We start from the raw sequence: 115,343 nt of genomic DNA on the forward strand, positions 1-115,343 counted from the left end.
CACCGCATCGGCGTAGATCAGGTACACATCGGCGAGGCGCAGCATGTAGGAATTGATATTCGCCGCCATGAAACCGCCCAGGCCGCCATTGTCTGCGGGGGAGCCGATAATGTACTTCTTAATGGCCGACAATGCCGCCGGACGGTTGTATTTGAGCCCGCCGGTGCCTTTCTGGATATTCGGATAAACATCGGTATCGAACATCGCGATAGCTTTCCGGCGGAGCGAATCAGCCGGATTTTCGGTGAAATACTTCACAAGATCAGCCGATAGCCCCTGCGCCGCGCCCCAGCCGTCGCCGGTGCCGGTAATGTTGGCATCGTAGGCGAAATACGCCTGAAACGAGTTGTTAACGCCCCACGGGCTGCTTACAGGCATCCATTGCAGGGAGAAGAGGCTCTCCGGATTGTTCTTCGAAGCATTGTTGTTCGCGCTCTCGAACAGCTCCGCATATGTAGGCGCGAGGGCGAGACCACTTTTGGTGATCACGCTTTCGGCATAGTATTTCGCGCTGTCGAGGTCCGACTGGCTGCGCGTCCCGTTCTGGTTCAGGCCCGAGCGCATGAGGTACATGCGGGCGAGCATTCCTTCGGCCGAATATTTGGTAAGGCGGCCTTGTACTGCCGTTGCAGGCAGGCTTTCGGCGGCGAAGCGGTAATCCTGAATGACGAGCTTCCAAACGTCCTCAATGCGGTTACGAACGGGCGGCGTGTTGAGCTGCGCCACATTGTCGTACACGATGGGCACGGCGCCCCAGTTGGTCACCAGGTAATAATAGGCTGTGGCGCGCATGAAACGACATTCGCCCAGGCCCTGTGCTTTTACGGCGGCCGAAGCGGTGCTGCCCTGTGCTTCCTTGATCGCCTTGTAGGCATTGTTGCTCTGCGCGATGATCTTGTAAAACGACTTGTAACCCGGCAGCAGCGTATTCACGTCGGTCGACGGAATGGCGTGCTTGATGTAGGCCGTGCGGTCGTTGGAGTTGAGGTTACCGGCGCGGGCTTCCTGGAATGCCATATTGGCCTTGTCGTTGAAATCGAACCATACGATGTTGTACAGCGGCGCGGTACCGGCCATGATCTCGTCGTCGGTTTTGTAAAAATTACCCGAGGTGATCGCGTCCAGCGGCGGGCGGTCGAGGAAATCTTCGCCGCATCCCTGCAAGAGCATCATCGCCCCGATCGCGGCTATGAATCTGATTTTGAATTGCATATAAATATCTTTAAAAAATTGACTTTGAACCGGCCGGCTTAGAAATCAGCCAGCAAACCGAATGAATACATGCGAACCGACGGGTAACGGCCCGTATCGATGCCGGCCATGACGGTACCGCCATAGTTCACCATCCCGATCTCGGGGTCGTAGCCTTTGTACTTCGTGATTGTGAACAGGTTCTGTGCCCCAACCGAAGCCCGCAAGCCGCGGATAAAGAAGTCTTTCAGCATCGATTTCGGGAAGTTGTAGCTGATGGTGATGTTTTTCAAACGCACGTAGCTGCCGTCCTCGATGAAATTGGTATTCATCCGGTTGTTGCCGTTCGGGTCGCCCGGCGCGATACGCGGGATGGTATAACCCGGGTTGGTGAGCGTCACGGTTTCCGCGTCTGCTGCATTGTAGCTGCTCGGGCGGGCGTAGTTCGCCACCGATTTCCACTGGTTGCCGAACACCCCGCCGTTGCCGGGCACTTCGGCACGGTAGCGCGGGTAGTTGAGAATGTCGTTTTTGAAGCTGCCGGTGAGGAATGCATTCAGTTCGAAATTCTTGTAAGTCACATTGTTGTTGAAACCGAGGGTAAATTTCGGCCAGGGGTTACCGATCACGGTACGGTCTTCGGCATCGATCACGCCGTCGCCGTTCAGGTCGCGGAACTTGGTATCCCCTACCCAGCTACCCGTTGCCGGGTTGATCGTCATCTGACCGTTGGACGTCTGGATCGCGTGGTTTTTGATGTCGTTGGCATCCTGGAAAAGACCGTCGGCAATGTAGCCGGTTATCATACTCGCAGGCTGGCCCACTTCGGTTTTGAAACCTACTGAAGTCGCATTCCAGATCGGCGTGATCGGGTTCAGCAGTGAGGTCACCTTGTTGCGGTCGAATGAGAGGTTAACCCCCATTTTCCAGTAGAAACCGCCTTTGTCGATGTTCACGGTATTTAATGTAAAACCAATACCCCGGTTTTTCATCGAACCTGCATTCACTGCCGGCCAGCTCAGGTAGCCCGGCGAGTAGGCAATGTCGCCGCCGTAGGTGAACGGATAGGAGTTCACGGTAATGAGGCTGGTGATATTTTTAATATAAGCATCTACAATCAGCTCCACGCGGTTGCCGAACATATGCAGGTCGAGTCCCCCATTGATCACATCGTCCTTTTCCCAGGTCAGGAACTCGTTGGCGAAGTTGGACGCCAGGAAGCCGGTTCCCCAGCCGGTAGGCACGGTTTGCAATGTCGAGAAAATCGCATTGCCGCCGCTGCCCTGGTTACCCGATCGCCCGATCTCGAAGCGCAGTTTCAGGTCGTTGATTTCCTTCACGTTTTTCAGGAAAGGTTCTTCCGAAATGCGCCACGCGGCCGATACCGCCGGGAAATTGCCCCAGCGACGGCCTTCGCGGAATGCCGAGGAGCCGTCCATCCGGTAAGTTCCCTGCAAGAAATACTTCTCGTTGAAACTGTAATTCACACGGGCAAAATACGATTCGCGCGAGCTGGCGCCCTTGCCACTGTTGTTGCTCACGTTGGAAATCACGGAAGCGTCACCGCCCGAAAGCTCTTCGATCGTATTGGTAATGAACTTCTTGCGTGTACCCGTAAGCGACTCGTAGGTCGATTCCTGCGCCTCGTGGCCGGCCATGACATTAATGCCATGGCGCCCGAGTTTCAGATCATAGGTTAACCGGCTATGCAAGCTCCACCAGCTGTTGGTATTCACCGAGCGGGTCGAGGTAGCCGCGTCCTGCGACACCACGTAACCGCCAATGGTATACGACGGGTGGAATGAGTAGTATTTCAAAAATTCGGCGCTGCCGTTGGCTTCCGTGTGCCAGGTGAGGTTTTTCGCCAGTTTCACATCCGCGAACAGGCTTCCCAGGATCGAAGTACGGCGGTTGTAGTCGTTGTAGATCTTCGAGATCATCACCGGGTTCGTAAACTGGAACTGCGTCGAAGTCGGGCCACCCCAGCTACCGTCCGGATTGGTCACCGGTACGCTCGGGTTTTGGTCCAGAGCAAGCTGGATAATGCCGCCGTTGTTGGTATTCACTTTTTCCTCGGTGATACCCACGCTCATATTCGCGCCGATTTTCAGCCAGCTGCGGGTCTGGTTTTCGAGGTTCAAGCGGGCATTATAGCGTTTGAAACCCGATCCTTCCACGATCCCTTTCTGGTTGAAATACTCTCCCGACAGGTAATAGGTCGATTTCTCGGTACCGCCGCTGAGTCCCAGCGAGTACTTTTGAAGGGTGGTAGGCCGGAAAAGCGCGCTCTGCCAGTCGGTACCATTGCCCAGTACCGACGGATCGGCAAACTGCGGCTCCGTAGCCGTGCTGCCCACCGCGGCTGCTTCATTTCTAAACTGCGCATACTCGCGCAGGTTCATCACATCGATATGCCTCGGCTCCGACTGGCTGGTTACCAGCGAGTTGAATGTAATTTTCGCCTCGCCTGCCTTACCGCGCTTGGTGGTGATCATCACCACGCCATTCGCGCCCACGGCACCGTAAATGGCCGTTGCGGAAGGTCCCTGCAAGACGTTGATCGTTTCGATATCGTCGGGGTTGATGCTCGACAGGATGTTGGAAAAGCCGGTCGGGCGGTTGTTCGGGTCGTCCTTCATATTGTCCGGCTTGATCTGAACGCCGTCGATCACATACAATGGCTGCGTGGTACCCGTGAGCGAGCTCAGACCGCGGATCAATACCGACGGCGCGGCACCCGGCTGGCCGGAGTTTTGCTGCACGAGCACGTTCGCCGCGCGTCCCTGCAAGCCCTGTTCGAGGGAGGTGTTGATGGTTTTGCTCAAATCCTTGCCCGAAACCGTCACCTGCGAGCTGGAAACGTCGGTCTTTTTCATTTCCCCATATCCTACTACCACCACCTCGTCCAGCGCGGAAATGCTTTCTTTCAGTTTAATGTCGATTTTGGTTTTGCTCCCTACCGCCACTTCCTGCGTCTCATACCCGATGAAGGAAAAAACGAGCGTGCTGCCCGCTGCCGCCTCGATCGAAAACGCCCCGGTGGTGTTGGTCGTCGTACCGTTGGACGTTCCCTTCACCACCACGCTCACGCCGGGGATACCATCGCCCTGTTCCAGGCCCACGACCGCTCCCGTAATGACTCTTTTAGCTTCCGACTGCGCAAATGCGCCGACGGCCGTACCCATGATCCCCAGTGACAGAAGGAGAGGTCGTAGCAACCCGGCCAGCAAGCGCAAAGGCCGCAATGCCCGCCTTGTTTCGTACAAATTTTGTTGCATGTTGTTTTGTTTTAAAAGTGACTATTGGTCCATCCCGATTTAGACATTTCCGATATCCCGGGGTAGCACATCGGACAATGGGACAAATCGAATGAATAGTTGGACAAATGTGTCTCTTTAAAGCATGCTGCAAGGGGTTCAAATGTTTACAAATGGGGGTTCATTTGTAAACCAGGGCAAAAAATCGCGCTATTTTTTCGCCATTTATTCCAGTTTGAGAATGTGCAAGAGGTAGGAACAGGTGAGCAAGTAATGTGCAGGCGTTTGCAAACGGATATGAGAGTATCCGACTGGCGCGTTGTATTATTCCAATATACAGCTATACCTGGGTAGCCTGCTTCCGGCGGTATTCGGTAGGCAGCATCTGGTACGCTTCCTTGAATAGCTTCGCGAAATATTTGGGATTGTTGAAACCCACCTGGTAGGCGATCTCAGAAACCGTGAGCTGGCTTTTTTCGAGCAGATCGGCCGCCCGGCGCATGCGGATAATGCGGATGAATTCAACCGGCGTTTTGCCCGTAAGCGAAAGGATTTTTTTATACAAATAAACCCGGCTCATGGCCATCGCCTCGCTGAGCTGCTCCACGGTGTACTCCGCATTGGCCAGGTTTTCCTCGACTACTTTCACGGCGCTGTTCACAAACTGCTCGTCCATCGACCGTACCGCTATTTCGCTCGGACGGATTTCGACGTGCTGCTGGAACTGCCGCTGCAACTGCTCCCGCTGCAAGATGAGGTTCGAGATCCGCACCCGCAGAATGTCCAGCCTGAACGGCTTGGTCACGTATGCGTCCGCGCCGGTCTGGTAACCCTGCAACTGCTGCTCGTCCTCGGCGCGCGCGGTGAGCAGCACCACCGGAATGTGCGAAATGCGACGATCCGTCTTGATGGTCCGGCAAAGTGCAATGCCGTCCATTTCGGGCATCATCACATCGCTTACGATGAGGTCCGGGATGTGTTCGAGGGTCATGTCGAGGCCAATTCGGCCATTAGCGGCTTCGAGAATGCGGTATTCCTGCTGAAATACTTCTTTGAGATACTCCCTGAACTCGTCATTGTCCTCCACGAGCAGGATCAGGGGCTTTTCCTTGCCGGCCTTTTCTTCCGAAAGCGTTACATCAATGGTAGGCGCTTCCGCAGGCTCCACGCTCGCTATATGCGCGGGTTCCACGCGGGCAAGGCTTTCGCGTAAAGGCAATGTAACGGTAAATGTGCTGCCCCTGCCCTCCTCGCTGTGCAGATCGAGGGTACCGTCGTGCATTCTGACGAACTCCGAGGCAATGGAAAGCCCGATACCGCTGCCCTGGTTCATCATATGCCCCGGCACGGGGTGTTGGTAAAACCGGTTGAAAACCTTCTGCTGCGCTTCGGGAGGGATGCCGATCCCGGAATCTTCGACGCCGACCTCCAATGCCTCCATCCCGTCCTGCGCAACCGTACGGAGCCGCACCGTTACCTGGCCATTCTCCGGCGTGAATTTGAATGCATTCGACAGCAGGTTATACATTACTTTGGACAATTTATCCTGGTCAAAATCCGCATAGCGCGATTCCAATGCACTTTCGAACCGGTACCGGATGTGCTTGTGCTCCGAAAGGTCGGAGAACGTCTGGGCGATTTGCCTGATAAACTGCACAATGTCGCCGCGCTCGGGCAGGAACCGGGTTTCTTCCACTTCCAGCTTCTTGAAATCGAGCATTTGCGTCACCAGGTTAAGCAGGCGCTGGGCATTGCGGTGCACGAGCGAGAGCTGCCGGTGCACGGTATGATCGGAACGAATGCCGCGCAGCAAATTTTCCAGCGGCGTGAGCATGAGTGTGAGCGGCGTGCGGAACTCGTGGCTTACATTGGTAAAAAACCGGATCTTCATCAGGTCCAGCTCATGCATTTGCTGGGCGTAATGCCGCTCCTGTTCCAGCTTGAAATTCATCCGCTCGCGTTCGATCAGCACCCAGCGGGCAATCATCAATGCCCCGGCCACGAGTAAAAAGTAGAGCAGGTAAGCCCAGGGCGTCTGCCAGAACGGCGGTAGTATCCTGATTTCCAGCCGCCGCTCGGTCACAGCGCCGCCTTCTTTGGTTTTAACCTTAAATGTATAAGTACCCGGATCGAGGTTGGTATAAGTGACGCGGCGCGTGTTATCGGCCTCGAACCATTGGTCATTAAAGCCCTGCAAAGTGTAGAGGTAATGGTTTTTTTCGGGATGAAGGAAATTCAGCGCCGCGAATTCGATCGTGAAGACATTCTGGCTGTGTTCCAGCACGATACGGTCGGTGATCGAAATGGATTTATCGAGCTCCGGGGCGTCGGCCGCCACTGGCGTGCCCGGACGGATACTTTTGTTAAAAACCTGAAAATCCGTCAGCACCACTTTCGCGTCCGTACGCTCGTCGCTCACGCGTGCGGGATCGAAGATCGAGAAGCCATTGGCACCGCCGAAAACGAGCTCGCCCGAGCGTAGCCGAAGCGCCGCATTCTCGTTGAAGCCGCGGCCCTGCAAGCCGTCGACCTCGTTATAGGTACGCACCTGGAAAGGCTGGGCGGCTGCTCCCGAAACGCCTTTCCCGCCTTTGGTAACCTGCCAATTTACCATACCTTTCGGGGTACCGAGCCATAATGTTTGCCGGGCGTCGACGAGCACGGTCAGAATGGAATTGTCGGGCAGGCCGTGGCGGGTATCGTAGGTCACAAATGCATTCCGCGCGGGGTCGAAGCGGTTGAGGCCTTCGGAGGTGCCGATCCATATGGTACCGGCATTGTCCTGCGCGAGCGAGGTCACGGCGTCGCTGCTGAGCCCGTTACGATCGCCGGCTCGGTAACCATAATGCACAAACCGGCCGGTCTGCCGCATCAGCACGTCGATGCCGTTCGCGGTGCCGATCCAGAGATTGCCCTGCCTGTCTTCGAGCATGGCCGAAATGTAATCGGAACGGACCGAATTCGGCGCCATATTTCGGTAATGCCGGAATGTCTTCGATTGCCGGTCGAACAGGTCCAGGCCGTCGGCCATCGTGCCGACCCACAGCCGTCCGCGCGAATCTTCGAATATTTCCCACACCCGGTCGTCGATCAGGCTAGTGGAATCGGCCGGGTCGTGCAGGTAACGGGTAAACCGCTCACCATCGAAACTGTTCAAACCGCCAAAATAGGTTCCGATCCAGAGCACATCCTGCCTGTCGAGGAACAGGCTCACAATCACATCGTTACTCAGGCTTCCGGCATCGCCCGGCTTGTTGCGGTACTGGCGGAAACTGTTGTTTTTTCGGTCGAAATAAATCAGCCCGCCGCCATTGGTACCGACCCACAAATTACCTTTCCGGTCTTCGGCAAACACATTCACATCGTCGAACGGCAAGCTGGCAGCGTCGCCGGGAAGGTGGCGGACGAGCGAAAACCGGAAAATATTCTGGTGGTAATTACAAAACCCCTGCTTGAAAGTACCGGCCCAGATCATGCCCGTGGCATCCTTGTACAATGCCTGAATGCTGTTTTGACTGATCGTGCGCGGGTCGCCCGGGTTGGAGCGCAGCGTGGACACGCGGCCGGTTTGCTTATCGAGGATGTTGATGCCGCCGTGGTCGGTACCGATCCAGATCCGGCCGTCGGGCCCCGCTATCATGGCGCTTACCGCATTGTTGCTCAGCCTGAAATCCGGCCCGGCGGTGCCCGCAATGCGTAATGTGTTCTTTTTAAAATCAAAATTGAATGCACCCACGGCCGCTTTCACAATATACACCCACGGCTCGCCCTGCCCATCTACAAACACCTTGTGGTTGGACAGTTTGCCGAGGTTACGGCGCTGTAATACTGCACTTTGAATGTCCATCGCTTGCGTACCTGCATTCACTCGTGCGAGAAAACCGTCGTCGCACACCACCCAGAGATTTCCCTGCGCATCCTCGTCGAAATCGGAGATCGCCCGGGTACCAGGCCCGTCCTGCGCAGGCGGGAACTGGATTTTAACCAGCTGCTTCGATGCAGTGCGGTATTTCAGCAGCCCCAGCTGGTTATGGCTAATCCAGTAATCGCCCAAGCGGGTTTTGATAATGCGGCTGAAATCGGCATCGCGGAGCCCGAAACGCTGCGCGGCGCGGTTGGCATTGTGGTCGATCGTTTCGGTAACGGGGTCATAGATGTCGAATCCGAGGCGGGTACTGATCCAGATAAAACCCTGCGGATCTTCAAACAATGCATTGACCTGATGGTCGGAAATGCTCGTCGAATCGGCCGGGTCGTGCTTGAAAACCCGGAAAGAATAGCCGTCGAAGCGGTTCAGCCCGTTGGCGGTACCGATCCACACAAACCCGCGGCTGTCTTTCAGAAAACAATTGACCTGGTTATGGGAAAGTCCCTTTTCGGTATTATAGCGAACAAACTGGTAGTCGGGGGAGCCGCCCGCATCCGGCTGGGCAATACCACCTCCCACCCATCCGACAAGCCCCACCAGGACCAGACATATGTTGACTACCCATCGCTTCATTTCCGTGAAGGTAGCATCGTTTTTCTTCAAAAAGAATTCGAAATTGTTACATTAAATTGCCTGAATGAAGATCCTGATCATCGAAGACGAGCCTGACCTTTCCGAAAGCATCGGCGCCTACCTGGGCGCGCAGGACTACCTGTGCGAATATGCGTGTACGTGGGCGCAAGCGCGGGAAAAAGTGGAATTGTACCGCTACGACTGCATTTTGCTCGACCTCATGCTGCCCGGCGGCGACGGTATGGACATTCTCGGAACCCTCAAAAAGCAGGGCCAGCAGGACGGTGTCATCATCATTTCGGCCAAGGGCGATTATGAGCAGAAAATCAGGGGCCTGCACGCCGGTGCGGACGATTACCTGGCCAAGCCGTTTCATTTGCCAGAACTGGCCGCCCGCATTTATTCGGTGATCCGCCGGAGAAGTTTTGGAAACCAGAACAATGTGGTTCAGAATGAATTAAAGGTCGATTTGCTCAGCAAAATAGTGACCGTGCACGACGCCCAGGTGGTACTGACTAAAAAGGAGCTCGATCTTTTGCTGTTTTTCATAGGGAATAAAAACCGGGTGATCGCCAAAAGTGCGTTAGCGGAGCATTTGTCGGGCGACATTGCGGATATGTTCGATAACCACGACTTCGTGTACGCGCATGTCAAAAACCTGAAAAGGAAACTCAGCGACGCCGGTTACGGCAATTATCTCAAAACAATTTACGGAACCGGCTACAAATGGGAAGGATGAGAAAACTGCTCGACCAAAGCCTGCGCCCGCTCGTGATCTATGCGATCACGGTGCTGGTAATCAGTATTCCGGTGTATTTCCTGATTATCGACTGGATATGGGAGAACGAGCTCGACAAGCACCATTATGCGATCCGTGAAAAACTCGAAAAACGCCTCTCCCACCTGAGCCTGCCCGGTGGCGCGGTGGACAATATGATCGCCGTGCTGGATAAGGTGCAACCCGGCTTTTCATTCAACGAAGCGGCCGCGCCCCGACCCGACAGCCTCTACACAGTTATCCGGTTCGACAGTTTCATGAACGACCGGGAGCAGTTCCGCTGTCTCACGACCGATATCCATGTGAACAACAAGCTCTACCGGCTGCTTATCGAAACGAACATGGAGGAAATCGACGAGACGATCCTGGCTATCGGTGCGGCGACGGTTTTCTTCATTGCGTTGCTGCTGTCCGGTTTTATTTATCTCAACCGAAAAACCGCATTGCGTATCTGGCAGCCATTTTACGACACGCTGGCCAGCGTCCATACCTTCCGGCTGGAATCCGGCAAATCCGTTCCCTTACCGGCTTCGGACGTCACCGAGTTTGCGGACCTGAACGCCAGTCTCGATACCCTCATGCAAGGCAGCCTGGCGTCCTACCGCCAGCAGAAGGAGTTCACTGAAAATGCTTCCCATGAATTGCAGACGCCGCTCGCCATTGTCAAATCGCGGCTGGATATGCTTTTGCAGAGCCAATCGCTGGACGCCGGGCAAATGCGGATCATCGAGCAGGTTTACGAGGCCATCAACCGCATTTCACGCATTAACAAAAACCTGCTGCTGCTGGCCAGGATCGAGCATGCGCAGTTTGAAGAAAAAGAACGGGTAGCAGTCCATGAAATGCTTAGCGGCATTGCAGCCCAGTTCGGCGACCGTTTTGAGGACAATGCTTTGCATTATACTGAAAACATTGGCCCCTTTACGACGGATGCCAATCCGGTGCTAACCGAAATCCTGCTCACCAACCTGCTCGTGAATGCGGTACGCTACACGCCCGCAGGCGGAGACGTGACGGTACATTTAGATGACCGCGTACTTACAATTTCCAACACAGGCACAGCCGCATTGCAGGCAGAGAACCTGTTCAGAAGGTTCGCGCAGGCCGCGAGCGAACATGCGGGGAGCGGGCTCGGGCTGGCCATCGCACGTGAGATCTGTGCGCGTTACGGCTGGCAGATCGCCTATGATTTCAGCAGTGGTATGCACCGGTTTTCCGTCCTTTTCTGAATTCGAAATTTCTTCCAAATCGCTTTTAATTTTTGCCGTCAGATAACTCAAAACTTATTCTGAATGGCTTTCAAAAGAATCCTCACACTGCTCTTTAGCTTTTTTACCATCGCCCAGCTCCGGGCGCAGGTGAGCAAGATTACACTCTCCGGGCAGGTAAGTTCCGTGACAACCGGGCAGGCGCTTCCGTTCGTCAATGTCGTGCTCACAACTGAAAAGGACAGCGCATTCGTAACCGGCACCATTACCAATGAGCTGGGGCGGTTCAGCCTGCCCGATGTGAAGAGCGGCAACTACCGCGTCGAATGCGTTTCGCTCGGTTATAAGGCATTGCAAAAAACTATCACTGTGGGCACATTGAGCCCCTTCCTCGACCTGGGCGAGTTCCGGATGGCCGATGACGCCCAAAATTTACAGGAAGTGACCGTCACCGGTCAGCAGGCCGACCGCGTAGATGAAAAACTCGACCGGAAAACCTTTCAAATCGGCCGTAATGTAAGCCAAAGCGGCGGTTCGGTATTGCAGGCGCTCAAAAACCTGCCCGGCGTGACCGCGGGTGAAGACGGCAAAGTCCTGCTGCGGGGAAGCGATAAAGTGGCAATCCTCGTGGACGGCCGGCAAACGGCGCTTACCGGTTTTGGCAGCCAGACGAGCCTCGACAATATACCGGCATCCGCCATCGAGCGGATCGAGATCATCAACAACCCCTCGGCACGCTACGACGCGAATGGCAATGCGGGGATCATTAATATCATTTACAAAAAAGAAAAGCAGGAAGGCTTCAACGGCAAGATCGGGATGGCGGCCGGGCTGGGCGCATTGTGGATACGCAAGGAAAACCTGCCTGATATTCGCCCGCAGTACCGCAATACGCTCAAACTGAACCCATCGCTGGCATTGAACTACAAAAAGAAGAAGGTGAATGTATTCTTCCAGGGTGATTACCTCCACACGCCGACGCTCAACAAGAACGAATTTGTGGACCGGTACTACGACACCGGCGATACCATACGGCAGCAAACCAAGCGCAACCGCAGCACCAACATCGTTACCGCCAAAACCGGCGCCGACTGGACCTTCGACGAGCGTAATGCATTCTCGGTATCGGCATTGTTCAGCAGCGAAAAGATCCTGGACCGGGGCGACGAGCCATTTTTTAATGCAAACCTGACACAACGGCGCCGGTTATGGCAATTTCTGGAAGACGAGCTGAAAACCACGGTTACCGCCAGCGCTGCTTACCAGCATAAGTATGCGCAGCCGGGGCACCTGCTCAATATCGGTTTGAACTACACTTTCCATCGCGAAAACGAGCAGTATTTTTTCACCAATATCATGCCCGATTTCACCGGTAACGACGCATTCAAGCTGCTTTCGGATGAGAATGTGTTCGATTTCAATGCCGACTACATTCGCCCGCTGCGCTATGGACGGCTGGAAGGCGGGCTGAAACTGCGCAGCCGCCTCATCCCCACTAATATGCAGTTTATTCCCGGAACGAACTCTCCGATCGACAGCCTGGCAGGCGGCTGGGCCGATTACAAGGAAACGATTCCGGCGGCTTTTGGAAACTATGTTTTTGAAAACAAAAATTTTGAACTGGAAGCCGGTCTCCGCGTCGAGTATATCAACCTCCGTTACGAAGTGAACCCGACCCACCCTACCTATCACAGTGACGGGTACAGCTATGCAAAGCCATTTCCGAACGTCCGGCTAGCTTATAAAATCGACGGCCACAACAAGGTTTCGCTTTTTTACAACCGCCGTGTCGACCGGCCTAATGAAGTGGATATCCGCATTTTCCCGAAATATGATGATGCCGAAATCATCAAAATAGGTAATCCCGCCCTCAAACCACAGTTTACCAGTAACTGGGAAGCCGGCTACAAAACCAGCTGGACGCGTGGATCGCTCTACGCAGCATTATACCGCAAGCAGATTAACGGTACCATCACACGGATCGGTACCACCGTGCCCGGCAGCACTTTGATCTACAACATCTTCCAGAACGCCGGAAAGAGCTACAATGCGGGCGGTGAGCTGGTTTTACAGCAAGATCCGGCTCCCTGGCTCTCCGTAAGTGTGAATGGGAATATTTATAAAAATACCATCAATGCATTCTCCATCGAGAACCTGTACCCTGTAAAATCCATTTACAGTGCCGCCAGGCAAACGATCACGTCCGGCAGTGCCAAAGTAAGCGCCATGCTGAGAGGCAAGAAGACCGAATTGCAGGTGGTAGCCATTTACCAGGCACCCGACATCGTTCCCCAGGGCCGTACAGGCTATCGTTTCTCCGTCGACGCCGGTGCGAAACGGCAGTTGCCCAAAGGTGAAATTTTTGTCAACGCCACCGACCTTTTCGGCACACTCGTGATCCGGAAAACCGTGTACGGCGACGGCTTCCATTACAACAGCCGCGATTACTACGAGACCCAGCTCGTGCGGGCCGGGTATAGTTTCAAATTTTAAAATAGCCCCTCATGCGACTCCTCGTCATTTTCTTCCTCTCGTACACGTGCACATTCGCGCGCCCGCTTATGCTTACGGACAGCCTGCCTGCACGCAAGCCGCTCACATTACAGCAGTTTTACGCGCCGGCGTCGCTGATCATCGGCGGCCTCATTGCCAATGGCCATTCGGAAGAATCCCTCAAAAACGAGCTGGCCGAAAGCCGCAACCGGCACATTCCCCGTTTCCATACGCACATCGACGATTACATGCAGTTTTCGCCGCTGGTGGTTGCTTACGGGCTGGATGCATTTGGTATTAAATCCAAAACCGATGCGCTCAACCGCACCGCGATCCTCCTGAAAGGCGAAGCGATGGCGCTCACCACGGCTACCATTCTGAAATCGGCGACGCATACCCTGCGGCCGGACGGCAGTACTTACAACTCGTTCCCCTCCGGCCACACCACCCAGGCATTCGCCGCAGCCACATTCCTGAATGAGGAATACAAAGAGCGGTATCCGTGGATGCCCTACGCTTCCTACTCCGTGGCATCTTCGGTAGGGCTGTTGCGGGTGGCCAACAACCGGCATTACATCAGCGACGTGCTCGTGGGCGCGGGCATCGGGTATCTGTCGATGAAAGTAGCTTACTGGACGCACCGGTACAAATGGGGGAAAGCCCACAACAGATCACAACCGGTATATTAAGGAGGCTAGTCGAGCACGTGCCGGAACCATTCCGGCCGCTTCGTTTCTTCCGTCCAGAAAAGTGCAGCCTGGCCCCATACCTTTCCATCCGGGTCGCTGAGTTGCCATACAACCCCGTCGTAAATCGTAAAAGTATTACCGTGTTTATCGACCCGCGGACCTGAGTAGTTGTAAACAATGCCATCACGTAAAACCACTTCCAGCATGCTCTGCCGCTCCGGCCTGTCCTGCTCCGAAGCGCTCAGGCGGGATGGTACTACGAGTATTTCTTCCGGTGAATATTTAAATGAAGCCAGGGCATGTGCATTCGCGTAGATGAAGCGCGGGTCGGCGTCGGTATTATGCGCCAGTATGCCGTATGGGGCTTCTTCGGTAAGCCATTGGTCTGTATCCGCTACTCCGGGAGGTGCGTAAAGTGGTTTACCGCTTAGCTTGTGAAAGCATTCGTTTATCTGCCGGATCAATGTGTCGTTTGTTGTGGTGGCCATTCTTTATAAGTTTTTCAGTCGTGGATTTTTGCCCAGTACCTGGTCGGGATCTACCGGCACTTCGATAAGCAAAGAACGGGAAAGTCCATGATTTACTTTGCCCAAAATGTCGTCGAGATTACCGAGGTCCGGGGCCAGGCGTACGGCATCCCAGTTGTTTGCCCGGGCAATGCCGCAGTAGTCAATGGGTTCCAGCCGGGAATGATAGTAGGGTGTATCCATATCCGGCAAGACTTTCCGCAGGCCCTGCTCCACGATCCCGAACGTCTCATTATTGAGCAGAAATACCACCAGACCGAGATTACTAACTTCCCCCATAGAGCCGGAGAACAGCCGGAAGCAGCCATCGCCCGTGAACAGGAACACCTGCCGGCGCTGGTCGGCCAACTTGGCGCCGATGGCGACACCAAACGCGCCGCCCATGGCCGAACCCCGGTAAAGCGAGTAAAAACGAATGTTGTTGTTGGGCCGCTGGGTCACATACTGCCGGTCCTTATACGCAAGGCAAGTATCATCGATGCCGATCGAATCCACCGGCCACCATTGATCGAGGCGCTGGTAAAGCGCAGCCATATCGGCATAGCCGTCGCCGGCATGGGCAAAAGGCAGGTCATTCAGTACGCGGGGGGCCTTTTCCATCGGCAGGTTGGAAAACGGGTGTGTGGATGCGGCACCGATCAGTGTTTCAAGCAAAGAATCCAGCGGGGCATTTACCTGGTAATATTTGCCTTCTACTACATGCCGCAAGCTGTTTTCCACCATTCCGTAGGCCTCGGGAATATTACTGAAATGAAACGTGGCGGCCGCCGAAATCTTCTTGAAATTGACCGTATACTCGTCCGGGCAAGCGCCCAGCACGAGCAACACATCACTGTTTCCCAGTGAGTTATACAAAGAAATGGCTTTGTCATTGCCCCCAAACGAAATGTACCCATAACCATAAGGGTTGTCCCGGCTGACGGCATTTGCACCATTGATACTCCAAATCACAGCCGCTTGAAGCGCCTCGCTGAGGCGGGTGGTAAGTTCCGGGGCGTTGGGATAGCGCGCCATTTCCTCGCCAACGAATAGCACTACACGTTTGCCCGCGGTCTCCCTCCGGAATGCGGCCGGTAATGCATCGGCATAGTGACTTTTCCTGACCGTAATGCCCGGTATGGGCATAGGAAAATCCGCGTCCGGCTGGAAATTACCGAGTCCTTCGTTATCCAGCACCACCACCACGGGCTTCGAGCGGTCGAGTTGCTCCTTTGCCAGCGCGAGCTGCTCCTGCAATGTAACAGGGCAATTCAGGACGAAAACGGATTCGGGTAATTCGGCGCGCAGCTGCATTACGATATTACTGCCGTATTCAGTAGTGTCCTGTAACGGCGAGAAGCCCGTGGTACCAGGGTTTGAGACGGGCACGATGTACACAGCTGGTATATCATGCAGTTTTGCATCACTTAACCCGCAGCAAATGAGCCTGGTAGCAGCGCCCGTGGTCGCGACGGACGCCGCTAACGTGCCGCTGGCCAGGTAATGGCCCAGCGGGATAAACCCGGCCGTGTATTCACCTATGGTCAGGAAAGAAGGCGTTTCCGTCGTATCTTCACAGAGCGGGGCCAGGTGTTTGAGCAGGTGGATTACCCCTCCGCCGTTTACACCCGCATATAACCGGATCCCCCAGCTAGCTAATGTGGTAATGATGGCCTGGTAGCTGTCCAGACCCAGGCATTCTTCCAAATCCGTGACAAAGGACGCGGGTTCGATTACTTCGAAACTCATAATGCAGTGGGTTTGTTGAGAAAATGTTCAGGCAAAAGTAGAAATAGTTTTAATATTGATTTGTCAAATTAATTGCTATTTTTAAGTAGAATTAAATCTAGAATTCTAGACTATTGCATTGTATCAAATACTCAAACTCTCCCGTGCCGACCCGCTAAATAGGATATTCTTGCCCAGCCGACCGGCTTTTGATAATATTGCATTTCCCCTCCTCCAAAAAATCTTCCTGGCACCCAACTAACGTGACTATTTATGGAACAGCCCCATCTGTTGTTCATCGACGACGAAGTTCAATACAGTGAACTGACGAAAGAATACCTGGAAATGAAAGGATGCAAAGTAGTCCTCAAACACGACGGCCAGGCCGGGCTGGACGCGTTTAAGGCCCAACCGTTCGATTTGTGCGTCCTGGATGTTAAAATGCCCAAAAAGGACGGCTTCACCCTCGCGGAGGAAATTAAACAGATTGATGAAAACATTCCGGTCATTTTCCTGACGGGACAGTCGCTGAAAGAGGACAAGATCAGGGGATTGATGCTCGGCGCGGACGATTACCTTACCAAACCATTCAGCATGGAGGAGCTTTACCTGCGGATCAGGGCTATTCTGAAACGCGTGAAAGTGCACGAAAAAACGCGCGTCACCGACTTGTACGAATGGGGCCAGTCCCGTTTCGATCCGGAACTGCGGCAACTGGTTGTTTCGGGAGAAACCATTAAACTGACTTCCATCGAAGCAAAACTCCTGAAACTGTTCTGCGAACACCAGAACAAGGTCCTCACGCGCGACGCCGCGATGATCGGCATCTGGGGCGACGAGGAGCATTACCGCGGTTACAGCCTCAATGTGTATGTAAGCAAGCTGAGGAAATTTTTAAAAGCGGACCCTGCGGTGGAAATCCTGAATCTGCATGGCGAGGGCTATAAGCTCATTTTCAAACCGGTTACCGCATGACCATGGACCTTTCGCTGCTCCATAACCTCATGGGCGGCGACCAAAAACTGGTCGACCGCTTCGTAAACATCTTCAAAACACAGGTACCCGCCCAGGTAGCGGCCCTTCCGCAACTCTGCGAAGCGCAGGATTGGAAAGGACTTTCCACCGCGCTCCATAGCCTCAAAACGCAGTTCAATTACGTGGGAATGATCGCATTTGCAGAACAAATGCGGAGCCTGGAAGAGCAGGTCGACGACGGCAAAACCAGCGATATAGCTTTGAAAATCAGCACATTTACCCAGGAGTTTCAGCAGTCCTGGCAGCCCTGACCGCGCCTATTGAAGCGTCCCGGCCTGGCTGGCCGGCAACAATTTCCGGATTTTGTATTTCAATTTTTTCGCCTCGATCGGCTTGGTAATGTAGTCGTCCATCCCGGCGTCCATGCATTTCTGCGCTTCGGACGGGTTGGCGTTGGACGTGAATGCGAGGATGGGCACGCGGCGGCCTTTCTCGCGTGCACGTATGGCGCGGGTAGCGGTGTAGCCGTCCATTACGGGCATTTTTACGTCCATCAGCACAATGTCGAAATAGTCGTCTGCCAGTTTTTGTAATGCGATCTCGCCGTTGTCGGCGATGGTTACGCGGACGTCTCGGATCATTTTCTTCAAAGTTTCCTCGGCCACCACCTGGTTGAAGAGATTATCCTCCACGAGCAGTACCGCGAGTCCGGAAAGCGGTGTGTCGTCGTCGGTCCCGGCGTGATCTTCGGAAGGATTGCATATTTCAAATGCAAGGTCGAAGCTGAATGTAGTCCCCTGGCCGGGCCGGCTTTGAACCTGCATACTTCCCCCCTGCTCTTCTACCAGCTTTTTGGCAATGAAAAGGCCCAGTCCGGTACCGGTTTGCCTGCTGTTCGAATCGTCGTCGATGCGTGCGAAAGTTTCGAATATGTATTCCAGTTTATCCTTGGCGATCCCTATGCCCGTATCTGTGACGCTGAAATGCAGCTGTTCGTACCCGCCCTCCCGCGATGCCATGCCCGCGTGAATGGTTACCGAGCCGTTTTCTGTGAATTTCACCGCATTCCCGGCCAGGTTCAGCAAGATCTGGTGCAGCCGGATCGGGTCGCCGATCAGCTGCGGGCTGACGTCGGGATCTACATTGATTTCCAGTTTTAACCCTTTTTCTTCCGCTATAACCTTTAAAATATAGCCCAACCGCTCCATCCGGTCGCGGACCTGGAAGGGTTTATTCACAAAAGAAAACTTGCCTGCCTCGATTTTGGAGTAGTCGAGAATGTCGTTGATGATCGCCAGCAGGTTTTCTGAAGAATAGCGGATGCCCTTCGCATATTCGAGCTGCCGGTCGCTGAGTGGGGTGTCAAAAATGAGTTCGGACATGCCGAGAATGGCCGTCATAGGCGTCCTGATCTCGTGGCTCATATTGGCAAAAAACTGCTCCTTAAACTGCGATTTTTCCTCTACAAGCTGCTTCTGGCGCTCGATTTCTTCTTTCTGGATTTGAATTTCGGCCGTTCGCACAGCCACTTTTTGTTCGAGTTTTTCGTATAAAATCGCATTCTCGATCGCTACCGCTATTTGTCCCGATAAAAGTTTGATCAGCTGCGTGCGCTCCTGGGTGAATACGGCTGTCGCAAGGTTGTTTTCGAGGTACAGCGCGCCTACTACCTTGCCCTGGTTCAATGCGGGAATGCACAATGCCGAACGGACGCCCCTGACAGCCACTACCGGATCGTTTTTGAATTCACTCAGCTGCGCATCCGGCAACACGATATCGGTTTTATACTGGAAAACATGCTCGATAATACCCGGCGGCACGGACACCGAATCGGAGAGCGGGACCCTGCGGATATCGGTCCGCGCATTCACCACCGAACGCGCCGCTTCGATCATCAGCTCGCCGCCCCAATCGAGAATAAAGTATCCCGACTGCGCCCCCGCGTTTTCGATCGCAAACTGCATCAGCTTTTCCATCAACTGGTCAAAAACCACCTCGCTGGAAATAGCGGCGGAAGTTTTCATCAATGTGGCGAGATCCAGCGAGGACGCAATGCTTTCACCAGCATTCAGCGGGGCCGTTTTGGCGGGTTCGATGGCTGTATCCGCGAGCCGCGGAAAGGCCGCCAGCAACCGCCGTTCTTTCAATACACAACCCCACTCCCGGTAGCCCTCCAATGCTGCTTGCAGGTAAAAATGACCTGCTTTTTCCTGACCTTTTGCTATCCAGTACGTGCCGCAAAGCTCATTGGCCAGTGCTGCATCGTGCGCGTGGCCGTTTTGATGCGCGGTGGCAATGGCCTGGTCAAAACGTGCGGTAGCCTGGTCGCTTTTGTCCTGCACAGCCATTATTTCCGCATCGAGCAGGTAGTAGCGGTGGACGAAATTGACGGGAACCATCGCGCCCAGCCTTTTAAGCTTTTTCAGCTGCATTTTGGCCGAACGAAGATGTGCCGGCTTCCCATCGCCCGCGCGATGCAATGCCACGTGCACCAAACCCGAAAAGAAAATATACAGCGGTTCGAAAAGCGAGGCTTTGACGGCATCCAGGTAAACCAGGGCGTGTTCGCCGTATTGCGCCGACCGCGAAGGTTCTTCATTGAAATAGGCAATAATCATTTTGTAAACGAAAACTGCGAACATCCGCGACCGGTCTTGCTGGGCGAGAATGCCGGTAAAGTCGGGCTTTTCGTCAAAATAATGCCCTGAGAGTCTTGCGGGATCGTCGCGCTGCCCCAACAGCCCGTCTATCATTTCGATAAACGGCTCATTGTAATGGGTAACCTGCTCGCGGGAAAGCGCGCGGGGTGGCTCGTTGTACCGCAATATCTCGTGCCTGACCCATTGCAGGTTCTTACCCGACAGCATCAAATGGAATGCGTAGCTGTTCGAGGCGTAGGTACAATATTCCAGGTCACCCATTTCGACGCCGGTCTGGTAGGATTTCCGCAGCGGTTCCAGGGAGTCGTTGATATGCTCGCCCCACGGCCGGTTCACGATATTGTACACCAGTAAAGTGCGTTCACGCGCCACGCCGCCGGTTTGTGCGGCGAGTTTCAGGGCCACATTACCGAACCGGTAGCAAGCCGCAGCATTGTTTTCGACTGCATTGACAATCGCCCCATAGGTAGCAAATGTGATCGCCGACTCCGCCGCCACCCCGTGCCTGAGCGAGAGTTCCACCATTTTGATGACCATCAGCGGGTATAATGCCGGAATTTTGACATATACAATGGCCGTAATGTTTTGCAAAACCCGCATGGCCGCAAGTGCGCGAATGTCCGTCATGGCAGGCAGCAGCGCCAGCGATTCGATCGTCCGGCCGCGCAGCCACCATTTCGTTTTAAGGTAGCCGGTGATGATGTGTGCATTGCCGGGCTGGCCGGGAAAGCGTATTCCCAGCTCGCGCAGCACCGACAGGGAAATTTCAACGGCTTTGTCTTCCTGCCGGTCTAAAATCAGGCACCTTATCTGAACGTCGTAGATTTCCACCTTGTCTTCCAGCCGCTTCGCCCGGTGAAGTATTTCGCCGGCGATCGTCAGGCATACCCCGGCATTTCCCGCCAGGTAGGCGGTTTCCGCACATTGAATGGACAGCGAAAAAGCCAGGTCGTAGTCGTCCTGCCAATCTTCTTCCCGCAGCATTTCCCTGCCCTTCCCGAAATAAGCGAATGCCACCGAATACGCCGCCGATGCTTTGGCTTTTTCACCGGCATCGCAATTGAAGCGGGCTACTTTGCGGCGCTCCGCTGCGGTTTCGTATACCGTACTGTGGTTGAGGTGGTTGACGATCTCGAAAAGCTGCCGGTCGCGCTCCTCGGCAGAAAGCCTTTCGAGCAGAAACCAGGCGATACTGAGGTGTGCCTCCGTTTGCGCTTCGCCGGAAAGCAGGTCGTACGCAGCCGCCTGCACCTGGTCGTGCACGAATATGTACCTGTTTTGGACGAGGTAATGGTCGTTTGGCTGCCTGCTACTGGTAATGCGCAGCAGGTTTTCGGCTACTGCTTCCTGAATATCCTCGCCGGTTTCCTGCGGGGTTTTGTCCAGCAGCGCCGACAGTACCACGAGGTCGAATTCGGTACCGATGCAGGAAGCGGTTGTCAATGCATGGCGGGCCTGCGCAGACAGGTTGTTGATTTTGGTGGCCAGCAATTGCTGCGACGACACCGATTTGGTCTCCTTATCGAGCTGCGCTACCTCCCATTGCCATTTCCTGCCTGCGACGTCGTAGTTGATCAGGCCTTGGTGGTGAAACCGGTCAAGGGTTTCGGAAATGAAATAGGGATTACCCAATGTGGCGGCCAGCACCACTTCCGCCAAAGGCAATGCGGCATTGACAGGGCAGGAAAAAGTATCGGCGACGAGCTCCGAAATCGCTTCCTTTTGCAAAGGCGAAAGTGCGACCTGCGTCAGCCGCGACTGGCTCGTATCGAGCTCCCGGATCGCCGTCCGGAGCGGATGTGCGGCCGGGACCTCGTTATCCCGGTAAGTACCGATGATCAGCAGGTTGCTGCCCGCTACCGAATGGGTAACACGGCTCAAAAAGCGCAGGCTCGACAGGTCCGCCCAATGCAGATCATCCAGGAATATGACCAGCGGGTGCCGGGGCTTTGTGAATACATTGATAAAATGGGTAAACACATTCACGAACCGGTTTTGCGCTTCCAGCGGCGAGAGGCGTTCCACTGCCGGCTGGCGGCCGATGAGTTTCTGCAATTCGGGAATTACATCGATGACGATCTGCCCGAAAGGCCCTACCGCTTCCAGAATGGCGTTTTTCCAGTAGGCTGTATCTCCCTGTGATATTTTACAAACCAGCTCTTTGAAAGATTTGATCACCCCTTCGAACGGGATGTCCTGAACGTACTGGTCAAATTTGCCGGTGATGAAGAGTGCTCCCTCAGCTTCCAGTTGCCGCTGTACGGCGGTGATCAGCGAGGACTTTCCTATTCCCGATTGACCCGCTACCAGTACCAGCTCATTGGCCTCACGTATGCGTGTGTACGCAGCTAGTACCTGCGCCTCCTCCTGCATGCGCCCGTACAGGCGATCCGACAGTTTAAAAATGCCGGGTTCGTCGTACCTGCCCGGCTTGAAATCTTCCCGGGGCATTGCATTGCTTTGGCATAGCGCCAGGTCGGCCAGGATGCCGCGGGTGGCCTGGTAACGGTCTTCCGGCTTCTTCGCCAGGAGTTTCATGACAATGCCTGATAGTGCTAAGGATACTTCTGAAAACCGCTCAGGCATCCGCGCGATGTGCGCATGTACGAGCTCGGCCGGGTCTGCGCTCTCGAAAGGCAGTTTACCGGTAAACAGGCGGTAGAAAATCACGCCGAGATGGTAGTACTCCGCACGGTAATCGACCGGTACATCGATAAGCCCGCTTTGCTCGGGCGCAATGTAATGCAGGTCTATGGCCGCCTGGCTTGCTGGTTGGTGGGTACCGTTCATCATCGGGCGTGCCTGGGCAATATCCGCAAGGCGGACTTCACAAGTTGCAGGATCGATAAACACGTGCGCCGGGCGGAGGTCGCAATGCGCGATGCCGTGGTAATGCAGCTCCTCCACGATCCGGACAAGCCCTTCGGCGATGACAATGCCCGTGCGTGTATCGGTAGCATGGGTATCCAGGTATTGTTCCAAAAGGATCCCTTCAAAATGATCGAGCTCGGTGATGTGGTAGCTTTCGGTGCGCCGGGAACGCCGGGCATTCAGGATGCGGTGGAATTGGAAGGACTGCTCGTAAGGCTGTTCGTTGCCGGCGGAGACCGGTACTACCCTTAAAATGACCTCTTCGGAAATGCTTTCGCGCACCGCCCGGAAGAACGACCGGTTCGAATCTTTATAAACTTCCTGCGTGACCCGGTAATCGGGTATTTGTATAGTGTTGAGGCCCATCACGTCTTTAATATATTCAGTTTCAAAGCAATGCAAAGGTAACTTTCAGGCAATACCGGCCAATTGCCGCAGACGGATTTTTATATTTTTTTATACTTTTTAAGGAGTCCTTACCATTTGGCGCCTGCTGCCCGCTGTACCTTTGTAAGCATCAAAGGAAAATCAAACACATCGGACAATGAGAAAGATAGCAATTATGGGCGCGGGCCAATCGGGATTGCACCTGGGTGTGAGACTGGTAAGAAGCGGTTATGACGTGACCATCATTTCGGAGCGTTCGGCAGAGGAGATATTTAATGGCCCGCCTACCGGTGCCACTTACCTTTTCAACGATACCCTGCAACTGGAAAAGGAGCTGGGCCTTGATCTCTGGGCCGATACCGCTTTCCATTCGACCGGTTTCAATATCAACTTCGGCACACCGGCCGGCGACTTTGCTTTCGGCATCAAATCCCGCACCAGCAAGCCGGGCGCTTCCATTGACCAGCGTTTGAAATTCTATCAGTGGATTAAATTGTTCGAAAAACTCGGCGGCAAGTTCATCGTCAGCGATACCACGCCCTCCGATCTGCTGGCCTGCACCGCACAGTTCGACCTCGTGGTGGTTTCATCGGGTAAAGGGCCATTGGCCAGGCTGTTTACGAGGGACGACGAACGCTCTACGCACACAGTACCTGCCCGCAAACTGGTACAGATCCACATCAACGATTTTGAACACACACACCGGACACGTTTCAACTCCATCACATTGGATGCCGTAATGGGCGCCGGGGAGATCATTACCGCGCCGTTTTACCAGAAAGACGACATTCAATGCGCCTTCCTGCTCATCGAAAGCATTCCGGGTGGCCCGATGGACGTGTTCGACGACGCCGATTCCGCCGCCGGCATTCTGTCCAGGGCGAAAGAAATGATACGCACGCTCCTGCCCTGGCGGTACCCGGCTTTTGAGAATGCGGCGCTCGTGGGCAACAATGCATTTTTGAAAGGCTCTTTTGCGCCCGTCGTCAGAAAACCGGTGGTCCGGCTGAATTCCACGGCGGCCGTGCTGGGTGTGGGCGATACGGTGATCCTCAACGACCCGATCGTAGGCCAGGGCGGGAATAACGCTTCCAAAATGGCGAACAGCTATGCCCAGGCGATCATTAACCGCGGCGACGCACCGTTCGACGTCGAATGGATGAACCGTACTTTCGAAGAATTCTGGCAGTATTCGCGGTATGTGAACCGTTTTTGCGACATTTTCCTCGGCCCACCCGCGCCGCACGTCGTCGATGTCCTGCAATCCGCGACGCGCTATCCCGAAGTCGCTTCCGATTTTGTGAATGGCTTCAACCATCCGCCCTCGTTGTTCCCGTGGCTCGACAATGCAGATGCAGCCCGCGAATACCTCACCCGCAAGACGATGATACCCGCTTCGGCCGCCTTGTAACATGGCCGCTTACTGAAAGCCCAGGTTATCAGCACATATACCACAACCCGTTAGCATACTCCGTCGGCCCTCCCGGTTGATCAGGCCTCGTTTTGCCTGCATTTAACAAGCATTTTCAATCCCATTCTATATCCATACCAAATAAAACAATCCATGAAAACAACGTTCAAAACAGCTCTGGGCAATGTCGCACTCTTTGCCTGCATCGCATTCGTATCTGCCTGTGATTCCAAAAACGACGATCCGGCTCCCTCGACGGAGATTAATTTCACTGAAATCAAAGGCAGCGGCGACATTAATACGCAAATCTCGGCATTCAGGACATTGCTGGGCGATCCGCTGAACACGACCGTCAATTCCACAGGCCGCAGGGAAATCAACTGGGATGCCGTGCCCGATAACCAGACGAACACCGACAATTTCCCCGGCGACTTTTTCAACAGCACCGACCCTGCATTGCCTGCCGGCAGGAAACGCGGCATTATCTTCTCTACGCCAGGAAAAGGCCTGCGGGTGAGCGATAAGGATTTCAGCGACGCGGTTTCCGGCAACAGCGAACAGTTCAAATCGTTCAGCCCTGCGCGTACGTTTGCGGCCATCGGTAGCAATAAAATGGACCTGACCTTCAAAATTCCGGGTACCAACAATGCCGCGTTCGTCCGGGGATTCGGGGCTGTGTTTTCCGATGTCGACCGCGCCAATATCAGCAGCATCGAGTTTTTCGAAGGTGATAAAAGCCTGGGTAAATTCAATGTACCCGCACGAACCGATAACAACGGCTTCTCATTCCTCGGGGTGGTTTTCCCGGATAATAAAGTAACCAGGGTTACAATCACCTCCGGCTCGGCGGGTATTTCGGGCGGATACAAATACAACGCCAACGACGACCTGGTGATCATGGACGACTTCTTTTACAGCGAACCGGCCGCCAACCAATAGCCATTGCCTGAGATTCGGGACTACGCTGCTTCAACAAACTGAATACTTTTGAAACGCCCCACCGGTCGATATCCCCGACCGGCGGGGCGTTTCAGCATTGCTCCGGGACATGGCATGGTTTTAATAATGTCTATTTTACCATGGTCACTTTACCGCGGTTTAATAGAAACAATCACCACAGACTATCAGAATTGACAATGAGTTTGGAACCCTCAGAATCAACAAAAATGCCCACCACACTTCCCAAATCGAGTACCGGCATCCGCGGCCTCGACGAAATTACCGCGGGTGGATTACCCTCCGGCAGGCCGACGCTTATCTGCGGCGCCGCCGGGTCCGGGAAAACGCTGTTCTCGATGGAATTTCTCGTGCACGGCGCGGTACACTTTAACGAGCCAGGTGTGTTCGTGGCATTTGAAGAAAAAGCCGAAGAACTGGCCGTCAATGTCGCCTCACTCGGGTTTGATCTGCACCAGTTGCAGCGCGACGGCAAGATCCGGATCGACCACGTGCATGTCGAACGGAGCGAGATCGAAGAAACCGGTGAGTATAACCTGGACGGTCTTTTCATTCGCCTCGCATATGCGATCGATAGCATTGGCGCCAAGCGGGTTGTGCTCGACACGATCGAAAGTCTTTTCTCAGGACTGACGAACCAGGCAGTGCTGCGGGCCGAACTCCGCAGGTTGTTTGAATGGCTCAAAGAAAAGGGCGTGACAACCATTATCACCGGTGAAAAAGGCGAAGCATCGCTTACCCGCCAGGGGCTCGAAGAGTACGTGTCGGACTGTGTGATCCTGCTCGACCACCGGGTCGAAAACAAAATATCTACCCGCATTCTGCGGATCGTGAAATACCGCGGCTCAGTGCATGGTACCAACGAGTATCCGTTCCTGATCGACGAAGAGGGTATTTCGGTATTACCTGTCACCTCGCTTCAACTGAACCACCCGGTATCCTCCGAAAGGTTGTCATCGGGCATCCCCGCACTCGACAAAATGCTCGGCGGTGAAGGTTTTTTCAAAGCCAGCAGTATACTGGTTTCGGGCACCGCAGGAACGGGGAAAACTTCCATAGCGGGGAGTTTTATCGACAAAGCGTGTATAGATGGCCAGCGCGCTATCTATTTTGCATTCGAAGAGTCGCCACACCAGATTATCCGCAATATGCGATCGATCAATATCGATCTGCAAGCGCACATAGACGATGGCCTTCTGATGTTCAGCGCGTCGAGGCCCACGCTCAATGGGCTCGAAATGCATTTGCTGAACATCGTAAAGCTGGTTGAAAAGTTCAGGCCGAGCGTAGTGGTGCTCGACCCGATCAGCAACCTCATTACCGTCGGTTCGAACAGCGAGGTCAAGAGCCTGCTTACACGGCTGATCGACTTCCTGCAAAGCCAGCAGATTACCGTTGTGTTCACCGCACTGGCACTCAATGACAACAAAACCGAACAAACCGACGAGGGCGTATCCTCGCTCGTGGACGTTTGGATACTCGTACGCGACATCGAGTCGAACGGCGAGCGCAACCGCGGGTTATATGTCATGAAATCACGCGGGATGAGGCATTCGAACCAGGTGCGGGAGTTCGTCATCACCGACGAGGGCCTCAAACTGGTGGAAGTATTCCTCGGACCGGAGGGCGTGCTGACCGGCTCGGCACGCGAAACGCAGCAGTTGGTTGAAAAAACTACCGAAGCTATCCGGGATCACGCCGTATCGAGAAAGGACCGCGAAATCGAACGGAAACGATTGGTCCTCGAATCGAAAATCTCGTCGTTGAAGGAGGAATTCGAGTCGTTGCAGGAGGAGCTTAACAAAAGCTACATCGAAGACGAGCTCAAAAAGAATATTATGGAAAACAATCGCCAGGAACTCACCCGCAAGCGTGACGACCTGCTTTAATACCCTGTTATGGAAGAAGTAAATGAAGAAGTATGGGAGCTCAGGCTGTACGTAGCCGGGAAAACCGCCCGGTCTGTGGCGGCACTCGCCAACCTCAAAAAGTACTGCGAAGAGTATTTGAAAGACAAATATGTGATAGAAGTGATCGACCTGCTGGTGCAGCCGCAACTGGCCGAAGGCGACCAGATACTGGCCATTCCGACTTTGGTCAAAAAAGTGCCCGAGCCTATTCGCAAGATTATCGGAGACCTTTCCAATGAGGAAAAGGTACTGGTAGGCCTCAATATTCGCCCGGCAAAATAAATCAGATGAATCAGGGAACTCTACCGACACAGGACTGGGATGACGACGACGAAATGGACAACCACTTCGAGCTGAGCCTCTATATTGCCGGTGCGTCCTCTAACTCCATCCGGGCGGTGGCGAACCTCCGGGAGATTTGTGAAAAATATCTCGGTGATAGATACACGCTCCGGGTGATTGACGTCCACCAGGAAAAGTCGCTTGCTGAAAAGGAACAGCTTGTGGCACTGCCGCTTTTGATCAAATCGAGACCCTATCCCGAGCGAAGGCTGATCGGCGATATGTCGGATACGCAAAAAGTTCTGAAAGGTCTTGGTATATCCGGCGAATGATATGAGCAATCCGAAAACTTACGAGCAACTCCTTCGGGAAAACGCCGAGCTGACCCTGCGGTTGGAAGAAGCGTCGGACACGATCGATGCCATTCGCACGGGCCAGGTCGATGCCCTGGTGGTGAATGACGCCCAGGCAGGACACCAGCTCTATACCCTCAAAACAGCCGACCATTCGTACCGCCTCTTTATCGAGAAGATGAATGAAGGCGCGCTAACATTGAACGAGGACGGCGTTATTTTGTATGCCAATTCCAAATTTGCGTCCATGCTTAGCGCTACGCTGTCGGATATCGTCGGAAAGGATTTCGAATCGTTCGTGTCCGACGACTGTAAACCGATGTTCAGAGAGGTCTTTGATATGGCCTGGTTTGGTGATGTGCAGATCGAGGTAAAGATTTGCAGAAACGATGAATCGGTTCCGTCCCAGCTTTCGCTCACCGTGCTGCAACTCGACGAGGGGCCTGCGCTGAGCGTGATCGTGACCGACCTCACTTTTCAAAAGAATATCCAGCGCCTGCTGAAAGAAAACAACCAGCGGCTAACCATCGCCAATGCCGAATTGGAAGCGAGCAACCACGATTTGCAGCAGTTTGCATCCATTGCCTCGCACGACCTTCAGGAGCCATTGCGGAAGATATTGATTTTCGCGAATATGATCCGGGACAGGCACGCGAAGGACCTGCCGCCGGAAAGCCGCAAATACCTCGACAAAATCATCTCATCATCGCAGCGAATGCGCTCGATGGCATCAGACATCCTTAATTACTCGGGACTGTCAACCGACACGCAAACTTTCGATGCGGTAGACATGGAAGCCGTTGTGGCCGAGATTCTCGATGACTATGAATTGCTTTTGCAGGAGCGGAATGCAGAAGTGACCGTGGATGCCCTGCCCATGATCGAAGGAAACCGGGGGCAGATCAAGCAGGTATTCCAGAACCTGATCAGCAATTCCATCAAGTTTTCCCGCCAGGACAGGCCGGCGGTTATACGCATCTTTTGCGAGCCCTCCCATTCTGCCCCTGACGATGCCGGCGGCATCGTGTTCTGCCACATCGTTGTGGCCGACAACGGCATCGGTTTTGAAAAAGAATACCAGGAAAGGATCTTCTCGCTCTTTGAAAGGCTCAACAATAAAGACAAATATGAAGGCTCCGGTATCGGACTTTCGATTACCCGGAAAATCATTGAAAGACATCACGGGAAAATCACCGCCGACAGTACGCTCGGCGAAGGCGCTCGCTTCACGATCAGCCTGCCTGTGAAACAGCCGCTGGGGTAGTTATCCGTTAGCTTTCAATGGGCCAGAATCTTGGCGGTAAGTTTGGAATTGCTGAGAATCTTTTCTATCGTTGATGGAAAAATGGTTCCATTTGAAGGACTGACTATCAACCCGGTGATGAAACATTTTATACTTGAAATGCATACCGAAGATCAGGAAAACGAAGGCGTGGAGTCTGGCCTGATCCTGAACGGGCTGGTCGACGATACGGAACAGGAGCAAGCATTCGTGTCCGCACTGATCGCCGTGACGATCCTTGCAGGTGTGCTGCTGGTCGGTGTCGGTTTGTATTTAAGTATTTTCTGGGGAGTATGAAGGCCAAAGCATGTACCTTTCATTCATTTTAACACTATATCTGCCTGTTTATGATCAATTCGCTTCTATTGAAACCTTTTGGACTGCAAGTATCCCGGATCAAAAAAGAAGAAAAATTCACCGACGATGAAACTTTCCTGGCCTTGTACGAACAATGCAGGCCTTACACCATGACTTCCATTGAACGTATGTATGCCTTGTTCAATGCAGTGAAGTATGTGGTGAAATACAATATCCCGGGAGACTTTGTAGAATGCGGGGTTTGGCGCGGCGGAAGCTCGATGATGATCGCCCTCACGCTCCTTCACCTGCGCAATACCGACAAGCGGCTGTTCCTGTACGATACGTTTGAAGGAATGTCGGAACCGACCGAGCATGACAAGACTTTCCGCGGCGAAAATGCCGAAGTACTGATGGAAAAGGGCGCCGATAATAAAGAAACTTCCGTGTGGTGCCTTGCAGACATTAACGACGTGAAGCAGAACATGAGCATTACCAAATATCCGGCAGCGAATATTCAATATGTAAAAGGAAAAGTAGAAGATACCATTCCGGCGACATTGCCAGCCAACGGCATCGCATTGCTGCGCCTCGATACCGACTGGTACGAGTCCACCAGGCACGAACTATTGCATTTGTATCCGCTCCTGGCCGTTTCCGGCGTGCTGATCATCGACGATTACGGGCATTGGGATGGCTGTAAAAAGGCCGTGGACGAGTATTTTGCAGATAAACCACTCTTGCTTAACAGGATAGATTACACGGGGCGGATCGCGGTGAAATCGCAGTCAGTCTGATTTTAAATGAAAGAAAATCCAGTCAGTGCCGACATTACAAGTTCGCAAACACTGACTGGATTTTTGTTTCCATTCCATTCGAGGTGAACCCGGCGATCACCGTCTTCCTTGCAGCCACACCCAGCCGGCGCCTCAGTTCCTTGTCCCGGATCAATTTGTCGAGCGCGGCGGCCAGTCCCTCGTTATCTCTTTCCTTCACGAGCAAACCATTCTCCCCGTCCTGTATCGCCTGCGGGATTCCGGCGTGATAGGTAGAGACAACTGCCTTCTCCATGCTCATCGCTTCCAGAATCGAGTTGGGTAAGCCTTCCATATCTCCCTTGTCGTCGGTGCGGCTATTAAGCACGTAAATGTCGGCGCCTTTCATCTGCTCATTCACCACCTGGTGTGGTTTGGACCCGAGCAGCGCTATTTTGTCGCCCAGATTCAGCTGATCGACGAGTTCCCTGCACATAGGCATTTCCGGGCCGTCGCCGATAATCCGCAATTCAAGGTTGTCGTACCGGCTGCAAAGGGTAGCGAATGCTTTTATCAAATCGGGAACACCCTTCTTGGGCACCAGACGGCCCACATGCTGTATCACTACCTTGTCACGATCAGGTATTTCCGCGGGAAGAAACTTTTGTTCGTCGGTGCCGTATGGAATCAAATGCACTTTGCTACTGAATCGTTTGAGATCGAGGGTATCGATAAAATGCGGGCTGACGATGATAACCGCTTTCGCATATTCGATTACTTCGCTGATTTTGTCGGCATATGCCTTGTTATCGAGCATAGCCGGTGCCGCGTCGATCCCGTGGAAGCTGACTACCAGCGGAATGCCCAGTTTTTGGGCAACCGGCAGCATTTCAATCCCCGACGGCCCGAAGTGGGCATGGATAACGTCGATTTTGTCCCGTTTCAAAAGTGTCGACAGCAGCGCGCGGTTTTGAAAACTTAACTTGTAACCTTGCCCCACAAACGCACGCATTGCCTTCGTGATCACCTTGTCGGCCAGGCCCCGGTATGGGGTAATGAGCTCCTTTTTAACATCGATCGGAAATTTATCTGCGTTCTCATACCGGTAGGCCAGCATCGTGACCTCGTGGTATCTCGACAAGCCCACTACCTGACGATGGACAAATGTTTCGCTAAGCGGGAAAAATGATGGATTGAATACCAGAATGTTCATATTCTAAAAAACTTCGGCCTGTTGCCGATCTGAGTAGTGTGTTAATCAATATGCCGGAGAGGCTTTTATACAAGTTACTAGTAATGAGCAACTAAGAAAGGAAGAACCAAACAGTTTCTCCCCATCCGTTCGATCACCCGGACGTGCCGGATATTGTAAAACGGTCAAATATACGATGACCGATCTTCAATTCGCCCAAAAAGAGTTATAAATTGCAGCCTCGGTAGCGAGAGGTCGGGTGATTCAGGTTTGTAGCCACCCGTCCATTTACTTACAAACACTATATTTATTTTACAGCATGACTGAAAGAGAACCAGGAATCGAACGCTTGTATCCGTCGATATTCGGAAGAATGGCAACCCGTTATTATTATCTTCGCCAACTTCGCCAGGCTATTGAGGATGTTATTCAAACTTTTGTGGCGCGCGATTCAAGAAGCTTGACTTTGGCCGACTACGGTTGTGGAAACAAACCGTACGAATCATTGGTAGCACCATTCGTTCACAAGTACATCGGCATTGACCTGCCCGGAAACAAGGTCGCCGATATTTTCATTTCTCCCGAGGGGCGGATCGAACTGCCCGACGAAAGCCTCGACGTAGTATTGTCGACCCAGGCGCTGGAACACGTCGTAAACCCGACAGCTTACCTCCAAGAGGCCCTGAGAGTACTCAAAACCGACGGCCAGCTCATCCTGAGCACGCACGGCTACTGGATGTTCCACCCCGATCCGACCGATTTCTGGCGCTGGACTTCTACCGGCCTGAAAAAAGTGGTAACCGACGCCGGCTTTGAAGTAATCCATTTCAGAGGAATCATCGGACGGGCGGCAATGGGCCTGCAACTTTTCCAGGATGGCTTCACCTTTGCACTCCCGAAATTTATGCGCCCAGTGCTCGCAATTATCTTTCAGCCCCTCATTTACTTTTTTGACAAGATTTTTTCGCAAGACGGCAAGAATTCCGACGCCTGCACCTATATTCTCGTAGCGAGAAAGAACGCTCCGAAAGCGTAACGGTTTGTTCCCCTGCCCGGGGCGGGCATGTGCTAAAAATTATAGAAAATGCGGGTTGACCAAGAAATCAAGAGGGGGACTTTTTTTGTTTTTATTTCAAAATACAGCAACATACTGATCGGGCTGGTAATCAATTCGATACTGGCCAGATTTTTATCCCCCAATGAATACGGAATCGTCGGCGTCGTGACCGTATTCATTACCTTTTTCAGCATCCTGGGCGACATTGGCGTAGGTACGGCCATCGTCCAGAACCGCAATCTGACCGGAAAGGACATTTCCGATATTTTCAAGATCAATATTTTACTCAGCACCTGCCTCGGGCTTGCATTCTTCCTGTTGTCGTACGGCATTGCCTGGTTTTATGAAAGCGACATCTACATACGGATCGGCCAGCTGCTGGCTATCAGCGTATTTTTCAGTTCCATGTCGGGCGTACCGCGGAGCCTGCTCATGCGGGATAAGTCCTTCAAGCTGCTGGGCGCGATAGAAATTACGTCTAACATCACCACCGGATTGCTGGTGGTGTTCCTCGCCATGAAAGGCAACAGCTACTATTCGATCGTCTGGCGATCGATCCTTTCGAGCATGATGACTTTCACGCTATGCCTGTATTTTTCCAGACTCAGACTGGTGCAAGGTTTCGGCTTCGGCGGGTTCCGGAAAATCGCCCGGTACTCGGGTTTCCAGTTTGCATTCAATTTTATCAATTACTTTTCGCGTAACCTGGACAACATCCTGATCGGCAAGTTCATGGGCAACCAGAACCTGGGGATTTACAGCCAGTCGTACCAGCTTATGATGTACCCGGTGGCTAACCTCACGCACGTGATCACGCCCGTGCTGCACCCCGTGCTCGCGAGATTTGTGGACCAGCCGAAAATTATTTTCGAAGAGTATCTGAAGGTGGTGAATATCCTGGCGATGCTCGGTATCCCCATTTCGGTATTCGTGTTCTTCTCGTCGTCGGAAATTGTGTACCTGGTGCTGGGTTCCAAATGGATGGCGGTAGCCCCGGTGTTGCAGATATTCGGGGCGTCCATTTGGCTGCAAATGGTCAATTCAAGCGGAGGCGCCATATTCCAGTCCATGGGCCGCACGGATAAGCTATTCAAAATGGGGATTCTAAGCACATTCACGACCGTTTCCGCGACGCTCCTCGGTATCCTCTACTTCCAATCCCTCACCTACACCGCCCTTTGCATTTCACTGGCAATCGTTTTGAATTTCACGATTGTATATTACGTACTGATCAGCAGGATCCTGAACAGCAGCTTTACCCGGTTTCTGAAAGTGATCGCGAAGCACATGAAAATGGCGGCGGCGCTTATAGTACTGCTATACCTGGTGCAGGTTTTCGTTAATTTCAAGCAGGATAATGCAAACCTCATTTACGTGTTCGTGATCAAAGCGGCGGTCCTGGGCATTACCTTCCTGGCATTTCATTATGAAATGGTGATGGGTATGGTCCAAAAAGTCTTCACGAACGTATCGGCGAGGATCAGGTCGTAGGTCTGAACTCTTTCTGCGCACGTACCGACTGGCGCACGCCCTTATCCCTCAGCATTTGACTGATCTCGCTCGCCATGTAAACGGACGCTTCGATTTCCGCCTTACGGATGGCTACACTTTCGATATTGAAGCCGAAAGGAATGGAGCGCTGCATGCAGAATTCAGTGAGCTCGGAAGCGATGTCGAGACAGATATTGACCGACCGTTCCAGAATATCCTCCGATTTCCGCAGATCTTCCTTCACATCGTCGGGCACGTTAATGCCAAGCCAGTCCATGAACTGCAATGTCTTTTCGGAACCACAGGCCGTGATGGTGAAAATGATGGTAGGCGGCGTTATTTTCTGGCGGTCACAGCTAGCAGCGAGATCTTCGATCACCTGCTTGGCATATCCGATATTGAAAACGCATTGTGAAATAAAGTACGACACCCCGCATTCCATCTTGTCCAGAATGCGCACGTCTTCGTCTTGCAGCAGCTTGTGACGTTCGGGGATAGTCACGGCGCCGATCACGGAAGTTTCTTCGTTCTCCCGCCAGATCCTATAAGCTTCGGGCAGGCTCGTCCTGACCGGAAAATCCGGCGCAGGCACGCCTACAAAAACCGGATAGAAACTTTGTTTGTGCAATGCATCCAGCCATTCGGACAACTCCTCGCCCGAAAACTTGCCGGCGGGACGGTAAATGATCTTCGGAACATCGAGCGAGCCCAGGTATTCCGAGGCGAAAACGAACGGATCGAGCGAGTTCATGAATGGGAACGGCCTTTCTTCTTTCGTGCGGGCCGATTCGTCCTGCACGTCATATACAACCAGCGCGTCGATATCCAGGGCCGACAACCGGGCAATGGTCTTTTCGGCGATCTCGGCTACGCGTTCAACAGTGGTGTCGGCTTTGGGCGGCGTGATACCGTAAAGCACCACTCCGGATTCCCGGGATTTGATCTTGTTCAGAAACATGACATTACTTGTAATACGGCGTCCTGCCGCTTCATCTAACGATTACCTGCTCGATGGACATCCCGCATACCGCCTGCATCTCTCGCGTCCATTCTCCAAACTAAACATCATTTTCTGGATTTATTACTACCCGATTAGCCTCCTCCGCATTTTTTTATTGTTCAGCGCCGTGGCAAAGCCCGGCTCCTCCCCCGCCCATTGCGTGTTCCTCGCGCCGATCGATCATCGGATACGCACCGGAAATTGCAACTTCAACACCGTTTACTTACGCAAATCAAACTTTTTCCATTGCTCGTGCAGGAATATCAAAAAAATAGCACTGCAACAAGAAACAAAGACTTTCAATAATTGTACTTTTTAAATATTAAACTTTTAGCAAAATTTCGCCTAAAAAGTGATTCTGCCCGGCGTGTTAAAAAATTTTCAGAAACAGGAAAGTGCGAGAGAAATGTTTCAATTATTCATACAAAAAACTTACTATCAGAACAATACACATTTTGGAAAGTATACGTTTCAATGTATTTCGACAAGAAGCCGGAGTATTTAATAGTGTTATAAATATAGTTTTACACCGACTTTTACGATAATTAATTTTCAATAAACTAGGTCATATTCACAATATTAATTTAATTATTTCAAGATATAGAATGTATATTAATATATGACTAACACATTACTAAACGTCCTGTATTATGAAAACACTTCACGCATTACTGCTGATTGTCGGGGCTGCTTTCTGCCCCGCAGTCGTGCTGGCCGACCCGTGTACATTAAGTGACGACCTGATTGAATTAAACAGTGTTTCAGCTTCGGGTGGAAATTGCATCGTCAACATCAAGTATTCGTTTACACTTAAAAAAAATAATGGCAGCAAATTCGCATACGTCCACTTCTGGCTGACACCTGACTATTCCGGACACGATTACGGCAAAGGCCCTGACGAGGACGACCTCGGAGATGTGTTGGCGACAATCGCCATAAGCACTGCCTCGCCGATCACATTACTGCCCGACTACGCCCCGGACGATAACATCACCCCGATTTTCGCAGGTCTCACAGTGAGTGAAACCGACCTTGGCGGCGGCAATTTCAGGATCAGCATCGACAATATCCAGCTGCTGGTGCCCAACGCCTGCACTGAGCTGCCGGAGATTGTGGCCGACGTATGGGCTACGCAATCCAATGATAAAGAGACTCCTCCCGTACATTGCGTTCTCAAAGGCGGGAACGTCAAGCTGCCCGTAACGTTGGCCCGATTCAACGGCACGCTGCTCGACAATGCCATCAGCCTTTCATGGACTACCACCGAACAAACCGGCAGCCGCCATTTCGACGTCGAAAGGAGCGCCGATGCCCGGGAATTTGCCCAGGTAGGCCGCGTGGAAGTGCGTGGAGACTCGCGGGTAGCTCAGCGTTACCAGTTTACCGACGCGACACCCCTGCCGGGAATGAATTACTACCGGTTACGGGTCGCCGACCTGGATGGAACGTCTGAAATTTCGCGGCTAGTGGCAGTAGACAATGCGGCCGGAAGCGTCGCATTCGAATTGCTGGGGAATCCGGCATCCAGCCGCGAGATCAGGTTTTTGCTGAAAAACGAAGATGCCTCGGCTATCCGGCTTTATGATTTGTCGGGAAGGGCCGTGCGCTTTTCATTGAATCGATCCGGGAACGAGTTCGTGTTGAAACCCGGCAACCAGTTGCCCGCGGGTTTGTACGTCCTCTCGCTCCGGGGTATGAATGCGGGCGCCCGTGCCAAAAGGGTCCTCGTTCCATAACACGACGATAACCCCTGAAACCGATAGAGGATCGAAATCACGGGGGATTTTGAGCAGTAGTGGCTGAAAGGCTGCTACTGTTTTTTTATGCCCGATGCAATCGTTTGTAACCTCCCGGCACTCCGTGAAAGGTGGATTTTAATCTTAATTTAAGGTCATTTTAACCCCGTTTAAATCTGCACTAGCCTCTTTTGGATTATATTTTTTAAAAATATTAATATCCCTCTCACCCTAACATCAATGCGAATGACGCCCGCCCGACAGCGCACAGGCGAAGAATTCGCTGTGGTTGGACATTACTAAAACCTGAAATTATTAATTAACCTGTTTGAACCCTATGATGCAAATCCGCTCTCCTGTGCACCCCGCACGGACCACCCTCCACGTAATTTTTAAAACAAAACGCTTGATAAAAACTAACTAATTTCTACATGAAAAGTTATGTACAACCGCCCGTTCTCCGGTCGGGAGGGATTATGAAAATAGTCCTGCTAAACCTTTTGCTCCTGCTCTCACTCTGCCCCAACGCCAGCCAGGCTGCCGGATGGGCCGCCGATAAGAAGATTACCGGTAAAGTACTGGATTCCAAAGACGCGTCTCCCCTGCCTGGTGTGAACGTACTCATTAAAGGAACCGGCACGGGTACCACTACCGATGCCGACGGAAATTACCAGCTCAATGTACCCAACGAATCCAGCATACTGGTATTCAGCTTTGTAGGATTTACAAGCCAGGAAGTCGCTGTGGGCAGCCAGTCGGTCATCGACGTGAACCTCGCTTCCGACTCGAAGGCGCTCAACGAGGTAGTCGTGATCGGGTACGGTACCGTGCGCAAGTCGGACCTTACCGGCGCGGTGGCTACCATTAAGGGTGAACAACTGATGGACAAGCCGGTACCCAACGTTTCCCAGGCGCTGCAAGGTAAAATTGCGGGTGTCGAGGTAAGCGTGAACAGCAATGCACCGGGTGCGGCCGCCAAAGTACGCGTCCGCGGTATCGGCTCCATCAACTCCAACATCGACCCGCTTTACGTGGTGGACGGTGTGATCGGTGTGGATGGAAACTCGATCAACCCGAACGACATTGCTTCGCTCGAAGTACTGAAAGACGCCTCATCGACAGCCATTTATGGTGCGCGGGGTGCTAACGGGGTAATCATGATCACCACCAAACGCGGCCGCGCAGGTACCATGAAAGTTTCCTACGACGGCAATGTGAACGTGAGCGACCTCTACCGCCACGTGAAAACGCTAAATTCGGACGAATTTGTAAAAGTATATAATGAAGCCTACGCCAACGGCACGAAATTCGATCCGGCGGGCGGGACCTGGGCTCCTCCTGCGGCGCTGAACCACACCAACTTTCCGCTGCTTTTCGACGCCAATGACAAGCCATTGTATAATACCAACTGGGAAAAAGAAACCTACAAGCCGGCTATTTCGACCACCCATTCATTGAATTTCCAGGGTGGTAACGACAAGACGCTGTTCAGCCTCTCGCTGGGTTATCTGAACCAGAACGGTCTGATGGTAACCTCAGGATTCAAGCGTTACAACCTCCGGTTCACGGTGGATACCGACATCAACAAATGGTTGAAAGTGGGCGGAAGCCTCTCGCTGATCAACAGCCGCCAGCGCATGGTATCCGATGGTAACGGCTCGTTGAACGTGCCCCGCATGGTGTCGGAAGAAGTGCCTATCGTGCCGGTTAAATATCCTGACGGCACATGGGCAGGTAACAACGACATCGCCGGACTCGAAGGCGGCCCTAACCCGGTGAATATCGCCAACAACCGTTACACGATCAATAACACGTTCCAGTCGCTCGGAAACACCTATTTGTTGTTCCACATTGCCAAAGACCTGGATTTCAAAACCGACCTCGGCTTTAACCTGCAATCACAGAAAAACAATTATTTCTCTTCCCAAAACCTGGCGCACATGTCGGCCGACCAGGGCGGGGTTGCGAACATCCGCGGCTTCCTGAACACCTACTGGCAATCGGAAAACTATCTGACCTGGAACAAGACGATCAACCAGCGCCACCGGTTCACGGCATTGCTCGGGGCATCGTGGCAGCAATACAACCAGGAAACCGATTTCGTTGAGACCCAGAACTTTATCGACGACATTTTCCAATGGCATACATTGGGTTCAGGTTCTGTAAGAAGCTCCTCGACCTCTGGCGATTACAAATGGGCTATGAACTCGTATTTCGCCCGCGCGACTTACAACCTCGACGAGAAGTACCTTTTCACTGCGACCGGCCGCTATGACGGTTCTTCGAAATTCGGTGCGAACAACAAGTATGCATTCTTCCCTTCGGTAGGTGCTGCATGGCGCGTGTCGGAAGAAGGCTTTTTGAAGGGCAACAAGTCGATTACCAATCTGAAAGTACGCGCGAGCTACGGGCTCTCAGGAAACCAGGAAATTGGTCAGTACCAATCTATTGCACAAATACAGCCGGGTACTACCAATCCAACGAGCACGGTTTTGAACGGCGCATTGCAATCGACTTTGCTGCCAAGCTACTTGGGTAACCCTAATTTGAAATGGGAGAGATCGCTGCAATTCGATGCAGGTGTTGAATTGGGTCTGGGACAAAAAATCGACCTGACCGTTGACTACTACAACCGCGTTACGAAAGACCTGCTGCTCCAAGCGCCAATTCCATGGTCGGCCGGCCAGGTGAATGCGAATGTGTACCAAAACGTAGGTTCGGTCAGAAACTCGGGTTTCGAGGTGAGTTTGAATACGACGAACATCGAGACGCGTAACTTCTCCTGGACGACCAACTTCATTCTTACGACCAATGCGAACAAGATCCTGAAACTGAACAAGGGCAATGCCGACATTTTCCCCGGCCCCAACTTCCTTGGCCAGACCAACATCCTCCGCGTAGGCGAGCCGATCGGTTCGTTGTACGGTATGACGAGGCTCGGGACTTACAGCACCGACGAAGCAGCCCTGGCAGCCGAGCATAACCTGAAACCGGGCGACAGAAAGTATATCTACAATGCCGACGGAAGCAACTATTACAGCATTATCGGCCGCACGACGCCGAAATGGACGGGTAGTTTCAACAGTACCATGAAATACAAGGGCTTTGATTTCTCGTTCAACATCCGCTTTGTGGAAGGCCTGAATACCGCCGCGACATTCAAGCATTCGGTGGAAGACCGGCAGACCATCGCGAACAGCCTTGCTACCGTGCTGAACGCCTGGACGCCTACCAACCAGAATACGATGGTTTCGCAGGTGCGTAACTACAAATTCGCGCAGGATTCGCATTTCGATACCTGGTGGGTTGAGAACGGCTCGTTTATCCGCGGCCAGAACTTCATGCTCGGCTACTCGTTCAACGATCCTGTTCTTGAAAAGCTGAGAATCGACCGTCTGCGCCTGTATGCAAGTGTTCAAAACCTGTTTGTGATTACAAAATACACCGGCTACGATCCCGAGGTGGATACGTTCGTTTCCGGCTACGGTGCCAACACCGCGTTTTCACAAAACCTGGATTTCTTCGCCAATCCCCGTCCACGGGTTTGGAACCTGGGCTTGACACTTACTTTTTAAACCGCAATTACAACAGATATGAAAGTGCTGAAAAATATAATGCTGGCAGCGTCATTGCTGACCATGGGCTCCTGTTCGGATTTTCTCGAAGAGAACCCGACAGGCTTCCTGACGCCCGAATCGGAGGCATCCAGCAGCAAAGTGGCGCGTGCGTATGCCAATTCCGCCTACGTCAATTTGCAGGGGCTTCTGGCCGGACAACCGGCTTCCTATGGCGGAAATACCTACAATTTGCTTGAATTCATGACCGGCAAGGCCAACAGCGACCTCGGCCAGACGGGATTTGTGAATTACCAGAACCTGGGTTACACCAATACCTCGTTCTATTTCGATACCTGGTGGCAGCAAATGTACCTCGGGGTGGGCGCTTGTAACCTTGCGCTGGAAAGCATTCCGGATATCAATGCAGCGGGACTGACCGACGAAGCGAAAAACAATATGCTCGCGGAAGTGCATATGTTACGTGCATTGTACTACTTCTACCTCGTGCGGATGTACGGCGCGGTACCGGCGGTGACCACGCCTCCGAGAGACCTCGACCTGAATGTTGCCCGTACCCCGGCGAAGGACATTTACGACAAGATCATCATCCCCGACCTGCTCGCTGCCGAGGCTTCTACTCTGCCTTGGTCGAACACGACGGGTAATGTATCGATGTCGGCGGTGGAATCGCTTCTGGCTGATGTGTACCTTACTTACGCGGGCGCGGCGATCAACGGCGGCCAGCAGTATTATGCGGAGTCGGCCAAGCGCTCTTTGAATGTGATCCAGAAAGGCGGCTATTCGCTTTTCAAGAATTACACCGATATGATCAACCCGGTCAACAAGAACCTGGGCGAGTTTATTTTCCAGGTACAATTTGCAGCCAGCGTTCCGCTTACGAACCCGCTCACGCCGCTGACCATCCCGAACTATTCCGGTATTTCGAAGTATGCGGATGAATACGGTTCGGTGTACCCGACGCCCGAGTTTATCAAGTCGTTCCCCAAGGGCGACAAGCGCGTGGAAGAGAAGCAATTCTTCTACACCACGGCACCGAGCATCAAGACCGGCCAGCCTGTGAAGTTCAAAAACACGTACATCTACAAGTGGTTCGATGCGAATGCGATCACGAATACGATCAAATCCGACCTGAACTACACATTGTACCGCCTCGCGGACGTGTACCTCATGTACGCGGAGGCGTCCAACCGCGCGGAAGGCGCGCCTAACGCCAAGGCGGTCGAGTACGTGAATGCGATCCGCACGCGTGCGAACCTGGCCCCCGTTTCGGGATTGAGCCAGGCGGCATTTGAGCAGGAAGTGTGGTCGCAGCGTTATTTCGAATTGTGTTTTGAAAACAAAATGTGGTTTGACATGATCCGTACCCGCAAAGTGCGCAACGACGTCACCGGTAACTGGGACAATTTTGTAGGTCACAAAACAGTTTTCGGCGCTACTTTCAGCGAAAAGCAACTGCTGTTCCCGGTACCGCGGCAGGAATCGGATGTGAACCCGAATTTGCTGCCTAACAATCCTGGTTTTTAATGTAAAACAAGATAATACGGGCCGTATCGGAAAGCCCTATTCAGTAGTAAAAGCGGAAACCGCCGGCTCAATGAGCCGGCGGTTTTTTTGATTATATTTAACATAGAATTTGTTGCCAAGTGAACCCTAAGCTTGCACTACCATGAAAAACATTACCAGGCTTTTACCCGCCGGGGTTTGCTGCTTTGTAGTCGTTGCAGCACTATGGCTTCCCGTCGCCGTTTTACACGCGCAACCGCTTGCCGGCCCCATCTGCTCTACTACGCCTCAACATCAGAAACTAGCCTTCTCCAAATCCCAAAGGCAAATTTTCGACGAGGCACAAAAACGATTGAAGGCCCACCTGGCCTCCGGCAAAGCCCAACGCACAGGCGCCGTCGACCAGGTTTACACCATCCCGGTGGTAGTACACATCCTCGAACCCATCGGATATTCCATCCTGACCGACTTGCAGGTCGAGGAAGGGATCGCGGAATTGAACAAGGCATTCAGGAACCAGCTCGTCGAATCCGACGGCGTGGATACGCAAATTCAGTTTAAACTGGCTGTCAGGTCGCCGCAATGCACGCCTACCACGGGAATCGACAGGATCCCCACCCACAGCCCGGAATACACGACAAATGGCGTTACCGGGCCCGGCGGTGCCGGGCTCCCCTATGACCAGGTATATCCGATGGGCTATTGGAGCAACCTGGAATACTACAATGTATGGGTTGTGAATTACATGGACCAGGCTGCGGGATTCGCCGCATATCCAACCGGCGCCGCATCGACTATGGACGGCGTAATGATCATGGCGCCCTATTTTACCACCAAACTTCTAGCCCACGAGTTCGGGCACGGGATGTTTCTCGCGCATACGTTCTCCCGGGGGATCGGCGAGGGCGAGCTTGACTACGTAGAATGCCCCCTGAATGACAACTGCGCGGCGCAGGGCGATAATATCTGCGATACGGAGCCTGTCAACCAAAGCGCCAACTACCTCTGCCCCGGCGATGCCAATCCGCTCAACCTGTGCAACAACAACACGCCTTACGGTAATGTGCTCAAAAACTACATGGGTTACAACACTTTCGCCTGCCAAACGCAGTTCACCAACGACCAGCGCACGCGGATGCGTGGTGCCATCGAAACGCTGCGGTCGGGGTTGATCAACAGCAAAGGACTGGACCCGGTCGTGATCGCGCAAAGCATTCCAAAAGGGACTTCGACAACCCTCAATGCGACCAACTGCAACGGCCTGATCCAATGGTACGACGCGCCGTCGGCAGGCAACCACCTTGCCGGAGGAAGCAGCTATACCACGCCGGTACTTCAAGAATCCAGGACCTATTACGTTTCGTGCCTCCGCGCCGACTGCCCGAGCGACGTACGCGTACCGGCCGTCGTGACTGTCGGGGCGCTACCGGTGACACTCGTCAGGTTCGGGGCGGAGCTTTTGGAACAGAACCAGGTGCTGCTTAGCTGGTCAACTTCGTTCGAGACAATGCATGATCATTTCGATGTAGAATCGGCCTACGACGCGAAGACATTCCGAACGGTGGGACAGGCGTGGGAACCGCTGCGGAAAACAGGCGGCATTTCTGAATATCAATTGACAGATACCCCCTCGCAAGCTGGTGAGCTAATTTACTACCGCCTGAAACAGGTCGATCGAGGCTCGAATGGTGCGGAAGGCAGCTTTGCCTATTCCAAAATCGTGCACGTCAGAATGCCCGGTACGCAACAAGTGACCATCAGCCCTAACCCTGCCGAGCAAAGCATTACCATCAGCGGCGTATCGCAAAACTGGGATGTGGAAGTGACGAATGCGGCCGGTGTGGTAGTGCAGCAGGTGAGAAACCAAAGCCTTATCGATTCAAAACAACTCCCTGCCGGGCTTTATGTGGTGAGGGTAACGACGGAAAGCGGGTATGTTCTTTCCAAAAAGATCATTAAAAAATAAGCCGAATGTCGGCGGATCATTTGGCTAAAAACGCTCCGCCGACATCGCAGCTTAGTTTATTGATGGCTAACGGATGCTATAAAAGAAGCTCCGCAACTCGCTTGCGAATGCGTCCGGCACTTCCAGCGCTGCAAAGTGGCCGCCTTCCTCCATTTTCCGGAAGCTGACGACATTTACGAAACGTTCCGCCCATTCTTTCGGGAACTGTGCCTCCCGCGGGAACAAGGCCACACCCGCAGGCACATTGGATTTCTGCAACGGCTGGGCCCCGCTCCATTGCGCAATGGCATCGGCTTTGTACATCCGCATCGAGGTAGCGATGGTTTGGGTAGTCCAGTAAATCATGATGTTTGTCAGCAACGCATCCCGGCCGCCAAATGCCACTTCCAGGATTTCGGGAGCAGCGCCTGCATTACCGAAGCTCAGTATCCAGGCCGCCAACCCGGTCGGCGAATCGTTCAGTCCGTAGGCGAGCGACTGCGGCTTGGTAGCGTGTACCATCGCATATGCGCCCTCGCTGTACCACCATTGCTGCACAAACTGCGCAAACTGCTGCTCCGCTTCGCTCATGGTAGCAGGGTCTTCCTGGCCCATCGGGTAGCCTACATCGGTGAAATGCACGCCCGCTACCACGTCCGGATATTTGGACGCCAATGCTTTGGTAACATTCATACCCACATCGCCACCGGCTGCGTAAAATTTGGCGTAGCCCAGGTTATTGGTCATCAACTCCTTCCACAAATCGGCCACCGCCTCGCTGGTAACGGCCGTTTTACCCGAAAACCCGAAGCCCGGAATGGACGGGATCACGAGGTCGAAGCTCTGCTCGCCTTCGGTGAGGAGCGGGATGAGCTTGTGGAAGCGGTAGTAGCTGTCCGGCCAGCCGTGCGTCAGGATGAGCGGCTTCGAGTTATTACCTTTTCCTTTAATGTATTGAAAATGAATCTTCACCCCATTCACATCGGCGATGTACTGGGGGTATTTGTTGAGTTCGGCTTCGTGCTTGCGCCAGTCGTAGCTGGTGAGCCAGTACTGTACCAGTTCTTTCAGATAAACCTCGCTGGTACCGAAGTGCCAGCCCGAGCCTTCCGCCTCTCCCGGCCAGCGGGTGTTCTGCAAACGGCTCTTTAAATCATCCAGTACTTGCTGCGAAACCGATACTTTAAATACCTCCATGTTTTTCATACTTGAGATTTTTTTGGTTTGTGAAAAAGCAATCATCGAACGCATTACGAGCGATGTAATTAAAAGAATGCGAAGTGTTTTCATGGCGTCCTGTTGTTTGAGTAAAACAAAGGTATCGCAATGAACCGGCGTGCTGGTAGGAAGGATTTCGGGAAAGATAGTAAAAAACTCCGCTGTACAAATCAGCTTTTCCGATATTCGGTAGGCGTCGTATTGGTGAGCTTTTTGAACGATTTATTGAAATGCGAAGCGTCTTCGAAGCCCAGCCAGTAGCATATTTCCTGGATCGACAGCGAGGTCTGTTTCAGCAAACTTTTAGCTTCCATCACCACGTATTCGTCGATGAACGCCTTGGCAGGCTTACCAAGCTCGGCCTGCAAAACTTCACTCAGGTATTTGGGGGTAATGTGCAATTCGGTGGCGTAAAAAGCCACCTCCTTATGCTCGGGAAAATGCTCCGCCACCAGTTTCCTGAATGCCTGCGCGATCTTTTCGCGGTTGGAAATGGCATTGGTAACCCGGTTCGCACCATCGCCTGAGGTGTTCGCCTGGGATTGCAAGCCATCGCGGCCGGTGTGAAACGACTCGGCCAGCATCAGCAGCGAATGCACAATCCCGGGCACGGCGCTTTTATCGTCCTTCAAGTCTTTCAGCAAACCGAACAATGCAGCCAGCTTTTTCGTCTGCTCATCGCTGAGCCGGAGCACGTGCCTGCCGCCGTGAAAGAAAAACGGGAGCGAATGGAGAAACGAATTGTTTTGCAAGCCTTCCAGGAGCTCTTCCGTGAAATAAACCGTATCGTGCTCGGCGGTATAGTTGCCCGTCCATTGGCAAACCATTCCCGGCCCGACAGTGGTAAGACAGCCGGCTGTGACAAGGTAATCGGTGCTGCCGATCTTGAACACATCGCCCTCGCCCGTGTACGTAACGCCCAGGCCAAAAGTGAATGTGCGGAAAGGGAAATTTACGTGCGCGCTCTGGTAGGTGTGTCTGTCGGCCAGAAAGAAAGGAGCATTGAAACCGTGGGAATTCTGATGTTTGAGAAACTCGTAGAGATTGAAAGACTTCAGATTGAATTTTTTCTGCATAATACGCTGGCTTCTACATGGCTTGTTGACGGCGGGCAATGACTAACCCGCCGCCAAAATAGCGAAAATTACCGCTTGATCACCTTATAGTGCCGCATATTGCCTTTGTACTGATTGGAAAGAATAAATACGCCTGCCGGTAACGCTGAAATATCCAGCTCTTTCAAAGTGCCGGGGGTGGAAATGTAACGCCTCACGACACCCTTCGAATCGGTGATCCGCAGCGTTTCATACACCAACGGCGTGTCGAACACGATCTTGTCCCGGTCTGCGGGATTGGGATAAATTACCCGTTCCGGAATAGGGTTTTGGGCATCGGCCACCATCGCTACTCGCGTCGGTACGGTCAGGATGTCGGGGCTCAATGTAATGTCCATATCAAAGTAAAGGTCCGAACTCGTAGCGCTGGTCTGATGCAATTCTACCGCAATGGTGTTTCTGCCTAACCTGAAAAAGCTGCCGTCATTGGGCACGACAACCGTTTGCCACGCATATTCCGGACTGGCATTGCTGGCGAAGGTATTAAAAGTGACAGGCTCGTTACCCATGTTAGGGTCCCGTGGGGTCAGCTCTTTCCCATTGATGTAAATCACGATCCCATCGTCTCTTTTGTAATTGATAATGACCGATTTATGGTAAGCCATCTGCTGCGATGAAATCCGAATTAACCTTCGGAAATACGTCGTCGTCCAACGGGTTGCACACGGGGTGGTAAGGCAACCCTCGCGCAGGCCGGAATTGTGAAACCGGTACTCGTAGCAATCCAGTTCTGCCTGGCAGGCGGGGATAAACACTCTTTCCCCATCTTCACGGTTCGGCGAATAACCGAAAGGCGCCGGGCCGGTTGGCCAGTTTGCATCGTGGTCATAGTTGGGCGGATCTTCCTCGTTGACCTCGTCGGGGTCCTGGCCGCCTTTCCAGTTAAATATACCATTGTCGGGAGGAACCATCCCTCTTGCAAAAAAGCTCCAGACACTGCCCGCATGCAGCAACACCACGGTACCGCGGGGATTATGATTATAAACCTGCCCGCCAATGCCGCCTCCGCCATTCAGCCGCCCCACGACGAATTCCCCCGAATAGAATGGATAAAATTTAAGGGGGTAAAAGAATACTTCGGGCTGGTTGAACCCGAACCGCCACTTGTATTCAAGCGGCGTTGCCTGCTGAAAGGCAAGATCCGTCTGTTTCACATCATACAGCCAGATACCGTCCTTGTTAAAATCGGCAGCGGCTTTGATGGTATTATGGACCCCGCTAAGCGGATCCACGTTATAGTTGGTTGATAAACTGTTGATTTTGAAAAATCGCAGACTGTAATGCCAAATGCTCTCATAGGTGCTATCCGTGTACTGCAAGTAAGAAAGGTCCGAGTCTTTGTAATAATGCCGCACCGTCACCTGCTGCTTTCCCGTAAGCTCCGGATTGGGTTTCACGGCCCAGTAACGGTTCATCACCCGCCAGTTGGAGCTGAACGACCGGGGCCTTTCCGAACGTACATAGTTGGTGCCCGGCCCGAGCGCGCCTACCTGCGTCCTGCCCCATTTCCCGCCCAGCTTCACTTCAAAAGGAGGTACGCCCGCTTTGCCGATATTCAGATCGTGCTTGTTGATCGAAAGCAGCAGTTTGCCCTTGCCATCGACATAATGCGTGAAATTGCCGGCACCGGGTTGCGCATCGGTACATTCGCAGACAGCAGTGCGCGTGCTGTCGTCGGTATCCGGCACGGTGAACCCGTCCAGGTCTTTGAAAATCGTAAACTGATCGACCAACTGCTTCTTAGCACTGATAAACTTCGCGGTCAGCCGCTTGTTTTCGACCTCGATGTACATCGAGCCGCCCGACGACAATGCAGAGGCCGTCATAATCCTGCTCACCAGCCCGGGATTTTTGACATTACTGGCGAAAGTCGGCTCGCCCTTTCGGCCGCCAGCCCCATTCACAACATATATTATACCTTCATTTTTCGTCGCCGCGCTGTTTTTGTAGTAAAAGCAGGAATTGGCTGAACCGTCGTAACGTCCGGTGCTCTGCGCATTGCTGCCCAGTGCCGGGTTGTGGGTAGCCATGACGAAATTGGTGGAAGTCGTAAAATGGTCGCGCATGAGGCGGGAGCGCTCGTACCCGTGGCTGTGCCCTGCCAGCACAAGATCCACCTTGTAAGCATCCAGAATGGGAACCAGGTTATTGCGGATCTGGATCAGGTCGCGCTCCGTATCGGAATTATGCGAACCGCCGCTGAATGGCGGAATATGCGTAAATACGATCACCCAGTTGATGTCCGGATTGGCATTGGCCCTGGCGAGGTCTTTCTTCAACCACTCCGACTGCAATCCATTAGGTGCCAGGATTTTCGTATGGTCGTCTCCCAGCTTTTCAAATCCATAGGTATCGAGACTGATGAAATGGATATTGCCATAATCAAAAGAATAATATGCCTCGGTCATCGACGGCTCTCCCCCTCCTTCCCCATTCGTAAAATTGTTGACGACCTCATAATAATGAATGTTCTTATTGGCCCGCACCCGGTATAGCGACGCGCTGTCGACGGTTCCATCGAAGTAATCGTGATTGCCCGGTGTGGCGTAAAAGGGCGTCTGCCGGAACATGAAATCGTACCGCGCCTTGGTTTTATTGAATATATGCTCCTGGTACTGATCCTTTTTGCCTTGCTCATAGGCATTATCGCCCAGCCAAAGCCAAAGATCCATCGGGCCCGTTTTGTTAACAGTCATATAATCCTTCCATGAATCGACTACGCTGTCCTGACGATTCGCCGTGGCTGGAAACGGGGGCGTGTAGCCAAAATCGCCCAACACCCACATTTTCACTTTCTTTTTTGTACCCGGCAGCGGCGGCGTTTTAAAAAAGTGATCGGGTGTTTTTTCGAGGATCACAGGGAATGCAGGAGGTGCCCAGGCCCCGATGTAATACCGGTATTGCTGGTCGGGTTTCAGGCCGGTGAGCGTGATGATATGCTCCGTGGTCGCTGTTGGCTCCTCCACCATAGGCGCCCCATTATCAAGCAATTCAAACTCCGGTTCGGGGGTATAAACGATCCGCCCGAGGTTCGGCAGATCAGTCTGCCAGCGGATAGTCACAGAAGCACTTGTAGCAAACTCATTCACTTTTTTAGCATACGCCATTTGCAGATACGGGCCCCGGGTTATCTTGGGCGTCTGGGCGACAGACTCCGAAAATAACAACAGGCAAAATGAGAGCACTGATAGAATCGGTCTCATAAGCATCAGGATTTAAAGATGGAAGAAGAGGGACTGCGATGCGCAATTAATTGTATATAAAAATTGCTATTTATTCTTTATATATCCAAATTAAAATCGATATATTTACTCATATTAGACCCTAATTATCAGACAGTTACATCTGTCTTCGATACAGCCTCTATCCCGTACTCGCTCCCGTTCCCTGTCGGCAAGCGAGGTGGTAAACCCTGGTGTTTGCCCATGCGTTTCGAAACGTTTGAAACTCTCCACTCTCCCCCGTATTCATGATGAAAACAATACCGCTCCCCAGCAAAATTTGCCTTTGGATAATCCTTTTAACTGCTACGATACTGGCCTGCAAAGGCCCGGATGGCGACGTCGGTCCCGCTGGTCCGCAGGGCCCGCAAGGAACAGCCGGCCAAAACGGCGCACAAGGCCCCGCAGGCCCCAAAGGCGTGGCTAACCTCATCGTATCGCCCTGGGTGAAAGTGCCCAATACGGCCTGGCAGCGCGAAGATTCCGCCTATTTCAGGGTAATGCGCCAGGACAGCATCATCACCCAGGCAATCCTCGACAGCGCATTGGTGATGGCATACTACCGCAATGAAGGCCGGTCGAATGTGGTGTTTTCATTGCCGGCTTCCAATGAAGAGCTCACACTGGGCTTTTTTATGCAAATAGAAAACCAGGTAGGAAGTATAAATTTCGACGTGACCTATTTCAAGCCCAGGCCTATACCCATCGACTTCGACCTCGAATTTCGCTGGATAATCATCCCCGCCGATGCCCGTGGGCGCATGAATGCGGCTGATATGAAGGACTATGTGCTCATGCAACAGCAATTGGGCCTGACTGACTAGCCAGGCCCGTGCGGATGTCACTATACGTAGCTAAAATGGCTCCACGTTTCCAGTTGGAATCGGACCGGCCGGGCGGTAGGTGTTGATGATCATGCCCGTGGAAGTGATCTTCGTATCCACGAGTGCAAGCCCGCCAGCGGGAACGCCGTTTTCGAACAATCGCTTGCCCTCGCCGAGCACCACCGGGGCTATCCAGAGGCGGTGCTCGTCGACGAGGCCGGCGGAGATGAGCGTTTGCAGCAGATTCCCGCTGCCCCAGATATGGATATCCGGCCCCTCCGCCGCTCTCAGCTGACCTACTTCCTCGACCACATCGCGAATGACTTCCGAATTATGCCAATCGAGCTGGTCGAGCGTGCACGTGGCGATGTACTTCTTTGCCTTATTAAATGCTTTGCCTATCGGGTTTTCATCGTGGAGCGGCCAGTAGGAAGCGAAAATATCGTACGTCTTGCGGCCCAGGAGTATTTCAAAATCGCTGGAAATGGTTTCGGTAACGACCTCGTTGAGCTTATCGTCCCCGTAATGCATAAACCATCCGCCGTGTTTAAAACCATTGGCCTGGTCCTCTTCCGGCCCTCCGGGCGCCTGCATGACGCCGTCAACTGAAAGTTGGGTAATTGCGATGATCCTTCCCATGTTTGTCGTGTTTTTTGTTTGGTAAAGTGTTGATTTGACCAAACAAAATTACACGGCCATTCCCTTTGAATGCGGGTGCAAAGGTGCCAAAAGAAGGGGGTAATCGCGTAATGATACAGTTTGCGCGACCGTGCCTGGCTACAACAGCCATTCGGTAGGCGCTTTGCCGAACCGCTTCTTAAATGAATGCGAGAAATGCGAAAGGCTTTCGAAACCGAGATCGAGGTAGATCGCCGACGGCTTTTTGTTCCGGCTTTCAATGAGGTGCCGGGCTTCGGCAAGCCGTCGTTCTTGCAGCCAATGCCTGGGAGCCATTCCGAATATCCGCTGAAAATCACGTTTGAAACCGGCCAGGCTCCGTCCCGTGAGCCGCGCGAATTTTTCGACCGGGATATTGTAGTGAAAATTGCTGTGCATAAACTTTTCCAGATCCATTTTGTAAGGCTCCGAAAAATCGAACAGCATTTCTTCCAGTTCCGGCATCGCGTGCATCAGCAAATGCACCGCTTCTTTCACTTTGAGGATGCCGAGGCGCTCAGTAATGGCTTCGTCGGGATTGCGCACATACGGGACCACCGATTGAAAAAAAGCACGCAGGAAATCGTTTACCGGCACAAGTACATTCTGAGGCCCGGAATATTTATGTCCCGTTTCGACCTGTTCTTCGAGCGCAATGGTCCGCAGCAAGTCCTCGTGCAGGGAAATGACGATGGTTTGATAATCCTCGCCGTCAAGGGGCGTTTTGGTAATCTCGCCTAACTGGTTTTTCTGGATCAGCAGCATTTCCCCCGCTCCCATGGAGATCTTTTCCGTGGCCGTTTCCAGTGAAAAACGGCCCGAAACCTGCAATACGAGCGTATTGTGTTCCAGAAATGCCACCTTATCCTTCCGCTGCCGGGACAGGTAAGAGTAGAAAATAACGCCGGGAAGTATTTCTGTTGGATTCGTCACGCGGTAAAGATATTAAAAAGCGGGGTTCGAAACGCCCGCTATCGTTGAAGATAAGTCCCGCCCACAATGGCGCCAGGCGCGAAATGCGTATCGAGCAACTCTGCCTCCTCAGGCGTAAACGTAATGCCCATTGCGTCCGTATTCTCCGGTAACCTCGACCGTTTGCTCATGCTCACGAGCGGCATAATATGCCCCCCTTGCGCATTCACCCAGGCGATAGCGAGTTGCGTAGGCGTATAACCCTTCGCCTCGGCCATTTGTTTCAATACCTCGACGGTCGCCAGGTTTTTCATTAGGTTTTCACCCTGAAATCGTGGGAAATGGTGCTGGTAGCTGTCAGCCGGAAGCGGGGCCTTCATGTCCCCGGTCAGCAATCCCTCGGCGGTGTTGGCGAATGCTACCACGCCGATGCCCAGCTCCTTAGCTGTCGGCAGCAATTCGCTTTCGATTTGCCGGTCGGCCAGCGAGTAGCCTATTTCCAATGCCGTTACGGGATGAATGCTGTGCGCTTTGCGCAGCTGCTCCGCATTGATTTCGGACACACCCAGGTAGCGGACTTTCCCTTCCTTGATCAAATCAGCCACCGTACCCACTACGTCCTCAACCGGCACGCTGTTATCCAGCCTGCACGGCTGGTACAAGTCGATGGTATCGATCCCCAGCCGCACGAGCGAATAGTTGATGAAGTTTTTGATCGCCACCGGGCGCAGATCCAGACCCAGCCATTGATTATTATAAAAAATAGCCCCGAACTTGACGCTGACGAAAGCATCGTCGCGACGGCCTTTGATCGCTTTGCCCACCAGCATTTCATTATGTCCGGCACCATAGAAATCCCCGGTATTCAGGAAGTTAATACCATTATCGAGCGCCATCTGAATGGTCGCAACGCTTTCGGATTCGTCGTTGGCACGGCTGCCCCAAACAGGCGACATGCGCATGCAGCCCAATCCCAATTTAGAAACCAGCGGGCCGTCCTGGCCAAGGTGTATTTTCGTGATCGTCGTCATCTTTTGTTGTTGATTTTTGATATCACAAAGATGACGTCCGAACGCCTGCTGCAGATTTCCCCTACGGCTCAAATTACTTGCTTGTATGGATCAGGTAATTTGGGAGGTTGGTATTAAAACTGAATGGTGAAGAGATTGAACGTTCGAATGCTTTTCGGCTAAGTTTATATTAAATTAAGGCCGTAAACTATTCAATTATCGTGTTAAAAAAATTCACCGCTCTCACCTGCTATTTGCTAACTATTTCTCAATTCACTATTGCTCAATCCGATACACTCCATTGGCATCCGGGCATTAAGCTAAAATTCAGTGATTTTTCGATAGATCATTCCACAAACCACATTTTTGCGGATGTAGGTGTGCATTACGAATACACCGTTCGGCCGACGAAATTCGGCAAATATCTTCCGATCATCCATACCAATGCTATATTAAATCGAAAGACAGCAAGCCTGCCCGCGCTGAATACAACTGCGTTGCGTTATGGGCAATTGTTATTCGACATGTCCGGTTATGAAAGCAAGCTCGTCAAATTAAAAGTCTTCGAACTGGGTGAGCTGAATGCACGGACTACCCCGGTAAAAACGACCATTGAAAACGCCATTTCACAGGCAAACTATGAAGTTTCCCGGTTAAAGAAGGAAATGACCGAACAACTTTCGACAACGACGGATGAACGGGTATTTGCGGAATGGGAAGCAAAAATCGCCGATTTGCTTCGAAATACACCCGACGTTGTAGAAGAAACAAGTCCGGGCGAAACACAAATCGGAATTTTTGCCGGCGTGGCCCAAAGCATTTTTACCGGCAAAACCAGCGATTATTTTACCCACGCGACAGGAATAAACTTTGGTTTTAATGTGGATGTAAAAAAGTCGAGGTTTGGACTGGATATGAATCTGGATTTTAACAGAACGAAACAAGAACTGGAAAAGAAAGGATATTGGCCAGCCAAAATGAAAACACATTTCGCCTCTTTCGAACTTACTTATGGTATTAAGCTACAAAAAAATAAATGGCTGACCGTTCCTTTTGCCGGTTTTGCAGTTAGCGAATTCACGCCTGCCAAAGCGGATAAAGAAGACAGGCGCCGACTGGATGGATATAGCCCCGTAATAGGTCTCGAATTGAACCGCTATTTCCGAAGCAAAAGTGATTTATTCGAAAGCACTTACTTTTTTTACAAACTCCGGGCATCCGTAAACCCTTCCAATTTGGTTAAAAATTACAGCGGCACACAATTCAATCTGAAACTCGCTATCGGGTTCGATGTTTCGAAAGTGAAAAGTAAAATGGTTAAAAAAAGCAACTATCAATTAGCCGTTACCCATTAAACCGCACGCCCGTAAAACGATGCCCCGTGGCGCCGTCCCAGTTATAAACCCATTCCATCCAACCGTATTTCAGGTATTTCGATTTTAGTTTCTCATGCAACGCCTCGGGCTGTTCGACGCCATTGACAATCAGGAACATATTATGGAGCCGGTAGCTGAGGTTTTCCTTGCCGGACGCAACTCCGGCGCCGATCAGGTCCAGGATAATCTGTTCCTGCGTTTGTTTTTCGGTTTCCGTGTCGGCGTCGTTCAACAGGCGGCGAAGGTTTGTCTCGATATCTTCAAACTGCTTCCTCAACCGGTCGAAACCGCCCTGCCGTTCTTCCTGTTGGCGCCGCGAAGTTTCCATTACTACCTTCCGTAACCGATCGAGTGCACTGGACGGACTTTGTGGATTGCCCGACGTCAAAAGCTCCTGCAATCGCATTCGGTTTTCTGTTTGCTCCTTCCGAAGCCTCGCCGATTCTGCCCAGATGATCGGATTGATCTGCCTTTTGAGGCTATCCGCATTTTTCAGATCGTTGTTCGAAACGGCTGAGCGCAACCGGGAAATGAGTGCTTCAAGCTCGGGCAGCGAATCGGTGGCATATGCTTCGCGGGCGCCGGAGGGTTCGCTCGCTGTTGCCAAATGCGTAGCGGTGGTGTTCGCAGACTTCTGAATCAATTTCTCTTTCGTCTCGTGGCCCGAAACACGCCGAACATTGCTTTCCGCCGGATGCGCTGCGTCAACCGGCCGCATATTTTGCCGTCTATCTGACGGGGTTTCAATCACCGGTTTTACATATTCATACCTCCGCGTAGCCATCAGCGCCACCATGACGGCCAGCAGAGGAAAAACGGACAGGTATTTCCACCCCATCCAAGCCGGTGTACGTTCCTTGTAGATCATGTGGATTCTCAGTTTTAAAAGTGATTTGTTGAAGAATTTGCTCGTAACCGACGCGGATATGGCCTGTCGGGCGTAGGAAATCATAAAAGCGGCATAGCGGTCCCTGTCCGGCGCCTGCCCGTCGGCCAGAAATTCATGGACTTGTTGTAGAGAGGATTTATAAAACCAAAGCACCGGATTGAACCAAAAAAACACTTTCAATACCTCAATTAAAAGGATATCCAGCGAATGCCATTGCCGGATATGCACCAGTTCATGGGCAAATATGGATTCGAAATGCGCTTCGTAATCTTCGGGCGAGAGTACCATCCATTTAAGGAAGGAAAACGAACCGGTACGCACATTCCCACTGCGGTTTATCACCAAGCTGCATTCATCCATCGGCACCGCCACGCCCGACCGGATGATCGATGAAAGCCTCACCAACGATTTTCCCAGCATGAAAAGCATTACCAGCACCCCAGCCAGATATACCGCCGGGATAGTCAGCAGCCACATATCCGATTGATATTCAATCACATTAGAAACAACAGACACCTTTGTGGCATTGGTAACAAGGCCTTCCATTCCCGAAAGCATTACCTGCTCGCGCAACTCCAACGCCGGTATGCACAGGCCCGCGAGAAGCGACGCCACGAGGTAAATGCGGTTACCCGCGAAAAATGTATGCTTCCGAAACAGTACCCAGTAGGTTATATAAAAAACAACCCAGCAAAGGTTCACTTTAAGCAAATAGTGAAGTGCTTCCATAATAAAATGGTTTTATTTCCTGGCCCTTTTCTTTTCAATAAATGCTGCCAGATCATCGAGGTCGCTTTCCGTCAGAGCGCTGTCGTTCAGGAAAAACGAAACGAGACTGGTAACCGAATTTTCAAAATAGTTTTCGACGAGCTGCTTAGCCTCATGCTTGCGGTAATCCGCCTCGCTTACCAGCGGGTAATATTCGTGGGTATTGCCGTAAGTTTTGTGTGCAACCATTTCCTTCTTCTCTAAAATGCGAACAAAGGTTGCAACGGTCGTGTAAGCCGGTTTGGGATCGGCCATTTGCGCCAGGATATCTTTTACAAATGCCTTGCCCAGCTGCCAGAGTATCTTCATAATCTCCGCCTCGGCGCGGGTGAGAGAGCGCATTTCCATATGCATTGATTTTAATTGTATTTTGTAAAAGTGAATGTATTACTAATTTTTTAGTAATACAACTAAATTATTAGAAATTCTATTAATACGTTAGTTTTCCAAACGAAATACAATGAAATACCACGCTTTCCTGACGGTTATTATGTTCGCTGGTATATTGAGCTGCACACACCGAAAGAGTGATCAGCAGGAGGAAGTAATAAGTCTGCCTGTAACTTTCGTCGATGGTTTTGGCCCATTCGGGACCGATTACGCCGCAACGGGGCCCGAGTATTCCGCAGATGATCCTGATGGAGGCGTTTGGGCAAAAACTTATAAACCGTTGACCGGTATTCCGCCTCAGTGGAAGAATGTTGCCAGATCGATGGTGGAATTAAACCTCCGCCAATTCGTATTCCAGAATTTTCACCAGGGAAATATCGATTCAAGCACCTACGCGTCGCTGCAAAAGGCCTGGAAATGGACGCCGGATGAAAAACGCCTGTCGAAAAAGCCCATTCGCTGCTATGTTTATATTATCTGGGGCACAGACCCTTCCGGAAAGCTGAATGTGATGATCGATACGAATAACAATGGCGATTTCAGCGACGAAAAATCCTTTTACCCTGAAATCGCCGGGCCAAAAGATACGATACGCTATTATAATCACAGTTATGAGATTGAATATGATATCTTCCGCGAAGGCCGTGTGATAACATCGCACCTCCCGATGGTACTCAAATACTTTCCGCATCAGCCTGAAAAATACCGGATGGCTTATTCGTTTCCCCGGTATGCGGAAGCTGTGATTCCACTCGGTGGTCATCAGAAAAAGATAGCCATTAATTTAGGATTTACTTCGCCATCCGGAAATGAAGTATCCGAACTGGCGTTCGCCGATCAGGTTAAAAAGGGAGAATATATTGATTTACGAAATGGGATCAGGATAGGTGAATTTCTGGATATTGAATCCGGCGGCGAGAGGCGGAGGTTCGAAAACCTGGGATTTGATGAATACGAAGGCGTATTGCATTTAAAAGGAAAGCCATTGAACAATGTATATTCCACGCAGGTCGGATTTAAAATGAAACCGTTTTCCGGCAAAGATTTTACAAATGGCAAACCTGTCTCGATGGAAGATTATCGGGGCAAATACCTTTACATTGATTTTTGGGCGACCTGGTGCGGACCTTGTGTAAAACAGCTTCCTGAATTGAAGCACTTGTATCAAAAAGTTGATCGAAATAAGATCGCGTTTCTTGGCATCGTTGGTGAAGACAGCCGCGAGCGGCTCGCAAAGTTTCTGGACAAGAACCCGCTTGACTGGCCGCAGCTTTTTTCGGATAGTACCAACCAACTGGTGGAAGCGTATAACATCGAGGGTTATCCATCCACATTCCTGATCGGGCCGTACGGTACCATTGTAGGCAAAAACCTTAGTAGCAAGGAGCTGGAAGCAAAATTTGCGGAGCTAGGCGGTTTGAAGTAGTGCCGTACCCAACCATTTACTAATATCAATACAACGCACTCATTTACAGTGTTATATTTTCTATATTTGTAAATACCGCACCTCGCGGGCCGCATTCCCTAAACATGTTCTGTGACTCAAACTTCGATCCGCATGAAGCACGGCCATTGTTACCTCGCATTGATTGTTATCCTTTTCGCCTGCTCCAAAAAGAAGGAGGAGCAGGAAAAGCCGGCATCCGACCGGATCACGGTTTGCTACAATCCTCAAACGACCGACGCCGAATGGTATAGTTCCGGCAAAAAAGCGCCCCTGTTCGACGGATTGCAAGGGATCGATTTCAAAATCACCACTACCAGTCCCGACGCCCAGGCGTATTTCAACCAGGGTATGATGCTATCGTACGGCTTCAACCACGCGGAGGCGGCACGGTCGTTCTACCAGGCTACCCGCCTCGATTCTACCTGCGCGATGGCCTACTGGGGTTACGCTTACGTGCTCGGCCCCAACTACAATGCCGGAATGGAGCCCGACAATTTTCAACGCGCCTGGGCCGCGAACGAAAAGGCGCAGCAACTCGCCGCCCAATGCACGCCGAAGGAAAAGGCGCTGATCGCCTCATTGGCCAAGCGGTACACCAAAGAACCTCCTGCCGACAGGTCAAAGCTCGACATTGCATTCGCCGCCGCCATGAAAAAGGTGTACACGGAATTTCCGTCCGATCCCGATATCGGGGCATTGTATGCAGAGGCGCAGATGGATTTGCACCCGTGGGATTTGTACGACAAAAAAACCAAAGCACCCAAAGCCTGGACACCGGAACTCGTAGCCGTACTGGAAAGCCTGCTGAAAAAGAACCCGCATCACCCGGGCGCGCATCACCTGTACATACACGCGCAGGAGGCTTCCGCAACGCCCGAAAAAGCCATGGCCTCGGCCGCATTGCTCGATTCGGTCGTGCCCGGTGCCGGTCACTTGCTGCATATGCCATCGCACATTTACATCAATACGGGCGACTACCATCTCGGCTCGCTTTCTAACGTCAATTCTGTGCAGGCCGACAGCAATTACATTACCAATTGTTATGCGCAAGGCGCCTATCCGCTCGCGTATTTCCCGCATAATTACCATTTCCTGGCCGCCACCGCCACGCTGGAAGGCAATTCCGAGCTGGCCTGGCTCGCCGCCCGGAAAGTGCAGCAATACACGGCAAAGGAAGTGATGCGCCAACCCGGCTGGGGCACGCTGCAACATTATTATACGATCCCCTATTATGTAGCCGTGAAATTTTCGATGTGGGATACGATCCTTACCGAACCCAGCCCGGCGAAGGAACTCGTTTATCCCCGGATAATCTGGCATTATGCGCGGGGAATGGCCCATTTGGGCAAGCACGACCTCGCAAAGGCGCAGCAAGAGATGAAATCGCTCAGTGCGCTCACTGCCGATACGACGCTGAAAGACATTACCGTCTGGAACATCAATTCCTCGGTGGATCTGGTGCAAATCGCGTCGAAAGTATTATTGGCAGGCATTGCGGCGCAACAGAATCAGCTCGACAAATCCGCGCAGCTGCTTGGCGAAGCAATCGAAATGGAAGACAATCTCAACTACAACGAGCCACCGGACTGGTTTTTCTCCGTCCGGCACCACCTCGGCTCGGTACTCCTCAAAGCCGGTAAAAATGTAGAAGCAGAGCGCATTTACCGACAGGATTTACAAACCTGGAAGAAAAACGGCTGGGCGCTGATCGGACTGTACAATGCTTTGGTACAACAAAAAAACACGGCAGAAGCGCAGAAGGTAAAATCTGCCTTCGATCAGGCCTGGGCGCATGCCGATATTAAGATCGCGGCGTCTTCGACGATTATGGATTAGGTGGAGTATTAGGACAAGCCGGGATTGGGTTTCAAAATGCAAAACCGATCCCGGCTTTTGCTTGCAATTCCGCGCGGTTTACTTTTAAAAACCTGTTGGTTATACTCAAACCCGAGAAACTGACACCGGCGTCAAAGTATAGTTTGTGAAATAACCGCTGTTGGTAGCCTGCCAGGATTCCGGCGGAAGTCTGCCAGGCGCTGAAAGTTCCGCGCTCCTGGGGAACGGCTATGATGTACCGCACTACGGACCGGTAATAATTATATGCAAACCGGGGAGCAATGTAGAGTCCCGACAGATTGTCCGATGCCTTCCCCCTTCTGATCTGATGCTTTTGCAGGTAGTACCAGCGAAACTGTGCCTCACCGGTCAGCACGAGCGAGTTGGCGCCATACCAATAGTGGTCGGTTTCATTTCCAATACTCACATTAACCGAGAACGGGCTCTTACCCAACTTCCGCTCATAACCTACTTCCGCTCTCAACGACTGATCGTCTATCCCAATGTTCACTTCCGGCAACCGGATTTTGAAATGCTGTTTTACCAAATAATCACAATGCAAGACATCGCACAACGGACCTTTATCACTGCGCTTCCAATCCCCGAAAGCAAAACCGATCAGTGATCGCGATGCGATAACCGCGTTTCTTATTTGGAAACCATTCGATAGGAAATAGTCATTGTCGTAAAGCGACAGGTATGGCGAGACATAATGGATTCCAAGCGAAAAATCGAGAAATCCATTTGCGAGAAACCGGCTTTGAAAACCATACACCAGGCTAAAATGTTCCCGGTGCCGGTCGCTCTGAACTTTCACCAGCGATCTTTCATAAGAAACTCCCAGATAACTCCCGCTAAAATTGTTCGCGCTTTGCTGGCGGGCAATCCGCTTGTTCATTTCAAAATACCACTTGCTTCCAATGCTCGCAAACAAATTTCTTCCGCTCAACTGCCGCTCGAAGCGATCGATCGTCATAGCACTGCCAAGCCGGATTGTTCGTGAAGTGAGTGACGCTTCCAATGACACGGCCGGAAACAACTTGTATTCAAATGCAGCATTCAACCCAAGCCCATTGTAAGTAGTAGCCAGATACCCCAGCTTGAACATCTTCCGCGTGGGTATTTTGGTCATGAAAACATTTTCATAACGATCGATAAAGCGCTGCTCGGTGACCACGCTGGTCTCTTCCGAGAATGTGACGGAAGTAGTATCCTGGGCGAGCGCATTTGCGGCAAGCACCAGGAGCAGCAGTAATACACGAAAAAATTGATGCATTGATTATTCAAATAAGGGCCGGGGTGATACGGGAACCGTATAAAGAGGCCAAGGGCGACATGAATAGTTGTATGCGTTACAAATAAATATTGCCGATGCTGCCTGTTCTTAATTTGTAATTAAACTAAATAAGCCATTTCTTTGCCGAAAATCAGCCATCTGGCTGGCGTTACACCTCAGGCAATGCATAACCATCCGTCGCAGTTGATCACCATTAACGAGCACTCGTTCGAAATGCTGTACACGACGTATGCCACGAAGCTTTTTCGCCTCTGCTGCGCTTACCTGCGCGATGAGGAGGAAGCGAAGGAGATTGTACAGGGCATTTTTCAATCGCTTTGGGAACGGCGCGCCGAGCTTGAAATCAGGTCCGCGCCGGAAAACTACCTGATCCGTGCCGCCAAATTGCAGGTTAACAAGCATTTCCGCGACAAGGCCATCCACGACAAACACCTCGCGCTGATCGGAATGCAGGCGGCTGTTCAGGAAAATACGACGGAAGAAATGGTATCGTTCCAGCAACTTTCCGGCAGGGTTTCCGGCCTTCTTGCCCAGCTTCCGGCCGCTACGCAGCGCATTTTCCAGTTGAGCCGCGAACAGGGAATGGCCAACCGCGAAATCGCCGAAGAAATGCAGGTTTCGGTCAAAACAGTGGAATACCACATCAGCAAAAGCATCGCATTGCTCCGCAGCGGGCTCGAATAGCGCAGTTTTTTTCAAAATCGTTTAGGGATGCACCGCGGGTTATGGAACTAACCCATTGTACCGTCGAGCAACCTATGCGCATTACGCCTGAATTACTTCAAAAATACCACGATGGCCTTTGTACCGAGGCCGAAAGCCGGGAAGTGGAGCAATGGCTGGCCGCAACCGACGACCTCGACGGATACGCGCAGCAGGGCGACGAAGAAGCCGCTATCTCCGAAATCTGGCAAAAACTAGATCTGCAAGAGCGCCATCATCCGAAACCCCCTCGCATTGCGTGGCTCTACCCGCTCCTGGCCGCCGCAGCCGCCTGTCTTTTGCTGGTTGCGTCGTGGAATTATTTCCGGCATCCGGCCACGCAGCCCGGAAGCATTGCGGTTGTGGGCAAGAAAATCGAATACCGGTATCTGCAAACGGCCGACGGTGAACGCAAACGTTTTTTGCTGCCGGATAGTACGGTGGTTTACCTCAATGCAGGCAGCCGGCTCACCTACCCCGCCGGGTTCAGCGACACCGCAAGGGTGGCGTGGCTCACGGGCGAAGGTTATTTTGAAGTGGCCAAAGACAGTACCCGGCCATTTACCATACATACTGCCAGTACGCGTACGACGGTGCTCGGTACCGCATTCAATCTCAAATCTTACCCAGGCAGCAATGTGACGCTGGTCGTAAGCGAAGGCAAGGTGCGTTTTGCGTCCAAAACCGCAGGTACAGCGCCGCTGATATTGACTGCCAATGAACGGGGCATTTATGACCTCCGCGAAGATCGCCTCGCGCAGGACCGCGTGTATGCGCGTGGGCATTACGGGTGGGTGCACGACAAGCTGGCGTTCGATAACCAGCCGCTTTCAGACATTGCGCCGGTGCTCGAAAGGTGGTACGGGATAAAAGTCGTGATTACCGCGCCGGAACTGGCTGCCCGTCGCTGTACAGGCTCATTTGTGAATCCGTCGCTGGAAAATCTGATGGGAAGCCTAGCCTATTCGCTGAATATCAAATACAAAATCGAAAATAAAAACCTGACCATTTACTGATGAAGCAAGCTCCCTGACAAACCATAAAAACCCCACGGCTGGGCCGTGGAGCTGTTCCGGCGTGCGTTTGGCGACAGAACGCCGGAGTCGACAGCCAATCGAGTGATCAATTAACCATTCTTTCAAAAGTATGCATTCTTATTTACAATCCGGCTACCGCAAGCTGTGGATGCTCGCGGCGATGCTGGCCCTCCAAATCGGCATCAGCCACGCTCAACAATCCATTCTGGACAAAAAAATCACCCTCAAACTCACGCAGGTAAGCGTCGCCGACGCATTACGCGCGCTGGAAGACCAGGCCGGCTGCACATTCGTTTACAGCAGCACATTAATGGACACCCAAAGGATCGTCAGCCCTGATTATCAGAACACCGCATTGGGCGATTTGCTGAAAGACCTGCTCGGAAGTTACGCACGCGGCATTCAGGTTCAGGGAACGCGCATCAACATCCGCCCTGCGAAAGGAGAAAGCCGGGGGCACTTGAAAGGCAAAGTGCAAACTTCCGACGGGCAGCCCGCCATTGAAGTAACGGTGCGCATTCAGGGAACGCCCAAAGGCGGCCAAACCGACCAAAATGGTGATTTCAGCATCCGTAATATTCCGGCTGGTCAACAAAAAGTCATCGTAAGCATGCTCGGCTACGCACCTGTCGAGCAGGCAGTTACTATTTTGGAAGATCAGGTAACAACCTTCCAGCCCATTTTGCTCAACGAGGATAGCCAGGCTTTGCGTGAAGTGGTGGTGAGTGGTAATGTCAACAAATTTGCCCGGAAAGAGACCGAAAACGTCGCGCGGCTTCCGCTCAAAAATCTTGAAAACCCGCAGGTATATAATGTGATCGGAAAGGCGCTCATGCAGGAACAGCTCGTCACCGAACGCACCGACCTGTACCGCAACGTGCCCGGCGCGGTGCCCAATTTCGCCGGCGGCGGCTCACAAGGAATGATCCTCCGGGGATTTGCCAACTTCAACGGCGTGCGCAACGGACTCACTACCAGCGCCATTCTCCCGATGAACCCCGTAATCCTGGAAAGTGTGGAAGTTTTGAAAGGACCGTCGGGCACATTGTACGGCAACAACCGCTCGGCCACTTTCGGCGGTGTTTTTAATTATGTTACCAAAAAACCTTACGATACATTCGGCGGCGAAGTGAGCTACACTGCCGGCAGCTACCGCTTCGCACGTGCAGCTGTGGACGTAAATGCGCCTGTGAACGAAAAGCGCACCGCATTGTTCCGGCTTAATGCCGCCGGGCAAACGGAAGGCACATTCCAGGACCAGGGTTATGCCAAAAATTTCACCGTAGCACCGAGTTTTTCCTACCAGGTCAACGACCGCCTGAAATTCCTCGTGGACGTGGACATCACCCAGGCAGCATACACGACGTCGACCCTCACGATCGGGTCGCTCTCGAAAGTGACGGCGCGCAATTTCAAGGACCTGCCATTGGGATACAAACAATCATTACTGAACAACGGCATCGACGCCTCCGTGGGCGTGTACAATTTGCAGGCGCAAATCGAGTACAAGCTTTCGTCGCAATGGAAATCACAGACCAACTACCTGTTTTCCAATGGCTTTTACAAACATTTATACCTGGTCACCTTCTCGATGCTGTCCGACTCCACCGTTTCGCGCACCGCCCGTAACCAGACGCCCGAGACATTCGGTAACATCCAGCTACAACAGAATTTCATCGGCGACTTCCAGCTCGGCCGCATGCGCAACCGCGTCGTGCTGGGAGCTGATTACAACCAGAATTACTACGACTTGTACCGGGTAACCGTCCGCTACGACACCGTCAATATCCGCAAGCCAATGCCCGATTTCAATGCCGACAAGCTCAACCAGAAGTCATCGCAGCAGGGTTTCGTCGGCACGAGCTACAAAGGCACGAGTTTTGGCGTATACGCCTCCGACGTGATCAACATTACGCCGTCGCTCATGGCCATGCTCAGCCTCCGCTTCGACCGCTTCACCACCGACGGCGCCCTCGCCCTGGCGACCGGTAAATATGCCGGCAATTACACCCAGAACTCCCTTTCACCGAAACTCGGGCTCGTGTACCAGCCCATTCCGGAGCGGCTGTCGGTCTTCGTCAACTACCTCAACGGCTTCGTCAACCAGGCTCCCGTCACCCAGCCCGACAACACGGTACTGAACCTGAAACCGCAGTTTGGAAACCAATGGGAAGGCGGGATCAAGTTCGACCTCGTCCGCAATAAACTGAATGGATCTCTCAGCTACTACAACATCGCCGTCACCAACTCGACGCGCACCGAGGTGATCAACAGCCAGAACTTCACCGTACAGGACGGCACGCAGAAAAGCAAGGGTATCGAACTGGAACTGATCGCCAACCCCGTTTCAGGCCTGAACGTGGTCGCCGGCTACGCCTATAACGACAACCGTTACGACAAAGCCGTCGAAGCATTGCAAGGCAAGCTGCTCACCAACAGCCCGCAGCACGTAGCCAACATCTGGGCCAGCTATTATATTTTGAAAGGCAGTGCCAAAGGTATCGGCATCGGTGCGGGCGGTAACTATGTGGGCGCATCATGGTTCGAAAGCACCAATACATTCAAAGTGCCAGCCTACGCGCTCGTGAACGCCTCGCTTTTCTACGACCAGCCCCGCTACCGCCTGGCCCTGAAAGGCAACAATCTTTTGAACGAGCACTACTGGAATTCCAACGGCTCACCACAAAAACCCGCCAACTTCCTGGCTAGTATTACATTTAAGTGGTAGGAAGAAGGGAGGAAAGGGAGGATGGACGAAGGGAGGAATGGGAGGATGGAATTTCCCCTTCCTCCCTTCCTTCCCTTCCTACCTTTCTTCCCCTTTCTTCCCTTCCTCCCTTTCTTCCCTTTCCTCCCTTCCTCCCCTTTTTTAAACATCAATAGCATCATACACGATCACCTTGTCCCAAAGTTGGCTGCAATCTTTGATGAACTTTTGGTGGATCGGGTGGTCTTGATAGCTGGCCTGGCCGGCGAGGTCTTCGAAAAACATCAGTTCGGACACCGCCCAGCTGTTATCGACAACGTCCCTCTTCTCCGTGCTGGCCACCACGCCGATGCGCAACTCCTTAATCGCCTCGATCTTCCGCAACGTTTTCAGGCCTTCGATGATCCTGTCGCGATCGGCCACCGATCCCGGGTTTTTGAGCCAGAAGAATACATGGTGCACCAGTGGCGTTTTGCTTTTTTCGGGTGCTGCCGGTGTTGCTGCTATTGCCGTGGTAGCAGCGCCTGCTGCGAGGGTGACTGAGCTGGCCAGGAATTTACGACGGGAATTTGTCATAGTAAATGTTGAGATATAATGAAGAATAAAAAATAGCTTATTTGACGCAAATTAAGGGGTTTTTGAATTGAAACTGTTTGTCAGTTGTAATGAATTTCTGTGCATTTCTTACTTTTACATTGTGAATTCATTGTGAATTTCATTGTGAAAAATACCCTTTGATCTGCCTCCGATTCTTATGAAAAGACCTTCCGTGTCAATGTTCTTCGATAAGCGCCGAATGAAAGACGGCTTTGCCTCCGTCAAGCTGTCGGTCTATCACAATGCCCAGCAAAAACAGTATGCTACCGGAATAATCCTCGATGAGAAGCAACAAGACTTCCTCACCAAAAACAAAGCCGGGCTCACTGGCAAGGTGCGCGATGAGACCCTTCGAAATCTATGGAACAAGGTCTACGGTCGCGAATATGTTGATGAGGCGAGCGAAGATAAAAAGGAAACCTGGCTACTGAAAGCCCAAAAGATCATTTCCAAGATTGAGCACCGATTTTCATTCGAAGAGTTTCAAGCATTGTTGTTCTCTGAGCAGCAAACCGAAGTGGTATTCGCAAATGACCTCATCATAGCCCTCCGTAACGAATTCAACACGCTCACAAGCGAAGACAACTTCACCAGAGCCACGATCTACAGATCCGCGGCAAACAGCGTTGAAAGGTTTGTCACGGAAACCGGGATAAGCAATAAAACCCAACCGAAAGTGCCTTTTGGCATTGTAACAAGGGATTTTCTAAAAAAATACGAGAAGTACCTGGTGACCAACGGAGGATTTCATGCTAAATCGAAAGCACGTCGCCCGGTTGGCCCGACAACGGTTGTTTTCTACATGAATGCCATTAAGAAAATGGTCAACGAGGCCATCAAGGCCAAGATTATCGACCGGGATGACTACCCATTTGGCAACGGCGGCTATCGGCCCCCGCGAGGAAACAATACAAAAAAAGCACTCCCCACCGAAACACTCACTGCGCTGATGGCTTATAGCGGGAAGTTTCCAAGGCGAAACTACGCGCTGGACATCTGGAAATTCTCATACTTTTGCGGTGGAATGAACATGGCCGACCTAGCACGGTTGAGATGGAGAAATGTAGATTTGACCCAGCGGCAAATTTCGTTTGTACGCAGGAAGACGCGGACTAGCAAGGCGAATGCAGGCGCAGGGATAACTCTTTCCATATTGCCGGAAGCAACTGCCATTATCAATAAATGGGCTTTGCCCAGCAACGACCAGAACGATTTCGTTTTTCCCGAGCTGAATCAGCAGATGGATGAAAAGCAGATTCACTTGGCGATTTATAATCTGACCATGCGTGTGAACCGTATGCTCGTCCTCATTCTTAAAGAGCTTGGGATTCAGGCCAAAATACGGACCTACGAGGCGCGGCACAGTTATGCCACTACCCTAGCCCGGGCGCAGGTACCACTGGCGTTCATTTCGCAGGGCCTGGGACATTCAAGTTTGAAAACCACTGAGCAATACCTCGGTTCGTTCGAATATGAACAGACGCAGAAGTATTTGAGCGCACTGATTCCTCAAAAACAAGAAAGCCAGGAGTCATAGAACCCTGGCTTTCTGCGTATAGCAGGTCATTTGCTACACGTATCCTACACATACCAGTGATGGAACTGGCGCGTGTACAAAGCTACAAAGTTTAATTAATTTTGCACCAGCACACCGGCGCATTCGTCATGGATGGGTAGTCCCACGGAATAGGTAAGAGCCTCGGCCGGACCGAGGAGACAAGAGTTCGAATCTCTTATGCGTCGGGTGCTGTCCCTTTGCCTGCATTTCAGTTTTTGCCCATACGGTGAAGCTGAAATCCTGAGAAAAGTCGACTACGGGCCAGACAAATTCGGCTTTCCTTCTTGCCAGAAAGTGTACGCAGCTACCAAACTTGCCGGCGACAAACCTGCCTGCCTCAATCGCAGCCTGATGGCCACCGGGGCCGCAATCGTATGCTACGGTTGATCCATCTGGTTCATCGAAAGAAATGTCAAGTACTGGTATCCATTAATTTAGTGGTAACATTTACCATTATTTCGAAAGAAAAATGGCCTCATTTGAGGCCATCGGTGAATCGAAATTATCATTACAGGACTATTCTCATATGGTTTATCGGCTTACCTAATATTAAATGATTTAAATCAGATTCTGAAATTGCAATGGATTTGCATAGGTCTTCCAATGTATATCCCAAATGAGAAGTGTAGGTGTCGACGATCATCTTCAAAATCCTCGGCTCATCCAATGGTACTCGAAGATTTTCAGTCTTTCGCTCACCACTCCTGCTCAATTCAATCATAAAGTTTTTATACTTATTTGAATCAATAAATTTTAGCGTATGCGCCCTCTTCAATATCGCAGCCTTAGACATCATCCACCGTAATTTAAGATCCCCCAGCATACTGAACTTGAAATTGATCAACTCCCGACGAATATCTAATTCTGGCATCAAAAATTCTGATGCAAATCGATTGGCTTCGTCCTCGGGGTCCCGGTCATCATCTGCTAGCGGGCCGTGCGGCATATGAGCAATGATATGAAAAAACTCATGGGCAATCGTAAATCGCTTCCTGTCATTTGGGAAACAACTGTTGATCACAATGATGTTCTGTCCTGACGAAGTCACGATCGTGGTTCCATCAAACTTTTCGGGAGCATCATTTAAAAAGAAAACTATAATTCCACTTTTCTCCATGAGACTCACCAACTTATCTATTGGGCCTCTCGGCACATTCAGGAAGGTTCTTACTTTTCTGGCAATATCCTCGGGGGAGTTATCTTCCCGTACTTTTATAGGCGGTAGTCTGAATTCTGGTATTTCAACAGAGGACAGAAGTTCTTCGATCCAAATCCTGGAAATATCGAAAGTTGCTTCCAGTTTTATCTGGTGCTTTCGAGGCATTGTTGATCGTTTTCGGTAGTAATATTCGGTCTGATTGTAAAACGACCGATTGTGAAAAAAGAATTCGATTGGGAAGTTTAAAGCGTTAGCGATGTTCGAAAGTGTATCTGGCGTTGGTTGCAGCAACCCTTTTTCCATTTTAGAGTAGTTGCCCTGAGTAAGGTTCGGAATTCGTTCAACCAGCTGTTCCTGAGTGAAGCTTCGCGCTTCACGCGCAACTGGAAGCAGTCTGAAATTGTAGTTGCTCATAAGAAAGTGAGAGTGTAAAAAGGGAAGGAGGAAGGTTCCTCCCCGAAGATTAATTACATAGCAGCACTGGACTCATCCGGTCTGGAACGCGGCCTGACGACAAGATCGTCTTCGTCGACCGGAGCGTTTTGAGCGTTTGAAACCGGTACCGTGTTGGAGCCTGGAATCGTATCGAGCCTGGAAACCCACGCGTGACTGCCCTGCACAAAATAAACAGCAAAAATCCCTGTAATTTCGTCCTTCGCTCGGTTTAATTGATAACCAATAAAAACTTCGGAAAGTCGAAATTCAGGAAATAAAGAAGTCTGGTTCAGAATTTGGTTTGAACTCATCGTTGGATTGTTCATTGGCCGCAAATCCCTATTCAACTTCTTAAAGTAAATGCGATATCCACCCTTTTCAAGATAGAACCTAGACCCTCTGGTACCCATTAAAGCGGGAAACGCATCAAAAAGCATACCTCGGATGTATTCGATAGTGCGATTCGCCTTTGACGTCGGAGTCTGATAGTGATTAGAATTCCTTGCCAAATCGCGCATTGCGGCATCGAAAGCGTTACGGAAAATTTCTGCGATGACCGGAATCTCCTCCGAAAAAATTTCCTCAAATTGCTCCTGAGGGGAGCGTTGGGCTTGCGAAAGTCCGGAATTCTCCGTACCTTCGTACTCTAAATTCAATTGTAGCATTTTTAATTTTTGTTTTAAAATAATCAGATATATTAGTTCATAAACCGTTCGGCCTTCCTCCGAGCGGTTTATTGTTTGCAAGGTACAAAAAAAAGTCGAGAATACATAATTTATAACCAAAAGTTGTACATATTTTTTGATTATAAATTGTAAAATCTATCTTATCCAACTTGGTCGGCGGTTTCGTCAGGCTGTATTGTTGCTTTAACCCTTCGTAAATGCCTTTACTTTTTTCCTTTCCCAAGTTCTGATATCATCTGGATCGCCGATTCCCATCAAGACGCTTCCCACTGAAAATGCATTCCGTCCTTTGAGGCGGCGGACCAGTCAGCACCGCAGATCCACCCAATATCCCGCCATACCTGCAAAAATTTTGCGGACCACGTTACCTTTCCTTTGAACGGATTGGTTGCCGCATTCATGTCGACCGCAATACCCCATGCGTGCGCTGATATTCCGCTACTGCCGCGTTTCTTGCGAATATTAAAGCATCCATCCCACGTTTTGATTTCTACGTGTAAACCTAACGAAATCAACCTCCGCAGGGCTTTGTCGAGCGGAGCCTCCATAAGCTTGTTCAGGTATATTTTCGCGGGCATCGCCGGGATAGCCTCGCGGATATCGACCGGTACGATCCAAACCTTCATCCACTTGTTTTCGAAGCGGAGCCGTTCATTATATGGATCGCCGAATTTGGCGATTAGTTGAGCTTGTGTTTTCACGGCATCACCTCCCTTTCCTCATCTTGAAAAGTGAGCATATCTTTCATGTTGCCGGTTTCGCGGAACTTCCGGAAAGGCGCGCTGAACCATTTCGGAACCAGGTTAGGTATGATCTGCTCGATCAGGTCGCAGCACTTCACGAAGTAGTAGGCCACCATCACGGCATATCCTGCGAAAATGAAATACAGCGAAACGCTCGGTATCGGTGATGCTTCCGGCTCTGCCTGCGTGACAACGCTAAAAACAACGCCTACGACCAGTGAAGCTACATAGCCGAGGAGAATCACGGCTACCATGACGATAAACTGCTCAACGGTTTTTTTTAGGAAAATTTCAGCCTTCCATTCACCGGCCGCATAGTGTTTGACCAGTCCGAGGAATGTCATTAAAATGAAGCAAATGCCCACGGCAGCAACGAGCTTAACGGTAAGATCCTTTCGGTAAGTGAATACCTGGATCACCCCCACCGTCGAGGAGGAAAGCAACAAAAGGATAGGGTTTGTGAATATCCCCTTAATGGTCATCCATGAAGTAGCGAGCACGCTGGAAACCACATCCATCTTTTCAAGTAATTTCATGTAAATGCTATTTACGGGCTCGTAGCCCTGTTAACAATCCTGTTCCGAAACCGGTACCAAATCCCCATTTGAACCCTCGCCAAAATCCACTTTCTTCGTTCGCCTTGCGGATCGCGGCTTCAAAACTTTGTTTCTGCACCGCAGCTTGCAGGTTTTGCAAACGCACGTTTGTTCGTAGCTCTTTAATTTCTTCGCTTTGGGAATCATAGGAGGTTTTCAATGGAATGAATGCCAGTTTCAATTTCTCGTATCGATACGCACTATCGAGGAGCGCGCTTTCGTAGGTTGTCCGCGCGGGCTGCCGAATCGATTCTTGCGCCCAGCTCGTTGCGCTCAGCCCGATCAGGATCGACGGAATCAGGAACAGCACTTTTGCGATACCCTTCAAGTTCGTTTTCATATTCCGGATGATATTTGTTTACTGTATCGGCGAGTTGATCGGCGCGGCGCTGGCTTTCTCGTATAGAATCGACGAAGCTCGGTGCATCCGGATTTGGCGTCGGCTCCCGGAATCCTCGGCACCACAGGATGATTGATAATGCCAAAATAACTAGCAGCAAACCGGCGACGATTTTCCAATGCGCGTCTTTCATTTGACAATGATTTTTACCTGCTTTTTGCCTCCGCCGCCTCTGGATGTATACATTCCCCTGTACTCCTGAACACCGTTGTAGTGAGTGATTGGAAACGTAAAATGGTCTCCCTGCGCAACGCCGACCATGCCAGCATCGGACTCAATAAAATCTTTGCGAAGGTTCCATACGCCCTCCGCCAGCTGATTGATTTTTGGCTCGTAGAATGCCATCGCAAAGTGTATGATCTCGCCGCCGCGCACAAAAAAAGATCGCCCCCAATCGTCCAGGATACGCCAGTTCAGATCAATGGTCGGAGAAGGGTCGCGATTTTGCAACCACGAAACATCGTCCGGATCAAACTCTATCGCGTATCTGGCACCCGGGAACGTACCAATGTTCAAATCAGTCGCCATCACTTTACTGACCTGTGTACCCGCGTCGCCTTCGCTGGAATAGATAATGTCCGGTTGATCCAAGGTGCCAGCGCTAAAAATGTCATTCAGCTTGTATAATCCGGTCCATGTCGCAGACGGAGCGCCAACACCAGCATACATGCCCATGCTCCGTACTTTGCCTTTCCCACCCTCGCGAACACCCTGAACGAATGCCGCGTGAAAGTCTTTTAGCCCCTTTGTCCGGAACTCGTACCACTTTTTGCCAACTTCCGAGCTGAACAGGTAAGAAATATATTCTTCGTTATTTTGCGCTGGATAAGGCACCGGCATTCCCCCAGAGTAATTACGCCATGCATCCAGGTCGATTTGCCCGTAGCCAGTGAGAAGCAGCTGATTGTTTGCCCGACGCACAATGACTGTTTCATACTCCTCTCCCGGTGAAGTCGCGGTCGAAATGTAGTCAACATTCTCAGGGTATTTTGCCATGAACTCAGCAAGGTGCCGAACGGCATTTTTGAATTTCTGCCTACCAATGGCGCTGTTAAAGCTTGGCAAATAGGTTTTATCGGTAACCGGCGTTTCATCTTTGTCATGCCATACTAAATCCTGCACTGGTCCATAATTAGGATCTGGCAAATGCTCCAACATTTCAGAGCGGGCTAAATACTCGTCACCAATTACACGCCAGGGGATGATCGCAATGCATAACCTCAGCCCTCGCTGCTTACAGTAGTTGATAATGTCGAGAAGCTTATCGTCGCGGAACGTTCCTTCTTTGGGCTCGTAGTCGTGCCACTTCATATTCACGCGGATTCCATCGATTCCCTTGAACGATTTGCCGTTATAGCTCATGTTCAGGAAGGCCTCAATTCGCGGCAACCAATCTTTCGTAATTCCCGTAGGCGAATTCAAATCGAATCCATCCCCGGTCAAATTCATGATTATGCTGCGCTTGCCTTTGGTTACAGGAGGCGGGCCCGAGTTACCACCATCGCCGCCGGTCCCGTTATCGCCTGTTGGCTTTGGAACGGTGAAGGTTATACTCTTTGCTTCGCTTTTGCAGGTGTTGCCCTGCATTGTGAATTTGTATTCTCCCGGCGATAGTCCCGCGTAGGTAATGGGTTCCCGGTTGCCGGTTGGCTTTACCGATCCCAAAGCTACCCGTTCAGTGCCTTTGTAAATCGAATAATCCCACCCGAAAACATCCTCGCCATCCCAAAGAACGGTCGCGCTGGTGGTTGTTATGCCGTAAACATCACTCGGTATCGGCCCGCGCTTACAATCGGCAAGCCCGTTCGGCGGATTCTGCGTGCCGCCGTCGCCGCCCTTCGCTTTAAATAAGCTGTCCGCATACGCTTTCAGCTCCGACTTTGCGGCCTTGATCTGACCGTTGACAAACGACTTATCCGCGATCGCCTCCGGAAGATCGATCTTGATTTGCGCGGATACTGCCTGGCAACATGCCAGGAGTACCGCCAAAAGCAGCTTTTTCATGAAATAGGTTTTTTAGTTGTTGATGAAATGAAGTAGTACTATTGAAGCAGTGCGCCGAGCGCCTGTTTGAGCTGCTTTGCCTTCTCGTTCTCTGAATCGTAAGATTGCAAGGCCCTCTGAACAAGGATCGGAACCACTTCAAGTAAAAATCCTTTATCGTTCAGCGTTTTGTTCAGCTCCGTTTCGTCGTTGAAATTAAGACTTGCCGAGTCGTTGAAATTAAAGGCCTTCGGCTCACCGGTGCTGACCTCGCGGCCTGCGATTGAAAAGTTGATGCTCGCATAATCGAATTCGAACTGCGGAGCAGCAGGCGTTTCCGCCAGCGCTGAAATGCTTTTACTCGCCATTGCTTTGTCTGTTTTTAGTTGTTGGTAGTGAATTCAATAGTTTCTCCGCAGGTGTTTGTTCGACCTCGGCAGGAGCGATGACGAACCCAACGAGCCATTTGCGGGCGTGTTTTGGCAAGTCGGATGGAAGCGACTCCTCATCCACATACTCCGGATCGAATTCGATGCCGGACTCATGATTGAACAGCTCGTCAATTTTCGCCTCCATTGCCTCTTCCTGATCTTTTTTGAATCGGTAGTTGCCACGGTCATCACGAAGAATGCATCCGAATTTGTCCTCGGCAGCGTGCTTACGCTGGATTTTTACCACCTTTTTGCCGTATTCCTCACGCTGATCATTAATCTGTTCAATGACAGAGTTGAGCGCGGCAACAAACTTGGTGTCCTCCTCTGATTCATCTTTAAGCAAGGCCTGTGCAACATCGACGAACCTGAAAGCATTTTTGTAGCTGGTTTCCATTTTGAATTGATTTAGTTTATTGATGAAAAATTGATTATCCTACGTAAACCCATGTGTGGCCTCCGGAGCCATTGTCTTTGGCGACATATAGGCCAGCTGTGCCATCGGTTTGATAAACTATCGCCCCGATATACCCAGGGCTGTAACTTAACCGTTGTGATTGGCTCATTTGCTGGGGGACAAGAGACCCTTCTACTACCAGCAGATCGCGGCGATTGCCGTTTGAGCCAATGAGCACCGAATTAGATATCTCCCAAATTTCTGACGAGGTTATGCTGCTGCCGCCGTTCCATTTGGCCATTCTTGCGTTTGACCCGCTTCCGGTAACCCACCCCATCGAAAAGTTTCTCCACGCGCCGGAAACATAGATCAGCGGCTGATAGTCAGACGGTCCCGAAATGAAGACGTCGGACAGTCCAGCAAGCGTGCTTGATCCTCCACCGGAAATCGTCCAGGATCTATTCGCCGAAAGGTCGTAAGTGGTCCCATTAATAGTGATCGTTCGCGAAGTGGGCACATAATTAGATAGCGAAGAATTTGAAGCATATCCAGCGCTCGCATGATTCCCCCAGTTGTATGCTGTATTCCACTGCCCAGAGTTGCCGCCAGAAACGGAAATGCCTCCTGAAAGCGTCACGTTACCATTAGCCCTGGAAATCGACATTGCTGTTCCAAGTAAAGAGCCCCCGTCATTGTAGCGCATGAAAACCAGATCACTACCTGCATCCGAGCCAGTTTCCGAACCGAATTTGCCGATCGACCAACGGGCTACGTTGGCATTTGAAAGATAAAACCCACGAGGGCCAGCGGCGGGCGCGGCATCGCTTTGGAATTGACCGGCCGCAGTCACATTCACGCCACTGACGGACAGAATACTATCGCCAATTGTCGTGCCCGCTGTAAAAACAGGTATTTTGCCAGTGGTGCCACCTCCGCCTATTCCTCCTGAAATCGTCCATGATCTGTTCGCGCTCAGGTCGAAAGTCGTGCCGTTGATCGTAATCGTCCGGGCTGTTGGAACATAACTGGATAGCGAAGACGCAAGGGCAAAACTACTTGCATGCAACCCGTCCACCATATCGGCATTCAGATTGGGAATTAATGTTGAGCTGTTAACCTTGAAAGGTTGAAGTCCGTTTGGGTTAACGAACGTGAAAAGATTGTCCGATTTTATTTCATAAACGGTAGTTCCATTGACAGTTGTGAAACTGAATTCGTCGTTGTATCGGCCGAACGAAAATGCATTTGTTCCTGCGGTATTGTAAAAACTTATTCCAAATGTATTCAACGACCCACCAACCCCTAAATAGTAGAAACTGCCATTTTTGTTAATGGTTGTCGATTTCTTAATATCTACCGAAGTAGCTGTTTCCTCGATCGAGCTGTTCACAAATGAGCTCGACGCAGAATCATATCTCGGAACATATTTGTCCGAAAGGCTGCCGGGAATACCTCCACCCGAAATTGTCCACGACCTATTCGCCGAAAGGTCAAGGGTTGTTCCGTTGATTGTGATGGTGCGAGACGTTGGTACATAACCCGCCGACGCGTGGTTTCCCCATGAAAAGGCCGTGTTCCAGTTGGTTGAATTGCCCCCGGACACTGTGACCGTCCCCGAGAAAGTAGCGTTGCCCGTGGCTCGTGACATGCGAAAAGCTTCGCCTAAATACGCTCCCGCATCGTTATACCTCCACCACACATAATCAGAACCGGCATTCGAGCCTGTCTCGCTCCCTGCTTTACCTACGGCCCATCTATTCGCCCCACCTGATTGAAAGTTGAAGCCCCTTACATTTGTATTGACCGGAGTATTGCTAAACAGCTGGCCAGCGACATAGATATTGCCGGTCGACTGGGACATAATACTGTCCCCGAATGTATTTGCGCCGATGAAAAGAGGAACCTGGTTTACGGTTCCCGTTCCCGAGTTTTTGCCGTCGAGCGCAACTTGCAGGCCTGTAACATCAGCAATTGCGTGCGTATGAGCCAAGGCCGCATACCGTCCATCGCTATACGTGGTATCAAATGCCAACGAAATATTCGCCGACAGCGCTCCGCCTCCAGTGAGACCGGTGCCAGCTGATACGGTCCGAGCTACCGGTACGTAAAGGCCGGAGTGATTGCCCCACGAAAAGGCAGTATTCCAGTTGCCCGAATTACCACCACTCGCGGAGATGGTGCCGGAGAATGTCGCATTGCCCGTAGCGCGTGAGATTCGAAGCGGCTCTCTAAGATATGTCCCGCCGTCGCTGTAACTCCATAGCGTGAAGTCCGATCCGGCATCCGATCCGGTTTCATTGCCCGCTTTACCAAGCCCCCAGCGTATCACGCCGGACGCCCAAAGTCCAAAACCTCTCAGACTGGAATTAAATGGCGTATCAGAAACAATCACGCCGCCATTAGCGATAACATTTATCCCTGACTCGCTGAGCATGCCGTCGGTAAACGTTGAGCTCGTCGCATACTTTGGATAGCGGCCAGGTGTGCCGGTCCCGCCCGTTTTTGCATCGAGCGCGGCCTGTAAGCCGGTCACGTCTGAGATTGCATGCGTATGGCCGATCTGAGAATAACGCGTATCGTTCTGCGAATCACTGCGCGCATTGCCGGAATGCCAAAGCGTAAAATCAAGCCCGGTGTCTGTCCTCAGCCTAAGATCCGATGCGTTGTTGGCATACAGGTAAGTCCCAAACACGCCTCCAGCGTGAAACCCGTATCCAGGCCGCGCGCCAGTGGCGTAAAGACCCGGCGGCGTGTATGCCTCTATCGCAGCGTTTGAATAAGCAGAGTTCGCAAGTCCAACAGCAAGCAATGCATAGGCAGTCGCCCCTCTGATCTTGGAGGCGGCTGTAATGGCATCGTCGAAATATGCGGCGCTGAGAAAATCCATTGGTTACTTTTTAATGATCACACGGAAAGAGGCATTGGCCGGAGCTTTGGCGAAAGTCACGATCACAGCGTTGACCGTCGACGCCCGGTTGTCGACAACGACAGCAGAGTTGTCGGATACTTTGCGTACCTCCACCATTACATCTAGTGAATTCAGGTTGTGGGTTACCGTAAAGGCTGTGGCCGTTCCGTCGCCGATCGTTGCCGCGAAAGCCCCGCCCGATATTTGGGACGCGACGTAGGTTGCCATTTTCAGAGGCGTGACCGCACGGGTATCGTCGGTGCCAGTGTTGGTTTCTGCCTGTGTGGCGATCTCAATCAAACCGGTGCGCACCTCAGTCGCGGTACGGGAGCTGAGCGAAGCAGGTGTTACAACCTTGTTCGCATCCGTTCCAGCCTGCACTTCAGCATTGGTCGCAAGCATTACCAGACCGAGGACGGTCGCGGTGGCCTGATCGCGGTTAGTTTCAAGGAAAATCCAGTCAGCTGCCGAAGTGGTCGACGGGTTATCCTTGTTGGCGATCAGCACGTCACCTACATTGAAAACCTGCCCCTGGACAGTGCCCGCTACGGAAACATACCAGTAAGCGCCTTTCTTGATTGCCGCACTCCCTGGGAAGTTCGTGCTCGTGTTGGCGTTGAACGCACCAACCAGGCTACCAATACCGCCAACAAGTCCATCAATGTAGGCTTTGACCGCTCCGGCCGTTGCAATGTTGGTTCCCGTTGCGGTAGCGAGCGTGTTGTCGTTGATCAGGGTGATCTCGGAAGCCACACCAGCACCGGCGGCAGTCCGGCCGATTACCGTCATTGCGTTGATGTTTTGCATCTTCGCAAAGCTCACCGCGCCGTTCAGGATCTTGATTGCCGTAACCGAGTCCGTAGCGAGCTTGGCGGCAGAAATACCTCCATCCTTCACCCTCACAACGTCAGCAACGACCTCAACGGTCACGCCATCGGTTTTTACCGACAAGGTTGTTACTCCGCCGGTCGTGCTTTCATCCAAACCGTCGCCGCCAATAACATTGCCCGCGCCGAGAGGTTTCCACGCCGCCGCTACGCTATCGTATTGGTAGATGATCTTGGTACCAGTATTGTAGTACAACTGACCGTCTACCGGGGCGCTTGGCGGCACAGCCAGCGCGTGCAGAACCACATTGATAATCTGGTTCTGTAATAGGTCAAGATTATTGTGTACTTCCATTTCAGTTTGTTGATTATGAAATAATTATAACCGAGCCGGTTTGCGGCTTTGAATGAATCACTTTGAATACATCATTGTCCAGGTACTGCACGTCAGAGAGAACCTTTTTACCGTCGATCAAAATCAGCGGGTCGGGCTTCCGGTTTAGGTTGTGTGTAACAATCCATTCTTCGGCGGGCGAGCTAAACGGAAACTCTATCTGCTCGGAACCTTCACCCTCACAATCGCATGCGCAACAGTCTTTGATTGGCGGCTCAACATCTTCGACAATTTCGAAGTTCGTCTGCCAGCCATAGTTGATGCCATCGACGTTGATATACATGATAACTTTGTACTCGCCTGGAATATCTATGTAGACAGGTTGAACTGAACTTTTTATAATCGGCCTGCCTCCCGAAATCTCCCATTCCGTCCGTATCGTTTCGAAGTTGTCAAACCCGGTAGTCGGCTCAGGGAAGTAGATGTAATTATTGTAATCCTCCCATACGCCAGATACTAGTCTACCCATAAGAACCGAGACATATTCAAAGGACATTCCATCGAAAGATTTCCTTCGAACACTGAATGTCTTACCATTAGGAGGAAGCAAGTACTTCCGTCCCTCCCTGGGCATGTTCGGATCAATTAAAATACCTGTTCCGGTAGTAATATCATCCTCAAAGTAAGCAAAGTCGCTATAATCTTCCGGATCGAGTGCGACGCGAAAGCTAAAATCCGCCTGCGCGATACCAACGATTTTTCCGTCAGCGTCACGGCCAACGAACTTCGCCAGCACGCGGGAAGGTGCCTGGTGAATATCCCCGATTTTCAAAGATGATTTGTTGCCAAATATAAGGGTTTTCCCTGACGTATAAGCAAACTTTGAAGGATATCCCGTAAACTGTTCCAGGTCCACCTCGGCGAACGATCCGCCACGCAGAAAATCCAATTCCCATTCACCCGTAACGCATTCCACATCGGGCCCGAAGCCGTTAAAAACAAGCGTCCAAGGAACGAGGTCGTATTCTGCTCCCTTCAACGGGATACTCTCCGCAATTATCGCGACATTGGTAGTTCCCGGCGCGAATGTACCCAGCGAAAGGAGCGGTTTCGGCTCGGCGTCCTTGCTCTCGATCGTGAATTTATCCGTCCGCTTAAAAACATCCTCGCCCTCCTTTAATAAACGTACCGGAAAGGTATATACGCCAGGCTCCAACTCTGTATCTTCTTCGAGCGCGTAAAACCACCAGCTCAATAGCGGATCAACATCGGTAAGGTGCTGTTCGCCGATTACCTCACCTTCTTTTTCGAGCGAGATATAAACCTCGTCGAAATCGATATCGTGAATTTCGGCTCTGGCATTCACTGCGCCCGGATACACGAATGAGGTCGCGCCGTCTGGCATGATCTCGCCGACCTGATCAGTTCCTTTTGTAAGGTGCTTCCGCATTTCAGCCAGGTACTCATCGTCGTAAAGCGTCAGGTCGAATGCTTGCGCCGTTTCGTTTTCTCCCAGGGAAACAACGACCTCGATCAAATACTGACCGACAATTCCTTCCACACCGCCGGTTTCAATGAACGGACGGTATGTGCCTGCCTCTACGGGGTCAGGCAGTGTCAGCGTATTTTCGAAGTTGATCTCGTCCCCAAGATCACCTCCCCCGGTCACCTTGATTGCAATTTTGTCATGCAGGCCGGATACCGTCAATTGCACGTCCCACAAATCCGGCACTTCAAATGCGCCAGGCAAATCGCCGGTGACTGCGTCGCCATCAGTTGAACCGATCAGCTTTCCAGTGATCTCGGTCGCCTCGATTACCTGCAACAAAATCTCGTCAGTGTATGGCCGGTGCTCGGCAATGCCGTCCCATATCTCCACCGTGATTGTCCGCTTCTCAATGATAGGCGGCGTGCCAGTGATTGAGAAGTCATCGTTCACCACGCTACGGGCCGAAACCCATTCCGGAACGGAGAAAAATCGGTACTGCAAAAGCTTGTGGCCATCGGGCATGTAATCCCGGAAATTAAAGCCGGTAACCGTCTCCTTTTTCAGCACGAAATTGAGCACAGGGAACGCTTCGAACTCAGGCGGCCAGCTTTCAACGTAATCTTCATTCTCCTCGACCAGGACCGGCACGCGGATAGGAATTGTGAAATCGCTCTCCGGATCTGTCGCGGTAAAATCAATGTAAAACCTTCCTGACTTTGGAGCGAGCGCAGTGGCCGTAATTACCAAAGCATCGTCCTCGACTGACGAAAACCACGCCGGTGCATAGTCCAGTTTCAGGACCAGGGTTGTGATATCGAAATAATCTTCTTCTTCCTGGTTCTCATTGTTTGTAATGAACGTTTCGGAAAGGAAGTCTTTCAAATCCACTGAATCTTCGCTTTCAACCGCAGCCACGTAAGTCAGCGGCGCAATGCCTTCGAAAAGGGCATCGAGTCGCGCCGTCGCTTCGATTTGCTCGAATAGCTCCTCTTCGGTCAGCGGCATATCCTCGGCATTCAATCTGCCATTGGTACTATCCTGTTTGCTCGGATAAATTCCATCGCCTTGACCGGGAACGGTGTTCAATTGTCTCGAACCGGGAATGTACGAATCCTGTTTGAGCTCGGAATCGGGAATTTCCTCATAGAGGATTTCCACCGCAGTAACCTGCGCCTCCTTTTGCGAGTCATCGTATTCGAAGCGGACAATACGGAAAGTTTTGTCCTGATCTTCGAAATATAGCCTGTGCAGATAGTGGACATAAACGTCGCCCGGCAGCAGGAATATTTTTCCTTCAAAAACCGTCAGCGGCTTGGTAGTCATGCATAGCCGGTCCTTCATCATCGCCCTGTAAACCGAGAGTGACTCATTCAAGGGTGGGCGACGCCTCCACGACGAAGTACCGTCGTTGCTACCCGGGCGCGTCCACGTTCCTACGTACCACGGAGTGAAGTCGCCACTTATCAGGTTGATAGTATCTGCCTCCTCGTCTGTCACATCCCCTCGCTCCAAAGTCGTTGCGTACCTTGCAGACTCTTCCGAAGCTACAAAGCCTTCCAGCTTGCCATTGAGGTTGTACACTTTGTACCAGTCTCCGGGCTTACCTTCGTCGTCGGCCATTTTGTAAAACCGGACGTACACTTTATCTGCCGGGAAGTCTTGTCCAGGCCGGGTAATAAAGGTCGTATTAAGGGAGACCGCCAGTGAGAAAGTCCCCTTTTTGACGTTATTCCGAATCCCGATAATCTCCCAATAACTACCTACCTGCTCCTGCGTACCGCCAAGATTGGCAACGCGGGCAACCACAAGATCACCGTTTTCAACCAATACCCCATTAACCCCGCCAATTCGTCGATACTCGCCAGCCGGAACGCCAGTAACTGTCCACGTCCAATCGGTATTCTTTGATCCCGGGGACCAGTTCGCAGCCGGATAATTAGGATTCCCTGAAACATCAATTGTTCCTTTGTCAGTCAGCTTTCCCATATCTACGGGCGGTATCCGGATCAAACAAAATGCCTCCGAAGCACTCGCAGTAGATTTATCAGCACCAGCAAGGGCAGGACTTGAAGACGGGTCTACCCAAAAGTTTACAATCTGATTGTTCCTTGTTATGGGAATTCGAATCGAGATCAGGATATCAGAAGAAAACGCTTCCGTTTCGTAGTCAAACGTTATGGTTACGCTCTTGTCGGCCTTTGATATAGAGCCGCCAGGACTTTCGATGTATTGGGAAGGCTCAACGTCATAATAGGTGTTTTTCAGGTTCGCGCCAATCATCCCGGTTAAAATCGGGACCAGAATTTGACCGAACTTCTTCTTCTTTTTTTTCCTGTAAGGCTGTGGCGACTTCCCGTTTATTTTCAATACAGAACGGCTCCCTTCTCCTCCAATGGCAAATTGCTCCCAGCCTGGATTGCCTTTGGTCATGTGGGTGAAATCCCATCCAATCAGCCCGTTTTCGTTCCACAGCAGCATGTTCCCATTCTCGAAGAAGGGCTTTTGCTGGCCGAAATCAATCTCGGTCCGGTACTTATTGATTGGCGGTAAAATCCTGATCTGGCCGCCATCAAGGGATTTTGAGATGGTGCCATTAACCGAGAAGGTGCCAGGCCACGCAATAGGGTGAGGCGACGGGGAAATGTCCAGGTAAGAAGTGTCAAAACCCGTAGCATTATCGATAATGGAACGGATCACCCACATGTTATTCCACTGAGTGATTTCGGCATTGAAATGGTTCAACAGGTTGTTTACTATCACATCACAGTAAAGAGATTCACCATTGTCATCATAGTACCTGAATGTATTCTCCTCAAAGGAGGTAAGCCCTAATCTGCTGTCTCCTGTGAAGCCGTTCTCGTACATGTGAGTGGAAACCCGGATCGGCAATTCTTCTCGACCGATCACACCTAAGCAGTCCTGAATGATCTGCAATCCGGTTTTCTTGAAAGTACTGTTGGGGTTTACGTACTTCTTTTTGGATAGGTGAGCCAAGCCGCAGCTTGCCGTAAGATTAATTACGTAAGGCGGCTTCTGGTAGTCATGCCTTGCATCCCAGGGCTCAATCCATCCACTCCATATAACGCGAGTAAATACAGTGTCGACAATTTCAACGTAGAAGGTCTTCCGGTTCGTTACAAATTCGGTTAGGTCGTACCGCTCCTTTAAGATCAGTCCTATTTGCGCCTGGGATGCAATGATAGGCTGATCAGGGAAGAATCCATCTGACTCTCCCCTTGTAAACCGAACCGCGCCGCGCTCACTGATCCACTCGACGGGATCACCGTCGAATCCGTCTTTGTAAAGCTTAACCTCCCTTGTATCCCCAAAAGAATCCCGATATTGGGTGAAATATTTAAGTCCCATTATCCTCCGAAAATTGCCTTATTCCTTTTTTCCACTCGTTTAAAAGCGACATAGAGATCCTCGCCGCGAAGTCTGACTTCTGGTATTATGACATTGCTGCCTCCGCTGCCGCCACCATGCATTTTGATGCTTTTTTCAATGGATTTATCGACCTTGCTGTAAGGTGCGATCATTTCAGGGTCATGCCGGGCGTTGGGATTGTCGCCTACTATCGCACTCATCTCGCCATAAGCAAAACCACCTTTTGCGAATCGAGTTGACTCGCCCATTTTACTGACCTTATTTTTTAGCACAGTTCCGGCCGCAATCGCAAGTACACCAGCTGCAAGAGCGACGTACCCGTTCATTGATTTTATTGCCACCTTCAATCCCTGTATTACTGTATTGTAGGTAACTAGCGCCTTTCCTATATTAACCAACAAGTTGCCAATTACTGAGTACATCATATCCCCAATCCCCGACAGACCGCTCATGCTGTCTCCTAACTTTTCTCCCAAAGTAGTAAACGCTTCAACCGCTCCGCCCCTGACTGCCGCGGTGATAGCCTGGTTCATCTCAGCGGTGGTTCGAGCAATTCCTCGAACTTTTTCCTTATATTTTTCACCAGATTGCTGGGCCAATTTTGGGAGCTGAGTGAAAAAGCTTTTCGCATCAGCCAAATTGAACGCCGACCCGAATGTATCCTTGAATTGGACCGTAACGTCAAGAATTGTTTTAATGCGATCAGCATATTGAGCGAGTGACTCATTGGCTGTCTTCGCAGAGCCCCTGAAATATTCTTTTGCCGAATCGAGGTCAAAAACCGATCCGAACATTGAATTCAAATCAAAGGCCGCATCGAATTGAAGGTTGCTCTCTCCGAGGTACTTTGCCGCTGATTTTGATATCGCTTCCTGAGTGGCTTTTAGCCTGGAATCCATCAATGCCGCGCCGGATGCCTTTGCCTGAGCTGCCGACTGAGGGCTAGCACCGGCAGAAAGCTTATCAAGCCAATCGTTTCCCGTCGCTTTCTGAGGCAATTGCAACTTAGAGTTGTTGATTAGCTTTTGACTTTCCACGTTCAATGCGGCAGTCACGCCAATCAACTCCTTGTAGGATTTGATTTTTCCCTTTAACGCTTCGCGCTCCTCAGCCCACTTGCCAGCCAGATCGATCTGCCAGATTTTGAAAGCAGACTCGGACATTTTCTCATAGTACTCGGCAGCATCCCCGGCGGCCGGAGCCAGCGCCGCAGACTCCCCGCCGAGCTTACTCATTGCTCCTTTGACTCCGTCGATTGCCTTACCGGCTACCGCAAACGAATCAGGGACATCAAAGCGGAATTTCTGAGTTAGTCCGTCGATGTATTTTACAGCCGAGCTTGCACCCTGGCCAATGGCATTGAAGCCTAATGCTTCGTTGAAGGTGCCGAACAGACCGAGCGCGCCTTTTGCTATGCCGCCAATCGTATCCACGATCGCGTTAGCGGCATTCTTGCCAACGTTTACAAGCGCCTTCCACATGTTGCCCCAGTCGCCCTGAATCAGGTTAAGAACGACTTTGAAAGACTCCATCAGTATGCCGAGGGCTGAGCTTCCAAGGCCGGTGAGCGTTGTCCACCAGGTAGAATCCGTCAGAAACTTTTTAACTGAATCCCAATTGGTAATGATCGCGGCAGCAGCCACGCCAACAACTGCGATGGTAGCCGTGATTGGAGCCGATATCGCGCCGAAGCCGGTTGCAAGTAAAGGAAGTAGCTTTATCAGCCCGCCGACCGTACCCACAAGTGCAGGAATCCCAACGGCGAGTGCTCCGACTGCAAAAATGGACTTCTGAGCTTCCGGAGTAAGTGCCTGAAAGTTCGAAGTGAGGTTGTCAATAATACCGGTAAGCCCGGAGATTTTACCCGTAATATCGAATGCCTTATCGGCGCCTTCGCCCAATGCCGCCGATGCGAACGTAGTGGCATCGCTAAGCTGCTCCAAAGAGTTGGCGGCCCCGCCGCCGGCAAAAGGAATCTTTTCAAGCTCGGTAACAAACTTGTCGATGAACGCAGTAACCCCAATGCTCTTCATTTTCGCATTCAGTTTTTCAACGTCCTGCGTCCCGAAAGCGGCCTCCATTGCGTCATAAGTCTGAGGCATACGGGTAGCCAGCTGCCGAAGATCGACCTGGTTGATGTGGCGGCCACGAACAAACTGATTTAGGTTGATCAATGCCGGTTCCAGGTCGACGGCGGAGCCGCCCGCGTCTGTGATGGCATTGGCGAAGGCTTTGAGCGACCGGGTAGCCAGGTCACTGTTAAGCTTCATAGCCTTCATGCCGATCAGAGCTTTCGCACCATCAAAAATCCCAATGTTTGGCAATTTCGCCAGCTCCCGGACATTCTGCATTGACTCCCCGTAACGTTCGAGCCCTCGTTGAAGCTTCTGAAGCTCGGCGTAATCCTTGAACGCTTTACCGGCAGCAAAAAGAGCAGGCAGCCCGCCAACGATAGCTATTTTCTTGCTAATGTCGGTCAGGTCACTGCTTAGTTTTGACAAACCGCCTCTAAAGGCGGCCTGCTCCTTTGCGGCTCGTTTGTAGCTATCGGTGAGCTTATTGTTGACCTCGAAAACCGTGGAACGAACCGCCGCAGACGCGCGCTTCATACCGTCAAGCAATCCCTGAATTGACGAGCCAACCCGTATGTTTGTTGCTCCTACGCTAGGTTGCATATTTCTTTGGATTGAATAGTCTGTCGTATTGTTCCATCGCCTCGGGCGTAAATCTCTCCTCGATGTATTTTTCCAAATCCAGCGAAGCACCGTCGGTGTTTGGATTTATGAATTGCTCCACTGAAACCGGATTTTCCACGACCTTACCGGCCATTTTATACACCCAATAGGCGATGTATTTCGCCCTGTCAGTCTCGATTTTTTGACGCTGGTTGAATCCCTCCCGCAGCAGGGAAAACTGGTACGGGGTTATAACTTCCAGCTCTGACGGGGCAAGGCCCATCAGTCCAGCACCCCTGTACCAGTCATCAGGATCAAATTTTACTTCGTCCCTTTTTCGCTTAGTGCCTCGACTGCGGCGAGTGCGGGGGTTAACTTTTTTAGCACTGAACCGGAACCGGCCAAATAACCCGGCAACACTTTTGCAACTGCCTCGGTATCTTCGCACTCATCATACAATTCGAGGAGCTCTTCGTAACTATTCCATGCGCGGTCTTCTGGCCTCACTCCACAATGAATAAGGAATGGAATTGCCTCGATTGGGTCTATCGATTCAAGCAAATCGAAGCTTGAAGGGAGTTCGGGACGCTCCTCTTTGATGCGTAGAAACGTTAGGGTGCCGAAAAAGACTGTGAATAATTTGCCTCCCAGCTCAATATTAAATTTTGTGGGTGCCTTGATGACATCCAGTTTCTCCGGCTCTGGTTGAACCTTTGTAGTTAATTTCTTTGACATAACGATTTAGTTTAAGCGAGGTCCATTTCTGAACCTCGCTTCATTGTTGATGAAATGAGTTATTGACTACTCCGAAGGCGTAATGGTGATCTTTTTCATCGCCGAAATGGTGGCACTGTAAGTCTGCAGCCCGTTTGCTGTACCTGCCTCACCATACGCCGAGACAAACCCGGTGAAACTTCGAACGCGGTCACCTGTCATGCCGCGAGCATATTTGAATTCTTTGGGCTCCTTTGAAAGGTGCCAGTCTTCCAGATCGTTTCCGGAAACGTTTGCAGCTTTTTCAGCGGTGGGATATTCTTTCACAATTCCGTTCAGCGTAAATGCAGGGATCGGGTCGTTACCGGAAATCAAAATTTCGTTGCCGCCGTAGCAGTTCGCTTCCAGCTGTTCGAGTTCGCTGGACATATTGATGTCCGTAGCGCATTTGATAACTACAAAATTGTCGTCATCGGCTTTGTCTACCGCCATGGTTGTCTCGTTACCCCGGACGGTGGATACGGTTCTTGCTGTTGGCATGATTTATTATTGTTTGTTGATGATTGCTATTTGGGTTCGGCTATCGCCTCGTATTCGACTACTTTAATGTGCACCTCGGTGTCTTCGTCCGAGTTATCTCCTAGCACCTGGCCGTTCATGATCACTATACCGACATTGCTCACTGTACCGCTGAATTCATCCAGTGTATTTCGTATCGCGTCGACGACATCCTGCGCTTCTTCGTAGGTTTCAGCGTGGATACCTATTTCCAAAATACCGGTGTGCGTACCTTGCGAATCGTAACATCCCTGTTTTTCCATTCGGTCAGAAAGCACATACACTGCCGGTAAGGCAGTACCCTTTTTAATGAAATTCGGCTGGATGCGTCCATCTACCAATTGAGATACTTCTGGTGTGGTGTGAAGCAAGTCCAAAAATGCTTTTGTAATCATCAGTATCTACCTTTTATTAGATTCCTCCTTGCCCATTTTTGGAATGATAGTAGCACTTCCCGATTGAAGTTGTCCCTCACTATACCAATGGTAAATTCGAAGGCGTCATCAAGGAAACTCTTGCCTCTATGAAACCGGCCTCCCCGATCTGTAAAGCCTTCGGTAATGAAATGCGTCCTCCATCCTACCTTCCCTTTCTTCTTCGAAACGCCGACAACTGCGCGGGCCGATTCGTCTGCAACAGGCGGCACCATTTTGATCCTCACGTCGCGGCGGGTCATTCCTCCCCGAGCATAATCCGGCCCCTTGTTCTTACCCCAGCCTTCACGAGAAACCACACGGCCTTTCGGCGCAAGCCTCTGAGCAGAATTGTACATTGGCCGAACCGATTTCCGCAATGCGGAGCTGGCCACTGACTTGGGCATAATGCTTTTGTAAGCTCCCAGGCCATCAGCGAGTTTTAATAGGTCGTTGGCATCAATCTTGATCATTCTACCAGCTCGGTTTTGATAAGGATTCCATCGCCCCGGCCGATTTCTGATGCCGGTGCTACAACTTTGTAGGTCCGGTTATCGGTTAGGTCTTTAAGGATCCAAGTGTTATTGATCGTCTGCTCTTGACTCCGGATGAGCGATGGAATGAAACGCAGGTCCCAATCCACGGACAGAGTCGAAATCACGCGTTGGCTGACTTTTTCGTTATCCTGAGCGGTTGCCTTTTCAAGTTTGTGAGCCGGATATTTGTCGTAGATAACCTGCTCGCCCGTGCCTGTTTCGTAGTATTCATTTTGAACGGTAACCGGCCGGATCAGCTGCACGCGCCTGTCGTACCTGCCCAGGCCCCGACGTCTTTCTCTTCTATCCCGCATAAGCTATCACGTAAGGTTGAAGCAGCCTGTCGGCCATTGTCTTTTTCTCGCGCACATAGTCGCCCGGGTCGTCATACCATTCAGCAATCAGAGCCCGGACTGCTTGTAACAGTCTGTGTGGTATTTTCCCTTCGTCGTAGCCAGCAGTGAAAGTTGTCCGAAAGAAGCTCCCTGTGGCCTTGAATGAAGATTTCCACCTGATTCGCGAGGTAGTTTCACTGGTCGGAATTCGCTTGTATTCTGTATCGGCGATCGATACAAAATCATCGTCAATTTCCTGTTCGATACTAAAAATGCTGGTTACGTTGCACGTATCAGCAAACTTGCAGGGAAGGCAATCGGTGTACCACTCGTAAGTGGAAACGCCCAGAGATAAATTGCATTCCTTCTCCACGTAGCTCACCGCCGCGTTGATCAGATCCTGAATTTTAGAATCGTCCTCGGTGAAATCCGGAATGTCAAGACGAAGCCAGTTCTTCGCCTGTTCAACTGTGACAGGCGAAGACGTGTACTTCGTTTTTAATACCGGATAGGTGTTCATTTGAGAGCTTTCGCGTATTTTTTCTCGATCAATTCATTGGCCTTTTCTTCGGTAAGAATAGGCTGATCTCCTACCTCGTGAGCGACGAGGGGGTGAAATTTGATGATCTCAACCTGCTTGGTTTTGCCTTGGTACTCTGTTGTAGCCTCGGCCGCCTTAGCGTCCGCTGTGGCTTTTGTTTGTTCTGCCATTGTTTTATGGAAGTGGGCCGTTGCCAGCCCGGTTATACAATATTACAGTTGCCGATTAGGCTGTCAGGGCGTCTTTGATACCCGCAAACGACTTGTTGCGAACCGCTTTCATCGCCCAGAATGCGTTGGCAGTAACTTCGATCTGAGCCTTCTTTTTCTGAGTGTACGGGTCGATGATAAACTCGGTACCACCCCACATGCCCACGCGGAAATCGCGGAAGTTTCCGAAGATGATCGCGGAAGCGTTGTTGGCAGTTCCTTTGGTCAAGTTCGAAGGAACGATGTTGGAGACTACTGCATCGTGGCCATTCAGCACGTTATCTGGGCTCCATACCGGTGCGCCGTTGGTGCCTGTGAAAACCTGAGTGGTTTTCAGTTTTGACCTCACCTTTGTGTTCGTCAAATACTTCGGAACACCTTTGTTGTGGTTGAAGCTGTCAATAAGCCCTTCCAGTGCCACAACGTCGTTGTAGGTAGGCACCGCGCCATTTGTTCCGAGTGCCAACAGGTTCCCATTGCCCGAAGTGATGATGGTCAAAAGGGTTGCAATTGCTTCTGCGTTCATTTTCTGCGCAAGTGCCTCAGAAATCGCCGTTAACACGATGTTCTGCATATCAAACGAGGTTTGAAGCAACGTTTGACGTGAAATTGGCACAGTGGTACCGCGACGAGTCGGCTTCATCTCGAATGAGCTGAACAAGATTTCAGAATCATTCATCTGTTCGATCTCGGTCAACTCCTGAATGGTAGGGGCAGTTTCCTGAACAGGGAAAACGATATCGCCTTTCAGTCCGGTCATGAACCACGCGCCGACCTTATCAAGGAACGTATCAGCCTGGATCAAACCAAGAAGACCCTGCAAATCCTTTTCAACGAGGAGCCCGCCTTGATCCCCCGGATTTGTGGTTTGTCCTGTGACAGTTTGGCCGCGTTTCTCGAAAACGGAGTCAAGAACGACGATACTGTTACCAGTAAGTTCGAGTCCAGCGTCGATTGCGCGCTGCTCACCCATTTTTGCTACTTCGGCCTCAACGCCATCCAATGCGCGCTGTTCGAGTTTAGCCAAAAGGGCGCGGTTCAGGTTAAAGCCTGCGAGATTACGTTGATCACCTTTCGATGTGTCACGGTTGCCATCTTCGCCTCCGCCTGGGAAACCCTGTGCACGGCCAGCCTGGAACGATTCGATCGCTCTTGCCTGATCAATTTGCGCATCCAACGCCCGAATTTCTCCCATCAGGTCGTTGAATGTTTTAAACTCCTCAGAGGTGAGGTTCCGGTTTTCGGCATCACCGACCTTGGAAGCTGTATCAGCGGCCTCAGCCTTAACTGCGCGCTCATCCAGCAATTCTTTAAGCGTTTTCTTAGCCATTTTATAGTTTGTTGATGAAATGAAAATTATCGTAAAAGCTGCCGTTGCATTTTTACAAACTGGCTGCGATAAGAGATTTCTTGTAGTTTTTTGAGCTGTATAAACTCGTCAAATGACCTTTTAGCCACTTCTGAGGATGAATTCAGGTACGCGGCCATCGAAACGGGGCCCCACTCGAATACCTCATCGATTTTTGTGACGTATCGAACATAAATGCCACCTTCTTCCTCTACCCACTCTTCACCTTTTCGGGGAACATGGAACATGAAAGAGCTCCCCGTAACGTCCCGGCGCAGAATGGGCGAAATGACGATATCGTTCGTGGTCTGGTTGTTGGGCGGAAGCGTCTCGTAATCCAACCCCTCGGCGGTTATCGTGTAGCTCGTCGTTTGGTTCCGGACGGTGCCGAGAATGTGGCTTGTGTTGTGGTTCCAGCAAGAGATGGCGTTCTCCATACGGGCACCTTCAAGTGCCCGCGAGTCGATTATCTCGTAAAACCATCCGAGTTTTCTGGAACGCTGATTGAAAACAATCGCCCTTCCCGGAATCTTCCACGACCCATCTTCATTCTGCATCGCCCTCACTTCGCTCAGATCCTGAGGAAGAAAGCTCGCGTCCGTCAGCAGCTCCATTTTTCTTCGAGTTTTTAGATTTTTGTAATTTGACCTCGTCGATAAGATCGAGCGGAGTCATAGAACCGTTCATGTACGCCCTCGCACCTGTTCCCTTCGGCAATGGGCCCTTATCGTCGTATGCACGTCCCTCGTCAGGCATGTAAATTCCTCCCGTTACCATCCGGTACAAATGCTCCGACTGCGTTTTGAAGTCTCCACGAAGCAGACCTTTGAAATTGTGGCTGGTATAAAATCCTCCCCGCAATTCATCCGTCCGAAAACACTTATAGTTAATTTCTTCCTCGATCTGCCTTGCAATTGGTATCAGTACCGAGTTGGTGAGAATGATATACATCGCCTCGACGCCTGTACCCCACGAGCTTTGTACCTCGGTATCTCCAATCATTGCAAGACTGAGATTCCAGATTTTCGCAATGTCTTTTGATGACATATTGAAAATTTCCAACAGGCGGGAATCGTTGGGCGACATGCCCATTGAATGATACTTTACGTTGGGCGGGAGTATCGCTAATCCATCTTCCAACAGCGCGTCATTCACTCGATCCTTGATTTCTTTCGCCGCCGTCTCATCCTTTACATTCGCTATTGCGGGGTGCTCCAAAAAGCCGCCCATGAACGTGCGATTCGCAAAAAACTGCTGCGCATGCTGCCTGGTAGTGAGGTCAATCTCGATGGTCCGAGATTGCCAGCTTATAATTGAAGTGCCTTTTGCACCGTCAAAATCCAAATCTTTCAAGAAAACTACGTCATCCTGAGAAAGGCGCTTGTTCAAGTGCGGAATCTCAAAAAAGTAGCTATCGGAAGTCCGATCGTGCAAAATATACACCTCGCTACATGGATACGGTATAATTTCAATGGTCCGGCGGTTATTGTCCCGCTTTATCTCAGAAACTGACCACCCATGAACCAGGCAGTTCAAGAGCATCGATCTACGAGCCACTAGCGGTCCCATATTTTTGTTAAATCGAGTCTCTAAGACATAATTTAACGGATGATCGTATTGTTTTTTTGCTCCGTGTTTACCATTCGAACGGTATACATTATACGGCAGGCTCGAAATTTGATTACTGATGAATTTCACACACCCGTAAAAGGTGGCTATGCCCATCGCGTTAGTCGCGGTAACATGCACTCGCAAGGAATCAAGGCCCAGCTTTTTTAAAAATACGTCAGCATCGTCCATCGTTGACGCCAATTGCGAGCGTTGCTCAGCGATTGACTCAATCGTAATGGCCGGTTCGGGCACAAGTGTGCGCCTGCCGAACAGTTTCGAATACCACTTTGCCAATTGTTTTCAAGTTTCCCCGAATTTACGCATGGCGAAAGTCTCGGTAATCAAAAAAGTAATTGCCAATAACCGGTATTTTTTACTTCGAGGTGTAAAACGCGTATTTGAAGGATAAAAAGGATGAATAATAGCTTTTTATGCCCAAATTTTCGCAGAGCGCGGAGACTTTAAGGTAAGCTGCCTGCATACTCATTCCTTTGCTTTTATATCCGTCATAAAGCCGGAAAAAGCCGTCTTTCGTGATTTGGAGGTCGCCTTGTTGTATTTCTTTTTCAATAGATGCCATAAGTCTTACTATTTGCGTAAGTGTCAGTTGTTAAATGCCAAATTGAATATTCACCGAGAGCCATTATGCTGGCCACGATCCCGTCAATCTTACCGTTGCTCTTATCTTTTACCGGCTTGATGTTTCCAGCTGCGTCAGTCGCCAGTGCAACGTTCCCTAGCATCCATGCCGTAATTGGGTTGCCGTCATGGAAGAGCTTTTCATTGAGTACTGTTTCTTCAAAAAGCTTAGTCGCCGGGCCCATTGAGATAAATCCTTGTCGAAACGCCTGAACCTTGTTGTGGTAGTCATAGTTAATTGACCCATCTTCTTTCTGAACGGCCGCATATGTAGTTCCTAGCTCCGCTTCTAATTTTTGTTTGAGCATCTGCGCAGAAAAAGGGTCGTATCCAAGAAAGCGGAAATCGAAAGTGCTGGCGGCCTCAACGATATCGTTAAAAATATACTCGTAATTGGTAGTCATACCAGGTGTGGCGATTAGGTAACCAGCTTTTACCCAATCGAGATAGTTGATATTTGCTGGCCGGGAAGCGTATTCAGCTGCATGCTCTGAACAGTAATGCTTTACAGCAAGAAAATCGTAATCTGGGAAGTATAATGCGAATGACGCGATATCCCTGGCGTACCCCAAATCAAGGCCGGCATAACAAACTGCTCCTTCCTCCGGAGCAAAATCTGGTTTGGCAAGTTTCTTCCAGGTTTCCGACGGAATCCAAGTAACCGCCGAATCCACCCACATATTTAGGTGTTTCGTCTTGAACTCCACCTCTTCCCGACCGTTCTTTTTTGCCTTTTTGAATTCATCTTCAAGGAATTTTGGTCGAACTGATACCCCATAATTGGGGTTCGCTTTCGCCCACATTTCCGGATCCTCCCAGCTATCGCCCTCGTCGAGGTTGAAGATCATCGCAAAAAGATTATCGCGCTCATAATGGTCCTCCAACACAACAATACATTCAGTTCGGTAACTGTAACAAGGAAGTTGCCTATTCGCGCCGGCCGTGGTGATGGTGAAGAAAATCGGCTGCTCCCTGGCGGCCATCCCAGAACGAAGGGAGGTCTTCACATCGTCGGTCTTGTGAACGTGGTATTCATCGAAAATCACACAGCTGGAGTGCTTTCCCTCGGTATTGTTTGCGTCATGGGAAACAGCCAGCATGGAACCTTCATTGTAATCGCAATAAATGCTATTCGCGAAAATATCCAGCTCGTTACGGATGTATTCCGACTGCCGGGCCATTGACTTGGCCGCCTTGAAACAGATTCCGGCCTGGTCCCTGGTGTAAGCTGCGGCATAGACTTCCGGCGTATTCTCCTCATCAAGCACTAGCATGTAAAGCCCGATACCGGCCGCAAGCTCAGTTTTCCCGTTCTTCTTCGGAACCTCGATATAAATCTCTGTGAACCTGCGATTGCCGGTGACTACATCCTTCCACCCGAACACGTTTGCCACAATGAAGGCCTGCCACGGCTCCAATGAAAAGGGTTTGCCTTTCCACTTCCCCTTGGTAAAGCACAGACATTCAAAAAAATCCAGTGCGACCTGGGCCGCGTTTTCATCAAACACAAGTCCGCGATCCGCTCCGCGTTCCAGGTCATTTTGAAACCGCTTGACGGATAATTTGGCAACAAGCCCGAGCGAAATTTCACCCGACTCTACCCCCCGAACGTAATCAAATGCCTTCGATATCGGGTTAATCTTCTTCTCCATTGAGTCTGTTCCTTAAAGCGCCGATAGGGTTTTTCTTTTCTTTGATCGCCGACTTCACACGTGCCCGACTGACTGGCGTCATGCCGAATTCTGTCAGTAATTTCAGCAGCTTATTTTCACTATCTGAAAGAACGTCGTACAGCGGATTCCGCTTCTTCACACTGGCGCCCGAGTCAGATTTGTGATTGATCACAAACTTGGTTGGCCCTGGGAGTGTTTTGGATAGCTTTTGAACCCTGACAAAAATCTTGCACAACATTCCAAACGCGACCTCATCGGTTTCTTTCAGAATATCATTTCGTTGAAGGTACTCGTGCCATTGGGCCCAAACTTCTTTTTCTTCGTCGGTCAGCCAGTCAACCGGTGACGGCGACAAAGCTTTATTGGGGTCGATTCGATCCTTATGCCGGTCCTTTCGGTATGTTCCTTGCGCCCGGAGCGTGTCGGTTGCTTTCGGTTTTCTTCCTGCCATTAGTAAGTGTTAGTCAGCATGTACAATTTTCTACCGGCCGGCGGCAACCAAAGCAATGCAATTCCTCTCGCCAAGATCGGCTGCATCCCATGTAAGCCGACCACTTACCTCCACATCTCGGGCAGCGTCCGGAATTTCTATCTTTCCTTTTTGCCAGCTCCTTTTCAAGGTCGGCGGTCGATTCACGAGACAAATCCATCTTTCTGTCGGGGAATTTTGCTCCAATTTTGACACGGTATATGTTTGGGGGCAAGGGCGGTTGTCAAAAAGACCTTTTCAGACTTTTGACCCCTCCCCCGTAGTACTCCTACTACAAGCCTCAAAAATCGACCTAAATTCGATCCTTCGGGTTGAAGAACTGCTCTACCTCATCCATGAACTGACGTGGCCTGTTGTCCCTAACCCATGCGTTGATCCACACCCTCTCACTCCATCGAACCTTACCGTTCACCTTGGCCTCGCGCACTATATCGTTACCCTCTCTGCTAACGGTGATCTCCACATGGAGCATCTGCTTACCCTCGGCTGTCGAACAATCGATTGACTCTTTGATTACTTGATCAACGTATTCTTTGGGGTCCTCCACAGCCTGCTCAGCTGTTGCATGGCAATCCAAATCCTTTTCCTGGCCGCACTGACATACCCTCATTGGGTGAAATCTCATGCTTGTCCGCGACCAAAGCCCATCGGCCAACTCCTGCACCAAACTGGCTGGTACTTGCACTCGTTCTTTCAAGCAGAGGTCGGCAGCGGTCATTAGGTTGTGAATGCGCTCTTCTTCTGTTTTGAAATCAGCCTCCTTGTAATGCTTGACCGCATTGTATACGTCTTCCGGTTTTAAGCTCATGATTATGCTTGTTGATGAATGATTGTTAATGTTTACTTTGCATATGTAACCGTAACCTTCGCAATGAAAAAAAGTGAGCTTTGGCTGATCACAGTCTTTTTAATGATATTCAATCTTATTCTTGAAAACTTCGTGCACCTACGGTTTCCGCTTGACAAAGACGATGGCTTTTTTGACATAGTTGCCAACAATTTTATACACTTGCTTTCAGTGATCGCCCTTGGCTTTTTGATGGCGTTAGGTATTGATTATTTCATTGCCTTAATACCTGGTCAGAAGCGAAGTAATGGTCAAAGATTTTGGAATCGGTTACCTGCTATCTTTGCTTTCGTTTCCCTTTACCTGCTCCTCGATTACATCGGTCGAATAATATGGTTAATGACCTGGGGCAGTAATCGCTAGTAATGCAGGGCCTTAGCAGCTGCCAATTGTCAACCTGCTTACCCTTTCATATCCGGGGCGCCCATACTGATCCGTTTTCCTCGCTGCCTCGCCTCCTCAGCGCTCTTAATTACATGACAGCGCTTACAGAGGCTTTGCAGGTTTTCTGGGTCGAACGGCGCGCCACCCACTTCCAGCGGCACAATGTGGTCGACCTGAACAGCCTCTATCAACGACCCATCTTTTTCTTCGCAAATCTGACAGTATGGAAAGTCGAGTAGCTGCTGCGGCCGCACCCTGTCTCGCCACTCTCTGCAATCGCGTATTTTTCGGACCTCTACCGCGGTTCGGGGGATAAGTCCAGATAATTCGATCATAAACTGATAAAACAAGCAACCTCCCGATAGCTCGACAATACTCCTCAGCAAGCTTGCGATGTGTGTCTATGGTCGCTTTTGCAAATGCTTCGGCAGCCTGTACAAATTCGACCATACTTTCCGACGCTCGTTCGGCTGCTCTGCGCAACGATTCCTCATCATTTGTCAGCCTGGCAACGTAATCGCTCATGACTTGAACCTGACTTCATGGATTTGTAAAAGGAGATCAGGAAACGACTGATGATTGGGGCCGTCAATAATGCAAAGATTTCCGGCGACGCACCCTCGATCATCAACAGTCAAGGCTTCGACCTCGATCAGCATCCGCATGCCGGGCTTCAGATTCACAATCCGGGCCACATCTGAATTCCTTGGGGAGCGATCGAATTGAACCGTATCGATGAGTTCCGACTTCGACCTGCGAGCTCTTCGCTGGCTTGGCACCATGTTTAATTTAGTTGTTGATGAAGTGATGGGTGGTACAGGCCAATCAATTATTCTGCAAACAGCGAGACCACTACAAGAAGCTCAAATATAGATATTAGTTATTAAAAATAACATCTAATAAACAATATCTATTTCTATTTCTGCAAATAGTACAACATTTTTGTCACCAGCTACAACCTCGACTTCTCTTACTATCCATGAATCTTGACGAAATACAATCATTGCTGAAAGAAGCAATAACAAACCCATTAAAATTCAACAACGAGGATAACCCTTCGGAGGTCACAGGCCTTTACAGATATCGAATTATCTTGGAAGAACTTCGTCGACTTGGAATCGAGTCAAAAACAATTGGCGACTTTTCACTATTTCTTCATAGTTATCCTAACTCCGACCTATCGGGGGTCGATTCTGAGACTATGAAGTACATTTTAACCAGGTCAATCGAATTGCGAGAATCTCTCGTTGCTGTAAGCAACTTCATATCTAGAACCTTTCCTCCCCTTGACGAAGATAGCTTGCGGATACGGCTGCCTGATGGCAACGGATTTCAAGATCTTGAAAAATACACGGGCGCGTTTAAAATAGCTTTCACTGTTCCACTGCGCCACCCTCAGATCGACGGCACAATTCAGATACTTAGAGGCGAGCCGGGGTCTGTATGGCTAGTGGTAAAAGTTCTTGGAATTGGGAAAATGGCATATAAGCTAATAAACGATATCTGCTGGTCGGGCGCAGTCATCTGGAGAAAGGTTCTGGATAACAAAATGGTAGCTCAAGAGGTCAGGTCCTACGAATTGCAAAATGATTATCAAGAAATGTTACTCAATGCGCAAAAGAAGCTTATCGACAAACTTGTAAATACCGAGGCCTCAGGCATAATTACGAGAAACAGAATAAAAGCTGACCCTGAATATCGATCTCAACTGGCCAAATCCATCATGGCCATGCACGAGTTGTTTATAAAAGGTGCAGAAGTTCAACCTTCTTTGAAGGAAGCGGATAAAGCCCCTGAGAAATTTCCGGACCTCAAACATCTACAATCCGTGGAGTCCCGGATAAAGGCTATTCCCGAGCAAGCAGAAGGCGCCGAAAAGCCCCGATTGACTAAAGTAAAATCTACTGTTGCCCCAAAAATCAAAAAATCCCCTAAACAATGAATGAATTTATTGAACTAGCAATCCAGGTTGTTCGGAAGTATTGGCCGGAACTTGAAGAATTGCCTTCGGACAATAGTAAAATTGCTACGCTGCCAGTCTATGAGGCTATTTTATCGTATGAGTCTCCTACGATAATTGTAATTTTCCACTCCTTCGAAAACAAGGTAAAAGTTGTGTGTCAAGCATTTGAAAATACAAGTGAGCTCAGACAATACGCGGCAACGAAGTATAAAACCCCCACTTTTAGAGAACTGCCGGCGCATGAGTCGCGCGATTTCACTTACGAGGGAGACCCGGCCAGCATCCGTAAAGTAACACCTGTGCCGAAATCGGCCGTCGCGGCGGGGCCACAGGTTGAAGGCTTGCCAAGTGAAGAGGTGCTTTTGCACATCATCAAGGAGTGTTTTGAGCAGCTTGGTGTGAAGTTTTGAAACGGAAAGTAACGAGAAACGGGAGCTTCGAGGCTCCCGTTTCTTTTTTAAATCGGTTCGAATCGAATAGCATCCTTCACTGGATGAAATGCATACTGCTGCATAGAGACAGAGAAAGCGATTTCCAATCCTCGACTTGATATCTTGTATTTGACTCCGAGGTAATGCCGCAGACATGCTCTGTCCGTATCGTTCCAAGCCATGGAATACAGGTCCCGTTTCCATGGAAGTTCACCGATAACATCCTCGCAATGCGTCAGTCGGTTAAAAGCTATTTTGCCGGCCAACTTTGAATCGTTTTGAAGAATCAGCAAATGGTTCGAGATAGACCCTTCCGGTCTCCCTCCAGTTTTACGAATTAATTTTGATTCCCAATCGGGGGTAGATGGTGGGAAATTGATAAGAGGCCTTACCGTAATATTGAAAACTGGCTTTGTTACAGCCTCGATATTGCATTCATGGCTAGGGTATGTTCGAATTTCATCATCATCACTAGCTCCCTCGCAAGGCCGCGTTGTGTACCAAAATCGACCGTTTACAGACGGCCTAATTTCAGTGATCAAGCCGACACGTCTATCGTCTACCCGGATAGTCTGCCCTTCAATGTAAGGTGAGACATTAAGGTTTCCAGGTGACGCAAGATACATACGCTTACCGTTTTTGAAAATTCTATGGGGATCCAACATGATGTCCACCTTTGGAGAGCCATACAGATCGTGTACGGCAAAAATTGTCCCAGGAAGCTGCTTATTGATAACCCAAACTCTTTGACCTAAAAATAGATTCTTGATTTGTTCTTTCTTCATTATTGAGGGGATCTAGAATTAAGTGAAAATGTAAAGTTGCAATCCGGGATCTAATCGCGGTGGATATGTTCCAAATGATGCCGATATTTCTGATAGCCGTAAAAAATCAATTAGTCTAATTCAAAAAGTATTATAGTTGTGCCCTTAATTTACCTAAAATTGATTTCTCAACCTGCTAATAAATAAAGCGGCTACTACCGTTACGCGCTACCTGCCGTTAATTTCCATATTGACATATTTTCTCCATAGGCAACAGTTATTTATACTTGATATAGATAACCTACCCCTATTTAAATATTATGTTATTATATAATTAACGGCAGTATAAGTAGTTAAAATTTACCAATAGACTGATTTTCAACTAATTACGAATTTTTAAAAACTGCCGAAGGCTACCCTAGTCGCCCCGTCTGCCCCTATTTCGCTCACGGCTCCGCGCACTGGATTTTCAGAACCCGTGCGATAATACCCTTTTTGATTACCGTAAACTTTAAATACAGTCTTGGATTTATACGGTTTCCATCCCGTCATCTTTCGCATTATGTTATGTATGAATCGGGTGTTCTGGGAGGACATGTCTTTTATTGACCCCCCAAGGGCTTCCACCCATATTTCAGCGGCGCAAACCCGGTTTCTCTTGGCGAGCCCTGGTTTTGACGCATCCCCATATTCGAAATATATTTTACGCTGGACAGGCTCCATAGAATCCCAATCGTCCGGTAACCTCATTTCTAAAAATCTGTGAATTAGTCCTTGACGCTCATCCGAAACAGTATGGTCAGATTGAGTTTCGCGCGCTAAGGCCTCCAACTCCGGGGTTAGATACAGCAGCTCCGTTTTATGTAGCACAAAAGCTTCTGCCCAAATTTGGTCAACTTCATATGGGTCAAGAAACTCACCCGCAATAGTCTTCTTTGGCGTATTTACGAATACGACAACAGGCCAAAACCTTCTGTTACCCGTTTGGCTCGATAAGAATTCTTCATTATTTGACGACCCTATAAATACGCACTGCCTTTTGAATGAGGACTGGTGTTCCCCTCGCGTCACCCGATATCGATCCACAGTCGTCGTAATAAAGCTTTTTGCTGCCTCAACCTCAGCTCTGTTAAGCCCTGACATCTCTGGAATTTCGATAATCCAAACACCACGCACCTGTTCTTGCGCCCGAACGCCGTTCCCCCCGTGCAGCATAGAAAAGTTAAATGTCTCAGAGAACCACTCCTTCCCTAGTGACTTTGCTAATGTACTTTTCTTGGTTCCTTCCGTGCTTATCAAAGTCAAAATGTAGTCAAATTTAGCCCCTGGCCGGAAAACCCTCGTCACCGCCGCGCATAAAGTCTTACGTATGAATGCGCGTGCAAGTGGCGTATCTTCGGCGCCTAAGTAGTCGGTTAACAACGTGTCTACACGCGCGATGCCATCCCATTGTAGGCCTACTAAATACTCCCTGATTGGATGAAACTGATTCTCTTTTGCTATCAACGGATAGGTATCATCGATTATGGGGCTTCGCTTAATATTGTAAGGGTTTTTCCCCAAATAGTTTCGAAGCCCCTTAACATCATTATCAGCTATTTGACGGATTCCCGGCACTGAGTCCCAAGGGACTGGGCCTTGTATATTAATGTGCTCTGAAAACTCATTGAATTTAAAACGCCCTTTCAATGCTGGATCTGACCTAAGAATGAGCTCGATGTTATGGGGCGAGGTGATAAATCTACCTTTGGTATCGAATTCTGCTTTGGATATCCAGGCCAATTCCTCCCCGCTTTCTAGCTGCCCGAAGTCAACCCCCGCCTCCGCAAACTTTGCCGCGGCATTCAACGCCTTCACCTTGGGATCGTTCCTTATAAGGTCCAGCATTGCAAGGAACGAAGGCTTTTTATTAATCGGGGTATCCTCGGATACATTGGCATCCATCGACTCGTACAGGTGAATTCGAACCAAATCCAACACATTACAAAGCTTGCCATACGCGGGGTCTGTCAGGTGGTTACTGTAAAGGAATAGGCCCTCAGTATATTCAACAGCTCCGGCATGCCCGCTGCCAGCCCTATAGGTCCATCTTCCCTGCATATCTGTTTCTTCATATACATCAGGCAGGTACTCATAAATGACATCCGCCACAGTGGGATAAGCCTGACAAAAGAGCCCAATTAAGCCGGCTTTTTCACGCGGGTCCTGCTGAGTTTGCTTCCTGAATGCAGCGTCCTTGATCTGTTTGGTTTCCCTGCTTGTGACGGGCCATTCGCTCTGGTCTCTCCAATTCCTATACATACCGAGAACCTCATCGACGCATATTCTCGGTCCAGGAATGTATTTAAATATAAATTCCCCGTCCTTGCTGGTTGACGGCAAGTGCATAAACTGGGTCACCCTGAAAGAAGTATGATCGCACTGCTCAATACCAAACATTTCACCGGTTTTACGCGCCGCAGGCTCATATTCGTCAGGCGGGATGTCTCTGTCAGGAATAAGAATAAGCCTAAACCGAGGCTTTTCTGATGAATGCTTTCTCGTCGAGTAAATTATAGCCTCGTATCCGAATAGCATCTCATAATCTTCGATGAATCGAAGGTCAGCGAAGTCTAAATCCGTCGTAATAATCGACCTATGCAAAACATTCGTTTTCTTCCTGACCCCGTTGGGCAAATACCCACCAAAAAAACTGCCGACAGCTTTGAGCCTGTCCTGTTCCTCTTTTGGCATCTTCAAGTATGCAGCATACGTTTCGTTCGTTACGACTGGCGTAGAGCACATTTTTGCCAAAGTCTCGACGCTCACCTGCTTATTCTGCCAAGTTTTTGTATTCAGGTGTTTGCCTATGGCAATATCTAATAAATCCATTTTGTTTGATTGAAAAGTTGAATGAAGAGGTGTCTTTGGGCCAGCTACGAAGGAGCGTCTACTTTCTTGATCGCAGCATACCAAATCCAAGGGTTCGATATTTCCCTCTTTCCGAATCTCTCGTCGTATATCTCGTAGAATACACGCCTGATGCCATCGCCACAATTAAAAGCCTCCACACTGCCTTCATCCGTGGCCATCCCGCGACTGTACGAGTCCGCTATACGGACTCCCGACTCGTACATTTCTTCATGCGTCAGATCCATTAGCCGGCATACTTTAATCTCTAATACTTCGAGCCAAAGTCGACTAACATAAATCGGCATCATGACAGGCAAAAGCCAGCGACTGACCGGCAAATCAGGCTCCGTCGCCTTAAAGTGAAGTTTCTCACGGACGTACCTACCCCCGATTTGCTTGTAACCTGAGAATGTTTCCCGGCACCACAGGATCGTCCCGGCTTGATCGAAGGGCGTACTTTCACAAACGTTGTTATCCCAGTTGTCGGCATCGACAAGCAGATAAATATCCTTCCGCTTTCCGTTTTGAAGCACCTGATTGATTCTGCCATGCGGCTGCTGGCTCAACGGCCGAACCAAGGCCCGCTGAACTCCCTCTAAGAGCAGCGGAATTTCCTGAGGTAAAGGATAGAACGGCTTCATGGCGTTACCGTTGTTTTCAGTTTCAAATTCGTGACTTTGCACCCGCAGTAAACCGAATAGTTGCCCAGGGCTATATTACTCCAAAAATCAAACCCTTCTGGCGTCCAGTCCCAAACGAATGCGGACCCGAGATGAGATATTGGCCCTTTCGGATTACCCATTGGGTAATCTATTTGGCGACACTGCGCCATCTCCCGCAAACCGGGAGGCAACTTAGATAATAGCATAATTGGAGAAGAATTAGATGACTTTAATTACTTGTAGAGCAATCCTGGAAAAACTGCTTCGGCGCGAAGGCAAGGGAGTTAGTAGATACCGGTCCAAGTTGAATCGTGGCATTCCTCGGGCCAAATCTGATTCCAGGCTTTCGCTTTGCGTTGACTGAACAACTTCTTGTATCCAGGAAAATATCCGATAAAGGGGTACAATTTGTGAACCCATCCACAAGAATATTGGATATGGTGAACGTAGTGGATGCCAGTTATCAACTGCAACCACCTGAATGATTTTGCTTTCATTGTCGATAAGATAAACAGGATTTTAAAAGTCAATAAATTGGAAGGGGCATCTCTTCGACGGGCATCCAATGGGAATAAGTTCGGAGGTAATAGTTATTCTCAGACTCGAATATTGTGATTTTCCCGACATAGAACCTTCCCGACTGCAACACGTGTACGAACTGATCCTTAGCAGGCAGATGCTCGTCAAATCGGCGCCATCCATGGTTACTTTCTAAACCTTTTAGTTCAACCGGCCTCCAATATACGTCTCGGCCATTGGTTCTGGTCTCAATCTCATCTTCGGAGAAACCGAAAGCATCCCACCTGTTGGACGAAGCCCTCCCAAATTGCACTATCAATGCCCATCCGTCCGAAGTCACCGCTTTTACGCAACCCCATGCTCCGCCGTAGGCGCTTTCAATGGCTTTTTGTTTTGGTGTCATGATCGTCGATTATGCAGCAGCTTGGGTGAATTCGATTTGACAACTCGTTACTTCCAGCTCGTCGCAGACGTCGACCAGGAAATTAACCAGCGTATGCGCATAATCAACCTTGGCAAGGCAGTCCTCCAACGATGGCACGTCGACAAGGTTAGAGTTGCGAAGCTCTTGGTACATGTACGCACTTGTCAACTCGTTCAGTATTTTGGTGGCTTCGCCGGCGCCCTCGTGCCCAATGAAACGGCGGCATATTTTTTCCAAATCAGATTTTCGAGTAGGCACAGCCGCGGGTAACTCACGCGGATACAGAACCCTTTTTGCGTAGTGCTCGCGCCATGCGGCCTCCCAATCCTCAATGTCCGGGCTATTCTGCTCGAACGCAACCATGTCCTGATGGTATCCTAACTCAGCTAAGAAACACTTCGCCTTAAAGCCGGCCTGCGTGGCTTCATTTGCTGCACGTGTAAGGGAGGCTACCTGGTCAGCGAGCCCTCCCGCTTTCCGTTTCCAATAATTGAGGTCGTTTTCCTTGTCGGGACCAACTTGCGAAGGTGCCCCAGGTTGTAAAGTGTCCATTTCAGATAAAAACGGTTAAGGTTAAGTAAATGCTTTTTTGGGTTCAATTCGGCCTTTTTCAACAAACTCATTCAGGTCGGCTATTTTGTAATACACATAGTGACCTCGTTTGTAGTGCCGTAATTTTTTCGAGGCGGTGTAAAGCCTGATTGTAGGCAGTGACACCCCAAGCATAGAGGCAGCTTCCTCTGCGCGGACGTACTCGAATTTGTTGAGTCCGTGCTCATTTCGGGAGGATTCAATAGCGCGGTCCAGCTTCACATCGAAGCCGCTCAGGCGGTCCATTATTTCGTCGAGGATATTAGACATTGGTCGGTAGTTGGGCGGAGGAAATCTATAGCTTATAGCGTAGGTCGGTAATTTAGATTTTAAGCAGACACTAAGGCATTAAACTCACTGATTAGTTCATGCTGCCGCTCCTCTTCTTTTGATCGCAAAGCCTGACATTCCCTAATAACTTCCGTTGAGACGGAAATGAATTCAATAATGTCGCCTGGCATCGGTTTTACTTTGCCAGACTTCCAAGAAGATACCACAGCCCTTGATTTAAAAAATTTACTATAAAACAAGGAATTGCCGCCGGCAAATTCGTTGATCTTTGAAAACGCCTCCTTCACTAGGATCGGAAAAGCTTTCTCATTCTCAAGTCCTTTCATACTGAATTTTCTGTTTAGTTTTTGCTTACTTTCACCGTTTAATAAGGCAGATTGAGATCAAAACAATATATTCTGTATATTTGTATCAAATCGACCTTGGATACAAATATAAATACGAATATTCTGCATTATGCAAGATTCTCTGAAAAATAATTCAACATTTTCTGAAAGACTAGCACAAATTCTTGATTATCAGGTCATTTCACCGCAGGAATTTGCCCGAAAACTTGGATACACACGTGCCCAAAGCATCTACGACTTTCTAAACGGAAAGGTTAATCCGTCATTCGTCTTCTTTCAGAATTTCGTAAAATCAGAATTTTCTGAAAAAATTAACCTTAACTGGTTGATATCCGGCGAAGGTGAAATGGCAAAGCCAGAAAACCCCGACGCCGCATGGGCTATCAATCGTCCAGAGGGAATAAAATCGGGAGTAGCGAACAGAATCGCCCAATACATAAACCATATCGGACTGCCTTACTTACATGTTTGCGAAGACGTACTGAAATTGGACGCTGATCAAGTCACCGCATTCATTACAGGAGATGCGCCAGTGTCAGACTCGATCATCAGACGGGTGTCTTTTGTCTTTGAGGATATAAATCTCGAATGGCTACTCACTGGAATTGGGCTACCCTCGATTGCAGAAACGCCTCAAAATATGGAGAATCTACTAGAGCGCGCTAGAATATTTGACTTACAAGCTGACTCAATCTTAACTAGCGAGCAATTGTCTAATGACCTGGCAAGAGCGGCTGACTTAATACAGAAAGACCAATCAACCGAAATTCGTGATTATGGCCCATTCGCTTCCAGGTATCTAATCACCACTCCATATATCCCGCCCCTAAGAGATCAAGAATTTCAGTATTATATTGAGATGTGGGACGACATCAGTGAAATAGACCTGTTCGACCGGCATTCTATTACCCTCGATTCGTTTAAATTTGGAGTTTACAGGTCATTTGTAGCCCATGATAATGCTTTGAATTCTGAGGAAGGGTTAGGGATACGTGAGGGAGATGTCGTTACGGGAAGGCGCGTAGAATGGCGAAAAAGGACAATAAGTCTGTTGCAGGTCAGAGAAGTTATCGTAGTAAGTAAATCGGAAGTTTATTTTAGAAAAGTACAGACCATCGACCGGCAAGGGAATCTTGTGTTAGAAGCAGCAAATGCCGACAGAAAAGTGTACCCAGATTTAACCATTTCTACGGAAGACATTTTAGAAATATATGAAATAGAGGCCCTGACTCGCTACCCAAGAAAAAAAAACAGAATTTAACAAGGGATAGAAACGACACTTATTCAATAAAATCACCCAGTCAAGCGGATACAAATATTTGATCGGCCGATAGAAATAGGTTATGTTCGGGCTCAAACTCAAACTGAACCCGATTATTAATGAAAACTTTTTTTGTTGTTGTCATCTCACTGGTCTCTTTGACCTGTCACGCACAATCCGACAAAGAACTTAAATCGCAGGTATCCAAAATTCCAAGAGGAACAAAAACCATTGTCCTCACTTTGGATAGCACTCGATCACAAAAAGAACACTTGGCGGAATTGGTGACCCATATCATCGACAAGGGTTACGAAGTTGACAATATGAACGCGGATTTGGGCATGATTCAGACGAAAGAAAAAAATATAAAGTTTGCATGGAGCGCCCGGTTTACCTTTTTGCTGGTCAAAAACAAATTAAGAATAAGGGGGAAAGCCATTATCGAGCTCGCCGACGATTCGGCATATGACATCGAAAATAAAGGAAACTTAGGCGATATGTACGTGTACACATTCCGTGAGATGATCCGGGTGTCCAACGGCATTCCAAACTTAAGTATTGAATACTCGAAATAAAAATTTTAGTCCAACACTGGCGGCCCTGATCAAGCTCCCGGGCGCCCTCAAATATCAAACAACTTTGATATTTGAGGGTATTGTGATATTAATACAGATACACTCAACCCCTCAATCAAATGTCGAAAATTCTATTATACCCTCTTATTACCATTCTGTTTTTCTGCGGCTGCTCCAAAGACAATGTTGCCCCGGACCTTGCCGGGGCTGTGGATGATAAAGAACTCGCAGAAATCTTACCCGGCAAATGGACATATAGCCTTGTTGGAAAGGGTAGCAAGTACTGGACTCAAACTATTTCTTTTCAAGCCGAAAGGCCTTATATGGGGTCATCAGTCGCGGTAAATGAATACGAAACCATTTCCGCCCCTACTTTCACCACCACTTCCTATAAAATCAATATCAAAAACGGCATTATGGAGGCGGAGACCGAATCGGGAGCAGTTAAAATTGTTTACCGAATCGAAAAGATTGGTCGCAGCAAAATTATCCTTTTCGAGAGGCTTCGGCCATCTGACCCAAGATCGGAATTGGCAGGAAAAGAGTTTACCAAAGGAAGGTAGTATAGGATAATATCGCTTCGTTTAAAAAATGAATATTCAGACAGCAAAAAGGTTACTTCAGGACCAAAGCTACAAGCTTTCAGAAAGATCAAACTGGAACCAGGCATGGATCACCCAGACCGCATCATACATTGAAAAAATCTTTGGGTCAGAATCACAAGAATTTAAGCATATCGCAAGCTTCACGTTCGCCTTGCATCAGGGCCTCAATGAATATACCGATGAATACAATCTTAGACGAGACCGCCATGTTGCTGCCACCCAAGTATTCCTTGCAAATTGCATAGAGACACTTGACATCAAAGGTGTATACGCCCCACAGAAAACAAACGTGCTGTACCGCCTTGACAATAACTGGCTAGTGCCATTATGTGTAACTATAGTTTCTGCCGTTTGGTATCTGGGGTACTATTACGGAGTCGCGACTACCGATTACAAAAATGTGGATTTAACCAACAAGGTTAAGGAACTTCGAGACAGCGTTTCGATGGGCCAACGAGCCACCCAGGAAAGGGTACAGTATGCTGCAGACTCCATAAGTGTTTTATTCGCAGAAAAATTACCCACCTATTTAAATAGCATTCCACGCGACAAATCAGCAGCGGGAAAGCTAAGTAGGAAGGAAGTGGAAAAGGCATTGAACGAAATCAAAGGGGAAACTTTACAATCCGGGACGAGATAATTAATCGTCCCTGTATGCGGATAAACTTCACTCACTATCCTTTTACAATACAGCATACTCTCTGAAGCCCGGCACCCGTCGGGCTTTTTTATTGCAATAGTATTTCTATTGCAAGTCCCATGAAAATGGTCAGATCGGCGTCACGTACACCAGCAAGCCTTTCGCTTATATTGCAATGTGACTATTGCAAAATGTATTGCAACCCAGATCCTATTGCAACAAAAAAGCACTTAGAAGTTAATCTAAGTGCTTGATTTTGAAGCGATCTCGTTGTGATTCGAACACAAGACCTACTGCTTAGAAGGCATTAGCACTAAGAGGAGTTCCTGGTGAGCACCTTAACATCGAGCGACACAGAAATTTAGAGAATGTGAAGTCTGATTTTGACCTCAAAGGTTAATAATTATTTGTACGAAAATGATAAGGTTCTGAAAATCCTAGTGTAAACCTACAAATCAACGGAAACATTCGGGTTCTGACCTGAATCATCCCAGGGGCGATTCTACACTGTGTTGTTACCTCCCCTTCGCTGTTTCCGTTCCATCAACAATCGCCTAACGTGGAATCTCAATTCAATCTCTGTAACACTCCACTCCTCTCACACCCGGCACCGATACAATATGCCCTCAAAAGCCAGGCACCAGTCGGGCCTTTCGTTGACTTGCATTGTGCATACGTCGTTTTCCTCAAAAATCACTCTCCGGATATCCAAGGCATACAAATTCATATGCTGTTGAAGAGCAATGTCAAGTAGAAACGACGTATACTGTCCCTTTACTGCTTTCAAACCATCATTCATTTACTCCATGGCAAAATTCGTAGTCAAAACGCGCAAAGACGGAGAATTCCAGTTCGATCTCAAAGCCTCCAATGGCCAGGTGATCCTGACCAGTGAAGGATATAGCGCAAAAGCTTCATGCATGAACGGAATTGAGTCTGTTCGTAAAAACTCCCAAGAAGACAGCCGGTATGAACGCATAGAGGCTAGCACAGGCCGCTGGCGCTTCAATTTGAAAGCGAGTAACGGCCAGGTCATCGGTGTAAGCGAGGCCTACGAGTCGAAGGCCGGAATGGAGAATGGCATCGAATCAGTTAAAAAGAATGGACAGACACAAGACGTCGAGGACTCAACAGTGTCATAGCACTACTAGATCACTTTATTGAATAGGCCCGGCACACGTCGGGCTTTACTATTTCACGCGACTATATAGAAGTGTGGAACGATTATTGCTGTGATTACGCCTAACTTTAACCAGCAGACTCATTGAAAACTAACCTCCAAAAGCTCGACATACTGAGTAGATATGAACGAGAAAGGACCGCGCTGGCTAATAAACATATATCTGAACTCGATTCAGTGTCGCTTGGAGGTGCCCGAAGACTCCGGAATCTACACCTATCCCAAGTGTTAGCCTTGCAGGAACAACTCTTTCGAGACCTAACTGAGTAATCGCATATATTGGCGACCGTGATTCTCAATACCGGATTGGGTAAAATCATCTCACAGGATTGATGAGACGCATCCATATTTCACCTCGATCCCCCTTCTACTGGCACCATTTCATATCCTATTAGAAACCCGGCAAACGTCGGGCCTTTTTGTTGTAGATATTATAACTCAATTTTTTCATTGTGAATCGCATTGTGAAAGAAACCGGACAACCTAAAAAATAGGCCTCCATTCACTCAAAACGCATATTTCTCTAATAAAGACACATTTACGACGGGAATTTGTCATAGTAAATGTTGAGATATAATGAAGAATAAAAAATAGCTTATTTGATGCAAATTAAGGGGTTTTTGAATTGAAACCGTTTGCTAGTTGTAACGAGGCGGGCGAAGATAAAAAGGAAACCTGGCTTTGAAAGCGGAGACGATCAATTTCAGGAGAATATACCTATCCTATTTTGATATTTAATAAGATTTTGATAAGATTACCGATGTAACCACCACCCTCCTTATCAAAATGAAATTTTTATACTACTCTCGGATTTTTCTATCGTGTTTAATTTCCTTATTGGGGGCATCCTGTGAAAAGGCCACTAAAATAGACGATGATTCAAAAGCAAGTATTACTTACTTTAAAGATCGTCGTACTGGATTATGTTATGCTAAAATTAGTATTACTACAATGACTCCCGCCGGTAATATCCCGTCACTATCCGTCACTCACGTTCCCTGTGATTCAGTTACACACCTCTTGGATTAAGTATGATTTTCACGATGGAAACAATCTCTCCGCCATAACAATAATCAGTTACAACCTTGTCTCACTATGACCCGATACTTACTTCCTGCAATTTTATTCCTTGTCCTGTCCTGTAAAAAAGACAACGACCCATCTCCTGATCTAACTCGCGATCTCGTTGGAGTTTATCAGACAAAAAACGCCCAGGAGTTTCTTGACGATATCAACGTAACTATTACGGTTCGCTGGACAATTGATAAATTATCCGATAAAAAGATTCGGCTGACTCATGATGAAGAAACGGTCTTCGATGGAGATGGATGGCAGGAATATATCGATTCAATACCACCCCGAAAAGTAATTTTCGACAATATTGAACTAACTGAACCAAACAAATTCCAAATAAAACAGAAAGTGGAATCAATTATCGAAGGCTCGGTTCAATCCTCCGATGTCGAAATTACAGCGGAACTCGCAGGAAAGCATCTGGATGCTAACATTAAAGAGACATTCGAAGGAGGTAGTTATCAGGGTGATGTTTTAATGAAAAGGCTGTAAGGAAATAAATGTAGGGGCCATTCGGCCCCCTCTTCCCTATTATTGCCCCGCAGCAATCACCAATACCAGCACAAGGTTTACCCCGAAACCAATCCCCCAGTTTTTCCACACTTTCCCCGACTTAATTCGTTTGGCCTTTTTTGTATAAGCGTTGTGATAATCGGCTTGTTTGAAAAGGTTTTCGTCTGGATAACCCAGGTTTTCGAGTTTAGGGGTGGTGGATGAAGTGATGATCGCGGGGATCAGTCCGACGAGCGGGGATACAAGGCTAGCAATCAGCGTCCCGGTGGCGGCGCCTTTGTACTTTTTGTAATTCTTTTCGGCATCGACTTGCCCTTTTACGGACAAATTTTCGGCAGGTGCAAGTGTAAAAAGCTGATCTTTCTGAATGACTGCCGCTGAATCAAGGCCGGCAGTCTGGGCCTGGGCAAAAAAGGAAACTAAAAACAAAGCGCAAATAAAGAACACTGATTTCATAAAATATTGAAAATAGATAAATAGGTGAGTTTAGCAGGCAATATATGCAAAAACTATCGATCGCATTGCACATTTATCACCGTTATACTATTAACTATTCCAATTAATTCTAAAAATCAACAATCCGATTAAAATACGCTTTCGGTTGCAAGTTTTCGTCAAACAGCAACGGATAATCCTTCCTCCCGCGCACAGGAAAATTGTCCAGCCAGGTCGATTTGTCGGACACATTCCAGAAGGTAATACCGGTAAGTACGCCGCGGTTTTTTCGGAATGTTTTGAAAAGCATTTCGTATTGCGCCGCCTGCTTTGAAAGTAGCTCGGGCGTGAGTACGGATTTGTCGTCGGCGGTCATCTCGCGGCGGCCGTGTTCTTTGGCGTGGATCGAAACGTCCAGCTCAGTAATCTGGACGGCCAGGCCCAGGCTCGCAAACCGGCTGATCGATTCTTGCAGCTCGCTTTCCTTCGGCTCGTACACCGACCAATGCCCCTGCAAGCCCACACCGTGCACGGGCACATTCTTCGCTTTCAGTTTTTTGAGTAACTGAAAAATCTTCTCCCGTTTGGTACTGCTTTCGGTATTGTAGTCATTGTAAAAAAGCAGCGCGGCCGGGTCGGCGGCGTGGGCGTATTCGAATGCCTTTTCGATATAATCCTCCCCTATTATCTCGTAAAACTTCGATTGGCGGTAAATGGCCTTTCCAGTATCCGGCACGGCTTCATTCACGACGTCCCAGGCGTAAATGCGGCCTTTGTATCGGCCCACGACATCGGTAATGTGCTGTTTCAGGCGTTCGAGGAGTACTTCGCGGGTTACCTGCTTGCCGGCGGCGTCGGTAAAAAACCATTGCGGCGTCTGGTTATGCCAGCACAGCGTGTGCCCGCGTACTTTCATGCCGTTTTTCTGCGCGAATGCGACAATGGCGTCCGGCGCTTCCCAGGCATAGCGATCGGGCTCGGGATGGATCGGGCCCATTTTCATGGCATTTTCGGGGGTAATGCTGCTGAACTGCCGCACGATCAGATCCGCTTCCGGCCCCGAGAGATTCCTCGGGGCCACCGCCACGCCGACAGGGAAATAGTCTTTATAAGCCTCCTTTAAAGTTTTTGGCTGCGCGAACGCGGCATTGCAAGCCAGCAGCGGCACCAGAAACAGCTTAATTTTTTGCATAACCTATATTTTAACGCTTTTGCCGGTCGCTACCGACTTGTAAATTGCTTCCACCACACGAATGTCGCGCAAACCTTCCTCGCCGGGAGCGATGAGGTCGGTGTTGTTCATTATGGCCAGGCAATCCTCGTCCATTTGCTTGGCCTGCTGGCTTTTGATCGGGAAGTTGATGACCGTGCCGTCGGACATACTGCCCTTGTTTCCATTGTAGCCCGACTGCGGCTCCATTTTCACCCAGCCTTTTTCGTAGTTCACTTGCAGGTAGTTCATATTAATGCCAAAACTCGTCTGGCAGGCAGCGCGCGCCCCGCTCGGGAAATCGAGCATGAACATCATCGTCTCTTCCACTTCCTTGTAGATCTCGGGCCGGGTGGTCGAGGCCTGGGCGATCACGCTGATCGGCTCCTCGCCCGTGGCCAGGCGTGCGCCTTGCAATGCATACACGCCCATATCGCCCATACAACCGCCCCCGAGCGACTTCTTCTGCTTCCAGTGATCGGTGCGGGCGTCGAAATACCCAGCCGCGCTGTTGACCATTTTCACTTTGCCGAACTTCTGCTCCTTCGCCACTTTCATATAAGCCTGAATATTCGGGTCGTGCTGGCAGCGGTAACCGATCGCGAGCTTTACCTTGTTGCTTTTGCAGGCGGCGATCATCGCTTCGCAATCGGCGACGGACGGCGCCATAGGCTTCTCGCAGAACACGTGTTTACCCGCTTTCGCAGCCCTCACCACATATTCGCGGTGCATCGAAGGCGGCAAAACCACGTACACGATGTCGATATCTGGGTTTTTGGCGATCTGGTCGAAATTCTGGTAGTTGTAAATGTTCTTGTCGGGAATGTTGTATTTGGTTTTCCAGGCCTCCGCCTTGGAAGGTGTGCCGGTAACGATGCCCGCGAGGTAACACTTTTCGGTGAGTTGCAGCGCGGGTGCGAGGAGGTCGGTGCTGTAATAACCGAGGCCCACGAGGGCAATGCCGAGTTTGTCCTTTTTCGGGGAAGTAGCGGCGATGAGCGGGTTGCCGGAGAACAATGTAGCCGCCCCGGCGAGTGTCAATGTCGATAAAAAATCGCGTCTTTCGATTTGCATAGCTTGTATGATTGAATGCTTTTAGGTGAGATACCCGGCACGAATGCGCCTGTGTAGCTTTAAAAGCCCGTACCGGTATCTGTTTTACCAAAATATCCAGCATTATTATTTCCGTAGGGCACGATCGGGACGATCGCGCTATCACGGTGTAATCGTCTGAATCTTCCCGTCGGCGCTGCGTACCAGCTCCCGTACCTTCACATTACGCAGGTGGGTTTTGCCAGAAATCTCCGTATCGTGGTAAAAAATGTACCATTTGCCTTTGAACTCGATAATGGAATGGTGCGTCGTCCAGCCTTCGACGGGTTTCATGATCACACCTTTGTACGTAAACGGCCCGTAAGGCGAGTTGCTTTCGGCATAGCAGAGCAAATGCGTGTCGCCGGTGGAGTACGAAAAGTAATATTTACCATTGTACTTGTGCAGCCAGGCCCCTTCGAAAAACCGACGGTCGTGATCGCCGCCAAGGAGCGGCTTACCGTGCTCGTCGAGGATCTGTACATCGCGGGGTGCCTCGGCGAAGGAGAGCATATCACCGCTCATTTTAGCCACTTTGGCGCTCAATGCAGGCTCCCGCTCATGCCCTTTGCCCAGGTCCGTGGAAAGCGATTTATCATACTTGCCCGAATGCCAGCGTTGCAACTGCCCGCCCCAGATGCCGCCGAAGTACATATAACCCTGCCCGTCGGTATCGGTAAAAACAGCCGGATCGATGCTGTAACTGCCCGGAATCGGCTTAGGTTCGGCTTTGAACGGCCCTGCGGGCGATTGGGAAGTAGCCACGCCGATGCGGAAGACATCCTCCTTGTCCTTCACGGGAAAATACAAGTAGTAAGTACCGTTTTTGAATGCCGCATCGGGCGCCCAGAGTTGCCGCCCCGCCCAGGGAATGTCTTTCAAATCGAGCGCAACGCCGTGGTCGGTTACCTTGCCGCCGATGGCGTCCATCGAATACACATGGTAATCGCGCATATTGAAATGCCCGCCCTCATCGTCCTGCGGCACATTGGCCTCGATGTCGTGGGAGGGATAAATGTAAATTTTGCCATTGAAAACATGCGCGGACGGATCGGCGGTGAACACATCGCTGATCAACGGCTTCACCTGGCAAAAGCCGGTTTCCAGGCCGATGCCGCCGATCGCCAGGGCCATTAATCCGGCGGATAAAAAGCTGCGGGTCATATCAATTGAATGGGTGATGGTTTAATATCCGGAATTTTGTGGAAAAGCAGGACCATCCACGACTCTATCGATCTGCGACTGTGGAATTGGCCTTAACATATTGAAATCCTTCACATAAGGTGCCGCTTCCTGGTTCCACTCCTGCACGCGGCGCACGAGCGAGCGCGTACGTACGAGGTCGTGCCAGCGCTGCCATTCACCGAAAAACTCCCTGCTGCGCTCGTCGAGGATAAAGTCGAGGGTGACTTCGGCGGCGGTGATGGTCATGGCGGTAGCTGCTGCTGCATTTTGCGCGGTGGTGTTGCTCTTGCGGAATGCGGCGCGCTGGCGCACAACGTTGATCAAAGCGGCGGCTTTCGCGGCGTCGCCGGCTTTGAAATGGGCTTCGGCGCCGGTCATGTACACGTC

95 protein-coding genes (2 of these 95 cut by a window edge) are annotated in these 115,343 nt (G+C 50.5%); 38 read left to right on the forward strand and 57 right to left on the reverse strand.

Features of this window, described 5'->3' with window-relative positions; translation table 11 throughout:
- The 3 genes from BLQ88_RS12425 to BLQ88_RS12435 form a co-directional block, all read right to left on the reverse strand.
- Window positions 1–1,212 carry the 5' portion of a RagB/SusD family nutrient uptake outer membrane protein gene (locus BLQ88_RS12425; protein ID WP_090149960.1) on the reverse strand. 414 nt of this gene lie to the left of the window's left edge, so only the first 1,212 of its 1,626 coding nucleotides appear in the window; it begins with the start codon at window positions 1,210–1,212; its stop codon lies off the left edge, out of view.
- A gap of 38 nt (window positions 1,213–1,250) precedes the next feature.
- Window positions 1,251–4,469 carry a SusC/RagA family TonB-linked outer membrane protein gene (locus BLQ88_RS12430; protein ID WP_090149963.1) on the reverse strand — a complete coding sequence of 1,073 codons (3,219 nt, stop codon included), beginning with the start codon at window positions 4,467–4,469 and terminating at the stop codon, window positions 1,251–1,253.
- Between the two features lie 319 nt (window positions 4,470–4,788).
- On the reverse strand, window positions 4,789–8,979 hold the full coding sequence (locus BLQ88_RS12435; protein ID WP_090149965.1) for a two-component regulator propeller domain-containing protein: 4,191 nt from the start codon (window positions 8,977–8,979) through the stop codon (window positions 4,789–4,791).
- 34 nt (window positions 8,980–9,013) lie between these two features.
- Between BLQ88_RS12435 and BLQ88_RS12440 the strand changes: the two genes are divergently transcribed.
- The 4 genes from BLQ88_RS12440 (at window position 9,014) to BLQ88_RS12455 (ending at window position 14,117) form a co-directional block, all read left to right on the forward strand.
- Complete coding sequence (locus BLQ88_RS12440) at window positions 9,014–9,688, forward strand: response regulator transcription factor (RefSeq protein ID WP_090149967.1); 675 nt, start codon at window positions 9,014–9,016, stop codon at window positions 9,686–9,688.
- Complete coding sequence (locus tag BLQ88_RS12445) at window positions 9,676–10,956, forward strand: sensor histidine kinase (protein WP_090149972.1); 1,281 nt, start codon at window positions 9,676–9,678, stop codon at window positions 10,954–10,956. Before BLQ88_RS12440 ends, BLQ88_RS12445 begins: the two co-directional genes overlap by 13 nt.
- A 63-nt stretch (window positions 10,957–11,019) precedes the next feature.
- Window positions 11,020–13,428, forward strand: a complete 2,409-nt coding sequence (locus BLQ88_RS12450) for a TonB-dependent receptor (protein WP_090149974.1) — start codon at window positions 11,020–11,022, stop codon at window positions 13,426–13,428.
- Between the two features lie 11 nt (window positions 13,429–13,439).
- Window positions 13,440–14,117: a phosphatase PAP2 family protein gene (locus BLQ88_RS12455; protein ID WP_090149976.1), complete on the forward strand. Its 678-nt coding sequence runs from the start codon at window positions 13,440–13,442 to the stop codon at window positions 14,115–14,117.
- A gap of 5 nt (window positions 14,118–14,122) precedes the next feature.
- Here the strand turns inward: BLQ88_RS12455 and BLQ88_RS12460 are convergent, their stop codons facing one another.
- The gene (locus BLQ88_RS12460; RefSeq protein WP_090149978.1) at window positions 14,123–14,605 is read right to left on the reverse strand and encodes an MEKHLA domain-containing protein; all 483 of its coding nucleotides are present in this window, start codon (window positions 14,603–14,605) and stop codon (window positions 14,123–14,125) included.
- 3 nt (window positions 14,606–14,608) lie between these two features.
- Entirely contained in the window at window positions 14,609–16,372 is a 1,764-nt protein-coding gene (locus BLQ88_RS12465) for a thiamine pyrophosphate-dependent enzyme (protein WP_090149980.1), read from the reverse strand.
- Between the two features lie 252 nt (window positions 16,373–16,624).
- Between BLQ88_RS12465 and BLQ88_RS12470 the strand changes: the two genes are divergently transcribed.
- Together BLQ88_RS12470 and BLQ88_RS12475 are read left to right on the forward strand one after the other, a co-directional pair.
- On the forward strand, window positions 16,625–17,326 hold the full coding sequence (locus BLQ88_RS12470) for a response regulator transcription factor (RefSeq protein WP_090149983.1): 702 nt from the start codon (window positions 16,625–16,627) through the stop codon (window positions 17,324–17,326).
- Complete coding sequence (locus BLQ88_RS12475; protein ID WP_090149986.1) at window positions 17,323–17,637, forward strand: Hpt domain-containing protein; 315 nt, start codon at window positions 17,323–17,325, stop codon at window positions 17,635–17,637. The genes BLQ88_RS12470 and BLQ88_RS12475 overlap by 4 nt, the downstream gene beginning before the upstream one ends.
- A gap of 6 nt (window positions 17,638–17,643) precedes the next feature.
- Here BLQ88_RS12475 and BLQ88_RS12480 read toward each other — a convergent pair whose 3' ends face one another.
- Window positions 17,644–23,223 (reverse strand): hybrid sensor histidine kinase/response regulator, encoded by a 5,580-nt coding sequence (locus BLQ88_RS12480; protein WP_090149988.1) that lies wholly within the window; start codon window positions 23,221–23,223, stop codon window positions 17,644–17,646.
- A 178-nt stretch (window positions 23,224–23,401) separates the two neighbouring features.
- Here BLQ88_RS12480 and BLQ88_RS12485 point away from each other — a divergent pair, with 178 nt between their 5' ends.
- From BLQ88_RS12485 to BLQ88_RS12520, 8 genes are all read left to right on the forward strand, one after another.
- On the forward strand, window positions 23,402–24,655 hold the full coding sequence (locus tag BLQ88_RS12485; protein ID WP_090149991.1) for a styrene monooxygenase/indole monooxygenase family protein: 1,254 nt from the start codon (window positions 23,402–23,404) through the stop codon (window positions 24,653–24,655).
- Window positions 24,656–24,808: 153 nt separating this feature from the next.
- A complete protein-coding gene (locus tag BLQ88_RS12490) occupies window positions 24,809–25,594 on the forward strand; it encodes a hypothetical protein (protein WP_090149994.1) in 786 nt (261 codons plus the stop codon).
- A 227-nt stretch (window positions 25,595–25,821) separates the two neighbouring features.
- A complete protein-coding gene (gene kaiC, locus BLQ88_RS12495) occupies window positions 25,822–27,501 on the forward strand; it encodes a circadian clock protein KaiC (RefSeq protein ID WP_229212682.1) in 1,680 nt (559 codons plus the stop codon).
- A 9-nt stretch (window positions 27,502–27,510) separates the two neighbouring features.
- Entirely contained in the window at window positions 27,511–27,804 is a 294-nt protein-coding gene (locus BLQ88_RS12500) for a circadian clock KaiB family protein (RefSeq protein ID WP_090149999.1), read from the forward strand.
- Window positions 27,805–27,809: 5 nt separating this feature from the next.
- Window positions 27,810–28,136, forward strand: coding sequence for a circadian clock KaiB family protein (locus BLQ88_RS12505; protein WP_090150002.1), 327 nt, complete (start codon window positions 27,810–27,812; stop codon window positions 28,134–28,136).
- A 1-nt stretch (window position 28,137) separates the two neighbouring features.
- The gene (locus BLQ88_RS12510) at window positions 28,138–29,421 is read left to right on the forward strand and encodes a sensor histidine kinase (RefSeq protein ID WP_090150005.1); all 1,284 of its coding nucleotides are present in this window, start codon (window positions 28,138–28,140) and stop codon (window positions 29,419–29,421) included.
- A 117-nt stretch (window positions 29,422–29,538) separates the two neighbouring features.
- Window positions 29,539–29,736, forward strand: coding sequence for a hypothetical protein (locus tag BLQ88_RS12515; protein ID WP_143016834.1), 198 nt, complete (start codon window positions 29,539–29,541; stop codon window positions 29,734–29,736).
- A gap of 50 nt (window positions 29,737–29,786) precedes the next feature.
- Window positions 29,787–30,533 (forward strand): TylF/MycF/NovP-related O-methyltransferase, encoded by a 747-nt coding sequence (locus tag BLQ88_RS12520; RefSeq protein ID WP_090150011.1) that lies wholly within the window; start codon window positions 29,787–29,789, stop codon window positions 30,531–30,533.
- Window positions 30,534–30,567: 34 nt separating this feature from the next.
- Here the strand turns inward: BLQ88_RS12520 and BLQ88_RS12525 are convergent, their stop codons facing one another.
- Window positions 30,568–31,704 carry a glycosyltransferase gene (locus tag BLQ88_RS12525; RefSeq protein ID WP_090150015.1) on the reverse strand — a complete coding sequence of 379 codons (1,137 nt, stop codon included), beginning with the start codon at window positions 31,702–31,704 and terminating at the stop codon, window positions 30,568–30,570.
- A 298-nt stretch (window positions 31,705–32,002) separates the two neighbouring features.
- Between BLQ88_RS12525 and BLQ88_RS12530 the strand changes: the two genes are divergently transcribed.
- The gene (locus tag BLQ88_RS12530; protein ID WP_090150018.1) at window positions 32,003–32,719 is read left to right on the forward strand and encodes a class I SAM-dependent methyltransferase; all 717 of its coding nucleotides are present in this window, start codon (window positions 32,003–32,005) and stop codon (window positions 32,717–32,719) included.
- A 48-nt stretch (window positions 32,720–32,767) separates the two neighbouring features.
- On the forward strand, window positions 32,768–34,231 hold the full coding sequence (locus tag BLQ88_RS12535) for a lipopolysaccharide biosynthesis protein (protein WP_090150021.1): 1,464 nt from the start codon (window positions 32,768–32,770) through the stop codon (window positions 34,229–34,231).
- Here BLQ88_RS12535 and BLQ88_RS12540 read toward each other — a convergent pair.
- On the reverse strand, window positions 34,221–35,189 hold the full coding sequence (locus tag BLQ88_RS12540; protein ID WP_090150024.1) for a methylenetetrahydrofolate reductase: 969 nt from the start codon (window positions 35,187–35,189) through the stop codon (window positions 34,221–34,223). The two genes, BLQ88_RS12535 and BLQ88_RS12540, sit on opposite strands and share 11 nt — an antisense overlap.
- Window positions 35,190–35,881: 692 nt before the next feature.
- Between BLQ88_RS12540 and BLQ88_RS12550 the strand changes: the two genes are divergently transcribed.
- The 4 genes from BLQ88_RS12550 to BLQ88_RS12565 all read left to right on the forward strand — a co-directional run bounded on the left by BLQ88_RS12550 (window position 35,882) and on the right by BLQ88_RS12565 (window position 44,014).
- Window positions 35,882–36,967 (forward strand): T9SS type A sorting domain-containing protein, encoded by a 1,086-nt coding sequence (locus BLQ88_RS12550; protein ID WP_090150030.1) that lies wholly within the window; start codon window positions 35,882–35,884, stop codon window positions 36,965–36,967.
- A gap of 431 nt (window positions 36,968–37,398) precedes the next feature.
- The gene (locus BLQ88_RS12555; protein ID WP_218132907.1) at window positions 37,399–40,542 is read left to right on the forward strand and encodes a SusC/RagA family TonB-linked outer membrane protein; all 3,144 of its coding nucleotides are present in this window, start codon (window positions 37,399–37,401) and stop codon (window positions 40,540–40,542) included.
- 18 nt (window positions 40,543–40,560) lie between these two features.
- Window positions 40,561–42,069 (forward strand): RagB/SusD family nutrient uptake outer membrane protein, encoded by a 1,509-nt coding sequence (locus BLQ88_RS12560; protein WP_090150033.1) that lies wholly within the window; start codon window positions 40,561–40,563, stop codon window positions 42,067–42,069.
- Between the two features lie 142 nt (window positions 42,070–42,211).
- Window positions 42,212–44,014: an Ig-like domain-containing protein gene (locus BLQ88_RS12565; protein WP_090150036.1), complete on the forward strand. Its 1,803-nt coding sequence runs from the start codon at window positions 42,212–42,214 to the stop codon at window positions 44,012–44,014.
- Window positions 44,015–44,080: 66 nt separating this feature from the next.
- Here the strand turns inward: BLQ88_RS12565 and BLQ88_RS12570 are convergent, their stop codons facing one another.
- From BLQ88_RS12570 to BLQ88_RS12580, 3 genes are all read right to left on the reverse strand, one after another.
- Entirely contained in the window at window positions 44,081–45,199 is a 1,119-nt protein-coding gene (locus tag BLQ88_RS12570) for an epoxide hydrolase family protein (RefSeq protein WP_090150683.1), read from the reverse strand.
- A 182-nt stretch (window positions 45,200–45,381) separates the two neighbouring features.
- Window positions 45,382–46,287 (reverse strand): helix-turn-helix domain-containing protein, encoded by a 906-nt coding sequence (locus BLQ88_RS12575; protein ID WP_090150039.1) that lies wholly within the window; start codon window positions 46,285–46,287, stop codon window positions 45,382–45,384.
- Window positions 46,288–46,355: 68 nt separating this feature from the next.
- Entirely contained in the window at window positions 46,356–49,529 is a 3,174-nt protein-coding gene (locus BLQ88_RS12580; protein WP_176884982.1) for a metallophosphoesterase, read from the reverse strand.
- Between the two features lie 266 nt (window positions 49,530–49,795).
- Here BLQ88_RS12580 and BLQ88_RS37355 point away from each other — a divergent pair, with 266 nt between their 5' ends.
- Window positions 49,796–50,371, forward strand: a complete 576-nt coding sequence (locus BLQ88_RS37355) for a collagen-like protein (protein WP_090150045.1) — start codon at window positions 49,796–49,798, stop codon at window positions 50,369–50,371.
- 30 nt (window positions 50,372–50,401) lie between these two features.
- On the opposite strand, the gene BLQ88_RS12590 is transcribed toward BLQ88_RS37355, so the two are convergent.
- The 3 genes from BLQ88_RS12590 to BLQ88_RS12600 form a co-directional block, all read right to left on the reverse strand.
- A complete protein-coding gene (locus tag BLQ88_RS12590) occupies window positions 50,402–51,010 on the reverse strand; it encodes a dihydrofolate reductase family protein (RefSeq protein ID WP_090150048.1) in 609 nt (202 codons plus the stop codon).
- A gap of 138 nt (window positions 51,011–51,148) precedes the next feature.
- Window positions 51,149–51,961: a helix-turn-helix domain-containing protein gene (locus tag BLQ88_RS12595; protein ID WP_090150050.1), complete on the reverse strand. Its 813-nt coding sequence runs from the start codon at window positions 51,959–51,961 to the stop codon at window positions 51,149–51,151.
- 38 nt (window positions 51,962–51,999) lie between these two features.
- Window positions 52,000–52,971: an aldo/keto reductase gene (locus BLQ88_RS12600; protein ID WP_090150051.1), complete on the reverse strand. Its 972-nt coding sequence runs from the start codon at window positions 52,969–52,971 to the stop codon at window positions 52,000–52,002.
- Window positions 52,972–53,474: 503 nt separating this feature from the next.
- Here BLQ88_RS12600 and BLQ88_RS12605 point away from each other — a divergent pair.
- The gene (locus tag BLQ88_RS12605) at window positions 53,475–54,305 is read left to right on the forward strand and encodes a hypothetical protein (protein ID WP_143016835.1); all 831 of its coding nucleotides are present in this window, start codon (window positions 53,475–53,477) and stop codon (window positions 54,303–54,305) included.
- Here BLQ88_RS12605 and BLQ88_RS12610 read toward each other — a convergent pair.
- Together BLQ88_RS12610 and BLQ88_RS12615 are read right to left on the reverse strand one after the other, a co-directional pair.
- Entirely contained in the window at window positions 54,295–55,944 is a 1,650-nt protein-coding gene (locus BLQ88_RS12610) for a M56 family metallopeptidase (RefSeq protein ID WP_090150056.1), read from the reverse strand. The genes BLQ88_RS12605 and BLQ88_RS12610 overlap by 11 nt on opposite strands.
- Before the next feature lie 12 nt (window positions 55,945–55,956).
- Window positions 55,957–56,331, reverse strand: a complete 375-nt coding sequence (locus tag BLQ88_RS12615; protein WP_090150059.1) for a BlaI/MecI/CopY family transcriptional regulator — start codon at window positions 56,329–56,331, stop codon at window positions 55,957–55,959.
- 112 nt (window positions 56,332–56,443) lie between these two features.
- On the opposite strand from BLQ88_RS12615, the gene BLQ88_RS12620 reads away from it, so the two are divergent.
- Both BLQ88_RS12620 and BLQ88_RS12625 read left to right on the forward strand, forming a co-directional pair.
- Window positions 56,444–57,799, forward strand: a complete 1,356-nt coding sequence (locus tag BLQ88_RS12620) for a TlpA family protein disulfide reductase (RefSeq protein WP_090150062.1) — start codon at window positions 56,444–56,446, stop codon at window positions 57,797–57,799.
- Window positions 57,800–57,931: 132 nt separating this feature from the next.
- Window positions 57,932–59,656 (forward strand): tetratricopeptide repeat protein, encoded by a 1,725-nt coding sequence (locus tag BLQ88_RS12625; RefSeq protein WP_090150065.1) that lies wholly within the window; start codon window positions 57,932–57,934, stop codon window positions 59,654–59,656.
- Window positions 59,657–59,687: 31 nt separating this feature from the next.
- Here BLQ88_RS12625 and BLQ88_RS12630 read toward each other — a convergent pair whose 3' ends face one another.
- On the reverse strand, window positions 59,688–60,932 hold the full coding sequence (locus tag BLQ88_RS12630; protein ID WP_090150068.1) for a hypothetical protein: 1,245 nt from the start codon (window positions 60,930–60,932) through the stop codon (window positions 59,688–59,690).
- Window positions 60,933–61,073: 141 nt separating this feature from the next.
- Here BLQ88_RS12630 and BLQ88_RS12635 point away from each other — a divergent pair, with 141 nt between their 5' ends.
- From BLQ88_RS12635 to BLQ88_RS12645, 3 genes are all read left to right on the forward strand, one after another.
- Window positions 61,074–61,637 carry an RNA polymerase sigma-70 factor gene (locus BLQ88_RS12635; protein ID WP_090150071.1) on the forward strand — a complete coding sequence of 188 codons (564 nt, stop codon included), beginning with the start codon at window positions 61,074–61,076 and terminating at the stop codon, window positions 61,635–61,637.
- Between the two features lie 41 nt (window positions 61,638–61,678).
- The gene (locus BLQ88_RS12640; protein ID WP_090150073.1) at window positions 61,679–62,671 is read left to right on the forward strand and encodes a FecR domain-containing protein; all 993 of its coding nucleotides are present in this window, start codon (window positions 61,679–61,681) and stop codon (window positions 62,669–62,671) included.
- A gap of 130 nt (window positions 62,672–62,801) precedes the next feature.
- The gene (locus tag BLQ88_RS12645) at window positions 62,802–65,420 is read left to right on the forward strand and encodes a TonB-dependent receptor (RefSeq protein WP_090150076.1); all 2,619 of its coding nucleotides are present in this window, start codon (window positions 62,802–62,804) and stop codon (window positions 65,418–65,420) included.
- A gap of 141 nt (window positions 65,421–65,561) precedes the next feature.
- Here BLQ88_RS12645 and BLQ88_RS12650 read toward each other — a convergent pair whose 3' ends face one another.
- A complete protein-coding gene (locus tag BLQ88_RS12650; RefSeq protein WP_090150078.1) occupies window positions 65,562–65,975 on the reverse strand; it encodes a Dabb family protein in 414 nt (137 codons plus the stop codon).
- A gap of 178 nt (window positions 65,976–66,153) precedes the next feature.
- Between BLQ88_RS12650 and BLQ88_RS12655 the strand changes: the two genes are divergently transcribed.
- Window positions 66,154–67,533 (forward strand): tyrosine-type recombinase/integrase, encoded by a 1,380-nt coding sequence (locus BLQ88_RS12655; RefSeq protein WP_090150081.1) that lies wholly within the window; start codon window positions 66,154–66,156, stop codon window positions 67,531–67,533.
- Window positions 67,534–68,062: 529 nt separating this feature from the next.
- On the opposite strand, the gene BLQ88_RS12665 is transcribed toward BLQ88_RS12655, so the two are convergent.
- The 27 genes from BLQ88_RS12665 to BLQ88_RS12795 form a co-directional block, all read right to left on the reverse strand.
- Window positions 68,063–69,127: a helix-turn-helix domain-containing protein gene (locus tag BLQ88_RS12665; RefSeq protein WP_090150086.1), complete on the reverse strand. Its 1,065-nt coding sequence runs from the start codon at window positions 69,125–69,127 to the stop codon at window positions 68,063–68,065.
- Between the two features lie 53 nt (window positions 69,128–69,180).
- Window positions 69,181–69,813, reverse strand: a complete 633-nt coding sequence (locus BLQ88_RS12670; RefSeq protein WP_143016836.1) for a hypothetical protein — start codon at window positions 69,811–69,813, stop codon at window positions 69,181–69,183.
- Between the two features lie 275 nt (window positions 69,814–70,088).
- Window positions 70,089–70,535: a M15 family metallopeptidase gene (locus tag BLQ88_RS12675; protein ID WP_090150091.1), complete on the reverse strand. Its 447-nt coding sequence runs from the start codon at window positions 70,533–70,535 to the stop codon at window positions 70,089–70,091.
- Window positions 70,532–71,113, reverse strand: coding sequence for a hypothetical protein (locus tag BLQ88_RS12680; RefSeq protein WP_090150094.1), 582 nt, complete (start codon window positions 71,111–71,113; stop codon window positions 70,532–70,534). Before BLQ88_RS12680 ends, BLQ88_RS12675 begins: the two co-directional genes overlap by 4 nt.
- Before the next feature lie 7 nt (window positions 71,114–71,120).
- Complete coding sequence (locus BLQ88_RS12685) at window positions 71,121–71,513, reverse strand: hypothetical protein (RefSeq protein ID WP_090150097.1); 393 nt, start codon at window positions 71,511–71,513, stop codon at window positions 71,121–71,123.
- A gap of 189 nt (window positions 71,514–71,702) precedes the next feature.
- The gene (locus BLQ88_RS12690; protein ID WP_090150100.1) at window positions 71,703–73,577 is read right to left on the reverse strand and encodes a hypothetical protein; all 1,875 of its coding nucleotides are present in this window, start codon (window positions 73,575–73,577) and stop codon (window positions 71,703–71,705) included.
- 38 nt (window positions 73,578–73,615) lie between these two features.
- Window positions 73,616–73,924, reverse strand: coding sequence for a hypothetical protein (locus BLQ88_RS12695; RefSeq protein ID WP_090150103.1), 309 nt, complete (start codon window positions 73,922–73,924; stop codon window positions 73,616–73,618).
- A complete protein-coding gene (locus tag BLQ88_RS12700) occupies window positions 73,914–74,384 on the reverse strand; it encodes a hypothetical protein (protein WP_090150106.1) in 471 nt (156 codons plus the stop codon). The genes BLQ88_RS12695 and BLQ88_RS12700 overlap by 11 nt, the downstream gene beginning before the upstream one ends.
- Window positions 74,385–74,418: 34 nt before the next feature.
- Window positions 74,419–77,076, reverse strand: coding sequence for a hypothetical protein (locus BLQ88_RS12705; RefSeq protein ID WP_176884983.1), 2,658 nt, complete (start codon window positions 77,074–77,076; stop codon window positions 74,419–74,421).
- A gap of 198 nt (window positions 77,077–77,274) precedes the next feature.
- Window positions 77,275–78,474, reverse strand: coding sequence for a hypothetical protein (locus BLQ88_RS12710; RefSeq protein WP_090150112.1), 1,200 nt, complete (start codon window positions 78,472–78,474; stop codon window positions 77,275–77,277).
- 13 nt (window positions 78,475–78,487) lie between these two features.
- Window positions 78,488–83,308, reverse strand: coding sequence for a hypothetical protein (locus BLQ88_RS12715; protein WP_090150116.1), 4,821 nt, complete (start codon window positions 83,306–83,308; stop codon window positions 78,488–78,490).
- Entirely contained in the window at window positions 83,308–86,004 is a 2,697-nt protein-coding gene (locus BLQ88_RS12720) for a phage tail tape measure protein (protein ID WP_090150119.1), read from the reverse strand. The genes BLQ88_RS12715 and BLQ88_RS12720 overlap by 1 nt, the downstream gene beginning before the upstream one ends.
- A complete protein-coding gene (locus BLQ88_RS12725) occupies window positions 85,994–86,287 on the reverse strand; it encodes a hypothetical protein (RefSeq protein WP_090150121.1) in 294 nt (97 codons plus the stop codon). The genes BLQ88_RS12720 and BLQ88_RS12725 overlap by 11 nt, the downstream gene beginning before the upstream one ends.
- 38 nt (window positions 86,288–86,325) lie before the next feature.
- The gene (locus tag BLQ88_RS12730) at window positions 86,326–86,739 is read right to left on the reverse strand and encodes a hypothetical protein (RefSeq protein ID WP_090150124.1); all 414 of its coding nucleotides are present in this window, start codon (window positions 86,737–86,739) and stop codon (window positions 86,326–86,328) included.
- A gap of 66 nt (window positions 86,740–86,805) precedes the next feature.
- Window positions 86,806–87,258, reverse strand: a complete 453-nt coding sequence (locus BLQ88_RS12735) for a hypothetical protein (protein ID WP_143016837.1) — start codon at window positions 87,256–87,258, stop codon at window positions 86,806–86,808.
- A 26-nt stretch (window positions 87,259–87,284) separates the two neighbouring features.
- On the reverse strand, window positions 87,285–87,671 hold the full coding sequence (gene gp17, locus BLQ88_RS12740; RefSeq protein ID WP_090150130.1) for a tail completion protein gp17: 387 nt from the start codon (window positions 87,669–87,671) through the stop codon (window positions 87,285–87,287).
- A complete protein-coding gene (locus BLQ88_RS12745; protein WP_090150133.1) occupies window positions 87,671–88,162 on the reverse strand; it encodes a hypothetical protein in 492 nt (163 codons plus the stop codon). The genes gp17 and BLQ88_RS12745 overlap by 1 nt, the downstream gene beginning before the upstream one ends.
- Window positions 88,159–88,539 (reverse strand): phage head completion protein, encoded by a 381-nt coding sequence (locus BLQ88_RS12750; protein WP_090150136.1) that lies wholly within the window; start codon window positions 88,537–88,539, stop codon window positions 88,159–88,161. The genes BLQ88_RS12745 and BLQ88_RS12750 overlap by 4 nt, the downstream gene beginning before the upstream one ends.
- The gene (locus BLQ88_RS12755) at window positions 88,529–89,080 is read right to left on the reverse strand and encodes a head-tail connector protein (protein ID WP_090150140.1); all 552 of its coding nucleotides are present in this window, start codon (window positions 89,078–89,080) and stop codon (window positions 88,529–88,531) included. The genes BLQ88_RS12750 and BLQ88_RS12755 overlap by 11 nt, the downstream gene beginning before the upstream one ends.
- Entirely contained in the window at window positions 89,077–89,271 is a 195-nt protein-coding gene (locus BLQ88_RS12760; protein WP_090150144.1) for a hypothetical protein, read from the reverse strand. Before BLQ88_RS12760 ends, BLQ88_RS12755 begins: the two co-directional genes overlap by 4 nt.
- A 55-nt stretch (window positions 89,272–89,326) precedes the next feature.
- Window positions 89,327–90,640, reverse strand: a complete 1,314-nt coding sequence (locus BLQ88_RS12765) for a phage major capsid protein (protein ID WP_090150147.1) — start codon at window positions 90,638–90,640, stop codon at window positions 89,327–89,329.
- A gap of 26 nt (window positions 90,641–90,666) precedes the next feature.
- Window positions 90,667–91,272 (reverse strand): HK97 family phage prohead protease, encoded by a 606-nt coding sequence (locus tag BLQ88_RS12770; protein ID WP_090150150.1) that lies wholly within the window; start codon window positions 91,270–91,272, stop codon window positions 90,667–90,669.
- Window positions 91,205–92,563 carry a phage portal protein gene (locus BLQ88_RS12775; RefSeq protein WP_090150153.1) on the reverse strand — a complete coding sequence of 453 codons (1,359 nt, stop codon included), beginning with the start codon at window positions 92,561–92,563 and terminating at the stop codon, window positions 91,205–91,207. Before BLQ88_RS12775 ends, BLQ88_RS12770 begins: the two co-directional genes overlap by 68 nt.
- Before the next feature lie 79 nt (window positions 92,564–92,642).
- Window positions 92,643–92,849, reverse strand: coding sequence for a hypothetical protein (locus tag BLQ88_RS12780; protein ID WP_090150156.1), 207 nt, complete (start codon window positions 92,847–92,849; stop codon window positions 92,643–92,645).
- The gene (locus BLQ88_RS12785) at window positions 92,836–94,560 is read right to left on the reverse strand and encodes a terminase large subunit (RefSeq protein WP_090150158.1); all 1,725 of its coding nucleotides are present in this window, start codon (window positions 94,558–94,560) and stop codon (window positions 92,836–92,838) included. Before BLQ88_RS12785 ends, BLQ88_RS12780 begins: the two co-directional genes overlap by 14 nt.
- Entirely contained in the window at window positions 94,544–95,032 is a 489-nt protein-coding gene (locus tag BLQ88_RS12790) for a phage terminase small subunit P27 family (protein ID WP_090150160.1), read from the reverse strand. The genes BLQ88_RS12785 and BLQ88_RS12790 overlap by 17 nt, the downstream gene beginning before the upstream one ends.
- A 331-nt stretch (window positions 95,033–95,363) precedes the next feature.
- Entirely contained in the window at window positions 95,364–95,879 is a 516-nt protein-coding gene (locus BLQ88_RS12795) for a hypothetical protein (protein WP_090150163.1), read from the reverse strand.
- Between the two features lie 63 nt (window positions 95,880–95,942).
- Between BLQ88_RS12795 and BLQ88_RS12800 the strand changes: the two genes are divergently transcribed.
- Window positions 95,943–96,281, forward strand: a complete 339-nt coding sequence (locus BLQ88_RS12800) for a hypothetical protein (protein ID WP_143016838.1) — start codon at window positions 95,943–95,945, stop codon at window positions 96,279–96,281.
- A gap of 38 nt (window positions 96,282–96,319) precedes the next feature.
- Here BLQ88_RS12800 and BLQ88_RS37535 read toward each other — a convergent pair whose 3' ends face one another.
- The gene (locus BLQ88_RS37535; protein ID WP_374754761.1) at window positions 96,320–96,463 is read right to left on the reverse strand and encodes an HNH endonuclease; all 144 of its coding nucleotides are present in this window, start codon (window positions 96,461–96,463) and stop codon (window positions 96,320–96,322) included.
- Here BLQ88_RS37535 and BLQ88_RS37175 point away from each other — a divergent pair.
- From BLQ88_RS37175 to BLQ88_RS12815, 3 genes are all read left to right on the forward strand, one after another.
- On the forward strand, window positions 96,395–96,541 hold the full coding sequence (locus BLQ88_RS37175) for a hypothetical protein (protein ID WP_229212683.1): 147 nt from the start codon (window positions 96,395–96,397) through the stop codon (window positions 96,539–96,541). The two genes, BLQ88_RS37535 and BLQ88_RS37175, sit on opposite strands and share 69 nt — an antisense overlap.
- Window positions 96,542–97,281: 740 nt before the next feature.
- Window positions 97,282–98,244, forward strand: coding sequence for a hypothetical protein (locus tag BLQ88_RS12810; RefSeq protein WP_090150172.1), 963 nt, complete (start codon window positions 97,282–97,284; stop codon window positions 98,242–98,244).
- Window positions 98,241–98,675 carry a hypothetical protein gene (locus BLQ88_RS12815; protein WP_090150175.1) on the forward strand — a complete coding sequence of 145 codons (435 nt, stop codon included), beginning with the start codon at window positions 98,241–98,243 and terminating at the stop codon, window positions 98,673–98,675. Before BLQ88_RS12810 ends, BLQ88_RS12815 begins: the two co-directional genes overlap by 4 nt.
- Window positions 98,676–98,722: 47 nt before the next feature.
- Here the strand turns inward: BLQ88_RS12815 and BLQ88_RS12820 are convergent, their stop codons facing one another.
- The 6 genes from BLQ88_RS12820 to BLQ88_RS12855 all read right to left on the reverse strand — a co-directional run bounded on the left by BLQ88_RS12820 (window position 98,723) and on the right by BLQ88_RS12855 (window position 105,165).
- The gene (locus tag BLQ88_RS12820; RefSeq protein WP_090150178.1) at window positions 98,723–99,481 is read right to left on the reverse strand and encodes a hypothetical protein; all 759 of its coding nucleotides are present in this window, start codon (window positions 99,479–99,481) and stop codon (window positions 98,723–98,725) included.
- A 375-nt stretch (window positions 99,482–99,856) separates the two neighbouring features.
- On the reverse strand, window positions 99,857–102,331 hold the full coding sequence (locus BLQ88_RS12825) for a virulence-associated E family protein (protein WP_090150181.1): 2,475 nt from the start codon (window positions 102,329–102,331) through the stop codon (window positions 99,857–99,859).
- 44 nt (window positions 102,332–102,375) lie between these two features.
- Window positions 102,376–102,993, reverse strand: coding sequence for a hypothetical protein (locus BLQ88_RS12830; protein WP_090150184.1), 618 nt, complete (start codon window positions 102,991–102,993; stop codon window positions 102,376–102,378).
- A gap of 952 nt (window positions 102,994–103,945) precedes the next feature.
- Window positions 103,946–104,509 (reverse strand): hypothetical protein, encoded by a 564-nt coding sequence (locus tag BLQ88_RS12845; RefSeq protein ID WP_090150193.1) that lies wholly within the window; start codon window positions 104,507–104,509, stop codon window positions 103,946–103,948.
- A 21-nt stretch (window positions 104,510–104,530) separates the two neighbouring features.
- Window positions 104,531–104,818 (reverse strand): helix-turn-helix domain-containing protein, encoded by a 288-nt coding sequence (locus tag BLQ88_RS12850; protein ID WP_090150196.1) that lies wholly within the window; start codon window positions 104,816–104,818, stop codon window positions 104,531–104,533.
- A 59-nt stretch (window positions 104,819–104,877) separates the two neighbouring features.
- Entirely contained in the window at window positions 104,878–105,165 is a 288-nt protein-coding gene (locus BLQ88_RS12855) for a hypothetical protein (RefSeq protein WP_090150198.1), read from the reverse strand.
- 130 nt (window positions 105,166–105,295) lie between these two features.
- Between BLQ88_RS12855 and BLQ88_RS12860 the strand changes: the two genes are divergently transcribed.
- The 6 genes from BLQ88_RS12860 to BLQ88_RS12890 all read left to right on the forward strand — a co-directional run bounded on the left by BLQ88_RS12860 (window position 105,296) and on the right by BLQ88_RS12890 (window position 111,013).
- A complete protein-coding gene (locus BLQ88_RS12860) occupies window positions 105,296–106,447 on the forward strand; it encodes a hypothetical protein (protein WP_090150201.1) in 1,152 nt (383 codons plus the stop codon).
- Between the two features lie 119 nt (window positions 106,448–106,566).
- The gene (locus BLQ88_RS12865) at window positions 106,567–107,022 is read left to right on the forward strand and encodes a hypothetical protein (RefSeq protein WP_143016839.1); all 456 of its coding nucleotides are present in this window, start codon (window positions 106,567–106,569) and stop codon (window positions 107,020–107,022) included.
- A 119-nt stretch (window positions 107,023–107,141) separates the two neighbouring features.
- Window positions 107,142–107,585, forward strand: a complete 444-nt coding sequence (locus tag BLQ88_RS12870) for a hypothetical protein (protein ID WP_090150206.1) — start codon at window positions 107,142–107,144, stop codon at window positions 107,583–107,585.
- A 28-nt stretch (window positions 107,586–107,613) separates the two neighbouring features.
- Complete coding sequence (locus BLQ88_RS12875; protein WP_090150208.1) at window positions 107,614–108,267, forward strand: hypothetical protein; 654 nt, start codon at window positions 107,614–107,616, stop codon at window positions 108,265–108,267.
- 806 nt (window positions 108,268–109,073) lie between these two features.
- Complete coding sequence (locus BLQ88_RS12885; RefSeq protein ID WP_090150214.1) at window positions 109,074–109,409, forward strand: YegP family protein; 336 nt, start codon at window positions 109,074–109,076, stop codon at window positions 109,407–109,409.
- Window positions 109,410–110,542: 1,133 nt separating this feature from the next.
- Window positions 110,543–111,013, forward strand: a complete 471-nt coding sequence (locus BLQ88_RS12890; protein WP_090150217.1) for a hypothetical protein — start codon at window positions 110,543–110,545, stop codon at window positions 111,011–111,013.
- A 39-nt stretch (window positions 111,014–111,052) separates the two neighbouring features.
- Here the strand turns inward: BLQ88_RS12890 and BLQ88_RS12895 are convergent, their stop codons facing one another.
- The 5 genes from BLQ88_RS12895 to BLQ88_RS12915 all read right to left on the reverse strand — a co-directional run.
- Window positions 111,053–111,490, reverse strand: coding sequence for a hypothetical protein (locus BLQ88_RS12895; protein ID WP_090150220.1), 438 nt, complete (start codon window positions 111,488–111,490; stop codon window positions 111,053–111,055).
- Window positions 111,491–111,599: 109 nt separating this feature from the next.
- Window positions 111,600–112,661 carry an endo-1,4-beta-xylanase gene (locus BLQ88_RS12900; protein ID WP_090150223.1) on the reverse strand — a complete coding sequence of 354 codons (1,062 nt, stop codon included), beginning with the start codon at window positions 112,659–112,661 and terminating at the stop codon, window positions 111,600–111,602.
- A 3-nt stretch (window positions 112,662–112,664) separates the two neighbouring features.
- Window positions 112,665–113,753: a Gfo/Idh/MocA family protein gene (locus tag BLQ88_RS12905; RefSeq protein ID WP_090150226.1), complete on the reverse strand. Its 1,089-nt coding sequence runs from the start codon at window positions 113,751–113,753 to the stop codon at window positions 112,665–112,667.
- A 141-nt stretch (window positions 113,754–113,894) separates the two neighbouring features.
- Window positions 113,895–114,905 carry a glycoside hydrolase family 43 protein gene (locus BLQ88_RS12910; RefSeq protein ID WP_229212691.1) on the reverse strand — a complete coding sequence of 337 codons (1,011 nt, stop codon included), beginning with the start codon at window positions 114,903–114,905 and terminating at the stop codon, window positions 113,895–113,897.
- Window positions 114,906–114,956: 51 nt separating this feature from the next.
- Window positions 114,957–115,343, reverse strand: the final stretch of a protein-coding gene (locus tag BLQ88_RS12915; RefSeq protein ID WP_090150231.1) for a RagB/SusD family nutrient uptake outer membrane protein. Its footprint extends 1,428 nt past the window's final position; 387 of the gene's 1,815 nt are visible here — the last part of the coding sequence; its start codon lies off the right edge, out of view — the gene reads right to left on this strand; the stop codon is at window positions 114,957–114,959.

This window comes from Dyadobacter soli (assembly GCF_900101885.1).
Lineage (GTDB): Bacteria > Bacteroidota > Bacteroidia > Cytophagales > Spirosomataceae > Dyadobacter > Dyadobacter soli.

Excerpts from the sequence above, each read along its gene's own strand:
- BLQ88_RS12720 (WP_090150119.1), bottom strand. The coding sequence starts at position 86,004 with ATGCAACCTAGCGTAGGAGCAACAAACATACGGGTTGGCTCGTCAATT.
- BLQ88_RS12845 (WP_090150193.1), bottom strand. The coding sequence starts at position 104,509 with ATGGACACTTTACAACCTGGGGCACCTTCGCAAGTTGGTCCCGACAAG.
- BLQ88_RS12755 (WP_090150140.1), bottom strand. The coding sequence starts at position 89,080 with ATGAACACCTATCCGGTATTAAAAACGAAGTACACGTCTTCGCCTGTC.
- BLQ88_RS12465 (WP_090149980.1), bottom strand. The coding sequence starts at position 16,372 with ATGAGTTTCGAAGTAATCGAACCCGCGTCCTTTGTCACGGATTTGGAA.
- BLQ88_RS12725 (WP_090150121.1), bottom strand. The coding sequence starts at position 86,287 with ATGGGCCTTGCCCCGTCAGAGCTGGAAGTTATAACCCCGTACCAGTTT.
- BLQ88_RS12710 (WP_090150112.1), bottom strand. The coding sequence starts at position 78,474 with ATGGAAGTACACAATAATCTTGACCTATTACAGAACCAGATTATCAAT.
- BLQ88_RS12905 (WP_090150226.1), bottom strand. The coding sequence starts at position 113,753 with ATGCAAATCGAAAGACGCGATTTTTTATCGACATTGACACTCGCCGGG.
- BLQ88_RS12860 (WP_090150201.1), top strand. The coding sequence starts at position 105,296 with ATGCAAGATTCTCTGAAAAATAATTCAACATTTTCTGAAAGACTAGCA.
- BLQ88_RS12430 (WP_090149963.1), bottom strand. The coding sequence starts at position 4,469 with ATGCAACAAAATTTGTACGAAACAAGGCGGGCATTGCGGCCTTTGCGC.
- BLQ88_RS12450 (WP_090149974.1), top strand. The coding sequence starts at position 11,020 with ATGGCTTTCAAAAGAATCCTCACACTGCTCTTTAGCTTTTTTACCATC.
- BLQ88_RS12625 (WP_090150065.1), top strand. The coding sequence starts at position 57,932 with ATGAAGCACGGCCATTGTTACCTCGCATTGATTGTTATCCTTTTCGCC.
- BLQ88_RS12530 (WP_090150018.1), top strand. The coding sequence starts at position 32,003 with ATGACTGAAAGAGAACCAGGAATCGAACGCTTGTATCCGTCGATATTC.
- BLQ88_RS12500 (WP_090149999.1), top strand. The coding sequence starts at position 27,511 with ATGGAAGAAGTAAATGAAGAAGTATGGGAGCTCAGGCTGTACGTAGCC.
- BLQ88_RS12480 (WP_090149988.1), bottom strand. The coding sequence starts at position 23,223 with ATGGGCCTCAACACTATACAAATACCCGATTACCGGGTCACGCAGGAA.
- BLQ88_RS12460 (WP_090149978.1), bottom strand. The coding sequence starts at position 14,605 with ATGGCCACCACAACAAACGACACATTGATCCGGCAGATAAACGAATGC.
- BLQ88_RS12575 (WP_090150039.1), bottom strand. The coding sequence starts at position 46,287 with ATGCAGAAAAAATTCAATCTGAAGTCTTTCAATCTCTACGAGTTTCTC.
- BLQ88_RS12640 (WP_090150073.1), top strand. The coding sequence starts at position 61,679 with ATGGAACTAACCCATTGTACCGTCGAGCAACCTATGCGCATTACGCCT.
- BLQ88_RS12850 (WP_090150196.1), bottom strand. The coding sequence starts at position 104,818 with ATGTCTAATATCCTCGACGAAATAATGGACCGCCTGAGCGGCTTCGAT.
- BLQ88_RS12600 (WP_090150051.1), bottom strand. The coding sequence starts at position 52,971 with ATGACGACGATCACGAAAATACACCTTGGCCAGGACGGCCCGCTGGTT.
- BLQ88_RS12665 (WP_090150086.1), bottom strand. The coding sequence starts at position 69,127 with ATGAGCAACTACAATTTCAGACTGCTTCCAGTTGCGCGTGAAGCGCGA.
- BLQ88_RS12790 (WP_090150160.1), bottom strand. The coding sequence starts at position 95,032 with ATGGCAGGAAGAAAACCGAAAGCAACCGACACGCTCCGGGCGCAAGGA.
- BLQ88_RS12825 (WP_090150181.1), bottom strand. The coding sequence starts at position 102,331 with ATGGATTTATTAGATATTGCCATAGGCAAACACCTGAATACAAAAACT.
- BLQ88_RS37355 (WP_090150045.1), top strand. The coding sequence starts at position 49,796 with ATGATGAAAACAATACCGCTCCCCAGCAAAATTTGCCTTTGGATAATC.
- BLQ88_RS12870 (WP_090150206.1), top strand. The coding sequence starts at position 107,142 with ATGTCGAAAATTCTATTATACCCTCTTATTACCATTCTGTTTTTCTGC.
- BLQ88_RS12445 (WP_090149972.1), top strand. The coding sequence starts at position 9,676 with ATGGGAAGGATGAGAAAACTGCTCGACCAAAGCCTGCGCCCGCTCGTG.
- BLQ88_RS12800 (WP_143016838.1), top strand. The coding sequence starts at position 95,943 with ATGAAAAAAAGTGAGCTTTGGCTGATCACAGTCTTTTTAATGATATTC.
- BLQ88_RS12565 (WP_090150036.1), top strand. The coding sequence starts at position 42,212 with ATGAAAAACATTACCAGGCTTTTACCCGCCGGGGTTTGCTGCTTTGTA.
- BLQ88_RS12730 (WP_090150124.1), bottom strand. The coding sequence starts at position 86,739 with ATGTCAAAGAAATTAACTACAAAGGTTCAACCAGAGCCGGAGAAACTG.
- BLQ88_RS12555 (WP_218132907.1), top strand. The coding sequence starts at position 37,399 with ATGAAAAGTTATGTACAACCGCCCGTTCTCCGGTCGGGAGGGATTATG.
- BLQ88_RS12810 (WP_090150172.1), top strand. The coding sequence starts at position 97,282 with ATGAATCTTGACGAAATACAATCATTGCTGAAAGAAGCAATAACAAAC.
- BLQ88_RS12910 (WP_229212691.1), bottom strand. The coding sequence starts at position 114,905 with ATGGCCCTGGCGATCGGCGGCATCGGCCTGGAAACCGGCTTTTGCCAG.
- BLQ88_RS12650 (WP_090150078.1), bottom strand. The coding sequence starts at position 65,975 with ATGACAAATTCCCGTCGTAAATTCCTGGCCAGCTCAGTCACCCTCGCA.
- BLQ88_RS12765 (WP_090150147.1), bottom strand. The coding sequence starts at position 90,640 with ATGGCTAAGAAAACGCTTAAAGAATTGCTGGATGAGCGCGCAGTTAAG.
- BLQ88_RS12785 (WP_090150158.1), bottom strand. The coding sequence starts at position 94,560 with ATGGAGAAGAAGATTAACCCGATATCGAAGGCATTTGATTACGTTCGG.
- BLQ88_RS12715 (WP_090150116.1), bottom strand. The coding sequence starts at position 83,308 with ATGGGACTTAAATATTTCACCCAATATCGGGATTCTTTTGGGGATACA.
- BLQ88_RS12820 (WP_090150178.1), bottom strand. The coding sequence starts at position 99,481 with ATGAAGAAAGAACAAATCAAGAATCTATTTTTAGGTCAAAGAGTTTGG.
- BLQ88_RS12735 (WP_143016837.1), bottom strand. The coding sequence starts at position 87,258 with ATGCCAACAGCAAGAACCGTATCCACCGTCCGGGGTAACGAGACAACC.
- BLQ88_RS12900 (WP_090150223.1), bottom strand. The coding sequence starts at position 112,661 with ATGCAAAAAATTAAGCTGTTTCTGGTGCCGCTGCTGGCTTGCAATGCC.
- BLQ88_RS12610 (WP_090150056.1), bottom strand. The coding sequence starts at position 55,944 with ATGGAAGCACTTCACTATTTGCTTAAAGTGAACCTTTGCTGGGTTGTT.
- BLQ88_RS12895 (WP_090150220.1), bottom strand. The coding sequence starts at position 111,490 with ATGAAATCAGTGTTCTTTATTTGCGCTTTGTTTTTAGTTTCCTTTTTT.
- BLQ88_RS12670 (WP_143016836.1), bottom strand. The coding sequence starts at position 69,813 with ATGCTACAATTGAATTTAGAGTACGAAGGTACGGAGAATTCCGGACTT.
- BLQ88_RS12890 (WP_090150217.1), top strand. The coding sequence starts at position 110,543 with ATGACCCGATACTTACTTCCTGCAATTTTATTCCTTGTCCTGTCCTGT.
- BLQ88_RS12560 (WP_090150033.1), top strand. The coding sequence starts at position 40,561 with ATGAAAGTGCTGAAAAATATAATGCTGGCAGCGTCATTGCTGACCATG.
- BLQ88_RS12440 (WP_090149967.1), top strand. The coding sequence starts at position 9,014 with ATGAAGATCCTGATCATCGAAGACGAGCCTGACCTTTCCGAAAGCATC.
- BLQ88_RS12550 (WP_090150030.1), top strand. The coding sequence starts at position 35,882 with ATGAAAACACTTCACGCATTACTGCTGATTGTCGGGGCTGCTTTCTGC.
- BLQ88_RS12865 (WP_143016839.1), top strand. The coding sequence starts at position 106,567 with ATGAAAACTTTTTTTGTTGTTGTCATCTCACTGGTCTCTTTGACCTGT.
- BLQ88_RS12770 (WP_090150150.1), bottom strand. The coding sequence starts at position 91,272 with ATGGAGCTGCTGACGGACGCGAGCTTTCTTCCTCAGGATCTGAGCGAA.
- BLQ88_RS12470 (WP_090149983.1), top strand. The coding sequence starts at position 16,625 with ATGGAACAGCCCCATCTGTTGTTCATCGACGACGAAGTTCAATACAGT.
- BLQ88_RS12525 (WP_090150015.1), bottom strand. The coding sequence starts at position 31,704 with ATGAACATTCTGGTATTCAATCCATCATTTTTCCCGCTTAGCGAAACA.
- BLQ88_RS12455 (WP_090149976.1), top strand. The coding sequence starts at position 13,440 with ATGCGACTCCTCGTCATTTTCTTCCTCTCGTACACGTGCACATTCGCG.
- BLQ88_RS12875 (WP_090150208.1), top strand. The coding sequence starts at position 107,614 with ATGAATATTCAGACAGCAAAAAGGTTACTTCAGGACCAAAGCTACAAG.
- BLQ88_RS12590 (WP_090150048.1), bottom strand. The coding sequence starts at position 51,010 with ATGGGAAGGATCATCGCAATTACCCAACTTTCAGTTGACGGCGTCATG.
- BLQ88_RS12885 (WP_090150214.1), top strand. The coding sequence starts at position 109,074 with ATGGCAAAATTCGTAGTCAAAACGCGCAAAGACGGAGAATTCCAGTTC.
- gp17 (WP_090150130.1), bottom strand. The coding sequence starts at position 87,671 with ATGATTACAAAAGCATTTTTGGACTTGCTTCACACCACACCAGAAGTA.
- BLQ88_RS12520 (WP_090150011.1), top strand. The coding sequence starts at position 29,787 with ATGATCAATTCGCTTCTATTGAAACCTTTTGGACTGCAAGTATCCCGG.
- BLQ88_RS12680 (WP_090150094.1), bottom strand. The coding sequence starts at position 71,113 with ATGAAATTACTTGAAAAGATGGATGTGGTTTCCAGCGTGCTCGCTACT.
- BLQ88_RS12615 (WP_090150059.1), bottom strand. The coding sequence starts at position 56,331 with ATGGAAATGCGCTCTCTCACCCGCGCCGAGGCGGAGATTATGAAGATA.
- BLQ88_RS12490 (WP_090149994.1), top strand. The coding sequence starts at position 24,809 with ATGAAAACAACGTTCAAAACAGCTCTGGGCAATGTCGCACTCTTTGCC.
- BLQ88_RS12505 (WP_090150002.1), top strand. The coding sequence starts at position 27,810 with ATGAATCAGGGAACTCTACCGACACAGGACTGGGATGACGACGACGAA.
- BLQ88_RS12475 (WP_090149986.1), top strand. The coding sequence starts at position 17,323 with ATGACCATGGACCTTTCGCTGCTCCATAACCTCATGGGCGGCGACCAA.
- BLQ88_RS12540 (WP_090150024.1), bottom strand. The coding sequence starts at position 35,189 with ATGTTTCTGAACAAGATCAAATCCCGGGAATCCGGAGTGGTGCTTTAC.
- BLQ88_RS12685 (WP_090150097.1), bottom strand. The coding sequence starts at position 71,513 with ATGAAAACGAACTTGAAGGGTATCGCAAAAGTGCTGTTCCTGATTCCG.
- BLQ88_RS12570 (WP_090150683.1), bottom strand. The coding sequence starts at position 45,199 with ATGAAAAACATGGAGGTATTTAAAGTATCGGTTTCGCAGCAAGTACTG.
- BLQ88_RS12645 (WP_090150076.1), top strand. The coding sequence starts at position 62,802 with ATGCATTCTTATTTACAATCCGGCTACCGCAAGCTGTGGATGCTCGCG.
- BLQ88_RS12750 (WP_090150136.1), bottom strand. The coding sequence starts at position 88,539 with ATGCGGGATAGAAGAGAAAGACGTCGGGGCCTGGGCAGGTACGACAGG.
- BLQ88_RS12515 (WP_143016834.1), top strand. The coding sequence starts at position 29,539 with ATGAAACATTTTATACTTGAAATGCATACCGAAGATCAGGAAAACGAA.
- BLQ88_RS12780 (WP_090150156.1), bottom strand. The coding sequence starts at position 92,849 with ATGGCATCTATTGAAAAAGAAATACAACAAGGCGACCTCCAAATCACG.
- BLQ88_RS37175 (WP_229212683.1), top strand. The coding sequence starts at position 96,395 with ATGACAGCGCTTACAGAGGCTTTGCAGGTTTTCTGGGTCGAACGGCGC.
- BLQ88_RS12695 (WP_090150103.1), bottom strand. The coding sequence starts at position 73,924 with ATGGCGAGTAAAAGCATTTCAGCGCTGGCGGAAACGCCTGCTGCTCCG.
- BLQ88_RS12605 (WP_143016835.1), top strand. The coding sequence starts at position 53,475 with ATGTCCGGTTATGAAAGCAAGCTCGTCAAATTAAAAGTCTTCGAACTG.
- BLQ88_RS12760 (WP_090150144.1), bottom strand. The coding sequence starts at position 89,271 with ATGGCAGAACAAACAAAAGCCACAGCGGACGCTAAGGCGGCCGAGGCT.
- BLQ88_RS12485 (WP_090149991.1), top strand. The coding sequence starts at position 23,402 with ATGAGAAAGATAGCAATTATGGGCGCGGGCCAATCGGGATTGCACCTG.
- BLQ88_RS12630 (WP_090150068.1), bottom strand. The coding sequence starts at position 60,932 with ATGCATCAATTTTTTCGTGTATTACTGCTGCTCCTGGTGCTTGCCGCA.
- BLQ88_RS12815 (WP_090150175.1), top strand. The coding sequence starts at position 98,241 with ATGAATGAATTTATTGAACTAGCAATCCAGGTTGTTCGGAAGTATTGG.
- BLQ88_RS12620 (WP_090150062.1), top strand. The coding sequence starts at position 56,444 with ATGAAATACCACGCTTTCCTGACGGTTATTATGTTCGCTGGTATATTG.
- BLQ88_RS12580 (WP_176884982.1), bottom strand. The coding sequence starts at position 49,529 with ATGAGACCGATTCTATCAGTGCTCTCATTTTGCCTGTTGTTATTTTCG.
- BLQ88_RS12700 (WP_090150106.1), bottom strand. The coding sequence starts at position 74,384 with ATGGAAACCAGCTACAAAAATGCTTTCAGGTTCGTCGATGTTGCACAG.
- BLQ88_RS12830 (WP_090150184.1), bottom strand. The coding sequence starts at position 102,993 with ATGAAGCCGTTCTATCCTTTACCTCAGGAAATTCCGCTGCTCTTAGAG.
- BLQ88_RS12655 (WP_090150081.1), top strand. The coding sequence starts at position 66,154 with ATGAAAAGACCTTCCGTGTCAATGTTCTTCGATAAGCGCCGAATGAAA.
- kaiC (WP_229212682.1), top strand. The coding sequence starts at position 25,822 with ATGCCCACCACACTTCCCAAATCGAGTACCGGCATCCGCGGCCTCGAC.
- BLQ88_RS12535 (WP_090150021.1), top strand. The coding sequence starts at position 32,768 with ATGCGGGTTGACCAAGAAATCAAGAGGGGGACTTTTTTTGTTTTTATT.
- BLQ88_RS12855 (WP_090150198.1), bottom strand. The coding sequence starts at position 105,165 with ATGAAAGGACTTGAGAATGAGAAAGCTTTTCCGATCCTAGTGAAGGAG.
- BLQ88_RS12795 (WP_090150163.1), bottom strand. The coding sequence starts at position 95,879 with ATGAGCTTAAAACCGGAAGACGTATACAATGCGGTCAAGCATTACAAG.
- BLQ88_RS12690 (WP_090150100.1), bottom strand. The coding sequence starts at position 73,577 with ATGAAAAAGCTGCTTTTGGCGGTACTCCTGGCATGTTGCCAGGCAGTA.
- BLQ88_RS12510 (WP_090150005.1), top strand. The coding sequence starts at position 28,138 with ATGAGCAATCCGAAAACTTACGAGCAACTCCTTCGGGAAAACGCCGAG.
- BLQ88_RS12745 (WP_090150133.1), bottom strand. The coding sequence starts at position 88,162 with ATGATCAAGATTGATGCCAACGACCTATTAAAACTCGCTGATGGCCTG.